107 protein-coding genes and 2 pseudogenes (2 of these 109 running past the window's edge) are annotated in these 115,343 nt (G+C 48.5%); 92 read left to right on the top strand and 17 right to left on the bottom strand.

Features of this window, described 5'->3' with window-relative positions:
• From plsX to A3844_RS01025, 13 genes are all read left to right on the top strand, one after another.
• Positions 1 to 132: the end of a phosphate acyltransferase PlsX gene (gene plsX, locus A3844_RS01085; RefSeq protein ID WP_074083563.1), read on the top strand. Its footprint begins 858 nt before the window's first position; 132 of the gene's 990 nt are visible here — the last part of the coding sequence; the start codon falls outside the window, past its left edge; it ends in the stop codon at positions 130 to 132.
• Positions 133 to 140: 8 nt separating this feature from the next.
• Positions 141 to 1,130, top strand: a complete 990-nt coding sequence (locus tag A3844_RS01080) for a beta-ketoacyl-ACP synthase III (protein ID WP_143186362.1) — start codon at positions 141 to 143, stop codon at positions 1,128 to 1,130.
• A gap of 92 nt (positions 1,131 to 1,222) precedes the next feature.
• The gene (gene fabD, locus A3844_RS01075; RefSeq protein WP_074106328.1) at positions 1,223 to 2,146 is read left to right on the top strand and encodes an ACP S-malonyltransferase; all 924 of its coding nucleotides are present in this window, start codon (positions 1,223 to 1,225) and stop codon (positions 2,144 to 2,146) included.
• Between the two features lie 47 nt (positions 2,147 to 2,193).
• A complete protein-coding gene (gene fabG / locus A3844_RS01070) occupies positions 2,194 to 2,943 on the top strand; it encodes a 3-oxoacyl-[acyl-carrier-protein] reductase (RefSeq protein ID WP_074083560.1) in 750 nt (249 codons plus the stop codon).
• A gap of 120 nt (positions 2,944 to 3,063) precedes the next feature.
• Complete coding sequence (locus A3844_RS01065) at positions 3,064 to 3,297, top strand: acyl carrier protein (protein ID WP_019911228.1); 234 nt, start codon at positions 3,064 to 3,066, stop codon at positions 3,295 to 3,297.
• Between the two features lie 197 nt (positions 3,298 to 3,494).
• Positions 3,495 to 4,733, top strand: coding sequence for a beta-ketoacyl-ACP synthase II (gene fabF, locus A3844_RS01060; RefSeq protein WP_074106327.1), 1,239 nt, complete (start codon positions 3,495 to 3,497; stop codon positions 4,731 to 4,733).
• Positions 4,734 to 4,746: 13 nt separating this feature from the next.
• Positions 4,747 to 5,451, top strand: coding sequence for a ribonuclease III (rnc, locus tag A3844_RS01055; RefSeq protein WP_074083558.1), 705 nt, complete (start codon positions 4,747 to 4,749; stop codon positions 5,449 to 5,451).
• Between the two features lie 337 nt (positions 5,452 to 5,788).
• A complete protein-coding gene (gene smc / locus A3844_RS01050; protein WP_074106326.1) occupies positions 5,789 to 9,358 on the top strand; it encodes a chromosome segregation protein SMC in 3,570 nt (1,189 codons plus the stop codon).
• A 206-nt stretch (positions 9,359 to 9,564) separates the two neighbouring features.
• Positions 9,565 to 10,563, top strand: coding sequence for a signal recognition particle-docking protein FtsY (gene ftsY / locus A3844_RS01045; RefSeq protein WP_074083556.1), 999 nt, complete (start codon positions 9,565 to 9,567; stop codon positions 10,561 to 10,563).
• Between the two features lie 393 nt (positions 10,564 to 10,956).
• The gene (locus A3844_RS01040) at positions 10,957 to 12,420 is read left to right on the top strand and encodes a circularly permuted type 2 ATP-grasp protein (RefSeq protein ID WP_074103098.1); all 1,464 of its coding nucleotides are present in this window, start codon (positions 10,957 to 10,959) and stop codon (positions 12,418 to 12,420) included.
• Between the two features lie 69 nt (positions 12,421 to 12,489).
• A complete protein-coding gene (locus tag A3844_RS01035; RefSeq protein WP_074106325.1) occupies positions 12,490 to 13,443 on the top strand; it encodes an alpha-E domain-containing protein in 954 nt (317 codons plus the stop codon).
• The gene (locus A3844_RS01030; RefSeq protein ID WP_074083553.1) at positions 13,440 to 14,306 is read left to right on the top strand and encodes a transglutaminase family protein; all 867 of its coding nucleotides are present in this window, start codon (positions 13,440 to 13,442) and stop codon (positions 14,304 to 14,306) included. Before A3844_RS01035 ends, A3844_RS01030 begins: the two co-directional genes overlap by 4 nt.
• 242 nt (positions 14,307 to 14,548) lie before the next feature.
• Positions 14,549 to 15,358, top strand: a complete 810-nt coding sequence (locus A3844_RS01025; RefSeq protein ID WP_074083552.1) for an SDR family oxidoreductase — start codon at positions 14,549 to 14,551, stop codon at positions 15,356 to 15,358.
• An 83-nt stretch (positions 15,359 to 15,441) separates the two neighbouring features.
• Here the strand turns inward: A3844_RS01025 and A3844_RS01020 are convergent, their stop codons facing one another.
• The 4 genes from A3844_RS01020 to A3844_RS01005 all read right to left on the bottom strand — a co-directional run bounded on the left by A3844_RS01020 (position 15,442) and on the right by A3844_RS01005 (position 18,878).
• On the bottom strand, positions 15,442 to 16,521 hold the full coding sequence (locus A3844_RS01020) for a HAMP domain-containing sensor histidine kinase (RefSeq protein WP_074106324.1): 1,080 nt from the start codon (positions 16,519 to 16,521) through the stop codon (positions 15,442 to 15,444).
• Positions 16,511 to 17,212, bottom strand: coding sequence for a response regulator transcription factor (locus A3844_RS01015; protein WP_074106323.1), 702 nt, complete (start codon positions 17,210 to 17,212; stop codon positions 16,511 to 16,513). Before A3844_RS01015 ends, A3844_RS01020 begins: the two co-directional genes overlap by 11 nt.
• A 203-nt stretch (positions 17,213 to 17,415) precedes the next feature.
• Entirely contained in the window at positions 17,416 to 17,931 is a 516-nt protein-coding gene (locus A3844_RS01010) for a GNAT family N-acetyltransferase (RefSeq protein WP_074083549.1), read from the bottom strand.
• 125 nt (positions 17,932 to 18,056) lie between these two features.
• The gene (locus tag A3844_RS01005) at positions 18,057 to 18,878 is read right to left on the bottom strand and encodes a CPBP family intramembrane glutamic endopeptidase (RefSeq protein WP_074106322.1); all 822 of its coding nucleotides are present in this window, start codon (positions 18,876 to 18,878) and stop codon (positions 18,057 to 18,059) included.
• Between the two features lie 264 nt (positions 18,879 to 19,142).
• Here A3844_RS01005 and A3844_RS01000 point away from each other — a divergent pair, with 264 nt between their 5' ends.
• The 11 genes from A3844_RS01000 to nagE all read left to right on the top strand — a co-directional run bounded on the left by A3844_RS01000 (position 19,143) and on the right by nagE (position 31,444).
• Positions 19,143 to 19,937 carry a DUF2087 domain-containing protein gene (locus tag A3844_RS01000; protein ID WP_074106549.1) on the top strand — a complete coding sequence of 265 codons (795 nt, stop codon included), beginning with the start codon at positions 19,143 to 19,145 and terminating at the stop codon, positions 19,935 to 19,937.
• A 21-nt stretch (positions 19,938 to 19,958) separates the two neighbouring features.
• Positions 19,959 to 20,336 carry a GIY-YIG nuclease family protein gene (locus tag A3844_RS00995; RefSeq protein WP_074103101.1) on the top strand — a complete coding sequence of 126 codons (378 nt, stop codon included), beginning with the start codon at positions 19,959 to 19,961 and terminating at the stop codon, positions 20,334 to 20,336.
• A gap of 105 nt (positions 20,337 to 20,441) precedes the next feature.
• Positions 20,442 to 20,837, top strand: coding sequence for a DnaJ family domain-containing protein (locus A3844_RS00990; RefSeq protein ID WP_074106321.1), 396 nt, complete (start codon positions 20,442 to 20,444; stop codon positions 20,835 to 20,837).
• Positions 20,838 to 20,963: 126 nt separating this feature from the next.
• A complete protein-coding gene (hrpB, locus tag A3844_RS00985; RefSeq protein ID WP_074106320.1) occupies positions 20,964 to 23,459 on the top strand; it encodes an ATP-dependent helicase HrpB in 2,496 nt (831 codons plus the stop codon).
• Positions 23,460 to 23,570: 111 nt separating this feature from the next.
• Positions 23,571 to 24,227 (top strand): general stress protein, encoded by a 657-nt coding sequence (locus A3844_RS00980; protein WP_074083544.1) that lies wholly within the window; start codon positions 23,571 to 23,573, stop codon positions 24,225 to 24,227.
• Between the two features lie 409 nt (positions 24,228 to 24,636).
• Positions 24,637 to 24,996 carry a replication termination protein gene (locus A3844_RS00975; protein ID WP_074083543.1) on the top strand — a complete coding sequence of 120 codons (360 nt, stop codon included), beginning with the start codon at positions 24,637 to 24,639 and terminating at the stop codon, positions 24,994 to 24,996.
• A 120-nt stretch (positions 24,997 to 25,116) separates the two neighbouring features.
• Positions 25,117 to 25,509, top strand: coding sequence for a DivIVA domain-containing protein (locus A3844_RS00970; protein WP_074083542.1), 393 nt, complete (start codon positions 25,117 to 25,119; stop codon positions 25,507 to 25,509).
• A 111-nt stretch (positions 25,510 to 25,620) separates the two neighbouring features.
• On the top strand, positions 25,621 to 28,374 hold the full coding sequence (locus tag A3844_RS00965) for a CHASE3 domain-containing protein (RefSeq protein ID WP_167374608.1): 2,754 nt from the start codon (positions 25,621 to 25,623) through the stop codon (positions 28,372 to 28,374).
• A gap of 165 nt (positions 28,375 to 28,539) precedes the next feature.
• On the top strand, positions 28,540 to 29,409 hold the full coding sequence (locus tag A3844_RS00960) for a PRD domain-containing protein (RefSeq protein WP_244169655.1): 870 nt from the start codon (positions 28,540 to 28,542) through the stop codon (positions 29,407 to 29,409).
• A 13-nt stretch (positions 29,410 to 29,422) separates the two neighbouring features.
• A complete protein-coding gene (locus A3844_RS00955) occupies positions 29,423 to 29,932 on the top strand; it encodes a PTS sugar transporter subunit IIA (RefSeq protein WP_074106319.1) in 510 nt (169 codons plus the stop codon).
• A gap of 57 nt (positions 29,933 to 29,989) precedes the next feature.
• Complete coding sequence (gene nagE / locus A3844_RS00950) at positions 29,990 to 31,444, top strand: N-acetylglucosamine-specific PTS transporter subunit IIBC (protein ID WP_074083540.1); 1,455 nt, start codon at positions 29,990 to 29,992, stop codon at positions 31,442 to 31,444.
• A 210-nt stretch (positions 31,445 to 31,654) separates the two neighbouring features.
• Here nagE and A3844_RS00945 read toward each other — a convergent pair whose 3' ends face one another.
• Entirely contained in the window at positions 31,655 to 32,206 is a 552-nt protein-coding gene (locus A3844_RS00945; protein ID WP_074100646.1) for a TetR/AcrR family transcriptional regulator, read from the bottom strand.
• Positions 32,207 to 32,356: 150 nt separating this feature from the next.
• Here A3844_RS00945 and A3844_RS00940 point away from each other — a divergent pair, with 150 nt between their 5' ends.
• The 5 genes from A3844_RS00940 (at position 32,357) to A3844_RS00915 (ending at position 37,665) form a co-directional block, all read left to right on the top strand.
• Entirely contained in the window at positions 32,357 to 33,247 is an 891-nt protein-coding gene (locus tag A3844_RS00940; protein ID WP_074106318.1) for an NAD(P)H-binding protein, read from the top strand.
• The gene (locus A3844_RS00935) at positions 33,244 to 34,098 is read left to right on the top strand and encodes an SDR family NAD(P)-dependent oxidoreductase (protein WP_074106317.1); all 855 of its coding nucleotides are present in this window, start codon (positions 33,244 to 33,246) and stop codon (positions 34,096 to 34,098) included. Before A3844_RS00940 ends, A3844_RS00935 begins: the two co-directional genes overlap by 4 nt.
• A 447-nt stretch (positions 34,099 to 34,545) precedes the next feature.
• Positions 34,546 to 35,343, top strand: coding sequence for a class I SAM-dependent methyltransferase (locus tag A3844_RS00930; RefSeq protein ID WP_074106316.1), 798 nt, complete (start codon positions 34,546 to 34,548; stop codon positions 35,341 to 35,343).
• 752 nt (positions 35,344 to 36,095) lie between these two features.
• Positions 36,096 to 36,539, top strand: coding sequence for a GNAT family N-acetyltransferase (locus A3844_RS00920; RefSeq protein ID WP_074101574.1), 444 nt, complete (start codon positions 36,096 to 36,098; stop codon positions 36,537 to 36,539).
• A 118-nt stretch (positions 36,540 to 36,657) separates the two neighbouring features.
• Positions 36,658 to 37,665 carry a phosphotransferase enzyme family protein gene (locus tag A3844_RS00915; protein WP_074100772.1) on the top strand — a complete coding sequence of 336 codons (1,008 nt, stop codon included), beginning with the start codon at positions 36,658 to 36,660 and terminating at the stop codon, positions 37,663 to 37,665.
• Between the two features lie 231 nt (positions 37,666 to 37,896).
• Here the strand turns inward: A3844_RS00915 and pdxR are convergent, their stop codons facing one another.
• Positions 37,897 to 39,327 carry a MocR-like pyridoxine biosynthesis transcription factor PdxR gene (gene pdxR, locus A3844_RS00910; RefSeq protein WP_074106314.1) on the bottom strand — a complete coding sequence of 477 codons (1,431 nt, stop codon included), beginning with the start codon at positions 39,325 to 39,327 and terminating at the stop codon, positions 37,897 to 37,899.
• 176 nt (positions 39,328 to 39,503) lie between these two features.
• Here pdxR and A3844_RS00905 point away from each other — a divergent pair, with 176 nt between their 5' ends.
• From A3844_RS00905 to A3844_RS00885, 5 genes are all read left to right on the top strand, one after another.
• Positions 39,504 to 40,055 (top strand): pyridoxamine 5'-phosphate oxidase family protein, encoded by a 552-nt coding sequence (locus tag A3844_RS00905; RefSeq protein ID WP_074106313.1) that lies wholly within the window; start codon positions 39,504 to 39,506, stop codon positions 40,053 to 40,055.
• A gap of 240 nt (positions 40,056 to 40,295) precedes the next feature.
• Complete coding sequence (locus A3844_RS00900; protein ID WP_074106312.1) at positions 40,296 to 40,814, top strand: sigma-70 family RNA polymerase sigma factor; 519 nt, start codon at positions 40,296 to 40,298, stop codon at positions 40,812 to 40,814.
• A gap of 61 nt (positions 40,815 to 40,875) precedes the next feature.
• Complete coding sequence (locus A3844_RS00895) at positions 40,876 to 41,997, top strand: hypothetical protein (RefSeq protein ID WP_074083531.1); 1,122 nt, start codon at positions 40,876 to 40,878, stop codon at positions 41,995 to 41,997.
• Positions 41,994 to 42,986, top strand: a complete 993-nt coding sequence (locus A3844_RS00890; RefSeq protein WP_074106311.1) for an ABC transporter ATP-binding protein — start codon at positions 41,994 to 41,996, stop codon at positions 42,984 to 42,986. Before A3844_RS00895 ends, A3844_RS00890 begins: the two co-directional genes overlap by 4 nt.
• Complete coding sequence (locus A3844_RS00885) at positions 42,983 to 43,867, top strand: ABC transporter permease (RefSeq protein WP_074106310.1); 885 nt, start codon at positions 42,983 to 42,985, stop codon at positions 43,865 to 43,867. The genes A3844_RS00890 and A3844_RS00885 overlap by 4 nt, the downstream gene beginning before the upstream one ends.
• Before the next feature lie 92 nt (positions 43,868 to 43,959).
• On the opposite strand, the gene A3844_RS00880 is transcribed toward A3844_RS00885, so the two are convergent.
• Positions 43,960 to 44,286: a winged helix-turn-helix transcriptional regulator gene (locus A3844_RS00880; RefSeq protein ID WP_074083528.1), complete on the bottom strand. Its 327-nt coding sequence runs from the start codon at positions 44,284 to 44,286 to the stop codon at positions 43,960 to 43,962.
• Positions 44,287 to 44,474: 188 nt separating this feature from the next.
• Between A3844_RS00880 and A3844_RS00875 the strand changes: the two genes are divergently transcribed.
• The 13 genes from A3844_RS00875 to A3844_RS00815 all read left to right on the top strand — a co-directional run bounded on the left by A3844_RS00875 (position 44,475) and on the right by A3844_RS00815 (position 56,805).
• Entirely contained in the window at positions 44,475 to 45,257 is a 783-nt protein-coding gene (locus A3844_RS00875; protein ID WP_074083527.1) for a GTP cyclohydrolase II, read from the top strand.
• Between the two features lie 56 nt (positions 45,258 to 45,313).
• Positions 45,314 to 46,369 (top strand): ABC transporter ATP-binding protein, encoded by a 1,056-nt coding sequence (locus A3844_RS00870; RefSeq protein WP_074083526.1) that lies wholly within the window; start codon positions 45,314 to 45,316, stop codon positions 46,367 to 46,369.
• A gap of 79 nt (positions 46,370 to 46,448) precedes the next feature.
• Positions 46,449 to 47,243 carry an ABC transporter permease gene (locus A3844_RS00865; RefSeq protein WP_074103788.1) on the top strand — a complete coding sequence of 265 codons (795 nt, stop codon included), beginning with the start codon at positions 46,449 to 46,451 and terminating at the stop codon, positions 47,241 to 47,243.
• A gap of 48 nt (positions 47,244 to 47,291) precedes the next feature.
• Positions 47,292 to 48,035 (top strand): ABC transporter permease, encoded by a 744-nt coding sequence (locus tag A3844_RS00860; RefSeq protein ID WP_208619389.1) that lies wholly within the window; start codon positions 47,292 to 47,294, stop codon positions 48,033 to 48,035.
• A gap of 185 nt (positions 48,036 to 48,220) precedes the next feature.
• Positions 48,221 to 49,213: an ROK family protein gene (locus A3844_RS00855; protein WP_074106309.1), complete on the top strand. Its 993-nt coding sequence runs from the start codon at positions 48,221 to 48,223 to the stop codon at positions 49,211 to 49,213.
• 64 nt (positions 49,214 to 49,277) lie between these two features.
• The gene (locus tag A3844_RS00850; RefSeq protein WP_074106308.1) at positions 49,278 to 49,814 is read left to right on the top strand and encodes a hypothetical protein; all 537 of its coding nucleotides are present in this window, start codon (positions 49,278 to 49,280) and stop codon (positions 49,812 to 49,814) included.
• A 44-nt stretch (positions 49,815 to 49,858) separates the two neighbouring features.
• Positions 49,859 to 50,197 carry a DUF6054 family protein gene (locus tag A3844_RS00845; RefSeq protein ID WP_083606623.1) on the top strand — a complete coding sequence of 113 codons (339 nt, stop codon included), beginning with the start codon at positions 49,859 to 49,861 and terminating at the stop codon, positions 50,195 to 50,197.
• 282 nt (positions 50,198 to 50,479) lie between these two features.
• On the top strand, positions 50,480 to 51,049 hold the full coding sequence (locus A3844_RS00840) for a TetR/AcrR family transcriptional regulator (protein WP_074103732.1): 570 nt from the start codon (positions 50,480 to 50,482) through the stop codon (positions 51,047 to 51,049).
• A gap of 69 nt (positions 51,050 to 51,118) precedes the next feature.
• A complete protein-coding gene (locus A3844_RS00835) occupies positions 51,119 to 52,573 on the top strand; it encodes a DHA2 family efflux MFS transporter permease subunit (protein WP_074103789.1) in 1,455 nt (484 codons plus the stop codon).
• Between the two features lie 191 nt (positions 52,574 to 52,764).
• Complete coding sequence (locus A3844_RS00830) at positions 52,765 to 53,562, top strand: M15 family metallopeptidase (RefSeq protein ID WP_208619386.1); 798 nt, start codon at positions 52,765 to 52,767, stop codon at positions 53,560 to 53,562.
• 147 nt (positions 53,563 to 53,709) lie between these two features.
• The gene (locus A3844_RS00825) at positions 53,710 to 54,483 is read left to right on the top strand and encodes a stalk domain-containing protein (RefSeq protein WP_074106307.1); all 774 of its coding nucleotides are present in this window, start codon (positions 53,710 to 53,712) and stop codon (positions 54,481 to 54,483) included.
• Positions 54,484 to 54,656: 173 nt separating this feature from the next.
• Positions 54,657 to 55,271 (top strand): TetR/AcrR family transcriptional regulator, encoded by a 615-nt coding sequence (locus tag A3844_RS00820; protein ID WP_074106306.1) that lies wholly within the window; start codon positions 54,657 to 54,659, stop codon positions 55,269 to 55,271.
• Positions 55,272 to 55,305: 34 nt separating this feature from the next.
• Positions 55,306 to 56,805 (top strand): DHA2 family efflux MFS transporter permease subunit, encoded by a 1,500-nt coding sequence (locus A3844_RS00815; protein WP_074106305.1) that lies wholly within the window; start codon positions 55,306 to 55,308, stop codon positions 56,803 to 56,805.
• A gap of 89 nt (positions 56,806 to 56,894) precedes the next feature.
• Here the strand turns inward: A3844_RS00815 and A3844_RS00810 are convergent, their stop codons facing one another.
• Positions 56,895 to 57,797 carry a DMT family transporter gene (locus A3844_RS00810; protein ID WP_074106545.1) on the bottom strand — a complete coding sequence of 301 codons (903 nt, stop codon included), beginning with the start codon at positions 57,795 to 57,797 and terminating at the stop codon, positions 56,895 to 56,897.
• Between the two features lie 129 nt (positions 57,798 to 57,926).
• Here A3844_RS00810 and A3844_RS00805 point away from each other — a divergent pair, with 129 nt between their 5' ends.
• The 5 genes from A3844_RS00805 (at position 57,927) to A3844_RS00785 (ending at position 63,015) form a co-directional block, all read left to right on the top strand.
• On the top strand, positions 57,927 to 58,793 hold the full coding sequence (locus A3844_RS00805) for a LysR family transcriptional regulator (protein ID WP_074103734.1): 867 nt from the start codon (positions 57,927 to 57,929) through the stop codon (positions 58,791 to 58,793).
• Between the two features lie 122 nt (positions 58,794 to 58,915).
• A complete protein-coding gene (locus A3844_RS00800; protein WP_074106304.1) occupies positions 58,916 to 59,968 on the top strand; it encodes a LacI family DNA-binding transcriptional regulator in 1,053 nt (350 codons plus the stop codon).
• Positions 59,965 to 61,125, top strand: a complete 1,161-nt coding sequence (locus tag A3844_RS00795) for a Gfo/Idh/MocA family protein (protein ID WP_074106303.1) — start codon at positions 59,965 to 59,967, stop codon at positions 61,123 to 61,125. The genes A3844_RS00800 and A3844_RS00795 overlap by 4 nt, the downstream gene beginning before the upstream one ends.
• Positions 61,126 to 61,164: 39 nt before the next feature.
• Complete coding sequence (locus tag A3844_RS00790; RefSeq protein WP_074106544.1) at positions 61,165 to 61,893, top strand: ThuA domain-containing protein; 729 nt, start codon at positions 61,165 to 61,167, stop codon at positions 61,891 to 61,893.
• An 18-nt stretch (positions 61,894 to 61,911) separates the two neighbouring features.
• Complete coding sequence (locus A3844_RS00785) at positions 61,912 to 63,015, top strand: Gfo/Idh/MocA family protein (protein ID WP_074106302.1); 1,104 nt, start codon at positions 61,912 to 61,914, stop codon at positions 63,013 to 63,015.
• A gap of 99 nt (positions 63,016 to 63,114) precedes the next feature.
• On the opposite strand, the gene A3844_RS00780 is transcribed toward A3844_RS00785, so the two are convergent.
• Positions 63,115 to 64,002, bottom strand: coding sequence for a helix-turn-helix domain-containing protein (locus A3844_RS00780; RefSeq protein WP_074083515.1), 888 nt, complete (start codon positions 64,000 to 64,002; stop codon positions 63,115 to 63,117).
• A 124-nt stretch (positions 64,003 to 64,126) separates the two neighbouring features.
• On the opposite strand from A3844_RS00780, the gene A3844_RS00775 reads away from it, so the two are divergent.
• The gene (locus tag A3844_RS00775) at positions 64,127 to 65,014 is read left to right on the top strand and encodes a sugar phosphate isomerase/epimerase family protein (RefSeq protein ID WP_074106301.1); all 888 of its coding nucleotides are present in this window, start codon (positions 64,127 to 64,129) and stop codon (positions 65,012 to 65,014) included.
• Between the two features lie 22 nt (positions 65,015 to 65,036).
• Positions 65,037 to 66,101, top strand: coding sequence for a Gfo/Idh/MocA family protein (locus tag A3844_RS00770; RefSeq protein ID WP_074106300.1), 1,065 nt, complete (start codon positions 65,037 to 65,039; stop codon positions 66,099 to 66,101).
• A 277-nt stretch (positions 66,102 to 66,378) separates the two neighbouring features.
• On the opposite strand, the gene A3844_RS00765 is transcribed toward A3844_RS00770, so the two are convergent.
• The gene (locus A3844_RS00765) at positions 66,379 to 66,585 is read right to left on the bottom strand and encodes a DUF1657 domain-containing protein (RefSeq protein ID WP_074083512.1); all 207 of its coding nucleotides are present in this window, start codon (positions 66,583 to 66,585) and stop codon (positions 66,379 to 66,381) included.
• Between the two features lie 173 nt (positions 66,586 to 66,758).
• On the opposite strand from A3844_RS00765, the gene A3844_RS00760 reads away from it, so the two are divergent.
• From A3844_RS00760 to A3844_RS00705, 13 genes and pseudogenes are all read left to right on the top strand, one after another.
• Positions 66,759 to 67,619: a DUF421 domain-containing protein gene (locus tag A3844_RS00760; protein ID WP_074083511.1), complete on the top strand. Its 861-nt coding sequence runs from the start codon at positions 66,759 to 66,761 to the stop codon at positions 67,617 to 67,619.
• A 1,132-nt stretch (positions 67,620 to 68,751) separates the two neighbouring features.
• Positions 68,752 to 69,921, top strand: a pseudogene (locus A3844_RS32125) (right-handed parallel beta-helix repeat-containing protein); the annotation flags it as partial.
• A gap of 65 nt (positions 69,922 to 69,986) precedes the next feature.
• On the top strand, positions 69,987 to 70,967 hold the full coding sequence (locus A3844_RS00750; protein ID WP_074083510.1) for an aldo/keto reductase: 981 nt from the start codon (positions 69,987 to 69,989) through the stop codon (positions 70,965 to 70,967).
• A gap of 162 nt (positions 70,968 to 71,129) precedes the next feature.
• Positions 71,130 to 72,590, top strand: a complete 1,461-nt coding sequence (locus A3844_RS00745; RefSeq protein ID WP_425270592.1) for a spore germination protein — start codon at positions 71,130 to 71,132, stop codon at positions 72,588 to 72,590.
• Complete coding sequence (locus A3844_RS00740) at positions 72,587 to 73,744, top strand: Ger(x)C family spore germination protein (protein WP_074106298.1); 1,158 nt, start codon at positions 72,587 to 72,589, stop codon at positions 73,742 to 73,744. The genes A3844_RS00745 and A3844_RS00740 overlap by 4 nt, the downstream gene beginning before the upstream one ends.
• Positions 73,745 to 73,766: 22 nt before the next feature.
• Entirely contained in the window at positions 73,767 to 74,858 is a 1,092-nt protein-coding gene (locus tag A3844_RS00735; RefSeq protein ID WP_074106297.1) for a GerAB/ArcD/ProY family transporter, read from the top strand.
• 94 nt (positions 74,859 to 74,952) lie between these two features.
• Positions 74,953 to 75,930, top strand: coding sequence for an AAA family ATPase (locus A3844_RS00730; RefSeq protein ID WP_074083506.1), 978 nt, complete (start codon positions 74,953 to 74,955; stop codon positions 75,928 to 75,930).
• Between the two features lie 3 nt (positions 75,931 to 75,933).
• Positions 75,934 to 77,022 (top strand): DUF58 domain-containing protein, encoded by a 1,089-nt coding sequence (locus tag A3844_RS00725; RefSeq protein ID WP_074083505.1) that lies wholly within the window; start codon positions 75,934 to 75,936, stop codon positions 77,020 to 77,022.
• Positions 77,019 to 78,350, top strand: a complete 1,332-nt coding sequence (locus A3844_RS00720) for a DUF4129 domain-containing protein (protein ID WP_074106296.1) — start codon at positions 77,019 to 77,021, stop codon at positions 78,348 to 78,350. Before A3844_RS00725 ends, A3844_RS00720 begins: the two co-directional genes overlap by 4 nt.
• Positions 78,351 to 78,383: 33 nt before the next feature.
• Entirely contained in the window at positions 78,384 to 78,791 is a 408-nt protein-coding gene (locus tag A3844_RS00715) for a MerR family transcriptional regulator (protein WP_074106295.1), read from the top strand.
• Positions 78,792 to 78,898: 107 nt separating this feature from the next.
• Positions 78,899 to 79,651: an alpha/beta hydrolase fold domain-containing protein gene (locus A3844_RS00710; protein ID WP_083606622.1), complete on the top strand. Its 753-nt coding sequence runs from the start codon at positions 78,899 to 78,901 to the stop codon at positions 79,649 to 79,651.
• Complete coding sequence (locus A3844_RS31675; RefSeq protein ID WP_083606621.1) at positions 79,638 to 79,817, top strand: hypothetical protein; 180 nt, start codon at positions 79,638 to 79,640, stop codon at positions 79,815 to 79,817. The genes A3844_RS00710 and A3844_RS31675 overlap by 14 nt, the downstream gene beginning before the upstream one ends.
• 151 nt (positions 79,818 to 79,968) lie before the next feature.
• Positions 79,969 to 80,328, top strand: a complete 360-nt coding sequence (locus tag A3844_RS00705; protein WP_074083501.1) for a hypothetical protein — start codon at positions 79,969 to 79,971, stop codon at positions 80,326 to 80,328.
• A 3-nt stretch (positions 80,329 to 80,331) separates the two neighbouring features.
• Here the strand turns inward: A3844_RS00705 and A3844_RS00700 are convergent, their stop codons facing one another.
• From A3844_RS00700 to A3844_RS00685, 4 genes are all read right to left on the bottom strand, one after another.
• A complete protein-coding gene (locus tag A3844_RS00700; RefSeq protein ID WP_074106294.1) occupies positions 80,332 to 80,568 on the bottom strand; it encodes an AzlD domain-containing protein in 237 nt (78 codons plus the stop codon).
• An 84-nt stretch (positions 80,569 to 80,652) separates the two neighbouring features.
• Complete coding sequence (locus A3844_RS32120) at positions 80,653 to 80,940, bottom strand: hypothetical protein (RefSeq protein ID WP_074106293.1); 288 nt, start codon at positions 80,938 to 80,940, stop codon at positions 80,653 to 80,655.
• A 58-nt stretch (positions 80,941 to 80,998) separates the two neighbouring features.
• On the bottom strand, positions 80,999 to 81,931 hold the full coding sequence (locus A3844_RS00690) for a phosphotransferase enzyme family protein (RefSeq protein WP_074106292.1): 933 nt from the start codon (positions 81,929 to 81,931) through the stop codon (positions 80,999 to 81,001).
• A 126-nt stretch (positions 81,932 to 82,057) separates the two neighbouring features.
• Positions 82,058 to 84,112 carry a beta-galactosidase gene (locus A3844_RS00685; RefSeq protein ID WP_074106291.1) on the bottom strand — a complete coding sequence of 685 codons (2,055 nt, stop codon included), beginning with the start codon at positions 84,110 to 84,112 and terminating at the stop codon, positions 82,058 to 82,060.
• Positions 84,113 to 84,251: 139 nt separating this feature from the next.
• Here A3844_RS00685 and A3844_RS00680 point away from each other — a divergent pair, with 139 nt between their 5' ends.
• The 5 genes from A3844_RS00680 (at position 84,252) to A3844_RS00660 (ending at position 91,101) form a co-directional block, all read left to right on the top strand.
• Positions 84,252 to 85,085, top strand: a complete 834-nt coding sequence (locus A3844_RS00680) for a helix-turn-helix transcriptional regulator (RefSeq protein ID WP_074106290.1) — start codon at positions 84,252 to 84,254, stop codon at positions 85,083 to 85,085.
• Positions 85,086 to 85,200: 115 nt separating this feature from the next.
• Positions 85,201 to 87,798: a hypothetical protein gene (locus A3844_RS00675; RefSeq protein ID WP_074106289.1), complete on the top strand. Its 2,598-nt coding sequence runs from the start codon at positions 85,201 to 85,203 to the stop codon at positions 87,796 to 87,798.
• Between the two features lie 37 nt (positions 87,799 to 87,835).
• Entirely contained in the window at positions 87,836 to 88,549 is a 714-nt protein-coding gene (locus tag A3844_RS00670; RefSeq protein ID WP_074083496.1) for an ABC transporter ATP-binding protein, read from the top strand.
• Positions 88,546 to 89,946, top strand: a complete 1,401-nt coding sequence (locus A3844_RS00665) for an ABC transporter permease (RefSeq protein WP_178381893.1) — start codon at positions 88,546 to 88,548, stop codon at positions 89,944 to 89,946. Before A3844_RS00670 ends, A3844_RS00665 begins: the two co-directional genes overlap by 4 nt.
• A 51-nt stretch (positions 89,947 to 89,997) precedes the next feature.
• The gene (locus A3844_RS00660) at positions 89,998 to 91,101 is read left to right on the top strand and encodes an efflux RND transporter periplasmic adaptor subunit (protein WP_074083495.1); all 1,104 of its coding nucleotides are present in this window, start codon (positions 89,998 to 90,000) and stop codon (positions 91,099 to 91,101) included.
• Positions 91,102 to 91,205: 104 nt separating this feature from the next.
• Here the strand turns inward: A3844_RS00660 and nagZ are convergent, their stop codons facing one another.
• The gene (gene nagZ, locus A3844_RS00655) at positions 91,206 to 92,276 is read right to left on the bottom strand and encodes a beta-N-acetylhexosaminidase (RefSeq protein WP_244169653.1); all 1,071 of its coding nucleotides are present in this window, start codon (positions 92,274 to 92,276) and stop codon (positions 91,206 to 91,208) included.
• Positions 92,277 to 92,359: 83 nt separating this feature from the next.
• Between nagZ and A3844_RS33275 the strand changes: the two genes are divergently transcribed.
• Positions 92,360 to 92,512: a hypothetical protein gene (locus tag A3844_RS33275; protein WP_244169652.1), complete on the top strand. Its 153-nt coding sequence runs from the start codon at positions 92,360 to 92,362 to the stop codon at positions 92,510 to 92,512.
• Positions 92,513 to 92,705: 193 nt separating this feature from the next.
• Positions 92,706 to 93,209: a ferritin gene (locus tag A3844_RS00650; RefSeq protein WP_074083494.1), complete on the top strand. Its 504-nt coding sequence runs from the start codon at positions 92,706 to 92,708 to the stop codon at positions 93,207 to 93,209.
• Between the two features lie 12 nt (positions 93,210 to 93,221).
• Here A3844_RS00650 and A3844_RS00645 read toward each other — a convergent pair whose 3' ends face one another.
• Positions 93,222 to 94,577 (bottom strand): outer membrane protein assembly factor BamB family protein, encoded by a 1,356-nt coding sequence (locus A3844_RS00645; RefSeq protein WP_074106288.1) that lies wholly within the window; start codon positions 94,575 to 94,577, stop codon positions 93,222 to 93,224.
• Positions 94,578 to 94,935: 358 nt separating this feature from the next.
• Here A3844_RS00645 and A3844_RS00640 point away from each other — a divergent pair, with 358 nt between their 5' ends.
• Together A3844_RS00640 and A3844_RS00635 are read left to right on the top strand one after the other, a co-directional pair.
• Positions 94,936 to 95,799 carry a cation diffusion facilitator family transporter gene (locus tag A3844_RS00640; RefSeq protein WP_074103753.1) on the top strand — a complete coding sequence of 288 codons (864 nt, stop codon included), beginning with the start codon at positions 94,936 to 94,938 and terminating at the stop codon, positions 95,797 to 95,799.
• 95 nt (positions 95,800 to 95,894) lie between these two features.
• Positions 95,895 to 96,296, top strand: a complete 402-nt coding sequence (locus A3844_RS00635) for a VOC family protein (RefSeq protein WP_074083491.1) — start codon at positions 95,895 to 95,897, stop codon at positions 96,294 to 96,296.
• Positions 96,297 to 96,395: 99 nt separating this feature from the next.
• On the opposite strand, the gene A3844_RS00630 is transcribed toward A3844_RS00635, so the two are convergent.
• On the bottom strand, positions 96,396 to 96,767 hold the full coding sequence (locus A3844_RS00630) for an iron chaperone (RefSeq protein ID WP_074103755.1): 372 nt from the start codon (positions 96,765 to 96,767) through the stop codon (positions 96,396 to 96,398).
• Between the two features lie 321 nt (positions 96,768 to 97,088).
• Between A3844_RS00630 and A3844_RS00625 the strand changes: the two genes are divergently transcribed.
• From A3844_RS00625 to A3844_RS00550, 16 genes and pseudogenes are all read left to right on the top strand, one after another.
• Positions 97,089 to 97,277 carry a hypothetical protein gene (locus A3844_RS00625; protein ID WP_074083489.1) on the top strand — a complete coding sequence of 63 codons (189 nt, stop codon included), beginning with the start codon at positions 97,089 to 97,091 and terminating at the stop codon, positions 97,275 to 97,277.
• A pseudogene (locus A3844_RS00620) lies at positions 97,220 to 97,465 on the top strand (NrtR DNA-binding winged helix domain-containing protein); the annotation flags it as partial. The gene A3844_RS00625 and the pseudogene A3844_RS00620, both read left to right, overlap by 58 nt.
• A gap of 32 nt (positions 97,466 to 97,497) precedes the next feature.
• Positions 97,498 to 97,974 carry an NADAR family protein gene (locus tag A3844_RS00615; protein ID WP_074106287.1) on the top strand — a complete coding sequence of 159 codons (477 nt, stop codon included), beginning with the start codon at positions 97,498 to 97,500 and terminating at the stop codon, positions 97,972 to 97,974.
• 42 nt (positions 97,975 to 98,016) lie between these two features.
• Complete coding sequence (locus A3844_RS00610) at positions 98,017 to 98,880, top strand: TIGR02452 family protein (protein ID WP_074106286.1); 864 nt, start codon at positions 98,017 to 98,019, stop codon at positions 98,878 to 98,880.
• Between the two features lie 278 nt (positions 98,881 to 99,158).
• Positions 99,159 to 99,572 carry a bacteriohemerythrin gene (locus A3844_RS00605; protein WP_083606620.1) on the top strand — a complete coding sequence of 138 codons (414 nt, stop codon included), beginning with the start codon at positions 99,159 to 99,161 and terminating at the stop codon, positions 99,570 to 99,572.
• Positions 99,573 to 99,735: 163 nt separating this feature from the next.
• On the top strand, positions 99,736 to 100,932 hold the full coding sequence (locus A3844_RS00600) for a metallophosphoesterase (protein ID WP_341864871.1): 1,197 nt from the start codon (positions 99,736 to 99,738) through the stop codon (positions 100,930 to 100,932).
• A gap of 129 nt (positions 100,933 to 101,061) precedes the next feature.
• The gene (locus A3844_RS00595) at positions 101,062 to 101,568 is read left to right on the top strand and encodes a MarR family winged helix-turn-helix transcriptional regulator (RefSeq protein ID WP_083606619.1); all 507 of its coding nucleotides are present in this window, start codon (positions 101,062 to 101,064) and stop codon (positions 101,566 to 101,568) included.
• A gap of 172 nt (positions 101,569 to 101,740) precedes the next feature.
• Positions 101,741 to 102,559, top strand: coding sequence for an SDR family oxidoreductase (locus A3844_RS00590; RefSeq protein ID WP_341864870.1), 819 nt, complete (start codon positions 101,741 to 101,743; stop codon positions 102,557 to 102,559).
• A gap of 99 nt (positions 102,560 to 102,658) precedes the next feature.
• Positions 102,659 to 103,336 carry a response regulator transcription factor gene (locus A3844_RS00585; RefSeq protein ID WP_074083483.1) on the top strand — a complete coding sequence of 226 codons (678 nt, stop codon included), beginning with the start codon at positions 102,659 to 102,661 and terminating at the stop codon, positions 103,334 to 103,336.
• Complete coding sequence (locus A3844_RS00580) at positions 103,333 to 104,709, top strand: sensor histidine kinase (RefSeq protein WP_074106283.1); 1,377 nt, start codon at positions 103,333 to 103,335, stop codon at positions 104,707 to 104,709. The genes A3844_RS00585 and A3844_RS00580 overlap by 4 nt, the downstream gene beginning before the upstream one ends.
• A gap of 69 nt (positions 104,710 to 104,778) precedes the next feature.
• Entirely contained in the window at positions 104,779 to 105,897 is a 1,119-nt protein-coding gene (locus A3844_RS00575; protein WP_074106282.1) for an ABC transporter permease, read from the top strand.
• Positions 105,894 to 106,571 (top strand): ABC transporter ATP-binding protein, encoded by a 678-nt coding sequence (locus A3844_RS00570; protein WP_074083480.1) that lies wholly within the window; start codon positions 105,894 to 105,896, stop codon positions 106,569 to 106,571. Before A3844_RS00575 ends, A3844_RS00570 begins: the two co-directional genes overlap by 4 nt.
• Positions 106,572 to 106,876: 305 nt before the next feature.
• A complete protein-coding gene (locus A3844_RS00565) occupies positions 106,877 to 109,960 on the top strand; it encodes an ATP-binding protein (RefSeq protein WP_244169651.1) in 3,084 nt (1,027 codons plus the stop codon).
• 15 nt (positions 109,961 to 109,975) lie between these two features.
• Positions 109,976 to 111,106, top strand: a complete 1,131-nt coding sequence (locus A3844_RS00560) for a response regulator (RefSeq protein ID WP_074106280.1) — start codon at positions 109,976 to 109,978, stop codon at positions 111,104 to 111,106.
• A 183-nt stretch (positions 111,107 to 111,289) separates the two neighbouring features.
• Complete coding sequence (locus A3844_RS00555; protein ID WP_074106279.1) at positions 111,290 to 111,964, top strand: S1 family peptidase; 675 nt, start codon at positions 111,290 to 111,292, stop codon at positions 111,962 to 111,964.
• A 103-nt stretch (positions 111,965 to 112,067) separates the two neighbouring features.
• Positions 112,068 to 115,343, top strand: the 5' portion of a protein-coding gene (locus tag A3844_RS00550; protein ID WP_074106278.1) for a hypothetical protein. The gene runs 2,001 nt beyond the window's last position; only the first 3,276 of its 5,277 coding nucleotides appear in the window; its start codon is at positions 112,068 to 112,070; its stop codon lies off the right edge, out of view.

Genomic DNA, 115,343 nt, shown 5'->3' with positions numbered 1-115,343 from the left:
CTCAGCGGGTTGGTAGTGAAAGGGCATGGTTCATCTGACGGGAATGCTGTCAAGAATGCAGTCAGACAAGCACGAATTGCTTTGCAAGCGGATTTGGTATCCAGTATATCCAAGGAAATCAGCGGGAAGTGAGTGAGGACATGAAACAATTGCGTCCGGTAGGAATAATTGGGACAGGGAAATATGTGCCTGAGAAAATATTAACCAATAGTGATCTGGAGAAGATCGTCGAAACTAATGATGAATGGATTGTCAGCCGCACGGGCATCCGGGAACGGCATATTGCCGCGCCGCATGAAGCGACCTCGGACCTTGCATACGAAGCAGCGCTCAGAGCGCTGGATTCAGCGGGAATGAAAGCAGAAGATCTCGATCTGATTATTATCGCTACGGTAACGCCGGATAGTGCATTTCCGTCCACAGCCTGCATCCTTCAGGACAAACTGGGTGCAAAAGGCGCGGCGGCATTTGATTTGTCGGCGGCTTGTTCAGGCTTCGTATACAGCTTGGCTACAGCAACCGGATTTATCCAGAACGGAATGTACAACAATGCTCTTATTATCGGTGCAGACACCTTGTCGCGTATCACCGATTACACGGACCGTAATACCTGTGTTCTTTTCGGTGATGGTGCAGGTGCCGTTATTCTTGGGGAAGTGCCGGAAGGAAGAGGATTCCAATCCTTTGATCTCGGCGCTGAGGGCTCCGGCGGAAGTCTGCTGAAGATGGAAGCGGGCGGTTCGCGGCTCCCGGCTTCACAGCAAACCGTAGAAGATAAAAAACACTTTATTTACATGAACGGCCGTGAGGTTTTCAAATTTGCAGTACGGATTATGGGTTCAGCTACGGAACGAGTGCTTACCAAAGCAGGAATTTCCAAAGAAAATATTGATCTGTTTGTACCGCATCAGGCGAATATCCGCATCATTCAATCTGCGATGCAGCGTTTGGATCTGCCGCCGGAGAAATGCGTAATCAATGTCGATAAATATGCTAACACATCAGCAGCATCGATTCCGCTTGCGCTTGTAGAGGCAGCAGAAGAAGGCCGGATGAAGGAAGGCGACACCGTGCTGATGGTAGGTTTCGGTGGAGGTCTTACATGGGGCGCTTCTGTCCTGATCTGGTAATGCCACAGGTCCTATAATATAGAAGGAAGTGGTGGCAGAACGGCCGGAGCAGGCTAAATGCCTCACTGTTCAACGAGAAGGAGTTCAGACTGATGGGTAAAATTGCGTTTGTTTTTCCTGGCCAGGGTGCACAGGCTGTGGGTATGGGTAAGGATATATATGATGCTCTTCCGCATAGCCGTGCGGTGTTCGAAAAGGGCGACGAAGTGCTTGGATTTCCGCTCAGCCGGCTTGTTTTTGAGGGGCCGGACAGTGATCTGAAGCAGACTGTTAATACACAGCCTGCACTTGTTACAACTAGTGTGGCTTACCTGGAAGCGCTGCGGGAACAAGGGGTGAATCCTGATTATGTTGCAGGACACAGCCTTGGGGAGTACAGTGCCCTTGTAGCTGCCGGTGTATTGTCATATGAGGATGCGGTGAGCCTGGTGCGTCTGCGTGGGCGCTTTATGGAAGAAGCGGTTCCCGGCGGACAAGGGGCAATGGCAGCTGTGCTGGGTGCGGAACGTGAAGCCTTGACTGAGCTCTGCCGCCAGATATCGGATGCAGGTCATGTTGTGGAGCTGGCCAATGTGAACTGCCCGGGTCAAATCGTTGTCTCCGGTTCCAAGGCGGGCGTTGAAGAAGTGGTGCAGCGAGTGAAGGAAATTGGCGGTAAACGGGCCATTCCTCTTGAAGTAAGCGGGCCGTTTCATTCATCTCTGATGAAGGAAGCTGCTGAACGCCTGGCTGTTGAACTTGGAAAAGTAACCTTTAACACGCCTTCTGTGCCGGTGATTGTCAATGTGAATGCGACAGCGGTCACAGAACCGGATGAGATCCGCGAACTTTTAGTTCGGCAGGTGTTTTCTCCTGTGCTGTGGCAGGATAGTGTAGAATGGCTGATTGCAGCTGGAGTGGATACCTTTGTGGAGATTGGTTCAGGCAATGTGCTAGCAGGATTAATCCGCAAGATTGATAAGACCGTTAAGGTTGTTAATATCAATAGTCTGGAAAGTGTGCGAACAGGCTGGTGAATTCCGGTATAGTCAAACGATGTGGAATGATGAAAGGGGAATATGGCATGTTCTCAGCATTAAAAGGCCAGACAGCTCTCGTCACAGGCGGATCGCGTGGCATTGGACGGAGTATTGCGCTTGCACTTGCGGAGTATGGAGTGAAAGTAGCCGTGAATTATTCAGGCAATGAAGCGGCTGCTCAAGAGACCGTCGCTCGTATCGTCGAACTTGGCTCGGAAGGGATTGCCCTGAAGGGCGATGTCGGCAACAGCCAACAAGCGGATAACCTGGTGAAAGAGGTTATTAACACCTGGGGTAAGATTGATATTCTGGTCAATAATGCCGGTATCACCAGGGATAATCTGATCATGCGTATGAAAGAAGAAGATTTTGATCAGGTGATCGAGACGAATCTGAAAGGCGTGTTCAACTGTCTGAAATCAGCTACCCGCCCGATGATGAAGCAGCGTTACGGCAGAATTATCAATATTTCTTCGGTTATCGGTGTGATTGGGAATGCCGGGCAGTTGAACTACTCAGCAGCCAAAGCAGGTATTATTGGAATGACCAAGTCAGCGGCACGCGAGTTGTCCTCCCGGGGTATCACAGTGAACTGTATTGCCCCGGGCTGTATTGATACCGAAATGACACAACAGTTGTCCGATGAAGTCCGCAGCGAGTACGAGAAGGGGATTCCCCTTGCACGACTCGGGCGGCCGGAGGACATTGCCATGGCGGTTGTATTTCTAGCCTCGGAAGGGGCAGCCTACATGACGGGTCAGACACTTCACGTGGATGGCGGAATGTACATGTAAGGCCAACAAAGCTGTAAAGTCTACAGTGGAAGAGAATTGGGGCGGCCGGAAAGCGTTTTTTGAGCTCTATGGTATTTTGACTTCATATCTCGTATAATACCAAAAGAGGAGGTGAACCGGATGTCCGATGTATTGGAGCGTGTAAAACGCATTGTCATCGACCGCTTAGGTGCCGATGAAGCTGAGGTAACATTAGAAGCGTCTTTCAAAGATGATTTAGGTGCTGATTCTCTTGATGTAGTAGAATTGGTTATGGAATTGGAAGATGAATTCGACATGGAAATCTCTGATGAAGATGCAGAGAAGATTACGACCGTGGGTGAAGTTGTGAAGTACATACAATCTCATACCTAGAGTCATATGATTGAGAGTCCCGTTCCTACAGAGGGCGGGACTTCTCCTCATTTTACAGCATTTATGCAGTACCAAAGGATGCCATATGCACCTTTACGGGGAAAATAACTGGACCGCGCATGGAATGACCTTGCGGCGATTGAAGTTTATATAGTTTTATAACAAGAAGATACAGCCTACAGATGGGGTGATTGCGTTTGAGTCATAGAGTGGTTGTTACAGGTATGGGCGTGATAACGTCGCTGGGCACGGATTTGGACACGTTCTGGGATCATTTGATGAGGGGTAAATCCGGAGTTTCGACGGTGGACGCCTTTGATGTCAGCGAGTATACGACCAAAATAGCGGCATCAATTAAAGACTTTGATCCGGAGGCGCGGTTTGGCCGTAAGGAAGCACGCAAGATGGACCGTTTTGTCCAGTTTGCAGTCGCAGCAGGTGAAGACGCGCTGAAGGACAGCGGACTTGTGATCGGTGAGGATATTGATGCGGAACGGATCGGCGTATCTGTGGGTTCCGGTATTGGTGGACTCGGCACTTGGGAAGACAATCATAATATTCTCTTGGAAAAGGGCCCTAAACGGGTCAGCCCGTTCTTCATTCCGATGATGATTGCCAACATGGGATCTGGTCAACTGTCGATTAGTTTAGGAGCCAAGGGCCCGAATACTACAACAGTTACAGCCTGTGCAACAGGAAGCCATTCCATTGGAGAGTCTTTCCGCCTGATCCAGCGCGGAGATGCAGATGCGATGATCTGTGGTGGTTCGGAAGCCACGATTCGTCCAACGGGCATGGCAGGTTTTTGTGCAATGAGAGCGATGTCGACGCGCAACGACGAGCCTGAGAAGGCGAGCCGCCCGTTCGATATCGACCGGGATGGGTTTGTTATGGGTGAGGGAGCCGGGATTTTGATTCTCGAATCACTCGAGCATGCCGAGAAACGCGGTGCCAAGATTTATGCCGAGGTCATTGGCTATGGTCTCAGCGCGGATGCCCACCATATGACAGAGCCTGATCCGGATGGTGCTGCACGTTGCATCAAGATGGCGATTCGGGATGCTGGAATTGCTCCTGAAGAGATTGATTACATCAATGCTCATGGAACCTCGACACCTGTAGGTGATAAGTCGGAAACATCCGCTGTAAAAATGGCTCTTGGTGAGCATGCATATAAGGTTGCAATCAGCTCCACCAAATCCATGACAGGCCACTTGCTTGGTGCTGCTGGAGGGGTGGAAGCCATAATTTGCGGATTGTCTCTGCAAAAAGGTGTGATTGCACCTACTATTAATTTGGACAACCCCGACCCGGAATGCGATTTGGATTATGTTCCGAATGTTCCGCGCAAAGCGGATCTGAACATCGTTATGTCGAATTCATTCGGTTTCGGTGGACATAACGCGACGATTATTCTCAAAAAATATAATCAGTAAGGGAGACAGTGCAGTGAAAGGAGACCTGAAGCAGTTACAGAGCCAACTTCAAATCCAATTTCACGATGCTGCACTTCTGAAGCAGGCCTTTACCCATGCATCCTATGTGAATGAACACCGTTTCAACCAGCATCAGGACAACGAGCGTCTAGAGTTTCTTGGCGATGCTGTTCTGGAGCTTACGGTTTCTGAATATTTGTACAATCTGCTTCCAGACAGACCTGAAGGTGAATTAACCAAGCTGCGGGCTGCAATTGTATGTGAGCCCTCCTTGGTCAGATTCGCAGAGAGTCTGGGCTTTGGACGCTTTGTATTGCTGGGTAAAGGGGAAGAACTTACGGGCGGCAGAACCCGCCCGGCCTTGCTGGCCGATGTGTTCGAATCCTTCGTGGGAGCGCTTTATCTGGATCAAGGGCTGGAAACAGCACGGCGGTTTCTGGATAATCACGTATTTCCACTGGTGGAGACGGATGGCAAGCTGCAAATGCAGATGAGCGATTTCAAGACGGAGCTTCAGGAGCTGATTCAGCATCACGGAATGGGTACGCTGGAATACCGGATTATTGAAGAACGCGGACCGGCACATGAACGGGAATTCGTCTCTGAGGTCTATATGGCGGGCCGGTCCCTTGGCAGAGGCAGTGGACGCTCCAAGAAAGAAGCGGAGCAGCAGGCAGCAGCAGCGGCACTATTGCAGTTGAAGGAAGATGGCGCTTAGTTTCCTGGCTGAATGGTAAGGTTTTGCTTTTTTTGAATTCCTTGAACTTATGAATAGACTTCAGGATTGTTCCACATCGTGGGGGAGTCAGCGGAGGAGAGCAGCAATGGTCTGAATGCCGGCGTACAGGCGGAGGTCAGACTTTTGCTGCTCTTTTTCGAGAAAGAAATAAGTGTTCTAGAATGTTATTTTGAAAAGTTTATGCTCATGACTGCGGAATGCTTTGAATATTAAGGCCTTATAAATTGGAGATACAGCCTGTGAACAGCTCATAATTAAGAGCTGTTTTAGGCGGTGAAACGCTATGGTATAATGGGGCAGAGGTGAATAACAGGGTATGTTTTTGAAACGGATTGAATTAGCTGGCTTTAAATCATTTGCCGACAAAACGGAAATGGAATTTGTTCGCGGAATTACAGCTGTAGTCGGCCCGAACGGCAGCGGCAAAAGCAATATTTCCGACGGCATCCGCTGGGTGCTCGGTGAACAAAGCGCCAAATCACTGCGCGGCGGGAAGATGGAAGATATTATTTTTGCCGGAAGTGATGCGCGTAAAGCCGTGAATTACGGGGAAGTCTCGCTGACGCTGGATAATGAGGATCATGCACTGCCTCTTGATTTCAGCGAGGTGACTGTAACACGCCGTGTACACCGCAGCGGGGATAGCGAATACTTAATCAACAAGCAGGCCTGCCGGCTGAAGGATATCACAGAACTTTTTATGGATACCGGCATCGGGCGTGAGGCTTATTCAATTATTGGACAAGGCCGGATTGAAGAGATTCTCAGTACCCGTTCCGAGGATCGCCGCGGTATATTTGAAGAAGCCTCTGGAATTGTAAAATATAAATCACGTAAAAAAGATGCAGGACGCAAGCTCGATGAAACGGAGCAGAATTTGCTGCGCATTCATGATCTGATTAGTGAGCTGGAAGATCAGGTGGGACCGCTGAAGGACCAGTCTGAGAAGGCGATCCGTTACAAGGAATTGCGGGAGCAGCTCAAGCAATTGGAGATAGCTGTGTATGTTCACCAGATTGAAGGGATACATACGGCGTGGAAGGAAGGCAATGACCGGCTGGAAGTGCTCCGTAACGAACAGCTCCAGCTGTCTACAGTTGTATCTGCGCATGACGCTAAGCTCGAAAGTGGACGTGCTGAGCTGCGGACATTGGAAGCCGAAGTGGAGAAGCTGCAGGAACAGCTGCTGCGATATAGCGAATCGAATGAGAAAAGCGAAGGATACGGCGAGCTGCTTAAAGAACGCAGACGCAATTTGGAGAGCAACCGGGAACAGCTGATGACTACGCTGGGTTCTGTTGGCGAACGCTCTGCCGACCGTCAGCGGGAGCTTGCAGAACTGGAGCACAAGCTTCAGCAATCCCGGTTGTCGCTCGAGGAGCTGCGTAAGCAGCTGCAAGACGAGGAGTCCAGGCTGGAGGGCGTTGCCGGAGGTATTAGCCAGAGCAAAGAAGAGAAGCTTAAGAGTGCTCTGCTTGAACTGATGAATCTGATGGCCCAGGCCCGGAATGAAATCCGCTATGCGGATCAGCAAAAAGAAAGCCTGGAGCGCAGAATGAGCCGCAGCCAGGAAGAGAGCGGTAAATGGACAGCGAAGCTGGAGGAACTGATTACCGCCCAGAGTGGGCTGAAGGATAGAATCGCTGGTTTGGGCAATGAAATCGGCGCGCTCCGTAATGCTTATATCACCGAAAGCGAACAGACCAGCAAACGCCAGAAGCTGCTGGAAGAGACGCAGGGCGGACTCCGTAAATGGGAGCAGAAACGTGAAGCCCAGGTTTCCCGGCATGAGACCATGAAGGAAATGCAGGATGATTTTGACGGATTCATGCTTGGGGTAAAAGAGGTGCTCAAGGGTGCGCGCAAAGGGCAGCTTAGCGGTGTGCACGGCGCTGTCGCGGAGCTGATATCCGTTCCCGAGAAGCTAGAGATGGCTGTAGAAACGGCACTGGGTGCTTCGCTCCAGCATGTAGTTATGGAAAACGAAGCCGTCTCCCGGCAAGCGATTGCCTTTCTGAAGCAGCGTCAGTTGGGACGTGCGACTTTTCTGCCGCTGGACGTTATCCGTCCACGGCAGATTGGCGGAAGTGACCGAACAATGGTTGAAGGAGCGGAAGGTTTTGTCGGAATCGGCTCCGAGCTGGTGGGATTCGAGGATAAATACGCCAGTATAGTCGGAAGCTTGCTGGGAAATGTGGTTATCGCCGAGAGCCTGGAGCAGGCCAACCGTATCGCAGCCAAGTGCCAATACCGCTACCGGGTAGTGACCTTGGAAGGCGATGTTGTCAATGCCGGAGGTTCCATGACCGGGGGTAGTCAGCATAAGAAGAATAACAGTCTGTTAAGCCGCAAACGCCAGCTTGACCAGCTCTTCAGCGAGATTGAGGAGAGTGAGCGGCAAATTGCAAAGCTGAAGCAGGGCATCAGCCGGTTGCGGGAGGAGCAGGAAACAGCTTCACTGAAGTTGGAAGAGCTTCGTCACGGTGGTGATGAGAAACGGCTGGAGGAGCAGCGTGTCTCCGGTGATTTGAAGCAGCTCGAACAGGAGCTTCGCCATGTGCAGGAGCAGGTTGATGGAGCCGGTGCCGAACGCAGCGGCTTTGAGAGCGAAGTGAAGGCACTGGATGAAAGCCGCAAGCACGCGGTTTCCGAGCTTGAACGGCTGGAGAAGGAAGAGAAAGAGGCTCATGAGGCGATCCGTAATGCGGAATCGGCACGCAAGGCAAATGAATCGGCAAAAGAAGAGCTGCAAAGCAAGCTGACCGGGATGAAGGTAACGGAGGGCAAGCTGGACCAGGAGATTTTCTCTCTGGAAGAGCAGCTGCGACGTATGAGACAGGATGCGGGATCACAGGACAAAGAACTGCGCCACAGCCGCAGCCTGCTGATCACGATTGAGCAGGATCTAGAAGAAAACACAAGAGAAGCCGTGAAACAGAAGGAAGACCTGAATAACTTCCGCCTGAAAAAAGAAGAGACTGCGGGCAAGCTGGATCTGGCCCGGGCTGACCGTGCGGCCTTGACACGCAAGCTGGAGCTTGCGGAAGGGGAAACTAAGGATCAGCGTCAGGCCCTGAAGGCAGTCGATGATAAGCTGAGGTCAACTGAGGTTGCTGTAGGACGTTTGGATGTTGAACTGGATAATATCCTGCGCAAGCTGAGTGATGATTACGAACTGAGCTATGAACTGGCCAAGCAGCGTTATCCAGTACCAGAGGATGTGCCTGCTGCCCAAATGGAGGTTCAGCGTCTCAAACGTAGCATTTCTGCGCTGGGAGAGGTCAACCTGGGAGCGATTGAGGAATATCAGCGTGTACATGAGCGCTATACCTTCCTCAGCGGTCAGAAGGATGATCTGGTAGAAGCCAAGACTACGCTGTACCACGTTATTCATGAGATGGAAGAAGAGATGTCCAAACGTTTCAAGCAGACTTTTGATGCCATCCGCCGTGAATTCGGTACCGTTTTCTCGAAGCTGTTCGGCGGAGGCAGAGCAGACCTTATGCTGCTGGACCCTGAACATATGCTGGATACAGGCATCGATATTGTGGCCCAGCCTCCAGGTAAAAAACTGCAAAATCTGCAGCTGTTATCCGGAGGAGAACGGGCGCTGACCGCCATGGCACTGCTGTTCGCCATCCTTCAAGTCAAGCCGGTTCCGTTCTGCGTACTGGATGAGGTCGAAGCTGCACTGGATGAAGCCAATGTGGTACGCTTTGCCCAGTATCTGCGTGAATTCTCGGAGCAGACACAGTTTATTGTCGTCACCCACCGTAAAGGAACCATGGAAGAAGCAGATGTACTCTATGGGGTTACGATGGAAGAGGGCGGCGTATCCAAACTGGTTTCGGTTAAGCTGGAGGATGAAGAAGCAGAGATCGCTTAGGCAGGCAGATGCTATCAAAGCCAGTTTATTCGAAGTAAATACATGGAGCAGGGCTATACGAACTAAGCGTATGCTTACGAAGCTAGTTTTGTACGAAGCCTAAGCAAGGAAGCAACTGCTCACAAAACTAGGCAGATGCTTCCGATGTGAGTTTGTACGAAGTAAATGCAGGAAGTAAGGCTATACAAACTTTTAGGAGGAACCATATGAGCTTTTTTCGAAAATTAAAAGAAAGCATCTCCGGCAAAACGGAGAGTGTAACGAAACAGTTCCGCGATGGTCTTGAGAAAACCCGTAAAGGGTTCGTGGAGAAGGTATCTGACCTGATCATCCGCCGCAAAAAGATCGATGAAGAGTTCTATGAGGAATTAGAAGAGATTCTGATTGGTGCCGATGTCGGAGTCAACACGGTGATGACGCTGGTTGAAGAGTTAAGAGCAGAAGTGAAGCAGAAGCGCATTGAGGATGCTTCCGAGCTGCAGCCGATTTTGTCCCGGAAGCTGATGGAACTGCTGCGCGGTGATGATGACAATAGTCTGAAGGAGAATCCTGACGGGATCACTGTCATTCTGTTCGTCGGCGTAAACGGAGTCGGCAAGACGACCACTATTGGAAAGCTGGCCCACCGTTATAAGCAGGAAGGTAAAAAGGTTCTGCTTGCGGCTGGCGATACCTTCCGTGCGGGTGCTATAGAACAGCTTGAGGTTTGGGGACAGCGCGCCGGTGTGGATGTCATTAAGCAGCAGGCGGGCTCAGACCCGGCGGCGGTCATGTTTGATGCCGTTCAAGCTGCCAAGCAGCGAAACGTGGATATACTGATCTGCGACACGGCAGGCAGACTGCAGAACAAAAGCAATCTCATGGAAGAGCTCAATAAAATTTTCCGTGTCATCCAGCGGGAGATTCCGAGCGCCCCGCATGAGGTGTTGATGGTGCTGGACGCTACTACCGGGCAGAATGCATTAACTCAGGCCAAGCTTTTTGGAGAAAAGAGCGGTGTAACCGGTCTCGTTCTTACCAAGTTGGACGGAACAGCCAAAGGCGGAATTGTTGTCGCTATCCGTCAAGAAATGAACTTGCCTGTTAAGCTTGTGGGACTGGGAGAGAAGATGGAGGACTTGCAGCCATTTGATTCTACCCAATTCGTACACGCCCTCTTTGCCGGAATGATTGCTGAAGAGGACCTTAACGAAGAGCAGGAATAAACCGGGACCCTATAAAATAATACGAGACTTGGCGCCATGAGCGGTTGTGCTTTTAATAGAAGCAACAGCTGCTCTTTTTTTGTGGTTATAATTGTAAAAATTCAACATATGAAAAATTCATAATAGTACTGCTTGTCAACTCTCCCGCATACAATTCTATGTATTCCTATATACTCATACCCCTGATCAGCACTCCCTTGAGAAAGGAAGCGATTCCACAATTGCCAGGGTGGGTTATTAACTCCATCCCGCTGTTATATATATTGACATGAACATTAGCGTTTACGTATTATTAAGGTGTATTTCAATATTTACATCTCTTAAACTTTCAAAAAATAGGCCGGCTTGTCAACAAACATTACACATTATATTGATCCGAAAGGAGTCGGGCTCATGTCCAAACTTGATCCTCTGCCCGGACTGTCTCCGTATCCGCTGCAACATTTTTATGATGAAATGTATGCCGATGAACGGAGCGTCCGTCCGCATTACAAACATGTGAACCGCATGTTTTCTGGGATGAGCCCCGAAGAGCTGCAGGGCAAACAGAATCTCATGCAGCGTCGGATGATGGAAGAGGGAATTACCTTTACACTGTACAATCCTGCACAGGATCATCCCATGGAGCGTACGATTCCCTTTGATATGATTCCGCGGATTATCCCCAAACTCGAGTGGGAAAGACTTGAAGCCGGTATCGTTCAGCGTATTACGGCGTTGAATCTGTTCATTCATGATATCTATCATGAGCAGTACATTGTCAAAGACGGAATCGTTCCGAGACGTATGATCATTTCGAACTGCTATTTCCGGCCGGAGATGTCCGGCATGCGGGTACCCGGCGGGGCTTACGTTACTACTTCGGGAATCGATCTGATCCGTCATCATGATGGGGAATATTACGTGCTTGAAGACAATTTGCGGACGCCCTCAGGATTTTCCTACCTATTTAAAGGCAGATCCCTGATGAATCAGCTGTTTCCCGAATTGTCTTTTGCCAGCTCCATCCGTGATGTCGACCACAGTTTGAACCGGTTTCTGTCCGTGCTGCGCAGCCTCTCACCGTCTAAGACGAAGGACCCGGTCATTGCTCTGCTAACCCCGGGCGAATACAATTCAGCTTACTACGAGCATGCTTTTCTAGCCCAGCAAATGGGAATATACCTGGTGGAAGGCAGGGATTTGGTTGCCCAGGACCATAAGGTGTATTTGAAGGAAATGAACGGTCTCAGGCGTGTGGATGTCCTGTACCGCAGATTAGACGATGATTTCATAGATCCGCTGGCGTTTCAGCCGAATTCACTCCTGGGTGTTGCCGGGCTGATGAACGCCTACCGGGCAGGGAATATTGCCATAGCCAATGCACCGGGAACCGGAGTAGCTGATGATAAAGCGATGTATGTATACGTACCGGATATGATCCGGTATTATCTGAACGAAGAACCGATCCTGGGAAATGTGCCTACTTATCTGCTGTCCCGTGCACAGGAGCGCCAGTACGTGCTGGATAATCTGCATGAGATGGTTGTGAAGGAAACCTCCTTGTCCGGAGGATACGGGATGCTGATTGGCAGTGAAGCGACCAAGGATGAGCTTGCTGATTTCCGTCTCAAGATTCTTGCCGATCCGGCCCGGTATGTCGCCCAGCCGATTATGTCACTATCTAGAGCTCCAGTGCTATCAGGTGGCTGTATGACGCCTAGACATATTGACTTGAGAGCTTTTGTGCTCATGGGTGCCGACCGAAAACCGCATGTTATTCCGGGTGGTCTGACACGGGTAGCCATGAAGGAAGGCTCGCTGGTGGTGAATTCGTCACAGGGTGGCGGCGTGAAGGATACTTGGGTAATGGCTTAGTGTATACAGCATAACGCTTCAGAATTAACAAAATGCGGCGTCAATACGTTAAATGAAGGAGTGGCAACGATGCTGAATCGCAATGCGGAGGCTTTGTTTTGGATTGGCCGGTATATGGAGCGGGCGGAGAATCATGCCCGGCTGATCGATGTGCATTATCATATACAACAGGAAGAGGACTTCCAGGCTGAGGGACATAAATGGTCACGGCTGATCGATGCGCTAGGTGTCAGAAATGAATACCAGCAGCAATTTGACAGCTATTGCGAGCAGGATGTCTTGTCCTTCATTACACTGGACCTTGGCAATTCCAATTCAATATTCTCTTGTGTTCACCAGGCGAGAAATAACTTGCGGACGCTGAGACAGCATCTTCCCAGTGAGTTGTGGGATATTGTCAACAGCTTCAACCTGTGGCTCGGGGAACAATCCCTTGCAGATATAATGGCCGGACCCCATCAGTTCTATCAGCATGTCAAAGCGCGTGCGGCCATGTTCCTCGGTGCGGAGCAATCCGTTATGCTGAGAGCCAATGAGTGGCGCTTCATTGAGAGCGGACGCTTCCTGGAGCGGGCGGAGAATACGACCCGGATTCTGCAGGCTGTTACGGTATCCTGTAAGTCCAAAGATATCAATGCTATTTATACACAGCTGCAGGCGGTCCTCAAATCAGTGAGCGGGTATCAAGCCTTCCGACGCTATTATGCCGATGCGATGTCCCCGGAGAGCATATTGGAGTTTTTGATTGTAAATGCGTATTTCCCCCGTTCGATCCGTTTTTCGTTCCACAAGCTGGAGGAGCATTTGGCCAAACTTGAGCTGGATACTTCTGAGAAGGGCTCCGGTCACGAGCGGGTGATCCGGCAGGCTGGCAAGATCAAGGCAGAGCTTGACTACATGGAGAAGGAAGAGATGTCCGGCGATCTCGTAGAGGATGTATTGCAATCGCTGATGACTTCTTGCCAGAAGCTCGGTAAAACGATGGAAGGCGCCTTTTTTCGCCGTGAAGGAGTTTCTGCATGAAAATTCAGATCCATCATACAACCACATACAGCTACCCGGAGCCGGTTACGGACAGTGTCAATGAAATCCGTCTAACGCCGCGGACCAATTACCGTCAGTCCTGTTATCATCATGAGGTAGAAGTGTTTCCACCAGCGAATCTGCTTACCTATGAGGATTTTTTCGGCAACCGTGTGCATGCCTATTCAGTGAATAAGCCTCATAGGGAGATGGTGATTCATACTAAAGCCACCGTAGTTACACTGGATAAGGAGCAGGGTGCCGATCTGCCGCATATTCCGTTGGAGGATCAGGTGAAGCTGCTCAACGACGATCAGTTCCAGAACCGGTATGTGGAGTTCATTTTGCCTACCCGATATACCGAAGTAACACCAGAGCTTGTTGAGTTTGCGTCACAGCATCCCTTTGATGAAGCAGAAGATATGTACGAATGGACCAAAAAGCTGTCGTCGACGATCTACGAACAGTTTACGTATGATCCTGAAGCGACCAGTGTCAATACAACTGTTAAAAAAGCATTAACTCTCAAACGAGGTGTGTGTCAGGATTATGCTCATTTGATGATCGCAGTCTGCCGTAGTGTCGGGCTGCCTTCACGGTATGTTAGCGGGTATCATTTTGTTGGTGACCTTCAGGGAGGCAATGCCGATTTCGAGCAGGCTTCGCATGCCTGGGTGGAGACACATATCCCCGGAACGGGATGGCTGGGCTTTGATCCTACGAATAATGTGGAAGTGAACTGGCGGTATATCAAGCTGGGACACGGCCGGGATTACAAGGATATCGTACCGGTAAAAGGAGTATACCGCGGTGTATCCGGTACGTTGACGGTGAAGGTGGATGTGCGCAAGCTGGAGAATTGAAGGAGTGAGGAGAGCCCTGCGGCAGCGGGGCTTTTTTGATTACACCCGGGCAGTTCACCCATTTCTTTTGCCCTTTTTGGGATATGTCTATCAGGTAGTGAATAGGGGGTTGTTTGTACTTGCAGTGAGCATGTTGCAACAAGTTTGTGCGAATTTTGCATGAAATGATTATAATCAAGGCCCATTTGGGTAATCTTGAAACAGAGCCACTAAGTTGGACGAATTGGAAAGGGAGTGTACATATGAGCCCGAATATAGCAAAAAAGCAGCGTTTCCTCGGTAAAACAGCCATAATTACAGGCGCGGGCTCTGGGATCGGCAGAGCGACGGCGATTCAGATGGCCCGTGAAGGTGCAAATGTAGCCTTGTTTGACCTGGTGAATGAACGTACCTCCGTCCTGGAGCAGAAGCTGAACAAACAACGCAAGGACTGTGCACTCGCTATCGATGTCGATACTTCGGATGCCGGGCGCATGGAAGAGGCAGTACGCAAGACGGTGGAGCATTTCGGCGGACTGGATATTGTTTTTGCCAATGCCGGAATCAATGGAGCGGTAGGCCCTATCGAAGAGCTGAGCCTGGATGATTGGGAGCGTACGATATCCGTGAATCTGACAGGAACCTTCCTTACGCTGAAATACAGCATTCCTCATCTGAAGGAAAAGGGTAAAGGCAGCATCATCATTACGAGCTCCATCAACGGCAACAGCCGTTTTGCCAGCTTTGGCTGGTCACCCTATAGTACCACCAAAGCGGGGCAGGTTGCTTTTGCCAAGATGGCTGCTCTGGAGCTGGCGAAGTTCAAAATCCGTGTCAACGTCATCTGTCCGGGAGCCATCTCGACGAATATTGATGAAAGCACGGAATTTAATGAAGATGTAGAGGCCATTGTGATCCCGATTGAGTTCCCGGAAGGTGCGCAGCCACTTGCTGATGGGCCGGGTAAACCGGAAAATGTGGCGGACCTGGTGTCTTTTCTTGCCTCGGATGACTCGATTCATATCACGGGAGCACAGATTGTGATTGATGGCGCAGAATCATTGCTCTCCTGATATACTCACACAGTAGGATACAGAATCCCTGAGAACAAAAGAGTCTTATCCGGTGGTGGACCATGGATTAGGCTCTTTTTGTATTATGCCTCTATTCTTAATCTAATTTCAAAAGCGGTTCTGTGATCCAGGTTGTGTACAGTAACTGTACCGTCATGCAGCTCAATAATGCTCTTTACTATAGCAAGCCCCAGACCTGATCCATTGGTCTGTCCAAAGCGTGATTTATCAGCTGTATAAAATCTTTCAAATACAAAGGGTAAATCCTCATCCAGTATCGGTTCCCCATAGTTAATAATACGTACGAGCGCTTCATGATCCGCTTTACTTAACTCGATATCAAGGTATTTTCCTTCGCTTCCATACTTGATAGCATTACTAATAAGGTTATCAAATACCCGTACCAATAGAATCGGGTCTGCATTAATCATGATTTTTTCATTGCTGTAGAATAGTCTATACTCCATCTCCGCTTCTGTTAGTGCAGGAATAAATCCAAGAATCACTTGCTCCAAAAGTTCTCCTAGATTGAGCAAGCTCTTATTGATGGTTAATTCCGAATTTGTGAGCTTTGAATATTCAAAAAGATTGTCAATCAGAACCTTGAGTTCATTACACTTTTGGAAGGTTATACCTGCATAGTGCCTTAAGCTTTCTTCATCCGTGTATTTGACATCCGCAATCAATTCCATATACCCAAGGATAGAGGTCAACGGTGTTCTTAAGTCATGCGATAGATTTGTGATCAAATCATTTTTTGTGTTTTCCCAGCTTTTTTCTTCTTCCATCAAAATCTTTAGTTTATAGACCATGCTATTGACGGTGGTGGCCAATTTTCCAAGCTCGTCAGAGCTTTTTACCGGAATGTTGACTTCTAAATTACCTTTAGAGATGGTTTCCAGTGTATTCGTGATATCTTCGAGATATGCGATGCTCCCTCTGGTCATCAGAAGAAGAAATCCAATCATCAGCAAGATAAGAACGACAAATAATAGCAGGGAAAATATAATTAAATGCTGCATGAAAAATACCGCGAAGGGGTGGTTTTTGGAGGCCACAATTAAGGCCATAAATATCAAAAGCATACATAAACCGGTCAAAGCAGCACTAGTGAAAAAAACGAGTATCAACTTATAGCGTATGGTGCCCCGTTTATTTTTCAATTTTGTAGCCAACTCCCCATACGGTTTCAATGATATCAGGTGTTTTTGGCGTTTTCTCAACTTTCTCCCTAAGTCTCCAAATATGAACCATGATCGTATTATTAGATTCAAAATATTTTTCTTTCCATATCGCTTCAAATATTTGTTCCGCACTAAACACAGTGCCGGGACTACTGGCGAGCAATAATAGTATTTCATATTCCGTTGGGGTTAAATTGATCTCACCGTGGTCAGTAGAGACGGAATGATTATTTTTATTGATCACTAAACCTTTGATATGAATGACACTGTCCTCATTCTTTTGTTGGCCCGGTACATTTAAAATGATATAACGTCTTAGCTGTGATTTGATCCGTGCAATCAGCTCCATTGGATTAAATGGTTTGGATAAGTAATCATCTGCACCCAGTCCAAGCCCAAGAATCTTGTCCATATCCTGTGATTTGGCGCTTAGCATAATAATAGGTAAGTTCATGGTCTGCCTAATCCTTCTGCAGGTCTCCATTCCATCCATTCCTGGCATCATAATATCGAGCACAACCAGATCTACTGTCTGATGGTTCAGAATGTTAAGGCCCTCAGTTCCATCAAATGCTGTTAATACCCGATACCCTTCATTGACAAGATAAATCTCAATTAACTCAACAATTTCCTGTTCATCATCAATAAGTAGAATACTATATTGCTCCATAGTAGATCCCTTTCAAATAACGCTCTGTGATGAATATGTTCATTCATGAGTTATGCACTTGAAGTCCTTCACTGTTCTCCGTTAGAATTCAAGCCTTCATTGATTTTCCATTCAACATATAGACCTTCGCTTGATGGAATAATAAGACGTCAATTATTTTATATAAATATCCGGCAGTCGATTAGTGAAGTGAATTCAGATATTCATTTTCGATAATCACTGTCAAGTATACAGTAGAAGAATTGATTTACCCATTTACCTTGCCAGTGTAATTCTTCTCTGAATATACCTTCTCTGACCATTCCTAACCTTTCCAACACCTTGTATGAAGCGGTATTGAATTCATTACACATGGCAACGACTTTATGCGCATTCCAATCTTCAAAAGCATACTTCAACGCTATTTTTGCAGCTTCAACAGAAAATCCTTGCCCTCGATATTCAGGGAAAATACAATAACCCAATTCCCAACTTTCACGCTCTTTTACATACCAATGAATATGCAATTCTCCTATAGCTGTTCTTTCTGGATCATCAAGCTTTATTATGTATTGCTTATACCAATCACTATTAATTTTCTCTATTACATTCGTTCTAACTGCTTCCTTATCGGATGAAATAAAATCTTCGAAAGACCATAAGGAAGTACAAGTTTTTTTATCAACAATGAATTCTACATCGTCTAAAGTAGCCAGGGATAATACAATTCTTTCTTTCATTTCCTTTTCACCGCCCAATTAAAGTTATTATTTCATCACAACATAATTCTGGTTAGAGGCTGCCTTAACTCACGTGGATATACATCCATGTATTTGTCCATTATAGCTGTAGGCAAAAGTTAACTCTATGCAATAGATTCGTGATTTTCAGAAGGTGTTACTTTTCGGATGATAACAAGTCCATAAATAAATAAGGGCAGAAAGATTAGAATTGAGATTAAGGAGTTACTGACAGTCATAGTGAGGTAGGTTTTGTTCAGACCTCCGCCAAGCGTAATTTCTTGAAAGCTGCCAAAGATATCAAATACACCATGAGCAATCATTGCTGGAAAAATGCTTTTATTCCTGATAACACAGGCTGCAAAATACACACCGATGAATATTCCATAAGTCATTTGTGTTAACGTAGCAAGCAATGAAGAATGATGAAGAAAGTAATGGATGATATGGGCGGAACCAAACAATACACTGGATATGATCACCGCAGCATAACACCCTCTTCGGGTTGCTCCCCATTTACGCAGCATTACTGACAATACAGCACCGCGGCACAGCACCTCTTCAAATAACCCCGTGGACAGATATGTTAAGATGAACAATCCAATTACGACCGGTCTTGAGGTATCTATAACAATATTGCCAAATATAAAATCGGACCCATTAAGTAATGTTAACAAAATCATTGGCCAGTAAATCCATAATCCCTTCCAACTCGGACGGGTAAATCCTGCACTCTTCAATAACCCCCACCGTTTCAGAAGCCATATTATTGCAAAACTAACCAGTACCTGTTCAATTATACCTGTTGCATATTCACTAGATTTCTGACCTAACAGAGATACAAACAAAGGATCTAAAGGAATGGACGTTAAGGCAATCGTCACAACAATCATAATAATTGAAAACATTACAGGCCGACCAAAAGCATAAGTTTTTAACTTTTCCATATAAAACTCCCCCTTGTAATAAAACTGGATACGACTCCATAAGTGTAGGCGAAAATATCCGCTACGATCTAACTAATTACTTAAGGAAATCTAACGGAAATCTTAACATTTCTTAGCTGCTGTCCGGTGAGATGAGTGGAACGTAGATGAACAATGCCAATGGCTAGGGCAGTTTTTTTGGCATTTTATAAACAATGTAATTAGATGATTGTAAAATAACAAACAAAATGATAATATGTCTATATATTAAGGCGGAAATGGGTGATCGGGTTGGCGGAAGGTAATGAATCGGTTAGTATTTCGGAAAAATTCTGGAATGCCTCTATTAGTGAGCTGAAGCAGGGATATCTTTTTGAGATGCGGGAGCATTCAGGTTACTATACTTGTCTGGTCTGTGGAGAGGAATTTGAGAAGGGCTTGATCTATAAGAAAGAGAGTCAATATTATGAAGCCGGCAAATATGCAGCACTTCATGTGGAACAGGCACATGGAGGGATGTTTCACTGGCTGCTGGGACTGGACAAGAAGCTTACCGGATTAACGGAGCTGCAGAAGGGGCTGCTGAATGCTTTTCGGCACAGCTTGAGTGATGGAGAAGCAGCCAAGGAACTGGGCATTGGCAGTACCTCTACCGTGCGCAATCACCGGTTTACTCTGCGGGAAAAGGTGAAGCAGGCGAAGCTGTTTCTCGCTGTAATGGAGCTTGTGGAAGAAAAGCCGGGGGCATCCTCGCCTTTTGTCAGTATCCCGCGTTCCGCCGCCATGGTCGACGAGCGGTTTGCCATTACGGAGGAGGAGAATACCGAAATCCTGAATACCTACTTTAAAGAGGGATTGGAAGGTCCAATCTCGGAGTTTCCCAAGAAGCAGAAGCGTAAAGCAGCAATTCTCCGCCAGCTGATTAAGCGTTTTGAAACCGGACGCCAATATACAGAGAAAGAGGTTAACGCCATCCTGAAGGAGGCTTTTGCGGATTATGTTACGCTCCGGCGGTATTTGATTGATTATGGGCTGCTGGACCGTGAGCCAGATGGAAGCAGCTACTGGGTTAGTTTATAGATGAAGGAGAGAACAGCAAACATGGAAAAGTCAAAACGTAAAGAATTAGCCTATAACTACGCGCATTCCCACCGGCCGATGGGAGTATACCGAATCGTCAACACCTTAAATGATAAGGCCTTTGTAGGCAGCAGCATTAATCTGGATGGAGTCTGGAATAAGCATAAGTTCATGCTGGACATCGGAAATCATGACAATAAAGAGCTTCAGGCAGATTGGAAGGCATTCGGAGAGAAAGCATTTATTTATGAGATTCTGGAGCAGATTAAGCCTGAAGAGGATTTTGTGGCAGAGGTAACCGAACTCTCCAAATACCGCAAACAATTGCCCGATTTGGAGAGCAAATGGCTGGAGAAGCTGTCACCTTACGGAGAACGCGGTTATCTAAAACAGAAATAGTGAACGGGTGATTTCACTCATCCCCTATGCTAAACTATAGGCAAACGGCAGCACATCGGCCTGATAGCTTGATTGGGGCCTTGCAGCAGAGGAGGGAGAGTGGATATGACGATATTATCTTGGCTTGCGGAACAGAGGATACAGGAAGCTATGCGTAGTGGTGAGTTCGAGGATCTGCCGGGGCACGGCAAACCTCTTCAGCTGGAGGATCTGTCCGGGGTGCCGGAGGATTTGCGGATGTCCTTCAAAATCATGAAGAACGCCGGTCTGCTCCCGGAAGAAGTCACGCTGCGCAAGGAATGTGTAACTCTGGAGACACTGCTCGCGGCATGTCACAGCAATGGAAACACCGAGGATGGCGAACGAAAAGAGCTTAAATCCCAACTGACGCTGAAACGACTCCGCCTTCAGGAGCTGATGGGGCAGCGCGGATTCGGGAACAGCAGCGCGTTCTCCGACTATGGAGACAAGATTCAGGAGCAACTGACGCGGGAAGAATAATTGAATCGAGTTATCCGGCCGAAAGGGCAGGGTAGCTCTTTTTTGTATGCAGAGAGCTTGAAATTTACTAGGGTTTCGCCCATCATATTAGGAATACTAGACAATAAGAATACATGGAGAGATTCGATGAGACAGCTTCCCATTGCGCAGGTGCTCCCTGAGCTGAAAACCATATTGAACACTTCAACCGCTGCCGTTCTGCTAGCCGAGCCTGGCGCGGGGAAGACAACCGGTACGCCGCCGGCTTTTTTGGAAGAGGTTTGGCTGGCCGGAAAAACCATACTTATGCTGGAGCCCAGAAGGTTGGCCGCCCGGTCGGCAGCGAGCTACATGGCATCCTCCATGGGCGAAAGTGTCGGACAAACGGTAGGCTACCGTATGCGCAATGACACAAAAGTAGGCAAAAACACCCGTATTGTCGTGGTCACAGAAGGAGTATTGACCCGAATGCTGCAAAGCGATCCGTCGCTAGGCGATGTAGGGCTTGTGATCTTTGATGAATTTCATGAGCGCAGCCTTCATGCAGATCTGGGACTGGCGTTAACACTGGAAGCACAGGCTGTGCTCCGCGAGGATCTGCGGATTCTGATCATGTCGGCAACACTGGACGGCGACAGGGTATCGGCTCTGCTCGGAGGTGTGCCTGTTGTGGATTGTCCGGGCCGGACCTTTCCGGTGGAAACGGTCTATCTGCCAGGCCCCGGAGACAGGCAGCTGGAGCAGGGAGCTGCAGCGGCAGTCCGCCGTGCACTTGCCGAACAGCCTGGAGATGTGCTGGTCTTCCTGCCTGGGGAGGCGGAAATCCGCCGCACCGAGCGTGAACTGCAAAATGTTGCTCTCCCTCCTGGAACAGTGCTTCGTCCACTCTATGGGCAGCTGCCACAGGCGCAGCAGGATGCCGCGGTGGCAGCCTCAGTACCCGGAGAACGTAAAGTAGTTCTGGCGACTTCGATTGCTGAAACCAGCTTGACGATCGAAGGGGTACGCACGGTGATCGATACGGGGCTGCGGCGGACTCAGGTGTTCTCGCCGCGCACGGGCATGCCCCGGCTGACTACGGTGCCGGTCTCCAAGGCTTCGGCTGACCAGCGGCGGGGCCGTGCGGGACGCACCGCGCCGGGAGTATGCTACCGGCTGTGGAGCCCGGAAGAGCATGCCCGTCTTCCGGATGAGAATGTGCCGGAGATCATGGAGACCGACCTGGCGCAGCTGGCTCTGGAGTTGGCGCTGTGGGGAGCGCCTTCCCCGGCGGCGCTGCTCTGGCTGGACGCGCCGCCTGCTGCGCCTTACGCGCAGGGCACAGCGCTGCTGCGCCAGCTCGGCGCGCTGGACGTCGGCGGCGCCATTACGCCGCACGGCCGCAGCATGGCCGCGCTCGGCGCGCACCCCCGCGTCGCGCACATGCTGCTGCGCGCGGCAGAGCTGGGAGCAGCGCCGCTCGCCTGCCGGCTGGCGGCGCTGCTCCAGGAGCGGGACCTCTGGCGGGGTCCCGCGGCAATGGACAGCGACCTCACGCTGCGCGTGGAGGCGCTGCTGAGGTTCGAGCGCTCCGCTGCGGACAGCGGCGGAGCGGACCCGGCAGCTCTGCGCGCGGTGCAGCGCGAGAGCCGGAGCTTCCTGGCGCAGCTGAAGGCCGCGCCGGGTGCACTGCCGGACAACATCAGCCTCACCGGGCTGCTGTTGTCGTTCGCCTACCCCGACCGCATTGGGCAAAAACGCGGCGATGGCGCGTTTCTGCTCTCGGGTGGCCGGGGGGCGGCCATGAGAGAAGGGCAGCCGCTAACGCGTTCGCCCTATATTGTAGCGGCCGGCATTGATGACCGCGCCGGCCAGAGCCGGATTATGCTGGCCGCAGAGCTGCCTGAAGCAGATTTGCTGAAGCATCACAAGAACAATATGATAGATGAGCGCGAAGTCTATTGGGATAATGATAGCGGAAGTGTACAGGCGCGCCGGCGGACCCTGCTGGGTGCATTGATCCTGAAGGAAACCTCGCATGAAAGACCAACAGCAGAAGAGGCAGAGGAGGTACTGCTTCGCGTCATTGAAGGCAGGGGGCTCGAACTGCTGCCCTGGGACAAAGGCACGGTTCAGCTGAGACAAAGGATGGTATTCCTGCATAGGCTGCGGGCAGATTTTCCGGATGGTTCGGAAGAAGCCCTGCTGTCCTCCCTCAAGGAATGGCTTCAGCCGTTTATTCAGGGGATGCGCAATCTCCGCGACCTGCAGCGGGTGCCTGTATCCAGAGCGCTGGAGGGACTGCTGGATTGGAGCAGCCGTCAGATGCTAGACAAGGAAGCCCCAACGCATATTACCGTCCCCAGCGGTTCACGGATTCCGATGGATTACAGTAACCCAGAGGCACCGGTGCTTGCGGTCAGGCTTCAGGAGTTGTTCGGCCAAGTAGATACACCAAGGATCGGGGGAGGCAAGGTTGCGGTACTGCTGCATCTGCTTTCTCCGGCAAGGAGACCCGTGCAGGTGACGGCGGACCTCGCCAGTTTTTGGCGCAGCACCTATTTTGAAGTCAAAAAGGATCTCAAAGGACGCTACCCCAAGCACTACTGGCCGGATGATCCGCTGCAGGCAGTCCCTACAAACCGTACACGCCCTTCAAAATAAACGTTCTTCCCTGCTTACATCGTCATATCACTGAAAATGCTTACACCCTGTTTGGGATGTATATGATCGGGTAATAATGTAGCGAACGACAATTACGAAGGAGGGCTTCAAGTGACCGACAAAATCATAGGTGTATTCAACACAGAACAAGAAGCGACCAGAGCAATTGAAGAGCTGCAGCGACAGGGTGTAAGCAATGACGAGATCTCAGTAATCACACGTGACCGGAATGAACTCAAAAATATATCGGATGATACAGGAACTATGGCACCAGAAGGCGTAGCCACCGGTGCCGCAACCGGAGGAGTAGTTGGGGGGATTACCGGTCTGCTTGCAGGAATCGGGGCACTGGCCATTCCGGGGATAGGTCCTATTCTGGCGGCAGGCCCTATAGTGGCTACTCTTACAGGGGCAGCCATCGGCGCAGGTGCGGGCGGTCTCGTTGGAGGATTAATAGGACTGGGTATTCCTGAGGATGAAGCCAAAGAATATGAAAGCTACGTGGACAGCGGAAAAATCCTCGTCCTAGTGGATGATAATGGACGCGGACGCGATATCCACAGCGTATTCACGGGCAACCGTTCCTTGAATGCCAGCAGATATAACAGCTTGTATGGCGATGGTACGCTGAATGATCCCATTACGGACCGGGGAGCAACAAACCCTGATGTTATAAGGGATGATACGACAGTAGGTAATTCCATGGGCAACAGAGGGTCCATGAACGCGGATGTCGACCCGGACCGTTACAACGGCAACCGGATGTAGGCCAGCAAGGCTGCGAGAAGCTGTATTGAAGCCTCTGGGCGAAGAATAGAGTTATAATAAATTCAAAAGACTGCATTTCAGAAAATATCTGAGGTGCGGTCTTTTTGTTTTTAGAAAATGAAATCGGTTGAATACAGCGAACGGGTTGTCCCGACTATTGGATAATGATATCTAGAAGCCTCCTATAAACTTTATTTCATCATATGAAAAATTCATAATAGATAAACTAAAAGAATCACACACTCTAGATTCAACGATTTTACTCGAACTAATTGCGGTATTTAGATCCTAACAAAAGGTTTCAAGGAAAGGGATTCTCTCTGATTTTCTTATTGTGAAATCAGGGAAATAGTGTTTATACTGAAGTTGTGCAGGAAAGATAAGGAAACACATCATTAGGAGGTGTCCCATGGCTTTTATGATTGCCCAAAGGGCTTTTATCAAGGTATATCTGATTACAATGGTTGAGCAACATAAGGGGTATGGCTATCAGATGCTTGAGGATTTGCGGAGAGATTTCAAAACGCATGGCTATTCCCCTCCTCAGAGTGAAATCTACCGGGCACTGCATGAACTGGTCCAGCAAGGGATTCTATACCGGACCAAGCAGTTGAAAGGCAATGATCCCAAGGTGGACTTCCAAGAGATCGTCCTGTATCATTTCACCACGGATGGAGAGGAAAAAGCCAGATTGTATAAGAAGCAGGTCAAGACGGATCTTGACCGCTGTCTAGGGATTTTGAACAAAGCTGTTTCGGATAATTTCTAATCTTCAAGGGATTAGATTTTAATCTTAAGAACTACAACCTAAGTGATATTTCCAGGTTGCTGTTACCCTGTTATAATGATTACTGCCAGATGAAACGCTATATACTTGGAGGTAACTAACATGGATGAACACATGAAACGCAGACTGGATAAGCAGAGAAAGCTGTTCAGCCAACTAGGCATTACACTCGACGCACTCACCATACATGAGAAAGAATTCAGTATGAAGCTTCGCGGCTATGATGCCGAAGAGGTAGACACGTTTCTGGATAGCGTGATCAAGGATTATGAGCGCTTCTATGCTACAATAGCTGATTTGATGGATAAATGGCAGGAGCAGCAGATTGAGCTTCGCGAAATGAAGGACAAAGCCCAAAAGGCTGAAGCTGTTCCGGCACCCGCACCGGTCATCCGGGGGATTGATCCGATGGACCTGGAAGATGTGATCTTGAAGCTGGAAGCCAACGTAAGACAATTAAAGGACAGGCTGCCTAGGAGCGAAAGTTTTCTGTAACAGCATTATAATGCAAATGGACCCTTGTTATCTGATTTGCCAGCATTTACAATTATAGAATAACTTGTGTAAATGAATTATATATTGGAATTCCAGATGGAGGGTGGACCATTGCATGATAAGCGAGGTTTACAGCTGAAGATCCGCGGGAAAATTGCTCTCGGTTACGCCATGATCCTGTTAATGCTGGGATTGTTTCTGCTGGTTGTATCCGGTAGGATTAGCGCCTTGGAGAAAGAAACTGTTTTTCTGAGCGATCATGATATGACTTTGCATGAGCTTACCTATCAGATTGAAAAAAATGTGCTGGACATGGAAACCGGTCAGCGGGGTTATGCCCTTACTGGAGACCCCAGCTATTTGGCTCCTTATGATAGCGGGACTACAGAGTGGAAGATTAATTACACTAAATTAAGCAGTATGATTAGGGATAATCCGGATCAGCTATTGAACTTGAACGATATCCAAGAGAATATTGTTCAATGGATCAAGATATCCGGACAATATGTAGTTGATCTTAAGCGCAATGGGCAGAATGAGGCGGTGAACGCTTTCTTTCGTAATGACAGCGGCAAGCTGATCGTTGATTCCATACGCTCACAGTTAGAGTACTTCCGGGATAACGAGCGGAAGCTTACCAGCGAACGTATTACCAATTTGAAAGAAAGCAACAACAAGCTTCTGAAGATTATGTATGTTCTCTGGACACTGGTTGCGTTCTTAGCAGCTCTTGTAACCTACCTGATCTCTGCCAGTATTGTCAATCCACTCCGTAGCGTCATTCAGGCGATCCGGAGTATTGCAGGCGGAGGAAATATGTCCGAGCGGATCACCGTGAAGACCCTGGATGAAATCTATGATCTGGGGAAAGCAACAAATGAACTTCTGGATACTGTGCAGCGGGATCACTGGAGCAATGAACAGATATCTTTAATGTCTATAGCGCTTCAGGAAACGACGGATTTATCAGTAGTGTGCAGGACATTTGTGAACAGACTGTCCTTTATGCTGGAGATGCAGTACGGAGTCATTTATGTTCTGGGTGAGAACGATCAATTGGAACGGAAGTATGTTTATGCCGGTTCGGAGAATCAGGAGTTCCGGAGCGGGAAGACAATCATCCGCCTGGGTGAGGGCCTCATTGGCCAGTGTGCGATTGATAAAAGGCTGAGCCGGATTGAGAATTTACCAGCGGATTACATAAGTATTAACTCCGGGCTCGGAAGATCCGCACCCCAATTCGCTGTTATTGCTCCTGTTTTATTCGAGAACAAAACTGTAGCCGTTCTGGAAGTGGCTTCACTTACCAAATGGGCCCCATACCATCTTGAGCTGTTTGGTGAGTTGCTGAAAATGTTGGGGGTCACCTTGAATTCTGTTTTGACGCGTATGGAGATCCAGCATTTGTATAAAGAATCTCAAGCGATGAACGAAGAACTACAGATTCAATCTGAGGAGCTTCAGGTACAGTCCGAAGAATTGCAGGTACAAACTGAGGAATTGCAGCATCATACACAGGAATTGCTGACTATAAACCGGGAGCTGGAGGATCAGAAGGCCGTTGCCGAGAATGCTGCAGTTCAACTGGAAAAGTATAATGAACAATTAGAGCTAAGTTCCCGCTACAAATCTGAATTTTTAGCAAATATGTCTCACGAGCTGCGCACACCGCTTAATAGTATGCTTATTCTTTCACAACTGCTTATTGAGAACCGCAATGATTCCCTGTCGGAAGAAGATCTCGGATATGCAGCGGTCATTCATTCGTCCGGCAGTGAGTTGCTGTCAATGATCAACGATATTCTGGATTTGTCCAAAGTAGAAGCAGGCAAAATGACAGTCGAACGGGATGCCGTCAACCTTACTGAATTACCATTCATACTGAAGGGTTATTTCAACAAAATTGCTGAGCAGAAGAATATAGACTTCAAGGTAACACTTCAGGATGATGTTCCCGATTTATTCTTTACTGACGAAATGAGATTGCATCAAATCCTGAGGAACCTGCTTTCCAACGCTTTTAAGTTTACGGTGAAGGGTTTCGTGGAGGTGAACATTCACCGGGTTGAACCTTTTACGGAGTCACAGCTTCTTACAGCTGAACCTGTAATCGCTTTTGCCGTAAAGGATAGCGGTATTGGTGTCTCGGAAGCGAACCGGGAGATCATCTTTGAAGCATTCCGTCAGGCTGACGGCTCCACAGCCCGGAAATTCGGCGGAACAGGCTTGGGATTGTCCATATCCCTTCAGCTTGCCAGACTGTTAGGCGGCACAATAATACTTGATAGCAAAGAGGGGACGGGCAGCACCTTTACGTTGTATCTCCCTTGCCGTGAAGAAGATGACGGGTTCAATACCGTTTTTTCAGATGTCTGGAGCACCCCGGCAGCCGCTGCTTTGGAATGGGGAGTACGGCAGGAGATACCTGTTAAGAAGGACAGTACACCATTCGAAAGAGAATATTTGAAGCTGCATGAGAAAACTGTACTGATCGTAGATGATGATATCCGCAACATCTATGCCCTGGAAAAAGGGCTGGAGCCCTATGACATGAATATTCTAACCGCTCATTCTGGATTCGAATGCCTGCAAATAGTCAGAGAACACCCTGAAGTAGATGTTGTGCTCCTGGATATCATGATGCCAAACCTGGACGGGTATGATACCCTTTCGATTATCCGTGACGAATTACAGTTGCCTGAACTTCCTATTATCGCGATTTCAGCCAAAACGATGAAGGAAGACCGTGAGAAATGTCTGGCTGCAGGAGCCTCGGATTTTATCAGCAAGCCTGTGGTGATTAAGGATGTGGTTACACGGATGTGCCGATTGTTGGATGGATTTGACTTTTCAAAAACCCATTGACGGAAATATAGGTTTGATTTATTATGGTTTTATAAATGATCATTTATATGCAAGCGGCGTGTTACCTTTAAGGGCATGAGCCAAGAATTGATCTCATTCATTTGAGTCTTTCTTGGCTCTTTTTGATGCAAAAAAATCTGACAATGAATGGAAAGGAGGGGGACCTTGGCCAAGGATAATGAGCAATTTGAGGTACTACGGGTGATCGGCAATAACGTTGTAATGGTGCAAGGAGGCCGAAAGGGCAAAGAATATGTGATTATTGGCAAAGGGATTGGATTTGCGGTAAAAGATTCAGGAATCATTGATGCGAATGACCAGCGGATTGAGAAATTATTCCGTCTGGAGGATCGTGAGGAATGGAGTCAATATCAGATTTTGCTTGAAGATATAGATCCCAAAGTGATGAGAATTACGGATGATATTATTGCGGATATTGCCCTTGAATTTTCTGGCAAGTTGAATGACAAGATCTATTTGGCGCTCCCCAGCCATATCCAGTTCACCATTTACCGTCTCCGGAACGGAATGGACATTGTCAACCCGTTCCTTCAGGAGACCAAAATGTCCTTTCCCAAGGAATTTGAGATCGCTTACAGGGCGGCAGAAAAAATCAGCGCGGAGTTCCAGGTTCAGATTCCAGAAGACGAAGTGGGATTTCTAACCTATCACGTGTATTCTGCGGTCAGTAATGTGCCGATTGGCCAGTTGGTGAAAGCCTCAAATATCGTCAGCGAGTTGCTGGATATGATTCGGGTAGAACGTCAGATAACCTTTGCACATGGCAGTATGAACCATATCCGGCTGATGATTCATCTAAGATTTTCGATTGAACGGATTCTGCAGGGTTCGCTCATCGACAATCCGTTCGTGAAGCATATTCAAAAAGAATACAAAGAGGAATACAAGCTGGCCCAAAAAATGGGCAAGGTCATGCAGGAATCCCTGGGTGCAGAAGTTCCGGAAGAAGAAATCTGCTTCCTCGCAATGCATTTGCGGCGTTTGTTCCAGACCTTAGACAAACAGCAACAGTGAGGAGAGAGAAGTAATGTTTGCTAAATGGAAATCGAAAAAAGAAAAGAACCCTACCGAAGTGCTGGTGCTGGAGATTTATGCTCCGGTGAGCGGCCAGGCCGTTCCATTATCAGGTGTCCCGGATGAAACCTTCGCAGGTGGACATATGGGGAAAGGAATAGCTATAGAACCTAGTGAGGGGAGATTAATGGCCCCTTTTGACGGAAAAATTGCCCATGTGGTCAAATCCAGTCATGCCGTGATAATAGAACATTCTTCAGGACTTCAGCTGCTGCTGCATATCGGAATGGATACCGTAAGCCTGAAAGGGAGCGGATTCACTAGTCATGTTACCAGCGGAGATGAAGTAAAAGCAGGGCAGACACTGATTGAATTTGATATCGCTTTCATACAGGCGGCAGGCTATCAGACCATAACACCAGTCATTGTAACCAGCAACGGAGAAACGGATCTTGAAATGGATTACCATTATGGTCCGGTTGTTGCCGGCAAAGTCATTATTCTGACTGTGGCATCCAGGTAATAAAGCATATAGCTTCATGGTTAGCCAAGTAAAATACGAAACAAGGGGATGATTGGAATGTTAGCTTTTCTGCAAAAATTGGGTAAGTCACTGATGCTTCCTGTAGCTACACTGCCGGCGGCGGCGATTCTGCAAGGTTTAGGATTGCTCGACTATGAAAAGGACTTACATTTAGGCAGTGCTATTGGTGGATTTCTGAATCAGTATATTGCCCCCTTTCTGAATGCTGGTGCAGGCGCCATCTTTGGGAATTTAGCATTGATTTTTGCGGTGGGTGTTGCTATCGGTTTTGCAGGGGACGCCGTAGCTGCCTTGTCCGCATTGATTGCCTATATGGTACTTACGAAAGTATTGGGCATTGTACCGGCCACCTTCGGTTTCATCGGGGATGATGTTGTGCTCGATATGGGCGTGCTTGGCGGAATCTTTGCCGGGGCGTGGGCAGCTTTCCTGTACAAAAAATATCATAACGTCAAAATGCCCGATTGGCTTGGTTTCTTTGCCGGCAAACGTTTTGTTCCGATTGTAACAGCTGCATCGACTATGGTCCTGGCTGTCTTGATCGGTATGATCTGGAGTCCGGTGCAGGATGTAATCAGTGATTTCGGTAACTGGGTTGTAAGTCTTGGCGCTTTTGGGGCATTCGTCTTCGGTACAGCAAACCGTCTGCTGGTTCCCATCGGTCTGCATCACGTAATTAACACCATTGCCTGGTTTCAGCTTGGTGATTTCAAAAATGCTGCCGGGGAGGTTATCCATGGTGATATATGGCGTTTCCTTGCAGGTGATAAAAGCGCAGGGATGTTCACAACGGGCTTCTTCCCAATTATGATGTTCGCTTTGCCGGGGGCTGCATTGGCCTTTATCCATACGGCAAAACCTGAAAAAAAGAAAATGGTGGCCTCGATATTTATTGGTTCAGCTATCGCCTCTATCCTTACCGGTATTACCGAACCTTTGGAGTTCTCGTTCATGTTCGTCGCACCGCTTTTGTACTTGGTGCATGCGCTTTTAACTGGTCTTTCCATGGCCTTAATGTATTTGCTGGATGTAAGACTTGGATTTAGTTTCTCTGCGGGTTTGATTGATTACCTGACGAATCTAAAGCTTTCCACCAATGCCTGGGTCCTGCTTCCGGTCGGACTTGCGTTCTTCGTACTATATTATGTTTTGTTCCGCTTTGTTATTGTGAAGTTCAATTTGAAAACACCAGGGCGTGAGGATGATGCTGATGACGAAATCCTGGAGGCTGATGTGAGTGGAGCAAAAATCTCCGCATCCTCCAGAGCAGTCAAAATCCTGGAGAATATCGGCGGACCGTCCAACATCCGCAACATTGATGCCTGTATTACACGGCTGCGGCTGATTGTGAATGATGAGAAAGCAGTCAAGGACGCCGCGCTGAAGCAACTGGGAGCATCGGGGGTAATGAGATTGGGTCAGGGTGCGGTACAAATCGTATTTGGTCCGCAATCGGAGCAAATCAAGGATGACATCAAGAAACTCCTGTGAAAAAACGATAGATCAAGATCATAACATTTATATTCCTCCAAGCATCATCGTCATCATGGTGTCTTCCATGATCGCATATAAATTAAGAACCCGCATAACACCAATGGTTATGCGGGTTCTTAGTGTTCCGTCACATGAGCAGGTGTATCGGGCGGTTAAGATAAATCGTGGAGAACCGTATCATAAATAACGTCAAGTTTTTTTTAACTTTCAATCCACGCAGCAAAACGAGTTCTCATACAACTCATAAACGGTGAGTAAATGCTCCGCAAGGCCTTTCTCAGTGCTATTAATCCATTTAATAAATGCCATGTGAAAAATTTCAACCGCAAATCGCGCGGCAAGCTCCGACACATCGCTATCATATTTGGCAGATAATGAGTTTGTGACAGACGCAATGAGCACCTGCCCCTTCAACAGCTCCCGTTCTTGCAGATCAGGATTGCTTTGAATAATTTGATTCCGCGCAAGCACCCTCTCCCGCGAGCCCTCGAAAAACTCGGAAATCGACACAAAGCCTTCAACCGCAAGCTTCAGCGGTTTTTGCTCGACTTCAAATTTATCCGTGATAAAAGCCGAAACTCCCTGCCCCAGCTCATTGTTCGTGTCAAAAAGTACGTCCGACTTGTCCTTGAACTGCCGGAAAAAGGTTCGCTCCGTCACACCCGCAAGACTTGCAATCTCCTGCACAGTCGTGTGTTCATAGCCTTTTTCCATAAATAATTTGGTGGCCGCCGCCTGTAATTTTTCTTTGCTTTTCATTTTTATCATTCCTATTCATGTGATTAATGGAAGAAAAATAGAATGGTCAGTTTCTGACATTTTTTCTTGACAATAAAAAACCCGCAGGTATACAATGATTGAAAATGTCAGTTTGTGACACTATTTTATCAAAAAGAAGGAGAATGCACAATGAAAATCACAGTACTCGGCTCACTTGGCAATATTAATCGTTACTACCTTCCACGCCTCATCGCTGATGGACACGACGTCACAGTCATCACAAGCTCTAGTGATCGTATCGCCGACATCGAAGCGCTCGGTGCCAAACCAGCAGTAGGCTCAAACCGGGACGTAGACTTCCTTACCCGGGCTTTTACAGGTAGCGACGTTGTTTATCTCATGATCTCAGGCATCAATCCAACCTCCGGCATCGACATGTTGCAGAGCGCAATCGAGCTCTCTGAGAATTATAAGACCGCCGTGCAAAATTCGGGTGTGAAAAACGTCGTCAACCTCAGCTCAGTAGGCGCCGACAACCCTAACGCTGGCATCCTTTACAGCTATCATTTTGCAGAAGACGCACTTAACTCGCTTGAAGGCGTGAACGTTGCTCATATACGTCCTGTCGGCTTTTATAGCAATCTTTTTGCCGACATGCAAAGCCTTAAAACGATGCAAACCCTTTTTAGTCCAGTTTCGGCTATTATCGCGCACGGTTGGGTCAGCCCCATTGATATTGCGGACGTCGCTTACGCCCTGATTGATCACACCCCAGCAGGCAAAAGTGTGAAATTCGTCGTTAGCGATTGGGCTACAGGCAACGACTGGCTCAAGGCTCTTGCCGAGAATGGTATCGAAGCCAAATACCAACAAATCCCTGCCTTGGCCCTCATTGAGAATATGATAAAACTAGGCTTCCACGAAGACACCGCTAACCGCTTCGCCCAAATGAGCCGCGCTGGTGAGAGCCCCGATGAATTTTACGCCAGTCTCCGCGCCACCGACTACCATCTAGGCAAAGTCAAGCTCGTAGACTTCGCGAAAGTTTTTGCTGCTGCATACAAGGGGGAGAGACGATGAACGACGCACGTACGGATATTGATAACAGAGTATTTTTAATTTCAGGGGGAACATCCGGAGTAGGAAAAGCAATCGCAACGGGACTAGCCAGATTTGGTGCAAAGATCGTGATTATCAGCAGAAATGCGGAGCGTGGAGAAGCTGCATTAAAGGATATTTCGGAAGCCACAGGCAATAGCAAGGGAGAATGGGTGGCGGCGGACCTTTCCCTACAGTCATCGATCCGGGAAGTCAGCGACGTGTACAAGCGGAAGTACGATCAATTGCATGTGCTTATTAATGCTTGTGGTGCAGTCTATTTTAAGAAGGAATTGACGACTGATGGGATTGATCGTATGTTCGCGGTCAATGTGCATAGTCATTATCTGCTGACTAACCGGCTGCTCGACATCCTCCAAGAAAGCGGACCTGCACGCGTAATCACAGTGTCGGGTAACCCTAGATTTTTGAAGAATCCCGTCATTAACTTCGATGATATTCAAATGGAGCGCCAGTATAGCACGATGCGTGCAAGCAGCCAGTCGCTGTTCGCCAGGACGTTATTTGCTTTCGAATTGGCAAAGCGTTTAGAAGGAACGGGAGTGACCTCCAACGCTTTTTATCCGGGGTTTGTGAAATCCAATCTCGCGAGGAACGCGCCTTGGTATTTGAGGGCGGCTGCACCTCTCTTAAACGCACGTGTCAAAGCAGAATGCGGGATCGGGGTTTATCTGGCGTCTGCGAAAGAAATAGAGCGCGCAAATGGCGTATTCTTCGATGATAAGAAGCAAATCGTACCGATTCACACTAAGTTTGATGCTAGAGCGGGCAAGAAACTGTGGACCTTGTGCGAAGGTCTGACAAGGTACTAATCGAGCCGCTTGTCTAGCGATTGAGAATGCTTTGTCAAGAACGGAGTGATATCATGCGGAGGCCATCCCGCATAAGGATGGTCTTAAAACTTGCGTTACAAACAGCGCGGAGAACCGTATCATAAATGAGGGCGATTTTTTTCGGATGCGTATCTAGAGGGGGACTTTTGCTTACGGAAAGCAAGTTTAGAAAAATGTTTTTGTGACGGTCTTTCATGAACTCGTTCAGTCTCTCCACTGATGGGAATAAATATAAAGAATCTTTACATTGTTTGTTAAATATTTCCTGGTTATAATCAAAGAGAAATACATTCTTTATTTATCCGCTTTCCATTAAACGATGAAAGGATGATATTAGATGATTAAATATGACAGATTTGTTCACCTGCTTTGTTTCTTGGAGGGTGACTATAATTTAATCCTCCTATAAAAAATGGAGGTAAACCTGTGAATAGAGAGTTTATTGCAAAACATTGGTATGCTAGTGTGTATGAACAGTTTGAAAACCAAACTCACGACGTGGATTTTCTGTTGAAAGTACTTACAGAGCAAACAGATAATCAACCACTGAATATACTTGAAATTGCCTGTGGTGATGGTAGGATCTGTGTTCCTCTAGCAAAGGCGAATCATTTCGTTACAGGCCTTGATTCCGATGAACATATGCTCCTGCGATGTTATCGCCAGATGTTGGGTTTAACGAATATTCGCTGTTATCAAGCTGATGCAGTAATTTCCGGATGGGGTGTCGGTTATGATGTCGTAGTCATGGCAGGTAATATACTGATTAACATTGAATGCGAGATCGATTACAAAGATGCACAAAAGACCCTTATTAAAAATGCTGCGGCCGCGCTTCGTACGGGTGGACATCTTTATATTGATTTTGACCTGCAATATGATCCAGCAGCCCGGTTCAATAGGCTGAACGAGAGTAGCTCTTTCATAGGGACAGATGAATTGGGCACGACTGGCCAATGTGTTAGCTATGGGAGCGTGTATGACCCTATAACCCAGATTTGTAACGGAACTGGTCACTGGGAGCTCACCACAAATAGCGGTGAGCAGATCATCTTACCCAAGCGTTGGTATAAGCACATTCCCACGCAAACGCAAGTTTACGATTGGCTATCAGATGCCGGGTTTACCATTGAGTGTACCTATCACAATTATACTGTTGAACCGATTCCGGAGCCGATTGTTGAAGCTACAAATCGCGCTATTATATGGGCAAGAAAGTTATAAATTTTACATGCAGGTACGACAATTCTTTTCACTGTTGAATAAAACAAGATCAAAGAAAGGGTCATCCCTAGCGGATGGCCCTAAAATTTGCCGTTACAGACAGTGCGGGGAACCGGATCACAAATAATGGTAAAGTGTAGAGTGGAATTTTTGGTAAGTAGAAAATAACAAAGAGACGACCAGAATGCAGTACACTAAATCCGGTCGTCTCTTTGTTGGCAATTATTCAACCCCATGAAAGAACGATTGAACTTTCATACTATGTGGTACAGCATTGAGAGGTACATGGATGGTGGGCAGAATACACTAACAGAAATAATAAAACTGGCAACTATCGCCAGTTACCAGTTACACAGTTACGTTCCAATAACCCTAAAAATGGCATGGATACATAATATTCTATAAAAAAATCAATAAAAGACTATTACTTTTTTGGCATAACATGTATGTTTATTTATGCGGTCGCGACGCGAATCTGTTTCTTATAGAAATGTGTGAACTTTATGGGAGTATGAAGGGAGAGAAAGATATTCAGAAATTTTCAAAAATCAAATACATTAGCCCATACTATGAAGTAAATAAAGCTTCCTTGTTGAAATCTAAGGAGGATATGGCAACTGTGCCTTCCTATGAGAATTTCCGTGATATCTCCTTTTTTTCGGTCATGATGAATCCATACCATTTGGTACAGTTGGAGATATTGCTCAGAATGTAATGACGTATTCGAATATTTTTATTTATGGGGGTTGGGTATGGAAATTATGATACGAGAAGTTGTAGCAAATGATTATACTGAAGTTGTTTTTTTATGGAACGATGTACTTGGAATTCGCAATGTTAATGAAGAAAATTTTCGTGTTACTATGGAAAAAATGAATAAGGAAGGGAATTACAAAACACTTGTTGCATTATTTTCAAATGATGTGGTTGGTTTTGTAACTATAGTTCAGGCATTATCAGTAGGGGCTCCGATTGGTTATCTACATATTCAAGCTCTTGCTGTTAAAAGGGAATATCAGCATAGTGGGGTAGGAACAAAACTATTAAGACATACAGAAAATTATGCTAAGGAAATTGGAATATCAAGTATTATTTTATGTAGCGGATTTAAACGAACCGACGCCCATGCTTTTTATGAGCATAATGGCTATGACAAAGATTCGTACTGCTTTGATAAGATTATCAATCTCGCCTAATTTGGTCTGTTACCTATACGGGGTACCCAACTCAGTAGTAAAGCGGAGAGATATAATAAATGATCTCGCCAATATTGACAATGTAAATTATTATTCATGTAATAATGGAGGAATTGTTTTGGATCAATTATTTCCACTGGAAGTATCCGTTCTATCTTCCGATGCTCTTGGCGATTATATTTCACGCGAATATTTTTCTCGAACTCTGTTCAGATGCCGATTGTTCTATAGAGGTTTGCATGACATTTATAAGGTTATTGTAGGCGATCAATCGTATTTCTTCAAAGTATATCGCCAAGGTATTAGAAGTACGGCAGAAATTCAATCCGAGCTTGATTTGCTCCTTCACCTGAAGGCATCCGATATTGTTGTTACTTTACCTGTAATTAAACCTGATGGAACATACATTTCAGAATTTTTGACTGCGAACGGAGCAAGATATGGCGTGTTATATACGTCAGTCGGGGTGTGTGAGTTCAGCCATATAGAAGAGACTATTGAATCAAATGAGAAATTGGGAAAGTATATAGCTTCTATTCACGCAGCCTGGGATAGATGTGATTTTGCAATCGACCGATGGAATTTGGATGCAAGCTCCTTCATTGATCGTTCTATGGATGCCGTACGACATTTTTCCGAGATTCATGATTTTGACATAGACTTTTTAGAAGTAGTCGCAAAACATGTAAAGAAGAAGTTATTATATCTTTCTATTGAAACACCGCAAACTGGTGTCTGCCATGGTGACTTTTATAGTGGAAATGTTCGGGTTGACGCTAATAACAATCCAATCTTAATTGATTTTGACTTTTGCGGCAATGGGTGGCGAGCCTATGATATATCCATGTACGCCTATCCTTTTGGCATGGGATGCGATGCAGCTAAATTCCAGCAAAGAGAGCATCGTAAAGACCAGTTCCTAAATGGTTATAACAAGGTGAGAGCCATGAGTGAAAATGAGGTCAACTCCATTGCTCTCTTTATTCCGTTCAGAAGGATTTTCAATATTGGTACATTATACATCTCTTATCTGCCCAATACATGGGGAGATACTGCTGTCATTAGAAATGTCGATGGCGATATTGAGATGCTTAAACAGTGGATCGATTTAAACCCTATATTTTAGTGGGAATGAACAAATGATTGGTAACTGTTCCTTTATCTAGGATGCTGATTTGCTAGTGAAAATGACCAAGAAGCTTATTAGCTTGCTCGGTCATTTTCACTGGAATTATTGCAGAAGAGATTCTAAATATTAAAATACAACGACTGTCAAAGGGATTATGCGGAGAAAATTAAAGCTGAACGTTATGGCTGTTTATCCGAGGCTTTGGAATGGAGATTAACGAATAGCAAACTATAAGATCAACTCCGCAAGACAATGAATCCCCTTCTCAATTGATGCTTCATCTACTTGTGCAAACCCTAATACCCATCCCCTTCGTTTGCTCTCCATACAATAGGGTCCAAGCGGGTATATACGTATCCCCTGTTGAAGGGCTAACGTTGTGACGGTTTCTTCGTCGTATGACTCTTCAGCTTCTAGTAACATATGCAATCCTGTTTCTACTCCACTTAGTGTGAAACGCTCTCCTAAACCACTAGCCATAATAACCTTGGTCATCGCCTCGTGTCTTCGCCGGTACACATTTCGGACTCTTCTCATATGACGCATAAAATGCCCGTTCTTGATGAAGTGGGTTAGCGTTAGCTGATCCATAATCGGCAGATGACGGTAAGTCAGCTCTTGTACCTTAGCTAGCTGGGCAATTGCCTTGGCAGATCCAACAATAGCCGAAATACGAATGCCTGGAGCAATCATTTTAGAAAAGCTCATCAGGTACAAGGTATTCTGAGATGCTTGGCTAAACAGTGTTGGAAGCGGCTCTCCACGATATCGAAATTCACTATCATAATCGTCTTCAATGATCCACAATTGATCTGTAGTGGCCTTTTGTAGCAATTGTTGCCTGCGTGGCTCCGACATAACGACCCCGACGGCGCATTGGTGTGAAGGTGTCACAAAAATTAGTTTGGATTGTGGATGAATACGCTCCACCACAAGACCATATTCATCAACGGGTACAGGGACTACATTCATACGCCGATATTTCATCGCCATCCAGGCAGCCGGAAATCCAGGATCTTCTACTGAGACAGTATCCCCGTCGGCTAAAAGCGATTGTGCGATTAAGTCAATGCTATGCTGAGCTCCAGAGGTTAACAGAATCTGATTGGTTTGAATATGAATGCCTCGTTCAAGTGATAAATACCGCTGGATTTGCTCACGTAATGGTGTGAAACCATAGGGATCACCGTAAGCCCAGTTTGATAAATCCATTTCAGCGGATGCATGAATGAGCGATTGTCGCCAATTTTTTTGAAACTGCCCATCCAAATAGGGTTCGTGTGGACTAAAGTCAATATCCACCTTGAACTGTTCTTTGCCTCTGAACCAGCCATGTAGCTGATCAACCGCTGTGTTCAACAAGGGAAGCGAGGGGGGAGTGGGGCCATCTGTTATTATTTCCTTCCTTGACTCGGTGAAAAGACTCCATTTACTAACTCGCGTTCCTCCTCTGCGAGATGTAACCGTATAGCCTCGACTTAGCAACTCTTCATAGACGATCTGTATCGTTGAGCGAGAGACACCTATCATGTGAGCGAGTTCGCGGGAGGGAATTAGCAATTCTCCCGGGGCCCAGATTCCGTTTGTGATATTATGAATAGCTTGATCAAGCAATTGTTGCCAAATGGGTCTTTTATCATTCCGTATTACTTTCATCATCGAACATACCCCCAAAAAATAAGATTCACTCCTAAAACATTAATTATGGATTGTGTATAACTGTAAAGTTTGGATGTTTTAAAGCAATCCATTCATTGATATACTACCGTAATAACACAGGTATTTACAATTTGGTCGTTGCGCACTCTTTAAGAATGGAAGGGAGAATTATAAAAATGGATATGGTTCGTTACAAAATCAGAGAATGTGTGGATCAAGAGAAAATTGACAGTTTCCTACAGCAAGCGAAAACGGGGTATCTGGGATTGGTTGATGGGAGCCTTCCCTATGTCGTACCGCTAAATTATGTATGGACGAAGGGGAATCTCTATTTTCATGGGGCCGGGGATGGAAGACGCAATCAGGTCATGAAGGAAAATCCAGAGGTTTGTTTTACCGTATGTGAGTCATACGGAACCATCACGGATCCGGTACCTGCCAAAACAGATACGGCTTATATGAGTGTAATGATCTTTGGACAAGCAGAACCGATTACGGATTTGGACGAAGCCACTCATGTGCTTCAGGAAATGATAAATAAATATGTGCCCGGCTATTATAACCGCCCGTTGCCCAAGCAGCATGTGGATAAATATAGGTCGGCTGTATTCGGCGGACCGGTTCAAGTTTGCAGGGTAATTCCACACCATGTAACAGCAAAAGAAAGTCCCATAGAAGCAGAAAAAATGTATGGAACAGACATGGGGGCAGGACGGGGGGATAAATAATATAAGGGTGCTGTTAGATCAAGATAGATAACGTCATAAATGTGATTACATAAACAATTACCTCGCTGGAACGATTCTAGCGGGGTTTATTCGTCTTGTATCTACTTATTGAGGGACTGCTTTTCTGCGTTTTCAACTGCAAATAATTAGAAATGTTATGATAATTGTATTTACTTTGATACAAAATCGTTTTGGCGTTCGTCTTACTTATAGCTGCAGCTGATAAGGAGGATTTACACAATGGAATTTCCGGAAACTGAAATGTTTCGAACTATATTTTATGAACACTATCCGGTGGTGCGGCGGAAGTTGGCGGCGCTTGTACGGGATGAGTCGGCAGCAGATGATTTAGCCCAGGATGTGTTTCTCAGACTATACCGCAACCCGCCGGATGATCCGAATGCGCTGGGTGCTTGGCTCCATAGAGTGCTCACCCGGATTGGATATGACTATTTGAACAAAAAGGCCAGGGATCGTCGGCTCCAGGATAAGCATGAGCTGTTGTTCAGCGCCGAGGCAGCTCCGCCTTCCGGTGAAGAGGCTGTACTCAGCAAGCTGGACCAGGAGGATGTCCGGACTTGGCTGGATGGTCTACCCGAGAGAGACAGACAGGCGCTGCTATTGCGCTACTCGGGCTACAGCTATTCGGAGATTGCCGGGCAGCTTGGCATAAATCCTCCGGTTGTCGGAACACTGCTTAACCGGGCAACCCATAAGCTGAAACAGCAGGCGGTTAATTCATACCCTCAGACCGATTGATTCGTGCACGAAGCGAATCCAGGCAGTTAATGAACATCAAACTTTTAGGAGGAACCATCCAATGACCAATCCTTTGAAATATGATTCCGATAAACAACTTACGAATGAAGCCTGGGCGAAGCTGCAAAATAAGCTTGCTGCTGAGCCGGTGAATCCGGTATGGGCATCATGGGGGCAGGATGTCAAAAAGATTGGCATAGAAGAAGACCATGCGGCATCCATAGCGGAATCAAGTGATAGGAAGAATGAGGTGCAGCCTTTAGTGAGTCCAGCGGACACCGCCGGAGCACAGGCGAAAACCAATAGCCGGAAGCCACGGCGGTTTGCCATGAACCGCCGCCGGAAATGGGCAACTGCTGCAGCGGGCGTAGCCATATTTGCAGCCGTACTAGCCACACCTGTAGGCAATACGGCCATGGCCGCCATATTGGGTCAATTCAGAATGCAGGAAGTAACGGCTGTCAATGAAGATGATCTGCGGAATTTGTTCTATCAGGTCAGCGGGGAAGACAATATTAATGAAGCTGTTAACAAATTTGGCTCATTCAGCTATTCATCCGGTACGTTAAGCGGAATGGTGCCAGTGAATGCATTGCAGGATAAATTGGGCTACCCTGCGCTGACCGGTGGAGCTTTTGATAAGGTTAAAAGCGTATATATAAACTCCTCACAGCAAATTACACTGACTCTCAAGGTGGATGAGGTAAATAAGGCGCTGACACGTCTGGGGGCGAAAGAGCTGTTGCCTGAATCCATTGACGGCAAGCCGCTCACGCTATCGGTTCCAGAATCCGTAAGCTATGATTTTTCTATGGATGATCACTGGGCGAATCTGATGCAGATGAATACGCCTGTGGTGAATGTAGATCCTTCAATTAACGTGGAAGAGGCTGTGCGGGCTGTCATTGATTTCCCGCTTCTCCCGGATGAACTGAAGTCCAGTCTGCAGCAGAGCAGTATTCTGGCCGGAGACCTGCCTATGCCTGTGATCAAAGGGAATCATACCGAGCAGATTGAAGTGAACGGTATAAAGATTATCATGGAAACTATGGAGTATGGCGATGGGCCTACTTATAGTGCAACATGGGTGAATAATGGGCAGCTGTTCGACTTTTCCGGCGGTTCACTCTATCAGGACAAAGAGAAATTCATGAAGCAGCTCCAGGAGTTGATCACGCAATGAATGTACCCGCAATCCAAGCGCAATTACTGACTAAAGAATACAGTAACGGACGCGGCTGCAGAGATGTAACTATTACTGTTGAGAAAGGGGAAGCCTTCGGCTTCCTCGGTCCCAACGGTGCCGGTAAAAGCACCTTTGTTAAAATGCTGGCAGGCTTAATTCGTCCGACCAGTGGAAGTGCCGCTCTTTTTGGACATCCGATTGGAACTCTTGCAGCCAAGTCGAAGATAGGTTATCTGCCGGAACTTTACCGGTACCAGGAATGGCTGAGTGGAGAAGAGGTAGTTAGACTCCATGCCCGATTATGCAATATCGAGAAGTCTGTAGCAGACCGTAGAATACCAGAGCTGCTGAAAGAGGTAGGATTAGGACTGCGGGGCCGTGACCGTGTGAAGCATTACTCCAAGGGAATGCAACAGAGGTTGGGTCTAGCCTGCGCACTTGTGAATGATCCGGAGCTTGTTTTTTTGGATGAGCCGTCATCGGCACTTGATCCAATCGGCCGTATGGAAGTGAGGACTATACTGGAAAGGCTAAAGCAGCGGGGCATCACCATTTTTCTCAACTCTCACCTGCTTGAGGATGTTGAGGTGCTGTGCGACCGGATGGCGCTGCTGAATAACGGCGAGATCCTGCGGCACGGCAAAGTCTCAGAAATATTAAATAAGCGAACAAGCTGGCATTTTAAAGTGGGCGGCTTTTCGCCTTTTTTGCTGTCTTGGTTGAAGAATCATACGGGATTGCAGATCAGTCAGGCAGCGTTAGACAAGAATCAGGATGAAGAGGGCATCATTGTGTCTTCTGCCATCGAAGGAAGCACGGTGTGGCTGGAGGCGGAAGTCGAGAGTGATGAACAAGTGGGCTGGTTAAATTCACTGATGATTGAACAGGGTCTGACCTTATATGAGGTTTCGCGTAAAAAAGAACGACTGGAAGAATGGTTCCTGGATGCTGTATCCGGGCTCAGCCATAGGGGGGAGCAGGAATGAGAACCATACTGGGAATGACCTGGAAAGAACTGCTGCGGAAGAAAGTGATGCTCATGACTCTGGTTATGACTGCTGTCTTTCTGATCGCGTTCTGGTTCGTTGCAGCTATTGTCGGGAGCAGCGAATCTGGAAGGGCAACCAGCATTATGAATGGGAGTAATCTGATTGAAAGCTTTACGACAGGCACTTTTATTTTGACCATGGGGTTTTTCTTCGGGGCTTTTGTTATTGCCTTTTTGGCTATTTTTAGTTCTTTCTCCTCCATTGCGGGAGAAGCGGAACAGGGGATCATGCAAGCATTACTGCCTCGCCCATTGCCGCGGTGGAAATGGTATCTGGGGCGCTGGCTTGGGTATGTCACCTTAGGAATTTTCTATGCTTTTCTTTTGTTTGCAGCGATTCTGCTGATAGCAGATGCACATGCTTCTATCCCAAGAGACAGCGCTGCGCTTATAAAAGCTTTTCTGCTCTTTGCTTCTCTAGTTCCGCTGCTCATCAGCTTATCCATGCTTGGGTCGGGTTTATTCTCGGCACTTGGGAATGGGGTTTTCATGACCATGCTCTATGGAGCGGGCTGGCTTGGAGGGATGATCGATAAAATGAGCAGTTCACTAGGCTTGAAGGAAGAAGCAATCCATACACTGCATAATCTCACGGGGATCATGTCTCTTCTCATGCCGGCAGACGGACTGCAGCAAAAAATGACAGCGGAGCTTTTCAGTCTGAAAGATTTGGGAGGGATGGTTAATATGAGTACAAGCTCCTTTCCACTCTTAGACTTTAATTCCGTTCCTTCGGATTCATTTGTGGTGTATGCCGTTCTGTATACGGTTGTGGTATTTGCGATAGGACTGCTGCGGTTTCAGCGCAAGGATTTGTAACATGTATTTTCACTAATGGATACAACAAATAGCGCCCTGCTGGATTCCGTAGATGGAACCAGCAAGGCGCTATTTTGGATGCAGACCGGACGTCATTTGTTTGCACCGATCTCGATCCAATCGGTGGACCAGTTGCCAATTTCACCAAGGATGGGTGCCAGTGCAATTCCTTTGCTGGTCAGAGAGTATTCAATCCGTACAGGCATTTCAGGATATACTGTGCGCTGGATGATGCCCTCGTTCTCCATTTCCTTTAAACGGTCGGATAATACCTTGCCGCTAAGATTGGACAGACAGCTCTCAATTTCACCAAAACGGCGGGGACCTTTCATAAGTACGAATACTATAAGCGCAACCCAGCGTTTGCTAAGCATATCTACCGCTTTTTCAAAGCGCGGACACATTTCGAAATCGTTCATATCGATCACCTCCGCATTCATTATATCATAAACTTACAATAAGTAATCATTAATATTTATATATATATTATAACTTGACGAAGTTATATTACAATGATAAACTAACTTACAAATAGTTACTCGACTTAAATGGTTGGAATAAAGTTGGAATATTAAAATTCACACTATATGTTTAGGATGGTGCAATGATGATCAAACCAGATATCGTATCTATATTACAAAATAAAATAAAGCGGATTACCATGGATGATTCCACTAATATACTCGTTGGTCCTATTACTCTGCCAGTGAATCTGGACGGGGAAACTGTCACATTCAAATGGTACAGCTGGTTGAAAGCCACGGACGAGGAATTGCAGGGTGGCGACAGCAAAGAAGCAACGGAACTGCTGATCTCCCGGCTGTCCTCCATGAATCTGGCTGAAGGGCAGCAGTCGAGCGTGCTGGTGTACGGAGATTTTGAGGATTCAGATGAAGCGCTGATCCGGATGCACAGCATTTGCCATACGGGTGACATCTTTGGCAGCAAACGCTGCGATTGCGGTTTCCAGCTCCGCCAGTCGATGAAGATGATTGCACAGCACGGATCAGGGGCCTTGTTCTACCTGGCTAATCATGAAGGAAGAGGGATCGGGCTGTTCAGCAAGGCTATGGCATATATTCTCCAGGAAGAAGGATATGATACTGTAGAAGCCAATCTGGAGCTGGGCTTTGCCGATGATTCCAGAGACTACAGAGATGCGATCAGCGTCTTGCAGCATTTGCGCAGCAAACCGGTTACTCTGATTACGAACAATCCCAAGAAGATGGAAGCCCTCAAGGCAGCCGGGATGAACACCGGGAAGCGAATCCCATTATGGGGCGACGTATCCGTATTCAATGAGAAATACTTGCGCACGAAAGTGGCCCGTTCCGGCCATCTGGAGGCGGTACCGAACGCTGATTTTTTTGATGGACGAGTAGCCAAATAATTCAGAGATGTTATAATGGGGTACTGAACCTAATACTTAGATTAGTGAGGTACAATATGAATGCCATTCAAGTGCAGGACTTGCGCAAAACCTTCAAAGTCCAAAAAAACCGCGAGGGCCTCAAAGGGGCCTTCGCTGATTTGTTTAAACGGGAATATTCCGAGGTTACAGCTGTAAAGGATATCTCCTTCTCCATTCCCCAAGGCGAGATTTGCGGCTATATTGGCGAGAATGGTGCGGGTAAATCCACGACGATCAAAATGCTCACCGGCATTCTGGTTCCAACCTCGGGCAGTCTTTCTGTGGGAGGCTATATACCCTATGAGGAACGTGAGAAATTTGTGCGGAATATCGGTGTTGTGTTCGGACAGCGCAGCCAATTGTGGTGGGATATCGGTGTGATTGAATCCTTCCAGCTGCTCCGCAAGGTATATCGTGTACCCGAACTGGATTTTAAGAAACGGCTGGATGAGCTGGTTGAACGGCTGGAGCTGCAGGATTTGCTGAACCGTCCGGTCCGCAAACTCAGTTTGGGGCAGCGGATGCGTTGTGAGCTGGTTGCGGCACTCCTGCATAATCCGTCCATATTGTTCCTGGATGAACCTACAATTGGACTGGATATTGTGGTCAAGTCGGAAATCCGCCAGTTCTTGAAGGATATGAACCGCGAGCATGGAACAACTATCCTGCTGACCACTCATGATCTTCAGGATATTGAAGCGCTCTGTTCTCGGGTGATTATGCTGGACGATGGACGCATCATTTATGATGGGGGCCTGGAGGATCTGAAGCAACGCTGGGGTACAGGGCGTGAGGTGCAGTTCCAATTCGGGGCTCCAACTAAACTTGAGCAGCTTATGCAGTGGACAGAAGAAATGCCGGTTACCTGGACATCTGAGAATGATCTGGGTGCCAAGGTTTGGATTCCGCTGGAGCTGAACGTTTCGGATGTGCTAGGACGAGTTGTGGGTCAAGCAGACATTACCGACATCAAAATCATTGAGACCAATACGGATGATATCGTCCGCAGCATTTATCAATCAGGTTCGGCCGAGAAACCGGAAGAGAAGATTCTTGCGCTTAAGGATGAGAAAGAGGTCATCCATGTCTGATCAGCTTAAAGCCGCTGCAGCCAGTTCATCATCTGGAGGTTCTTCCGCAGACGGACCTAAGGAAACAGGATGGAGGCTGCTGCTGGGTGCTTATTTCGATTTCATCCGCATCCGGTTTTTGACTATGCTCGCTTACCGTATTAATTATTATTCCGGTATTCTAATCTATACGCTGAATATAGGTGTGAACTATTTTACCTGGAAGGCAATTTATGGGAACGGGGAATCCTTGGGCGGGTTTACAGGTGCCCAGATGACAACGTATGTTGCGGTTTCCTGGATGGCTAGGGCGTTTTATTTTAACAACCTGGACCGGGAGATTTCCACAGATATCAGGGACGGAAGCATCGCAATCCAGTTCATCCGGCCGTATAACTACGTGCTGGTCAAGATGATGCAGGGTCTTGGCGAAGGCATGTTCCGCTTTATGATGCTGATGATCCCGGGTATGGTGATTGCTATTCTGCTGTTTCCGGTGCATTTACCGACAGAACCTTCAGCTTGGGCCGGATTTCTGGTCATGCTCTTTTTCAGCTTCCTGATCAGTTCACAGATCAATATTATAACGGGCTTATCGGCGTTCTTCGTCGAGAATAATGAGGGTATGATGCGGATGAAGCGTGTCGTGGTCGACCTTTTTTCCGGCTTGATCGTTCCGATCACCCTGTTTCCGGACTGGTTATCTTCCATCCTTAAAGTTCTGCCCTTTCAAGCCATCACTTACCTGCCGGGTTCCGTATTCACGGGACGGGTGCACGGGGTGGGCATTTGGAATGTGCTGGGTATCCAGGTCATCTGGTTCGTAGTACTGCTGATTCCAATTGTCTGGCTATATCACGCGTCGCGTCAGCGGCTGTTCGTGCAGGGGGGGTGAGTGAAGTTGTATTACTTGGACTTATTAGTGGAATATATCAAAAACTATATGAAGACACGTCTGACTTACCGCGCCGATTTCTGGGTGGAAGTGGTGTCTGATCTGCTGTTTCAAGCGACCAACTTTATCTTCATTCTGGTCATCTTCATGCATACCAATAGTCTGGGTGGTTGGAGCCAGAATGAAGTGGTGTTCGTATACGGTTTCTTTATGGTGCCTTTTGGCGTCTTCAGCTGCTTTGTGAATATGTGGGGTTTCAGCGAGCGCTATATCGTCAAAGGTGAAATGGACCGTATTCTGACCCGTCCAGCGCATAACTTGTTCCAGATTTTCCTGGAGAATGTGGACCCTCCGGCATTGGTGGGGTCTTTTATCGGATTGATCATTATGGGGATCAGTGGCAGTAATCTCGGTCTGCCCTTTGAATGGTGGACCCTACCCATGATTATTGTGCTTACGCTTAGTGCGGTTGCCATCTATACCGGGATATATACGACCTTAACCTCATTGTCGTTTTATTCCGATGCTCCAACCGGCATTCTGCCGCTGATGTACAATATCCAGACCTATGGCCGTTATCCGGTTACGATCTACAATCGCGCGATTCAGGTGCTGCTTACTTGGATTATTCCGTTTGCTTTTGTCGGAGTGTACCCGGCGGCACTGTTTCTGCACCGTGAGGAGATGCAGGGTATGGCACTGCTTACTCCGGTGGTGGGTGCGATATTCCTGGGGATTGGGCTTTTATCCTGGAATTACGGTGTCAAAAAGTATAAGGGAGCCGGGTCATAGGTCAAGCTTCCTTCCAATAGAGTTTAGGACAGACTGGTGTTCATTGCCGGTCTGTTTTTTCTTTGTCCTCTAAAGCTCCGCCAGAAGTTCCAAAAGTAATATAAGATGTTATATAAATCGCTTTTCACTTATACTGTGTTTCCTCATAATGAACACAGAGATAATTATTACTGGAGGAGTGTAAAATGAAAACGCATACTATCGGTGTGGATTTAGGCGGAACCAATATGAAAGCAGCGCTATATGATGCCGGATTCACGGCAATTAGAGAAATATCCATCCCCACAGAAGCTGCTAAAGGACCGGCACATGTGCTCAAACGAATCCGGCTGGCTGTACAGCAGTTGAACGAAGATACTGGGATTGGTCTTCAGAATATTGCCTGCATGGGACTGGGGATTCCCGGACTGCTTGATCCTGAAGAGGGCTTATCCCTGTTTTCTCCCAACTTTCCGGGCTGGGAACACGTACATATTGTGAATGAAATGAAGCCGTTTTACGATTTCCCAGTGTTTATTGATAATGATGTCAGGATGAATCTGTATGGGGAATGGCAGTATGGAGCAGCAAGGGGATACAGGAACATCATCCTGCTGACTCTGGGAACGGGACTCGGTTCAGGAATTGTTAGCGACGGTAAGGTTGTGTACGGCACGACATTCAGTGCAGGGGAAATCGGCCATATGAACATGTTCAGGCAAGGCCGTCCCTGCCGTTGCGGGAGCTCTGGTTGCCTCGGCAGATACGTATCGGCAGTCGGTATGGTGAATACGTTCAAAGAGAAGCTGGCGGAAGGAAGAACAAGTATCATCCAAACCTGGACAGGTGGAGACAATGAACGGATAACCGCGCTTATGATTTCAGATGCCTATGATCTGGAGGATGCTTTGGCGGTGGAGGTCATGCATGAGACCGGGGTATTACTTGGCTATGGACTATCCAATGTAATTAATCTGCTGAATCCGGAAGCGGTCATTATTGGAGGCGGGATGTCTGCGGCCGGGGAACGCCTGCTGCGTAGTGTCCGTGAGACGGTAAAGGAGCACGCCCTGAAGCTGTCCGGCAGCAAGTGCAGCATTGTTCAGGCTGAGCTGGGGAACCGTGCGGGCACGCTTGGCGCTGCGGCATATGCTTACCGCAGGCTGAAGGGAATAGAGTCGGCTATAGGAAACCCTTGAATGATGTATCTGCTGCTGTAGCATGCTATGCTGTATAGAGAATACGATAAGCAGGAGGCCAAAGATGAAAAGAGAGATACAGAACGTGCCTTTTGGCTATGAGCCACCGGCTGCGGAACGCAAGGGAACCCTGGTGTTTTATGATTCGTTTGAGCATATTTCGGATCAGGAGCTGGAGCAGGCTGCCCGTACCGCAACCGAACGCAAGTTTACCAAGCTGGTGCTGTACCCGCTGCACGAAGAAACGGTAAGACGGATGAGCAAGGAGCCCGTGAAGGCTTTTTACAAACGGGAAGACCGTCTGCATGAATGGAAAAGAGAGCAAGGCCGCTCACTTGTTACCGTTGAGAGTCTTGAAGGCAAGCGGAAGAAGTATACGCCGCTCGACTCAGCGCTGCGGCACATCAGCGAAGTGTATCCTTCGCCTTATTTTCTCTATATGACTCCTGAAACGGCTAATCAATTTGCTTCGTATTCCTCTTTTGAGGAGTGGATTGTGAAGCTGAGGCTGATTCTGTCAGCGGCTCCCGATTATGTTCATCCGCGTCTGGAAAAGTTCCGGCATCGCTGGGACATTGCCGGAGAAGAAAAGAAGGAGTAGGAGCGTGGATCTAATTCATCAGATCACTAAAGGAGGCGGTTTTCTTGTCGGACGTTTACAGCTTTAATGTAAGTCTGCAGCCTGTGGAAGCACTGATTATGGTGAAGGAGGGCATGCCCGCAGGTTCAGAGCTGCTACATGAAGAGTATAACGAGGTGGGGAATGGTTATTCGATTGGAACGCTGGTATATGAGCGTTATTTCTTCCGTTCAGGCAATCAGGCCGCGCTGATCGTTATCTCCGATAATCTCCATGGAGTGACGAATATTCGGCTCATCGCGGCAGGAGCTTCGAAAGGCATAATCATGAAGATGGATTGGGGGGCAGGCAAAAGCTTTGCCTCCTCCGTAGAAAAAGTATTATCTGCTTATATTCTGGAATGAATCTGGGTTAATCCCGTTTATTGAACGTTTCCTTGTTCACGTCTGTAGGTGTACATTCTCCATTGGATGAAGCAATGCGTAGAATGCCCTCCAATACAGTACTCTTACTCACTCAAATCACACCTATCGCATTGGAATATTTATATTATAATTGAACTACTTTTGTGCACAGCAATGAAAAGAAGGAAAAATAAAATTTTAATAATTAATGTTGACACATCACTTGAATTTATGGTTTTATTATGTAGACCGATTGTTATAAAAATAAAGGAAGTGTCCCGCTTGTCAAACAAGCCTAATGCGCGTGAAGCGATTGTGGATACCGCTTCAAGACTATTTTTCACACAAGGCTATCATGCTACGGGGTTAAATCAGATTATCAAGGACAGCGACTCGCCCAAGGGATCTCTTTACTATTATTTCCCCCACGGTAAAGAGGAACTGGCCTTAACCTGTATCAACAAAACGAGTGAGATCGTTGTAAGACAGCTGAGACAGTATGTGGAGAAGGAAATAACTGTTATTGAGGCGGTTCAGGAATTCCTTCATCAGATGGTCAGTGACGCTGAAGAGTCTGATTTTAAAGGAATGGTACCCTTCAGTTTCTGGGTAGCTGTAGAAACCTCCTGTATTAGCGAGGAGCTTAGAACAGCATGTCAGACTGTATTCATGGATTGGCAGGATGTCATTCTGCAGCGTTTACTTGAAGAGGGAACTGATACTCAGCTTGCAGCCGATAAGGCTTCAGTGGTGGTCTCGTTGTTTGAGGGAGCGCTGCTGCAGACTTTGACCTGCCGGAGTACAGGGCCGCTTCTCGCCGCCTCCAGGTTGGTTCCCGTATTGCTGGGTTAGGCAAGTAGAAATAGAACAAATAGAGAGAAAATTATGTATGATCAGGAGGATCACAGAGTGGAAGCTACCATGACTGGAAAGAAACAAACCGAAGAAACAAAATTCAGGGTTTTACCGATTCTGATCTCCTTGCTGCTTGCCGGATTTATCGGCATGTTCAGCGAGACTGCGCTCAATGTGGCGTTAAGTGATCTCATGAAAGTACTTGAGATTACACCGACGACGGCACAGTGGCTGACTACAGCGTATCTGCTGACACTGGGTATTCTTGTACCGATATCCGGGTTGCTGCTGCAATGGTTCTCAACAAGACAATTATTCGTTGCTGCATTATGCTTTTCGATTCTGGGGACCTTTCTGGCCGCGATGTCACCGAATTTCGAGTTTCTGCTTACGGCCCGTGTAGTTCAGGCGATGGGGACCGCATTGCTCCTGCCATTGATGTTCAACACCATCCTGGTCATTATCCCCGCTGAAAAAAGAGGGGCTGCAATGGGACTCATAGGTCTTGTTATCATGGTCGCTCCAGCGATCGGGCCTACGATTGCCGGGCTGCTGATTGAGAGCCTGAGCTGGCACTGGATCTTCTGGCTGTCACTGCCGTTTCTTGTGATTGCACTGATCTGCGGAATACTGTTTATGCAGAACGTTACCAAGGTTACCAAGCCAAAGATTGATGTGCTGTCCATTGTGCTTTCTTCTCTGGGGTTTGGCGGAATCGTATTTGGATTCAGCAGCGCCGGTGAAGCCGAAGGCTGGGGAAGTCCAAAAGTAATTATTGCTATAGCAGTTGGTGTCGCGTCACTTGTTCTGTTTGTGATCCGCCAAATCACGATGAAGCAGCCTATGATCAATCTCCGGGCGTTCAAGTTCCCGATGTTTGTGGTTGGCGTACTGATGGTCTTCATCTGCATGATGGTCATCCTGTCCTCCATGCTGATTCTTCCGATGTACCTCCAGCAGGGACAAGGATACTCGGCCTTCAAAGCTGGCTTGCTGCTTCTTCCCGGTGGAATTATCAACGGTCTGATGTCACCGATCATGGGAAGGCTGTTCGACAAATACGGACCGAAATGGCTGGTTATTCCTGGCCTGGTTATTGTAGCGGTATCGCTGTGGTTCTTCTCCAGTATCACAGCTACTTCTACCGTGGTGTTCGTCATCGTACTGCATAGCGCACTAATGGTAGGCGTATCGATGATCTTCATGCCTGCCCAGACCAATGGCATCAATCAGTTGCCTATGGAACTGTACCCAGATGGTACTGCCATCATGAATACTTTGCAGCAGGTAGCCGGAGCCATTGGTACTGCACTGGCGGTCAGTATCATGACAGCAGGGACGAAGAGCTATATGGAATCTGCAAGCAATCCTGCCGATCCGGCCAATGTGCTGCCGGCCTTTACCCAAGGCGTTCAGAATGCCTTTGTGTTTGGAATGGCCATGGCCATTATCGGTCTGGTGATTGCATTCTTCCTCAAGCGTGTCATTGTACAGCATAAAGCACAGGTTTCAATGCATTAATACACTAAGTGTATAGGAATCATTGTTAAAAGACACATCCGTCAAACGGGTGTGTCATTTTTGCATTCATAGAAAATACTGGACACAGTAAAGCGGGATAAATATAATTTTTAGTAATAAGATGGATATTTAGTCGGCTATTGAAACCGGAACTGATTCAGGCAAAGCAATCGAAGAAAGGGGTGTGGGATATGAGAGCCACCCAGGAAATGCTCAAACGCAGTACGAAGGCCCTTATTCTTCCCCTTATACTCACAGCCATCTTGAGTGCTGTGCTCATACTTCAAAAAAATCCTGTTGCCGCTACGGTTACGGAGGAACCGGAACAGAAGGTAGGCGCTTCTGCATCCCAACAGATTAAAGTTCTGAAAAAAAACAGTCTGCCTGAAGGATTTGTATACCTGGATGAGATGATCCCTGCTGCGCAATATGAAATACGCTATTTCAGTGAGAACAATTTTACGGGATCACGTGTTGACGGATACAAGGCGCCGCTGGCGATCTTTTCACAAGTGGGGGCTAAAGCATTAAAGGCTGTCAGTGACGACCTGGCCCGCAAGGGGTATATCTTAAGAATATATGATGCCTACCGTCCACAAAAAGCAGTGGATGATTTTGTCTCATGGTCTAAGGATGCAGCTGACATCAAGATGAAGGAGCAGTATTATCCTAAACTGGACAAGCGCAACCTGTTTAAGCTGGGCTTTATCGCCAAAAAGTCAGGCCATACCAGAGGCGGAACGATTGATTTGACACTGGCATATGCCAAAACGGGCGTTCTGGTGGATATGGGCAGCCCGTATGATTTTTTTGGCGAGATTTCTTATTACAATACTTCGCTCATCAGTAAGACACAGCATACCAACCGTAAAATCCTGAAGGATGCTATGACTAAACACGGGTTCAAGCCTTACAGCAAAGAGTGGTGGCATTTCACTCTGATCAAGGAGCCTTTTCCATCCAAGTACTTCAACTTTGATGTAGAGTAACCCGGTGAGGTCACAATAAAAAAGTTTTATACTGCCACTGAATTCGCAAGGGTTATAAAATCAAACCTTTTGGGTAATGTTTAATGTAAGGTCTATTCCTGCAGCTTGCAAACGTAATCAATCTAATACAGGAGAGGTGGAATCGATGTGAAGACCAAAATCGCAGCCGTAACCCTCAGTATTCTGTTATTTGCAGGCGGGTTAGGGTTATTCGTGCCCCAGCGCGCACAAGCCGCAGACCCGATTAAGGTCATTCTGAACGGACAGTTACTACAACTGGAGGAGTCAAATGCATACAAGAGCGGATCAGCCATTATGATTCCACTCCGGGAAACAGCTGAGGTTCTCAAATATCAAACGACGTATAAAGGCAGCACCGGACAAGTCCAGTTAACGCGCGTCAAAGAAACCGTTGACTTCAAGCTAAGCGGCGATGAGGTCATACTTAACGGCAAAGACAAGGTCTCTTTTCAAGAACGTATTGAGGTCAGACAGAAACGGATCTATGTCCCGTTGTCCTTTTTTAATGCAATCGGGCTTATTGCGGCTTATGACGACAACTCTGGACAAGCCGAAATATATGCACCAGAGGTTGCTGCAGGAGCGGTAACCGGACTATTGGCTGCAGGCAAATATCAGGAGCTTCAGGAACGTTACCTGAGCAGTACGGCTGCACAACAGGCATTCTTACCGGCGATCCAGCAAAGCTGGGAAGCGGTTGCGGTTTCATCCGGCAATTATTTTGGAATAAAAACAACGGATAGCCGCCGGGCTGATGGGGTGATGACCATCCAGAGCGTACTCCTCTTCTCGAAGTCTGAAGCCATATTAACTTTAACAGTGGACACAAAAGGAAAGATTACCGGGCTGACTTTGGCACCACTGGCTGCGAATGAGGCTGCAACTCTTCCAGTTAAGTAACTCGAATATGAATAAGAAGGCGATCTGATCCTATGTCGAAGGGTGATCGCCTTTTTTTTATTTCAAAAAGCTATTGACAGGAGAGCCTTTAGGGAGTAAATTTAGTTCTTGTTAAACAGTGTTTAAAACAATGATCGGATAAGGGGATAGGGAAGGAGCATACAGCCAAAGCTATGACTAGAAACAACAACATTGCAGAACCTTCAGATAAGGATACGAAACAGACGATTCTTCAGGCAACTGTGGATTTGATCCGTGGTGAAGGATTCAGTTGTGCCACCATGCGCAATATAGCCGCCAAAGCAGAGACGAATCTGGCCCTTGTCAACTATCATTACGGCTCCAAGGAGAAACTTCTGGCAGATGCGGTTCGAATGCTGCTCTCTACCTTTGATGACGCCTTTAAAGTGCTGGAGGACGACACGTTGCCCCCAAGAGAGCGCCTCAAGTTATTTTTTACCCGATATATTGATGAACTCAAGCGTTATCCCGGAATGGCCAGACAAATGCTTGATCAGAGGCACCACATTATGGGTTCACTGGATGAATACTCTCGTTATTGCAAAATGATGCGCCTGGAAAAGATCTTGCAGGCTATTCAGGAAATCACCGGTGAAGAGGACAAAAATAAGCTGATGTTGATGCAGCTTCAGATATACGGAGCAGTAGTTTTTCCAATAATTATGGTTTCCAGCCTGCCCGAGAACAAAGCGGATTTCATGCCGGTCTTTAATCCTCCGCCCATAGAGGAGCAGATCGACGCGTTATTCGACCGTTATTTTCATTAAACCTATCCAACTAGAGAAATGAGTGGAGAAAAGAATGCCAAATACAATGAATGCGAAAGGTGCTCCTGCGGAGCAGCCCTTCTCACTGAAAGCCATACTGCCGCCGCTGCTGGCCATAATCGTAGGGATGATAATGGTTATCCTCGATGGTACAGTAGTCAATGTAGCGGTGCCTAAGCTGGTAGAATATTTCAATACAGACCTCAAAACCGTACAATGGGCAATTACGGGATATACACTTGCCTTGGCGGCTGTAATCCCGCTGGCCGGGTATATGACGGACCGTTTCGGGTCGAAGCAGGTATTTGTGTCAACGGTCGCCATGTTCGTACTGGGCTCCATGTTGTGCTCCATCGCACAGACTTCAGAGCAGTTGGTGCTCTTCCGGGTCATTCAAGGCTTGGGTGGCGGGATGGTTGCTCCAATTGGAATGGCGATGGTCTTCAGACTGGCTCCGCCTGAACGGAGGGGCTCGATCATGGGGCTCCTGGGCATTCCGATGCTGCTGGCTCCTGCGCTTGGTCCAATATTGTCCGGTTGGCTGGTGGAATATGTGAGCTGGCACTGGATCTTCCTGATCAACTTGCCAATCGGAATTGTAGGGATTATTCTTGGCATTAAATATTTGCCCAAAACAGAAAAGAAGGGTAGAGCCCATCTCGACATTCTGGGAATTATTCTAGCTCCAATAGCCTTCTCTATGCTGGCTTATGGTGTGAACCAAGGCGGCGGCGAAAGCTGGTCCTCAACCGGTGCCATTCTAGGTTTGAGCGTGGGTGGAGTAGCGCTCGTACTGTTTATCATCGTAGAATTGCTTCATAAGCATCCATTGCTTGAGCTGCGTGTATTCCGGTCATCTGACTTTACGCGGGGGATTATTCTCAGCTGGGTGACACAGGCTGCATTATTCGGCTCCATGCTGTTCGTGCCATTGTATCTGCAGCAGATCCGGAATTATACTCCACTGGAAACCGGTTTGATCCTGCTGCCGCAGGCACTTGCTTCCGGAATCGGAATGCCGTTGGGCGGACGCCTGTTTGACAAAATTGGTGCACGTCCACTGGTATTTGTCGGTCTGAGTATTATTTCAACCGCACTCTTCATGCTGTCGGGTGTGACAGTGGATACCGGGTTGCCGTTTATTATGTCTACCCTGGCGATGATGGGGCTTGGCATGGGTCTCTCGATGATGCCAGTCAACACACATGTGCTGAACTCGGCACCGCGTGAATGGGTGAACCGGGTAACGCCGCTTACCGCCGCTGCCCAGCAGGTTGTGGTATCCTTTGCCGTTGCCGGTATGACCGGTTACCTGACCAGTCAAATTGCAGTTCATATGGGAAAAATGGCCGCAGGCACTAACCCTCTGTCCACCATGGTTCTCGGATTCAATGATGTGTTCTTCTTCTCCGCCTGCATCGCTGTGGCAGGTGTGGTGATCAGCCTGATTCTCCGCAAACCAAAGGTAGCTGCGACTCCGGCCTCACCGGATGCTGAAGCTGCTGCTGATCCAGCAATGATGATGGGACACTAAACGTATATGATCGAAATTCGTTAGTGGGTAGTATCAAAAGCCGCTGCAGCTTTTCGCTGAGCGGCTTTTTGCTGTTACTTTAGATTGTTCTATAAATTGACCCGCCGTTTCTTATGCAGCTTGTAGGTGACAGGAGCAAAGTGTGCTTTGCTGAGGAGCTCGGAGGCTACGATTCCCAGAAGCACCAGAGCCGCACCGGTGTAACCCTGCATCGACAGCTGCTCGCCGGCAAACCAATAACCGAACAGGGCAGCGAAAACTGGCTCCATAGAGAAGATCAATCCGGTACGGGTAGGTGTTGTGTATTTTTGGGCCACGGGTTGCAGGATAAAGCCGCAGGCACTGCAGAAAATGCCAAGTGCCAGGATTGCGATCCACCCGGGCAGTGAAGAGGGCAAAGCCGGTGTCTCGAACAAGAACGACAAAACCAGCGCAAAGCCTCCGGCGAAACCGAGTTGAAGAATGCCGATAGATAGACTGTCGCAGACTTTAACCGCTTTGGATGTTACCAGTATCTGTACGGCATAGAATACAGCGGACAGAATGCATAACAGATCACCCGGCTGCATGTGCAGGGAAGAATTCAAGGTGAGAAGCCCGATACCGGTTATGGCCAGAACCGCTCCGATAACTTGAGGGGGGGCGACTTTTTTTCGAAATACGAGCACATCGATCATCGGCACAAAAATAACAGTCAACGCCACTAGAAATCCGGCATTCGAGGTGGTCGTAGTCTTCAAGCCAAAGGTGATGCAGGTGAATACACCCAGCAGTAAAAATCCGAGCAATGCTCCATATTTCAGGGTCCGTACATCTACAGTTCTAAGGCGTTTGTGAAACAGGGTGGCTGCCAGGATAAAGGCAAGTCCGAAGCGCAATGCAATCAGATTGAATTCCCCGAGCGAACCTAGCCCCATCTTCATGAACATATAGGACGAGCCCCAGAACATGGTTACTATAAAGAGCATTAACTCAGCCTTCAGCGGCTTCATTCTGTCATCATCCTTCATCATTTCAAGTGGCGAACTCCTATAGTATAATATGGTGAAATACATAAGTTAACTGAATGTTTATCATAGAATACATGAGTATTACTAATGTAAATCCGGAGGTGGCGAGCATTGAGCATTAGTAAGTATGAAGTATTCCTCAAAGTCGTGGAGCTGGGCAGTCTGACCCGGGCCGCAGAGGTGATGGGCTTCACCCAATCAGGCATCAGTCATACGATCTCCAGCCTGGAGACGGAATTTGGCTTCACTCTGCTGGTCAGGAACCGTTCAGGAGTCAAACTAACGATCAACGGCGAACAGGTGATTCAGCCGATCCGTGAAATGATGAAATGGAACGAGCAACTGAAGCAGCAGGTTGCCGACATCCACGGGCTGGAGACTGGAACCATCACCATTGGTACCTTCACCAGCGTTTCTGTACACTGGCTGCCGGGAATGATCAAGCAATTCCGCAAGGAGTATCCCTATATTGAGTTTAAGCTCATGGAAGGCGGTTATCTGGAAATTGAGCAGTGGATTGAAGCCGGAGTGGTCGATTGCGGTTTTTTGTCGCTTCCTACCCGGGAAAAATTCGAGGTTATTCCGCTCAAGCAGGACCGTATGCTGGCTGTCCTCTCCAAGGAGCATCCCCTAAGCCGGGCGCCGTATATGCCGCTTGCGCAGATCGCACATGAGGATTTCATCATCCCGAAGGCAGGTTCGGATTACGATGTCAGACGGGTGCTCGATAAGGCGGCTATTAAGCCGAATATCAAATTCTCGGCCGGAGATGATTATGCCATAATTGCCATGGTGGAAAACGGACTTGGCATCAGCATTCTGCCGGAACTGGTCATTCAGCGCCAAAACCATAACGTGGCCATGCTGGAGCTTGAAGAGCGAAGCTTCCGTTCGCTAGGGATCGCTGTTCATTCGCTGAAATATGCTTCTCCGGCGACCAAGCGGTTTTTGAAGCATGTTCAGTCCTGGTTAGAATAAGATATTGGATGGTGTTATCTGAGTTTATGGAATCTTATCGAATTACGGTTTTGGTGATTGACGCCAGCCGTTCTTCATGAGAAAATGTACGCGTGTACATTCGACAAAAGGCTATAGAAAGGATGATTGCTATCGCAAGCCGCAAAGAGGTTGCCGAGCTTGCCGGGGTTTCAGAAGCAACGGTCTCCCGTGTACTGAACAATGTCGGTCCGCTCAAAGAAAAGACCAAGGAGCGTGTGATTGCCGCCGCACGGGAGCTTGGTTACACCCCAAGCTCGCTTGCCCGCAGCTTTGCCCGCAAGCGCAGCGGAAATCTGGGTGTCGTCATGCCTTATCTGCCCAAAGCCCGGTTGTTCTCCGCGTACTATTTCTCTGAAATTCTAAGCGGAATTGGAAGCCGGGCAAGAGAAGAGGGCTATGATCTGCTGATGATCTTCCGGGAAGCCGATGAGCCGCTGGATTATTGCGGGCTCTTCCGGATGCGCAAGGTAGATGCCTGTATAGTGCTGGGGGCCAAAGAGGAGGCTGGAGAGCTTGAAGCACTGCGGCAGCTGAAGAAGGACGGGCATCCCTACTGCCTGATTAACCAGCATTATGAAGGGGAATCGTTCCATGAGGTGGATGCCGACCACGTCGAAGGCTGCCAGCTGGCGGTGAAGCATCTGCTTAGTCAAGGCTTCACCCGTATAGCCTTTCTGAATGGTCCGCAGGCATATTCCAACAGCCGCGACCGGCTGGAGGGGTATATGCAGGCGCTTCAGGAAGAGGGGATTCCTGCAGATGCTTCGCTCATGTTCGAAGGGAATTTCAGCCGCAGAAGCGGAATGGCAGCCGCGCAGGCCATATTGCCTCAACTAGAGCATATCGAGGCGGTGGTGGTAGCCAATGACCGGATGGCTATTGGACTTCAGCAAGGCCTGCGTGAGCTGGGGGTCAACACGGACCGGATGCCTGCGATTGTCGGTTATGACGATTCGGATGCCGCAGAGCTTACAACTCCGGCACTCAGCAGCGTTCGGGTACCCTTTTATCAGCTGGGGGAAATCGCTGCGGCTAAGGTCCTGGAGCTTCTGGAGAACGGGGGAGTGAATTCCGGGAATGAGATGATCCGCGTGAAGCTTCCTGCCAAGCTTGTGGTTCGTGCTTCATCATTAAGAACAGGGGGGATTCAATGAAACAGCTTCGCATTGGAATGATTGGATACAAGTTCATGGGCAAGGCTCATAGCAATGCTTACCGCAGTCTGCCGATGTTCTTCCCGAAGGCGCTGAAGCCGGAGATGTCTGTGTTATGCGGACGGAATGCCGATGCACTGAAGGAAGCCGCTGACCAGCTGGGCTGGCAGGAGACTGTTACGGATTGGAGAGAACTGGTAGGCCGTGACGATATCGATTGGATCGATATTAACGCCCCCAGTGATGCTCATAAAGAGATTGCACTGGCTGCCGTGAAAGCAGGCAAGCATGTCTTTTGCGAGAAGCCTCTGGCCTTGACTCTTGCGGATTCCCGCGAAATGCTGAAGGCGGCAGAGGATGCCGGGGTTATGCATATGGTGGGTTTCAACTACCGGTTCTCGCCGGCGGTGCGGCTGGCCAAACGGCTGGTAGAGAGCGGACGGCTGGGCCAAATCTATCATTTCCGTGCCTGGTTTCTGCAGGACTGGATTCTGGACCCCGAGTTTCCGCTGGTATGGAGGCTGCAGAAGGAGATTGCCGGTTCCGGTTCACATGGCGATCTCGGAGCTCATCTGATTGATCTTGCTCATTATTTGGTAGGTGACCTGAAAGAGGTTATCGGGATGAGTGAGACCTTCATCAAGGAACGCCCTTTGGCTGCAGAAATGACGGGTCTTAGTGCAAAAGCAAGTGCCGGCGGCCCTAGAGGTCCTGTAACTGTAGATGATGCCACACTGTTTCTGGCGCGTTTTGCAAACGGTGCCATGGGCAGTTTTGAAGCCACACGTTTTGCTGCAGGTCACCGTTCGACCAATTCTTTTGAAATTAACGGCAGTCTCGGGAGTGTGAAGTTTGATTTCGAACGGATGAACGAGCTGGAAGTATATCTGACCTCTGACGATGAGGATGTGCAAGGTTTCCGGCGGGTTCTCGCCACCGATCCAGTTCATGATTATGCTGAGGCCTGGTGGCCGCCGGGTCATACAATAGGTTTTGAGCATACCTTCATTCATGAAATCCTGGAGTTGTCATCCGCAGCAGCTGAAGGCCGTCAGCCCGTGCCGAATTTTCACGATGGGGTGAAATGCCAGGCGGTGCTGGAAGCTGTGGAACGTTCGGTGCAGGAGCGGCGCTGGGTAGAGTTATCCGAGATGTAATGATTCTATGACTATGATGTAGGAGAAGGAGTGACAATGATGAAGAAAGCATTAATCGTATGGGGCGGCTGGGATGGACATGAGCCGGAGCAGGTCGCCGGAATATTTGCGGAGATTTTGCGTGAAGCTCAGTTCGAGGTAGAGGTAGCAAATACGCTGGAAGCATTCGCTGATAAGGAGAAGCTGCTGGGGCTGGATTTGATCGTACCGGTCTGGACCATGGGAGAAATTGCGCAGGAGCTGGTCAATAATGTATCGGCTGCTGTACAGAATGGGACTGGACTTGCGGGCTGCCATGGCGGCATGTGCGACTCTTTCCGGACCAATGTAGACTGGCAGTTCATGACGGGAGGGCAATGGGTTGCCCATCCAGGCAATGACGGCGTCCAGTATACCGTTGAGATCTGCCAAGGCTCCAGCCCGCTGACAGCAGGTATTAAGGATTTCGAAGTCACCTCCGAGCAGTATTATCTGCATATTGATCCGGCGGTGGAGGTGCTGGCGACAACAAGATTTCCGGTTGTGCAAGGGCCACACGCAACGAACAAAGCCGTAGATATGCCTGTAGTCTGGACCAAGCGCTGGGGACATGGACGGGTCTATTACAATTCGCTTGGGCACCATGCTGATATTGTAGAGCTTCTCCCGGTAAAAGAATTGATGCGCCGGGGACTCCTGTGGGCAGCAGAGGGCAAGACTGAAGCAGCAGCGAATCTGGAGCAAACGGCAGGTGCCGGATACAGTGGCATGGCGGACAGCCAATTCTAGTGTAGGAGCGATTAAGACATGGATAAAGTAAAGGTTGGCATTATCGGCTGCGGCAAAATCAGCGGCATCTATATGGAGAATTGTCAGAAGTTCGAGATTCTGGATCTTGCTGCTTGTGCGGATATGGACCCGGACAGAGCAGCAGAGCAGGCAGCTAAATATGGAATTCCCCTCGTCTATACTGTTGAGCAGCTGTTGGAAGACCCTGAGATTGAAATCGTAATTAATTTAACTATCCCTGCTGCTCATGCTGCAATTACCTTGCGTGCGCTGGAGGCCGGTAAGCATGTCTATGCCGAGAAGCCGCTCACGGTTACCAGAGAGGAAGGACTTAAGGTGCTGGAAGTGGCAAAAACTAAAGAGCTGCTGGTTGGCAGTGCTCCGGAAACCTTCCTCGGTGCCGGAATTCAGACGGCGCTTAAGCTGATTGAGGATGGAGTGATTGGCCGCCCGGTTGCGGCGACAGCGTTCATGTTAGGGAGGGGGCATGAGCATTGGCATCCCGACCCTGAATTCTATTATGCTGCGGGTGGTGGCCCTATGTTCGATATGGGACCGTATTATTTAACTGCACTCGTGCAGCTCCTGGGGCCTATCCGCACAGTAGCCGGAATGACTGGGAAAGCACTGGAGGAACGTACCATCACAAGCGAGAAGAAGGCGGGACAAAAGATTCCGGTCGATACCCCGACGCATGTCGCCGGAACGCTGCAATTCAGCAGCGGCGCGATCGCTACGATGATCACCAGCTTTGATGTGTTTGGCGGCAGCGATTTGCCGCCGATTGAGATCTACGGCACGGAAGGAACCCTTCAGGTGCCGGATCCGAACACATTCGGGGGCATCGTCAGATACCGTAAGACAGGTGAAAATGAATGGCGTGAGCAGGCGCTCCTGCCGGGCTACGACCAGAATACCCGGGGGATCGGTCCGGCGGATATGGCATATGCTATCCGCAGCGGGCGCCCGCACCGGGCCAGTGGAGAGTTGGCTTACCATGTGCTGGAAGCGATGTGGGCTTTTCACGACTCCTCCGATTCGCAGCGGTTCTATGAAATGGAGAGCACCTGTGTTCGTCCGGCACCCCTGCCTCAGGGCCTTGAACCCTATACCCTTGATTAATTTCGATAGCCTTCTTTCGGCACCGTTCACAGATTATGAACGGTGCTTTTTTCTACAGACTGATCCGTAAAAACATGACAGCTGTGGACTCAGCAATCCCTATTTTCTCGCAGCTGAGGGGGTAAGCCCCTTGTACTGCTTGTAGAGTTTTGTGAAGTAATTGGGATTATCACAGCCGACTTTTCCGGAAATTTCCGTTACCGTGTAGTCCGTTTCCAGCAGGAGCCGTTCGGCCTCATTCACCCGGCAGAGGTTTACATATTCGACAAAGGTGCGTCCGGTCAGTTTTTTGAAGGTTTTGCAGAAATGGTACGGATTGAGATTTACGAATCTGGCAGCATACTCAATCGATATTTTCTCGTCATAATGCAGTTCCAGATATTCCAGCAGCGGTTTGAAGCGTTCCTGGTTAATGGATTGGCGTTCACTGTGATACCTGCCTAACATCTGCCGGGGCGGAAAAGTCCGTGAGAGCAGGGTGAAGAACAGATGCAGCTGGTTTTTGACAACCAATTGAAAAGCAGGCCCCTTCTCCTGAACCTCTTGAATAACGGAGGCCAGCAAGGGGTAATAGGTGCCGCACACCGGGTTCTGTTCTACAGGCTTGACCGGGAAATGATACAAATTATTCAAATAGGGGGCCACAAATAACTCATGCTGCGAATCCTGATTCCGGTCTTTGAATAATGAACTATGGAACACTATGGACACGTATTCGATATCCCCTCTGCTCAAACTGTAGCCGACATGAAGACCGCCAGAAGGCACGAGGATCACATCACCCGGTCCGGCTTCATAAGGCTTACTGTCAATATGGAAGATTGCTCTGCCTTGCTGCATCACAATAATCTCGAAATGCTCATGCCAATGTAGAAAAAGAATGTTCTGCTCTGCCTTGGCATCCCGGTATTGATTGAAAAACACGCGGAACGGGTAGATCTTTTCTTCAAGCTGAGGATGTTCCTTCAATTCCTTCGGATAAGTCACAGCCACGTCAACTCCCACAATATTCAGCTATTTTCGCACAAGATAAGAAGAGATTTCGCTACAGATGCGCTATATACTTGGGTTGCTGAACTTACTATAAACCAATATTGGAGTGGTATACAAGATGCAGGAAGACATTAGAATCGGAACACTTGTCGGGGCAACGGATGCAGTCCGTGTGATTCCCCAAATCATTAAGCATGGTTTTGAATCCTTCAGCCTGACATTCTGGCAGACTACAGGAGAAACGGATCTGGTGGAGACGGCGGCACGGGTGCGTGAACTGGCTGCTGAACATCATTTTATGATTTCCTCGGTGGGTATCTTCGGGAATCCGCTGACGGGAACCGGCGACAATGCCGACACCCTGGCGAGCTGGGAACGTTTGATTGACCATGCCCATTTATTCGGTACGGATATGGTCTCCGGATTCACAGGCAGACTGACCGGGTTGCCGATTGATGAATCGATTCCGAAATTCACAGAAGTATTCGGAGAACTCTCGAAGCGGGCTGCTGACAAAGGGGTCCGAATTGCTTTTGAGAATTGCTCCATGGACGGAAACTGGCAGACGGGAGACTGGAATATCGCCCACAACCCAACAGCCTGGGAAAAAATGTTCAACGCCGTTCCTGCAGATAATCTCGGTCTGGAATGGGAACCGTGCCATCAGATGGTCGCGCTAATTGATCCGATTCCGCAGCTGCGCAAATGGACTGATAAAATCTTTCACGTGCATGGCAAGGATGCAACGATTGCCTGGGATATCATCAAAGAATACGGGATTCATGGCCCCAAGCCTTATGTATGGCACCGGACTCCTGGTTTTGGAGATACGAATTGGACGGATGTAATCACCATTCTGCGGCAGGCCGGTTACAAGGGCACCATTGACATCGAGGGGTGGCATGATCCCGTGTATCGCGATGAGCTGGAAATGACCGGTCAGGTCCATGCACTCCAATATTTGAAGCATTGCCGCGGGGGTAGCTTTATCCCAAATCCGGTCTAATGCAGAAAGCGGGGAAGCTTCTATGACAGCGACATATCGCGTAGCCGTTGCCGGCTGTGGAGGAATGGCCAATGAGTGGATCAGTTATGCTATGAGGCGCACAGATGTCCGAATTGTTGCACTAGTGGATATCCGGCTGGAAGCTGCGGCGGCGATGTCGGACAAATATGGTTTGGACTGTCCTGTATTTACGGATATTGGACAGGCGATTGAAGATACTGGGGCAAACCTGGTGTTTGATATAACCATACCGTCCAGCCATTATGGGGTTGCCAGCACAGCACTCACACGTCAATGTGATGTATTCAGCGAAAAACCGCTGGCTGAGACCATGCAACAATGCAACGCCATTGTTTCTTTAGCGGAACGCACCGGCCGGAGTCATGCCGTCATGCAGAACCGGCGGTATGATCTGCGTATACGTTCCCTGCGCCAGCTGATAGTGGATGGGGAAATTGGACGGATAGGCTATATCGGAGCGAGCTTTTTCCTGGCACCGCATTTTGGCGGATTCCGGGATGTGATGGAGAGTCCGCTGCTGCTTGATATGGCGATTCACACCTTCGACCAGGCGCGGTTTATTAGTGGTGCTGATCCAGTAAGTGTATATTGTCAGGAGTTCAACCCGGTAGGGTCCTGGTACGCGGGAAATGCCTCAGCAGTATGTATTTTTGAAATGTCGGATGGTTCTGTCTTCTGTTATCAAGGTTCTTGGTGTGCAGAAGGCGCTCCAACTTCCTGGGAAGCCTCATGGCGGATACAGGGAGACCTGGGAACTGCGGTCTGGGATGGCGAAGGGATGCCCTATGCCGAAAAGGTAGCAGACGGTGTTGCGGACGGTAAATTCATTCGTGATTATGAACGGGTGGAGGGAGTAGCTGTAGAGATGAAGGATACCTTCCATCACGGATGTCTCGAGGAGATGTTCCAGGCTCTGGCAGAACAGCGTCCAGCAGAAACCGATTGCCGTGACAACCGCAAAAGTATGGCGATGGTGTTCGGTGCACTGGAGAGTGCGCGGACGGGGAGAAAAGTGGAGCTCGCCGGTTTTTTATCCAGTGACGAAGAACACCTCCAGCATAAATAGGGTGACAATACTTAGCGGGTACGGATGTATCAAATGCGCTTTGGACAGGAAGCTATTCCTCGCCAAAGCGTTTTTTACTTTTGAAGTAAAGTCATATAAATCCATGTTTTGTTGACATCATCTATTCAGTCATATTTTATAAATAAATACAATAAATAGGAGGTCATGGAAACACTAGTTTCTGGATGTACTTCCATTTTACCAAAACTAAGGGGGAATCCCTAGCAGCCATTTGGCTTTTGGGACTCCCCCTTCTGCAAAGTTCTGTAGAATTAACTTAAAAACCTTTATACTGCGGTTCCTCGTTCTCCAGCTCAGTCACCCGGGATTCTACCTGATTTACGATCTGCTGGGTTTGCTGAGCTGCATTGGTGAACAGGGTCTTCGCTTCCTTATTCTGCGTTTCCATGGCAAACTGCTCCAGGCTTGCCTGGGCACTCTTCAAGGAAGATACACAGGTTTTAACTTGTGAGGCTACTGTCATTTCTTTTCCCTCCTTCGAATGGTGGTGCGTATTACCGCGACATAGTATCTGCTGGGTTCTGATATTGTATTCCTGTTCGTAGGACCAGAAAATATTTCATGGTTATTCCCGCACCTTATGACAAATAATGAAGAGCAATGACAAGAATACAGGTTAACAGGGAGGCAACAAAAATGCCGGAATGGCTTGAGGTTATATGGCGTACTGCTTTTGCTGTGGTTGTGCTTTTCTTTTTAACGAAGCTGCTTGGTAAAAGACAGGTTTCACAGCTCTCGTTCTTCGAATATATTACGGGCATTACCGTTGGGAGTATTGCTGCCTATATTTCCTTGGACACCGACAAGACCTGGCATTTGGGGATTATTGCTCTAATTGTTTGGGTCGCCTTCTCACTGGGGATTGAGTTCGTGCAAATGAAGAGCAAAAAAGCCAGAGACTTTATTGATTTCAAGTCGACCGTGCTGATTAAGGACGGGAAAATTCTTGAGGACAATATGAAAAAAGAACGTCTGACGACCGACGAATTATTGGAGGAGCTAAGGAAAAAGGATGTATTTAAGGTTGCCGATGTGGAGTTCGCCATTATGGAGTCGGACGGGGCGATTAATGTTCTGCTTACACGGGAGAACCAACCGTTAACACCTAAGCATTTAGGTGTAAAGGTTGCACCGGAGCAAGAGACCCAAGCCGTTATTATGGATGGCAAGATCATGGATGAGCCGCTGGATGCCTTGGGATTGACGCGCGGGTGGCTGCAAGGAGCGCTCGAAAAGCTGAACCTGACAGCGGAAAATGTGTTTCTGGGACAGGTCGATTCGTACGGTGAACTTACCGTGGACTTGTACACAGATAATGTTGAGGTTCCACAGACGCAGGAAAAACCTCAGCTCTACGCACTGCTAAAGAAATGTGAAGCGGATCTTGAGCTGTTCAGCCTGTCTACCCAAAATGAACAGGCAAAGAAGATGTATGGACAGTGCTCCGAGCAACTGCAGACTCTTTTACAGAAGCTGAAGCCATTTGTCCAAAGCTGAGCATAAAAGGATAGGAAGTATGTGAAAAGACCCGCAAAAACATTTTTTTGTTTTTGCGGGTCTTTTCTCCATTTGCTATGCAAAATCCAAATGGAATACAGGAAATCTAATGAAAATCCTGGCAATTCACATATTTGTAATAATAAACCTAAAAAATAGCTATACAATTACAAATATTTACTTATAGTGAAGATTAGGTTGATTGCTGCAAAAAAACTAATTTTGCAGCAATCTGCATATCATCACTCAAGGGGGAGTGCGATGGTCACTATAAGCTGTAGTTTGTATGGACAGCAATAAGAATGCGATAATGCAATAGCTGCAACTGGTTCTAAAAAAATAAAACACTCTGGAGGTAAATGTTAACGTGAAAATAAAAAAGAGATTTGCTTTCACCGCATGGATTGGTCTTTCTGCTGTACTTGCTTTTGGCGGTTTGCAGTGGGGTATTCCTTCAGTACAGGCAGCAAGCATCTTCAGTGATGATTTTGAGTCCGGCAGCACCGGTAATTGGAACCCTACGACAGGCACATGGTCTGTGGTCCAGGATGGCAGCTCTCATGTATATTTTCAATCCGGCAGTTCCGAAGGACGTACCTCCGCAGGCAGCAGCTCGTGGAGCGATTATAGCGTTCAGGCTGACATAAAGGTCGATAATTTCAATGGCAGTAACCGGACTTATGTATGCGGTCGCTATGCGGACGGGAATAACTATTATGCCGCTTCGATCTCCAACTCGAATGGCGGTACACTCGAAATTCGCAAAAAGTCCGGTGGTGTAAGTACTACGCTCGCAATGAAAACCGGTTATGCTATTACCGCAGGAACTGTATATACGGTCAAACTTGAACTAAGCGGAGATTCGATTAACATGTATGTGAATGATGCTCTGCAGTTAAATGCACACGATAACATTTTATCATCAGGAGGTATCGGATTAGTAGCATATAAGACCTCTGCTAAGTTCGATAATGTCATTGTAAGCGATGCCACATCAACGCCTACCGCTACACCCGCCGCAACAAATACTGCTGCACCAACCACTAATCCGACAGTAGCACCTACTCCAACGGCAACGCCAACGCCAACGCCAGCGCCAACAACTACGGTAACACCAACTTCGCCTCCGCTTTCAGGTACGCTTTATGTTGCACCTAACGGTTCGGCAAGTAATCCGGGAACCATTGGAAGCCCGACCACTCTGGGATCAGCGCTGACCAAAGTCGCTGCAGGCGGCACAATCTACTTGCGGGGCGGTACGTATTCCTTTGCATCACCAGTTACGATTGAACGGGACAACAGCGGTACTTCCAGCTCTCGCAAAATTATTGCGGCTTACGGAAGTGAAAATCCGGTACTCGATTTCTCCGGTGAAAGCTTTGCTTCCACGGAGCGCGGACTGCAAATCTTTGGCCACTATTGGTCTGTAAAAGGACTTGAAGTCAAAGGAGCCGGGGATAACGGGATCTTCATCGGGGGGAACTATAACATCATTGAGAATGTCGAGACTCACCATAACCGGGATTCCGGACTGCAGATCAGCCGCTATGCATCTACAGCTTCCAGTATGAGCGACTGGCCAAGTTACAACCAAATTATCGGCGTCTATTCTCATGACAATTTCGACCCTGACAACGGGGAGGATGCGGACGGTTTCGCCGCCAAGCTGACCATCGGACCCGGCAATGTATTCGATAAATGTATTTCGGCATGGAATACAGATGATGGATGGGATTTGTATGCCAAATCAGAGACAGGTCCTATTGGTGTTGTAACAATCAAGAACAGTGTCGCCTACAAGAATGGCCAAACATCAGATGGCAATACGACCACCAACAGTGATGGTAACGGCTTCAAGCTGGGTGGAGATAAAATTGCGGTGAATCATATTGTAATGAACAGTGTAGCCTTCCAGAACAAAAAACACGGCTTTACTTATAACAGCAATCCAGGTTCGATTCAATTAACGAATAACACCTCATGGAATAATGGGGAGAGCAACTTTGCATTTGATTCGGGCACCCATGTATTTACGAATAACTTAAGCTTTGCCGGAACCTCTAGTGACAAAACAAGCGGCACCGATGTTTCCGGCACCAATGTATGGTGGAAGAGCAACGCCAGCACCAATGCCAAGGGCCTCGTCGCCAGCAGCGCTGACTTTATGAGTCTCACTCCTTCGGTAATCCGGAACTCCGACGGCTCCTTCAGCCTTGGTAATTTCCTGAAGCTTGCCACCGGCAGCGATCTGATGGGTTCCGGCACTCCAAGCGGCACCAATATTGGTGCCACCAATCAATAGTAAAAGCGGTATACTTGAATAGATTGGTAATTATTATCTTTTCTATTTGGGAGGCGGCTGCATCTATGGAATATGTAAAGCTTGGTTCTACCGGACTTGAGGTATCAAGGATTTGCTTGGGCTGTATGAGCTACGGGATTCCGGAACGGGGAAATCACTCATGGACGCTGAATGAGGAAGAGAGCCGGCCTTTTATCCAAAAGGCGCTGGATCTGGGCATTAACTTCTTTGACACGGCCAATGTGTATTCCGATGGAACGAGTGAGGAGATTGTCGGCAGAGCGCTGAAAGATTTCACTGCACGTGATGAGATTGTGCTAGCAACCAAAGTACACGGAACCATGCGTCCGGGTCCAAACGGTGGCGGACTGTCTCGTAAAGCGATTTTGAGTGAAATTGATAATAGCCTAAGACGGCTGGGGACGGATTATGTGGATCTGTATCAGATTCACCGCTGGGACCCGGCTACGCCGATCGAGGAAACCATGGAAGCACTGCATGATGTGGTTAAGGCCGGTAAAGCCCGATACATTGGGGCATCCTCTATGTATTCCTGGCAATTTCTACAGGCGCTGCATGTCGCTGAACGCCATGGATGGACCCGGTTCGTATCCATGCAGAATTATGTGAATCTGCTGTACCGGGAAGAGGAACGTGAAATGCTGCCGCTCTGTGAAGCTGAAGGGATCGGTGTGATTCCCTGGAGTCCGCTTGCCAGGGGACGTCTGACCCGGGATTGGGAAGATACCAGTACCCGGTCGGCATCCGATGAATTCGGCAAGCACCTGTACGCCAAGACCGAAGAGGCGGACCGTGCTGTCGCGCTAAGAGTCAAAGAAATCGCCGAAGAACGCGGGATTCCGCGGGCCCGGGTTGCACTGGCCTGGGTGTTGCAGAAGAAGCCGGTGACGGCGCCAATTGTAGGAGCGACTAAGATGACACATCTGGAGGATGCGGCCGCGGCGGTCTCGATCCGGCTGACAGAATCTGAGCTGAAGCGGCTGGAAGAACCGTACATTCCGCATCCGGTCATGGGATTCAGCTGAATTCCATGAACCTAAATAGAATAACAGAGCAGCGATTCCCCGTTCCATTGGAGAATCGCTGTTTGACGTTTTTGCCATCTTCGCACTCAACCGAGGGGTGCCGCGCATAACTAACCGAATCATTGGCAAACTAACTTGGATTCCCCAGGATAACTATAGGAGGTGTGTGCGGTGACGGAGCAAAGGGTATTGGAGGCTATAACGGAGCAGCTTACAGATTGCAGCGATGCAGTATATCAGTCTATTAATGTGTACGGACATGCCTGTATGCTGATCTACATTCCTTCCATTGTCGATACTCTAAGCCTGCAGGAATTTGTCTCCACACCGCTCAAAGCAGAGGCGAATTCAGAACCGGATTGGCCGCGGTTTCTGGAACGGCTGGATCACGGATCGGCTTTTGCCATTCCCTATATTAAGGCATATCAGGTGAACAGGGTGGTTGAGCTCATTGTCAGCGGTAATGCCGTGCTTTCGATTGAAGGTCTTCCCTATGTATATTATTTTGAGATCACTCATTATCAGAAAAGAACGGTCTCCGAATCGCAGAATGAGCTGGTGGTTATAGGGCCACAGGAGGCTTTTATTGAAGATGTGCAGACGAACCTGTCCCTGCTGCGGCATAAGATCAAGCATTCAGATTTGAAGACTATTCATTTCTCTATCGGCAGGTATACGAAAACCGATGTGTATCTGGTCTATATTGAAGGGTTGTGTAAGCCGGAAATTGTGGAAGAGTTCAAGAAAAAGCTGGGAGACATCACAGTGGACGGTGTATTGGGGATCAACGGAATCGCGGAGCAAATGAAGAAGGGCCAATACTCGCCCTTTCCAATATTTCAGTATACGGAGCGTCCGGATTCAGTTGCAGCATCCCTCATGGAAGGACGGGTAGGGTTGATGCAGGACGGGACGCCCTCGGCTTTGCTGACACCGGTAACCTTTTTTTCCATGCTGCAATCCTCGGAAGACTACTATCAGAGCTTTTATGCAGGAAGCTGGATTCGATTAGTCCGTTTCTTTTTCTCCATCGTATCCATGCTGCTCCCGGCTTTATATGTCGCCATCACTACCTTTCACAGCCAGATCATTCCCTCTGACCTTTTAATTACCATTGCTGCTGCGAGAGAAAATATTCCGTTTTCAGCCTTGACGGAGGCCTTGATTATGGAGCTCACATTCGAGGCACTTCGAGAGGCCGGGACCCGGATCCCCAAGCCCGTTGGGCAGACCGTATCCATCATTGGCGGGATCGTAATCGGACAGGCTGCTGTACAAGCGGGAATTGTTTCAGCTCCCATGGTTATCGTAGTTTCTATTACAGGCATCGCTTCTTATATTATCCCTCACCTTGATCTGGGTCTGACGTTTCGGATGCTCCGCTTTGTGATGCTGATTCTCGGCGGAACGTTGGGGCTGCTTGGCGTAATTGTTGCGGCATTTGCCATTTATGGACATCTAGCGAATCTCAGATCCTTCGGGACTCCTTATCTGCAGCCGGTCGCTCCTCTGGTATTCCAGGATTGGAAGGACACCCTGCTTCGTGTACCTTCTCCTTTTATGATGAAAAGAAGCACTTCGTTCACGAACACTAAAAATGAAAAGAGGCAAAAAAAGAAATGAAGCTCTTGAAGCTGCTTCTGAGCGTTCTGCTGCTTCTGAATCTGGCCGGCTGCGGGTCCAAAATAGAGCTGGATGAGCTTACCTTCATCTTTGGTATTTATATCGATGCCGGGAAAGAACCGGGAACGGTTGAAGTGTCGATCAGCTCACCACTGCCCAACCGTCTTCTCTCCAGCACACAGGCGGGGGGCGGAAACGTCAAATCCCATTTCATGGTTTCCAAAACGGCCTCAAACATTACGGATGCGGTTATTTTAATTCAAAAAGACTTGTCACGGAGGCTGGAAATCTCCCATATCAAGGTGATTGTCTTCGGAGAGGAATATGCCCGTCAGGGAATAGATGAGGCGCTGGAGTGGTTCAAACGGCAGCCGGAGTTCCCTCTGGGGACTTATGTGATGACGGCTCCGGGCAAAGCGAAGGAGGTCACCCAACTCTCTGCAATATTTGAACAGCTGCCGGATCAGGTGCTGATGAATTTTTCGGAGGAAAATCTTCTATTTGCAACAACGGTGAAAGATTGCTTGCTGGCGGAGTCTTCCAAAATGGGCTATGCCATGAATTATTTGTCAATAGGTCAGAACAGCCACCTCTCAGATGAAGGCAAGCCTGTTCATTGGGCCGGTATCCAGGGAGCTGCAATGTTTCAGCAAGCCAGGCTTCGCCGTACATTGCATTTTCGTGAGAGCAGGGCGCTCGCTTGGGCTGCCGGACATCTCTCGGGTCATTTGAATTTGCCCGAATACACGATTACTTGGGATGAAGAAGGCTCGGGTAAAGCCACAGCGCTGTTTTTAAGCAATACATCTTCAATTCGATCGGTATTAACGGACGATGGACCGGTTTTCTATGTCAAGCTGAAGGGAAAGGTAAGCATCACCAATTTCCAAGATTCCTTGGGAAGGAAGGCGGTCGAACTCAGCTCTATTGTTATAGAAAAACTTCAAGCAGCGGTGGTCAAGGATGTTACCGATGCACTTCTAGCTACACAGGAAGCGGGAGCGGATATTCTGCAGCTGGGTATGCGTGTGGAATGGAATTATCCTGAAGAATGGAAGAAACTTAAGGGCCGCTGGGAGGATTATTATACGCATGACGTAAAGATTAAGGTAACGTCTGCTTTTAGCATCCAGGACTTGGGTTCAGTAAAATGAGGATAGGAGGCACGGGAGTCAAATGCACACCACAAAATGGCAGTTGTTCAGATTCAGTCTGATCTATTTCAGTTCCCAGACCACTATTTTCCTGATTCCTATTCTCGTGGAAACTTCGGGCTACCAAGGATGGATCGCGCTGGTTGGAGGCGGTTTTTTAAGTTTGTGCATTTTATTCTTTACCATACAAGTTGGAAGGCTAAAGCCAGACCAGGGTTGGATTGACTTTGGCAAAGAGATTGTGGGAACATGGCTTCACCGGCTGATGGTACTCTTACTGCTCTGCTGGTGTATTTATTATGCTTCGTTTGATATTGAGAACTTTGTTCTTTTTTTTGGATCCAACTATACACGGGGAACTCCCCCCATCTTCATACAAATCATCATTGGACTGGTAATCATGTATACTGCGACGTTAGGAATAACTACTATCATTTATATGGCGGATGGAATTTTCCTGATTTTTTTCATGGCATCACTGCTTTCCGTATATATGTTTATACCGTATGCAGATCTTTCGATGCTTCCTGCATTTTTGCATTACCATGATCCCGGCATTGCACTCAAGGACTCTATTTCGGTAACATCATGGTTTGCGGATTGGCTTGTTTTTCTCTTCCTGGCACCGGAGCTTCGGATGGGAAGCAAAATGTTGAAAATACTGGCAGTATCCAGTATCTCTATCCTTCTGATTGTATTAACAGGCTGGATAATGACTATGCTTAACTTCGGTCCACATCTGGGCAAAGAACTGCAATACCCGTTTCTGGAGATGATCCGCAGTTCTTCACACCACAATATACTTGGCAATCTGGACCCTCTTCTTATCGGCATCTGGTCAGCCTCGATGTTTATTCATGCAGCCTTTCTAATCTATATCGCCTGTAAATGTGCTTTGCACTTGAGCAAGCAGAAGGGGAAAAGGCTGATGATCCCGTTATTGACGATTTGCTCCACGATAATTGCTTATCTGTATTCACGCAATATTGTAATGTACTATAGTAATTTCAACTCGGATTTAATTATCGGCTTCTGGTTATTTATTGAGTGCATTCCCGTATATTACTTCATTGCGGCATTCACCCGCTCCAAAATCGGACGGGCTGTCAAATGACGGCTGCGACTTATCTATTATAAATTGGATGCGCTTTCTGGTATGATTAAGCTTTAGCACATACCTAAATATGGAACGGATGGTGTTATTCTTCATGATGCTTCAGGAAGCAAACGCACTAATACAAGCAATAAGAGTCAATCTTGGTAAAGTTATTGTCGGCAAAGAGGAAGGGGTGGATCTGCTGTTGACCGCTTTGCTGGCGAATGGGCATGTCCTTCTGGAGGATGTACCCGGCACCGGCAAAACAATGCTCGCCAAAACACTGGCACGCTCACTGGACTGTTCCTTCAAGCGCATTCAGTTTACACCGGACCTGTTGCCTTCGGATCTTAGCGGAATCAACTACTATAATCAGAAAACAGGCGAGTTCCAGTTCCGGCCCGGTCCGGTATTTGCCAGTATTCTCCTGGCGGATGAGATCAATCGCGCGACTCCACGTACCCAGTCCAGCCTGCTGGAATGCATGGAGGAACGCCAGATTACCATCGACGGCCTGACACATGAACTGGAAGCGCCTTTTCTTGTTATTGCTACACAGAATCCTGTGGACAGTCAGGGGACGTTTCCCCTGCCGGAAGCACAGCTGGACCGGTTCCTGATGAGGATCACCACAGGTTATCCAACCTTCGAAGAGGGGGTCCATATTCTTCAAAGATTCCGCGGGAATAATCCATTGCAAGATACAGTTGCAGTAGCTACAGGACGAGATATTCAAGAACTGCAGCGGCTTACCGCAGCCGTCACTGTTAGTGATGACCTTCTGGGCTATATGATTCGTATTGTTGAAGCGACGCGCAAAGCTCCTGCAGTCAAACTAGGCGCAAGCCCCCGTGCAGGCTTTGGGCTGCTTCGTGCTGCCCAGGGCTACGCACTTCTGCGGGAACGGGATTATGTATTGCCAGATGATATCAAGGCCGTAGCGGTTCCTGTACTTGCCCACCGCCTGCTTATGCAGCGCGGACCCGGTTCTCGTGAAGGGCAGGCAGCAGAGCTTGTGCTGCAGGTACTGCGCGAGGTTGAGGTTCCGGCTGAGCCGGTAACGGCCGCCAGAGGTGGAAGGGTGGACTAAATCATGACACTGCCCTGGTTTATCATCAGCACGTTTCTGCTGATGCTGTTCATCTCGACGCTGTATCAGCGGAACGCTCTGAAGAAGGTGAACTATACCCGTTATTTCTCTTCACAAGCGGTGTTTGAGGGGGAATCAGTGGAGATGGTGGAAGAGATCAGCAATGGCAAGCTGCTGCCGCTGCCCTGGCTTCGTCTGGAGTCCAGCATCGCCCAAGGGCTTGAATTTGGAAGTCAGGAGAATCTGGGCATCAGCAGTGGCGAAATCTATCAGAATCATTTGAGCCTGTTCTACCTTCGGGCTTACCGCCATATCAAACGGACACACAAGGTCCGCTGTATGAAGCGGGGGCTGTTCCGGCTGGATACAGCAACCATGACCACCGGTGATTTATTCGGACTCAGCCGCAGCACCCAAACCTTTCCCTTGCAGCTGGAACTGATGGTATATCCGATGATCGTGGACTTATACGAGCTGCCTCTTCCAATACATAGCTGGCTGGGCGAGCTGCCCGTCAAGCGTTGGATCGTTCACGACCCGTTCCTAACGGCTGGCACACGTGAATACAGTCCTGGCGATTCGCTAGGGTCATTGAACTGGAAGGCCACGGCCCGTACCGGCCGGATGCAGGTTCACAAGAAGGACTTTACGGCTGATTCCAGGCTTGTCATCTGCCTGAACATGGAGATCAGTGATTCCATGTGGAGAACAGTGACGGATGTGGAGCGGATTGAGCTTGGCATTCGCTATGCTGCTACAATATCGGATTATGCGGTTGGTCATGGCATTGAAACGGGTTTTCTCAGTAACGGCAGGCTGGACGGAGAGGGTGCGAATGATCCGGTAGATGCTAATCCCATGGGGCGGCTGGATGACATTCTAGGATTGCTGGCAAGGCTCCAGCTGGACCGGACGATGCCTATGAGCAGATTGCTGGAGCAGGAAGCGGAGAAAGGAAACACCGATACGGATTACCTGATTATTTCCTGTCACCTCGGCCCGGAACTTCAGCAGGCAGCCGAACAACTGCGGCTGTCCGGGAACGGTGTAGAGTGGCTGGAAATTCCGGCCTCAGGGAGGAATAGCGCATGAAGCTGCAAGCACCGGAACACTTGAAATCGACGCATCGTCTCTTGTTGAATAGTATTGTGGAATGGCTATTATTCCTCCCTGTATGGATCGTGCTACAGAAGTACTTGCAGTCCGGGGTTACCGCGCTGCCCTGGATGTATACCCTGCCGCTAATATCCATGGCGGGGGTAATGCTAAGGCAGAGCTGCAACCGGAAGTGGAAGCAGCTCCTGGCGGCACTTCTCCTTGGCGTGCTGGCAGGAATTCTGGCTGGTGCATTTTCATTAAGAGAAATCCCATTGTATGCAGGTGCTATCATATCTGCATATCTGGGTATAACTGCCGGGGGCCGTAGCAGCAGGCTCAGAATTTATACTGCCGGCATTGCAGTATATTTTGTAGCCACTATCGCATTCGCCAGAATTCCGCTGCTTCAGCCTAGTGTTGCTGTATTAACCTGGAGCGGCAGTCTCTGTCTAATTCTTGCCCTTCTGGACTCCAACACCAGCCACTTGCATTACAGCTCATTCACGGGAGACGGTTCTCCGCTTCCGAGGGGAATTCGGCGGCATAACCGTTTGTTTGTGCTGTTGTTCATTGCGGTGGCGGCTTTGCTTGCGGCTGGTGCAGGCCGGGCATTGGGACTGTTCCTCTGGCATGCCGCACAGGCCTTCTTCGGCTGGGTGAGCCGTCTGTTCTCTGATTCAAGTAAGCCAGAGCCGCAGCAGGAAGCTCCACCGCAGGTGATGCCTGAGATGCCGCCGGCTGAAACCCATGAGCCGGGGCTGCTGGCGATGATCCTGAATGCTGCATTTTATGCCATCGGAGCTGCGGCGCTGATCGTAATCCTGTATTTTGGCCTTCGTTGGTTATATCGCAATTCAGGTGGAGTCTGGCGGAAATTCATCGACTCTCTGTTATCCTTGCTCCGCAGAGAATCACCGCAGAATAATACCGCTTATCAGGACGAGGAGAAAAGTATTTTCACCTGGGAGAAGACGGTTCAAGGCGTAAGAGAGTACTGGCGGAGCCGTACAACCTCTGCCTCCAGACGGGACCGCTGGGAAGGAATGAACGGGGGGCGTGAGCAGACCCGCTGGTTGTACCGCCATTGGTTGAAGAACAAACGTGCCCAAGGATACTTGCAGAGGAGCTATCTTACCCCTCAAGAGACTACGGTGGATATTGCAGAATGGAATGAGAGCAGGAAACCCCAGCGTAAGGCTCAAGAGACTGCTCCAGACGCCTCGTCCGCTCAGCTTCTCCGGTTCTATAATCAGGCAAGGTATGGCGGGACTGAGCCTTCGGAAGCTGAAGTCAGGCAGTTGAAGGAAAGGCTGAAATTATAGCCGTTATAGGTTCAGCGGGAGGAGGAAAAGTACATGGTTACCTATTTACGGGGAGAACTGGCAAAGGAAGCGAAAGTCAATATTGAAACGCTGCGGTACTATGAGAAGCATGGCTTACTTCCCCGGCCGCAACGGACGACCTCGGGTTACCGGATGTATACGGAGGAGGCACTCACCCGGATCGCTTTTATACAGAATGCCAAGAATTGTGGATTCACGCTGCGTGAAATCAAAAAAGCGTTAGTAAAGTCCGAGGACGGAAGTATAGGGGTTTCTGATTTCATTCTGGCAATAGAGCGTAAGATGATCGCTGTTGATCTGGAAATAGCGAAACGCGAGACTACCAGACAGCTTCTGAAGGATCTGAAAATAAACCTTGAATCCGCAGAGCGGCATCCTGGGGTGAAGGAGACTTTGCAAGTTCTCAGGATGGAAAAATAAACTTTGGCGAGGTTCCTAATGCGTTGCGGTGTTGATCCTGCTTGACTCTGTACCGTAGTACAGGGTTTAGAATACAGGTGTCAAGCCAATACCGGGAGGAATGAAAGATGCCGAGTTCAAAGGAAATGCTTCAAGCGATCAGACAACATTTGCAGCAAAATAATCAGACCGCAGGGAAAACAGCAGTACAAATCCGTCTGGAGATGGCGGAATCCGCCAAACAATTACCATTGCTTCATGAAGTATCTGCCGAAAGGGTTGATGTGGACGGGGTGGCAGGAGAATGGCTGAATGTTACAGTGGACCCCTCCGAAAAGGGTAATGGGAAGGTCATACTCTATGTTCATGGTGGAGGTTTTATCTCCGGCAATTGTGAGATCTACCGTGACCTGGCAGCAAGAATCGCTGCTGCCAGCGGAGTAAGGGTGTTTACCTTAGAATATCGTCTTGCACCCGAGTATGTGTATCCTGCTGCCAATGAAGATTGTCTTGCTGCTTACTGCTGGCTGCTGCGAACAGGCTTTCTGCCGGAAGACATCATCCTGGGCGGCGATTCTGTAGGCGCCTCTCTCGTACTAATGACGCTGATCACACTGAGGGACGCAGGGGATAAACTGCCCGCAGCCGCATTTCTTCTATCCCCGCACAGTGATCTCGTCCATCTGGACGGCGAGTCGTATGACAGCAGGGCTGAAATGGACCCTACGGGAAGCCGGGAGGGGAATCAGAGAATCCTGCGGGATTACCTGGGCGGCTATAACGGTATTATACCTGCGCTGCTATCGCCGCTAAGGCTACCGCTGGATGGACTGCCCCCCTTATTTAATACAGGCCGGAGATCAGGAAGTGCTGCTGAGTGATGCCGAACGGCTCGCAGAGCGTGTATGTGCTTACGGAGGAGAAGCCACACTTGAAATTTGGGAGAACCTGTGGAGCGTGTTCCAGTTGATGTCTGCGTTGCTCCCGGAAGGGCAGGAAGCGATCGGGAAGATTGGGAGCTTTGTCAAAAGGATCTGGAGCTTATAGGTGAAAGTTAAGTGAAATATGCAGAATATCCAAGGGATAAATTCCCTTATTCCCTAAAATAATGATTTTAAAAAACCGATAATTCATATACTTACTCTTCTGAATCGAGATAATGAGTCAATAGGGTAGAATTTATACTGGGGGAATCATTATGCCTTACACTATGGAAGTAAATGTAGCCAAAAATCAAGTGGTTGTAAAAGCATTTGGTCTGACTGAAACGGATGTGCCTGCTTATATATCTGATTTTGAAGCAGCAATGAAGAAACTGAAACCTGGCTTTACTGGAGTCACCGATGTAACCGAGTCTAAATCAATCCTTACCCCCGAGGTGGCCGCCATGCTCGCACCTACAGGTGAATTGGCAGTTGCACATGGAGTGGGCGGATGGGTGTATGTTGCGAACTCTCCTGTGTGGAAGATGCAGATGAACAGACTCTTCGGGAAGTTTGCTGTGTACTATCCGACTTATGAAGAAGCAGATGCATATTTGAATAGCTTATCCGAATAATAGTCATAGAAGCATCAGCGATAGGATTCCCGCAACAACGGTTCCCAGCAGACTGCGGGTTTGGATGGCAACCCATAGGGTTGGCAAAGCTGTTATCCATTCTACATTGCTGGATAAATTGGTGAAATGGCCATCCGTGGTGAACAGTTCCTGGGCGACCAGTGCGGAGATGACCGCTACGGGTACATGATTCAGCCAGCGCATGCCCCATTCTGGAAGCGTATTCAGGCTAAGAAGCATAGAGGCAGCACCCTTGGGATGAAAGTAACCAGTGCCGCTCCAATGATATTGAAGGAAATATCCAGTCTTATTTCCATTTCTCGATTAACACTCTATCGTAGAGGCTGCTGCGGTTGCGATAATCACACCTATACTGGGTGACCGGAGAACCGATACACCGACGGCAATTAACATCGCAGCAGCCCCAACGAGAATATCCGTCAGCAGCGTGTTTCTGCTCTGGATGGTGAGTACGAGCAGACCTGGGAACATCGCCGGGAGGGCGAAATCAAGCCCCCATTGCTCGGGGTCAGCGATCCATTGGCCCAGAAAAGCACCGGCGATATTGTCCAGGCTCCAATTGAGATAAGCCGTAAGGTTCAGACCGTGCATCCATTTTTCACTGATAGCAGCGGAACCTGTGCTTCTCTGAATAGCTACTCCAAAGGTTTCATCTGTTTGCAGCGCCCCTTAAGCAAAGTTTCTGCCACTTAGTAAGCCAATTGTACTGCTCCTCGCAAAACGCTATGGATATGCTGGACAATCCTTGTGATCGTACGATTCTTGAGATAATCTGAAAATGCCTTACAGCAATAAAATCGAAAATAGCATTACACTCATTACCGCTCAGGGAGCAGGTTCTGCTATAGCCGGAATAAAAGCGTTCAAACAAACGCATGGTCCTATCGTACATGGATGGATGAAATTCATTAAAGTGGGTATCGTCAGACATATATGCAACATCCATGCTTGGATAGTCACCTGAAGCATCATCCCAATCCAAAAGAACATATTCTCCGCTCTGGTTCCTGATCATATTCCCCGTATGCAGGTCCCCATGGCAAAAGCTTGTAGGGAGCTTAGAGATACGTTTCCATAATTCATCGCCGTAGAGTTTGAGTTCCTGGATCTTCTCTGAATCCCAATCCATCTCCCCCATAATGGTAATATAGTCGTTTATGTATTCGTTTTTTGTTCGGTTAATAAGCTTATGGGGATATCGCTTCATGACCTGATGCAGTTCCCCGATCTGTTGTCCAATGTGCTCTGCTTCAATTTTGCCGTCAGGCATTGTTCCTTCCTCATAATCATAGATTATGGCAATATTCCAGTTCTCCTGACAACTTAAGCTGAAATAGCTGGAATTATCGTTCTTCCTGACAATGGTGGCTACCGGGTAAGAATTTGTATGTAAAAAATCGAGGATACGGATCGTTTGCAAAACGTCATCCTTTTTGGAACTGCGGTACATTTTCAGCACATACTTATGATGACGGCTCCGCAGAAAATATACCCTGCCGATCATCTCCCGGTGAAATTCAATATGCAGGATCTCCAACGGATAGGATCGGTTGATCTCTTGAATCAGAGCATCGTTGTCCATAAATTGTTCTCCTTTTGGAATAAGCAAGCTAATTATACAATTATATTATTCTACTATATCAAAAAAGAGGGTTCTCCCACACAGAATTAATCTGAAGGAAGAACCCTTTGTAATTAAAATACATCCTCAGTAGAGTACCAGTACCCCAAAGCCTTCGAGTGTGTACGAGCCGGAGAGAGTCGAACCGGTCAGCAGATCGGTTCTTTGCTCTTTGAGCTGGACGGTCGCAGGTTCTTCACTGAAGTTCAGCAGGAACGTATAGCTGTTATTTTCATCTTTGCGGATTTGCAGCTCTACTTCCGAAGGAAACTCCAGCCACTCAGCTACAGGGGAGTGAAGGTGAAGCCTGTCGATGATTTTAAGTGCTGCATCCGCATGAAATACAGCTCCGAAGTACCATACCTCGCCTTTGCCGCGTTTGTTTCGGGTGACAGCCGGTTTGCCGGCATAATAATCGGTTGCATAAGTCCCCATAACCTCGACAGTGTCCTCTTCGACATGAAGAATATCATTGAACGCATCAGCACCGGTAAGCGCCTCAGGATCACTGCCCCAGCGGATGGAAGTGGGAAGACGGGTGCCTTTGACCATAGTGAATTCCTCAACAGTGATGCCACACAGGTCCCTCGCAGCACCGGGAAAAGGCCGCATATAGCATTGTCCTCGGGTATCCTTGTAACCGGTCCGGCAGCCGAAAATCAGCGTTCCGCCTTGCTGCACATATTGATCCAGAAGCTCTGCTGTCTCATCGCTCATAATGGCCGGATGCGGATAGACTAGAACCTGATAAGGAATCAGGTCTTCTAGAGTGGTTTTGCTACGCATGTATAGGATGTCGTTCGGGATTTGACGCTTCTGCAGTGCCTTGAACCATTCCTTGTTGCTCTGCCACATAAAGGGTCCGTGCCAGACATCGTATTCACCATCCCATTCATTGTCGTAATCACGCAGAATGGCAATGTCAGCCTTAGATCGCGTACCTACAATATGTTTGCCTGCAACAGCCAGTTCCCGGCCAATCTGTTCTGCTTCCCTGACCCTGCGGTTCGGCTGGTTATGATAGTCATTGAGGCCATGCCAATATATTTCATTGCCCATAGTTGCCGTCCGCCAGCGGAAGTAGAGCAGCTTGTCCGCACCATGAGCAATGGACTGATATGTCCAGAGCCTCATCTGACCAGGCTTGGGTGAAGGCATATCCATGCGGTTCACCCAGCCGCCCGGGCCGGATTGCTGCTCCATGATACAGAAATTAGGGCTAATCGAACGAACTGCTGTTAACGAGAGGCTCCAGCTCCGGTCCAGCAGCGGATCTGCTTCTTGCGGATCGGTACTTATGCTTGAGAACTGGGGATAGGAGTCATAGCTGAAGAAATCAAGGAGCTGGTCGTTCAGTTCATGGCTGTCGAGATGTCCGAACAATCCATTGGTGGTTACCCATTGGGAAGGGGCCAGTTCCCGGATAATATCAACCTGGATTCTGGCAAAAGATATGGTGTTGTCGGAAATGAACCTCTTCTCATCCAGTGCCTGATGCGGATTAGGCTGCATGGGTGACGGAGTGGGTCGTGGCAGAAAGATCTGTGACCAGCTATTATAGGTCTGATTCCAGAAGACAGTTCCCCAAGCTTCATTCAGCTTCTCCAGCGTTTCATATTTGGCTTGTACCCACTCCCGGAAGGCCTGGTGATCGCTCTCCGAATAGAACACATTGATTTCACAATTCAGTTCATTGTCAATTTGCCAGCCAACCACACCCGGGTGATTGCCATAATGCTGCGCAAGCTGCCTGGTGATTCTGGCGCAGAGCTCCCGGTACTTCGAACTGCTGTAATTATAGTGACGGCGCATGCCGTGCTGTAGCGTCACTCCGTCATAGGTAACATTCAACACTTCAGGGTAACGCTCGGTGAGCCAAGCGGGAGGTGTGGCCGTGGGTGTTCCCAGAATCACCTTGAGACCGTGGCTATGAGCCAGATTGATGGCTCTGTCAAACAGATCGAACTGGAAGACACCTTCCTCAGGCTCAAAGAGGGTCCAGGCAAATTCAGCCATCCGGACAATCGTGAATCCGGTTTCAACCATTCGCCGGTAATCGTCGGCCCAGAGTTCTTCCGGCCAGTGCTCAGGATAGTAACACACGCCAAGCTCAAAGGATTCAGTAGTGGATATAGTATTCATTTTCAACCTCCAAGTGTAAAAATATGCTGTAGGATTGTTATGAATCTATTGTATTATCAGGTATACTGATTCATATATAACACAATATTGCTATTGTATTACTATATTGCGTGTATGGCTTATGTAGAAAGGATCCCCTATGAACAAACAATGGGTTTTACCCGCACCGGCCTATATGCATTACGTCTGCTATCCGGAATTTATCGGGCATTATTCGGATTTTCCACAGCATGCGGAACGCAGAAGTGAGGGCTTGCTGAATAGTTATAATCTGCATCTTGTTTTTGCCGGGGAAGGTTATGTCTTCCAGGAGGGTGAACGCATTCCTATGGGACGGGGCAGAGGTTTTCTCTTCCCGAAGGGGGCTTACCAGCAGTATGGAGCTGATCCTAATCACCCATGGGAGGTTCGCTGGATCCATTTCGGCACGAGCATCCCTTTGCCTCTGCTGGAGGAGGTGGACCAGTCGCGCGGCTACTTTTTTACGTTTGATCCTGATGCCGGGCTCATCCCGGTTTTTGAAGAGATGTACCGGCTTAGTGAATCCTTCGAGACCTCCTGCGAACCCCGTTTCTCTGCTTTGCTCTATGAAATACTGATTACGCTGTTGCAGAACTCCGAGCCGCTACATGGATCGGTTCCGCTGGAGATCAGGCACTCGATCCGCCGCACCGCAGATATGATCCGCCGGGAATGCGAGCGCCCGTGGACGCTGGAGACGATGGCCAAACTTGCGGGCTACAGCAGCTATCATTTCCTCCGCCTGTTTCGTAGTATTATGGGTAAGACTCCGAACCGCTATTTAACCGAATGCCGTCTTGCCAGAGCCAAGCTGCTGCTGGCCTCCACCTCCCTTTCCATTTCTCATGTTGCCCTGGAGTCCGGTTTTCGGCAATCTAGCTACTTCATAAAGGTCTTTAAACAGGTGGAGGGGATTCCGCCCAATCAATACCGGAGAGCTTTTAGCTCATAGAGTTCCTTAGATAACAAATAAGTTACATTTTCCAAGCAAGAGTAACAGTTTGGATACATTTCCCTCTTCAGCTGCCACTATAATGGATTCTAGTAAAACACCTGGGGGGAAAATAATGAGATTGTATAAAAATACATATGCGGCAGTGCTGGCAGGCACATTTGTCATCGGTCAGCTGGCGGCCGGCCTGGCACCTGGAACGGTACAGGCTTCAGCAAGCTCCATACCTTCAGCCAACATGGCTGCTGCGGTGACACCCAAGATTAGTCCCATAGTTATTGGATCGGGAGTAACAGCGTCGCTCGAAAATGTAAACATATGGACACAAACGGGCGGCAATATTCTGACGTACACAGTGAAATATTCAAATGCCGGGGGAACAGGCGCCAATCTGGTGCGTTACTTCTCTCGGGTCGTAACCCCTGAAGGTTCGGTGATTCCGGGTACTCCTGTTACAGCAGATGCACTGAAGAAGAAAGTGGACGCCAATGAAACACTGCAGGTGACGTACTATGTCAATGTAGGTCAGAGCGAGTCTCTTCAAGGAATGAAGATTGCAATGTATGTCTGGGACCCCAAGACCAAGGGCTATCTGCGGCAGGCAGGCACCTTTGCGGTTCCGGCCAATTATTCCACCACTGTGGCAAGCGGTAAAAGTTTGAACACGCTAATGAACGATATCCCCGTAACAGCAGCAGCAGAATCCCTGCAAATCTTCAAATTCAGCGGCAAGGTATATGCCAAGGTAGGGCTAAGCCTGACCAATAAAGGCAGCAAGGTCCTTGGCGATCCCGGTTACACAGCCTATCTGGTTTCAGCCAGCGGAACCTCATTTGAACTGTCACTCAGCAGCACCCAAGACGGTTATAAGATTCAGCCTCAAGAAAAGAAGAGCATCTACTACTTAGCGGAAATCCCAGCCTATCTCAAAACCGACAACATGAAGCTTCTGTTCACGCAAAAGGATGTAACCCTGAAGCTGGAGCTGCCCGGTGCTTCATTTAAGCTCCCGGCAGCGACAAGTCCAAATCTGGTTGTAGGCAATGGAGCCATCAAGACCATCATAGTGAACAGCAATACCATCGAAACCAAGCTCAGCAATGCCTCGGTTTATGCCGATAAGGCGTCGGCTGCATGGTCTTTTCAGCTTGAACTGAAGAATACAGGGAACAAAGCCGTTACCCTGCCCACCTACGAGCTTGCTGTCAAATCGGCAAAAGGAAGAACGTTTCCGGTCAATGCCAAAGCCTTAAACGGAATAACACTTAGACCGCTGGAGGTAAAAGTAATTCCGCTTACAGCGTCAGTACCGCTGGAGGTTGAACAGGGTACGCTTCAGCTGCAGATGATCGAAGCCGTGGGGCAGGAGCTTCCTGCTCCAACTGCCGGAACGGAAACTGGAGGAACGTCCGGAACACCGGCTGTAAGCGGTAATGCAGTTGGCAAGCTGACTTTTCCTATTGCTTACTTCACGATCCCTTATACGCTACGTACCAATGTCCAGCAAGGACAGGAATACAGAACCACGAATCCGTACGGAACATTCTCGTACAGTATCCAATCCATTCAGCGTTATCCGTGGAAGGATGATGATATCGTTATCGCCAGGCTGAAGCTGACCAACACGCAATCTGTAACCCTGTCCCTGCCTGAACTCAAGGGGGCGCTCAAATTGAATAATCTCGATTTGACTTCGTCGACAGAGATTATCATGGACAAAGAATCTGCAGAGCTTGCTCCGGGCAGCTCCGCCGAAATCGATGTGCTGACCAAAATTCCGTACGCTGAAGAGTTCTCAGCGCTAAATATTAGCTTGTACACCACAGAGAACGAGGAGAAGAAACCCTTCCTTGCACTGAGCACGAGCAGTGATATGAACAGTGTTACGACTATTGAGCGCGGCGGGAACTATATAGTTGCTGAAAAGGGTAAAAACTCAAAGGTTCAGGAGAACAGAACCACAGTCTACTCAAGCTCAAGTACCTCCAAAATCATCTACACAGAGCTGCTCATGAGCAATGAGGAGAAAAGACAAAGCTCGCTTACGCGGCTGAAAGCCTATTACCGGACTGCGGATGGACAGTTCTATGAAGCACAGTCTTCTCAATCTGCCGGCCTTGCCGCTCCAGGCGGGAAGCAGATGGTTACCTTCTGGGCGAAAATTCCGGGGGCCTTGCAGACCAATGACATGTCACTCTACCTCGGAACCGGCATTACAGGCGGTAAGCTGAGTGAAGCTGGGCAGGAAGCGACAGGCTATGTCAATGTTGCATCGCTCAAGCTTAATCCGGTAACGCCTGTACCTGTGCAGAACCTTGGCCAAATCTCTATATTCCCTTACAACTTCTCGGTGATCCGTTCAGAAGGTCAAATTTCGGAGGGCAGCGACAGCATGAGCATCGAGGTCGATTACAAGCTCACGCAGGACCACTCTTATGATACAGATGCGCTGGATCACAAGCTGGTTGCCAAGATTACAGATCCATTCGGCCTGACGCAGGAAAAAACATTGACGCTTGGCACGGATTTGACGGAAGGTGACAATAACACGTACACCCTTTCCATCACCAGAGGTCTGTATAAACAGCTTAAAGGCGGCTCCTACAAAATCACCCTGTACGATGAGTTCCAGGGCGGACGGATTGAGCTCGGACAGCAGATTTACTACTTGATCTACAAGCCGCTGCCCGTCATTGTTAAAGACGAAAAATAACGAACGATCTATCACAGGACAAGAAGGAGCGGCTTCCATGTTGCGAGTCGAAAAAATTACACATTCCTTTAAAACCGGCAACGAGTGGACCAAGGTCCTTCATGAAATCAGCTTTGCTGTGAAGCAGGGAGAAATGGTTGCGCTACTGGGCAGCTCCGGGTCCGGTAAATCTACGCTGCTGAATTTGATGGCTGGCCTGATGAAGCCTACCGACGGCCATATTTTCATTGCTGATCATGACATCGTGTTGATGGGTGAAAATAAGCTCGCCGAATTCCGGCGCAAGAATATCGGATTTATATTTCAAGCCTATGAATTGATTACAAGCCTAACTGTACGTGAGAATGTGGAGCTGCCGCTGGTTTTCCAGTCGGTGTCACCCTCTATCCGCAAGCAAAAGGCACTGGCTCTGCTGGAGCAGGTCGGATTACCTGACAAGGCAGACCTGTTTCCTTCACAGCTGTCAGGCGGTCAGCAGCAGCGCGTAAGTATCGCCCGGTCTCTGATAACAGAGCCTTCTGTTATTTTTGCCGACGAGCCTACCGGAAATCTGGATTCCAAAACAGAGGAGGAAATCATCAGCATTCTGCTGAAGCTGAATCAGACCATGAAAACGACATTTATTGTGGTAACGCATGAACAAGAAGTGGCGGAGCAGATGCAGCGGACCTTCTCACTCCGGGATGGATATTTGATTAACGGCCAGCACACGGATGTTCAGCCGGCACCTACAGAGGAGGAGAGTCCGTGAGGATCAGGGATATCTCCCGTATGGCCTGGGATCAGGTCAAACGGCGAAAAGTGGTAACGGGCTTGTGTATGACCGGGATTTCCATTGGTTGTGCGGCCATTATCGTTGCGCTGAGTGTGGGTCAGTCCGCACAGGTATATGTGACGAATGAAGTGAACCGCAATTTCAAAATGGATGAAATCACCGTAACTCCGGGCGGCGGACTGCCATCTCCAGGCGGAAAGGGAGGTGGAGGCGGTTCAGGGTCCGGGGTCAATAGCAACCTGGATCCGGGTAAGCTTACATTTCAAAAGCTTAAGATCATTCAAGGACTGAAACATGTCGTTGCTGCAGCCCCTTTTGAAGATAACGGGTACAGACAGATGATTACGGTGGACAATAAAATCGCCGATATTCAGGTTATTGCAACGGATCTGCGCATGCTGAACAAATTCGACAAGTCCTTCAAACAGGGCGGCGCTTCAGATATTCCCGGAATGGTGGTTCTGAACTATGGTGCCACACTCGGGTTGATTGATATAGAGACCCGGCAGAACATTTTTGACCGTATGAATTCGGATCCTTTCAATCAAGAGGTATCAAGCCAGTATAATAATCTGATGCTGATTCCCTCGGAAATGTACCGCCAGCAGGTTCAATTGCAAGCACAGGATTACAGCGCCAGCGCCCCAAACGGTACAGGACCCACCAAACTCAGTTCACCGCTCCAGGTAGGCGGTATTCTGGCCAATCCTCCCGGTACCAGCGATGATCGTGCTACTTATGAGAAGGTGATGTATGTGTCATTGGAAACTGCTGCACAGCTGCAGCATGAACTTAGCTTCACTGATGCAAACGGGACCGTTCCAAGTCTGGAAGAGGGCAAATACAATTCCGTCACAGTGAAGGTCGACAGTGTCGATAACATCAAACCGCTGGAAGCATTAATCCAGAAGCTTTCTTTGTCAGCTAACGACAACTTGTACCAGCAGGAACAGTTGAAAGAACAATTCGATACGATTAAAATGGCTGCTCTGGGTATTGGTGTTTTCATTCTGGTTATTGCATCGATTTCCATCATTGTAGCCATGACCATGTCCACACATCAGCGCAGGCGTCAGATCGGGATTATGAAAGTGCTCGGTGCGAACATGGGCCAAATCCGCAATATGTTTATAACAGAAGCTGCCCTGCTCGGACTGCTCGGCGGTCTGCTCGGTGTACTATTCTCTTATCTTATTGTAATGGCGTTGAACAAACTTGTGGGTACTGCCGGAGAAGGCCTGTCTTTCTTTATACCGCTTACGACCCTTCCGATTGGGCTTTCGTTTGCGATTATGACCGGTGTACTATCAGGTATCTATCCGGCCATCAGCGCTTCCAGAACGGATGCACTTACAGCTATCAAGCGGGATTAGCCATAAACATATATACAATACTGTATTTCCATTTGAAAGGAAGCCAAATCAATGAAGAGGATATTCAAAAGGACGCTGAAGTGGGTTATCATCCTTGGCATTATTGCCGCCGCAGGCTATATTCTGTACAGCAAAGTATTAAAAAAAGAACCGGAGGTAGTGATGGAACCTCCTCAAGTAATCAGCTTTCCGGTGACACAAGAGCCGATGACAAGTACGGTTCAGGTCAAGGGGAAATCCAAGTATCAGGAGGAAACGCTGGTATATGCTCCGTTTGCCTCCAAAGTCACCGCGTGGAAAGTCGAAAATGGCGGACAGGTGAAAAAAGGGGATGTCCTGTTCACGCTGGACCAGTCCACCTTGAAGAATGAAATTGCCACTACAGAAGCAACTATTCATAAAGCGAAGCTGGAAGGGGAACTGAATACCTTTGTCAGCCAGCAGGATGAGGATGCGGCCGTTCCGGCAGGGACGGAAGCGGAACGTCTGAAGGCACTTGCCGCCCAGGAGACCGCTCGTCTGAATGATGAATTGAACCAAGTGAATGCAGACATTCAGGAGAAGGAGCTAACCGACAAAAGAGCCAAGCTGAATTCTGCGGTGTACCACGCTCCGGCTACCGGTATTTTTCTCTATGACAGCAGCAGCGAGACCGGTGAACGGCCGCAGATGGTGACAGATAATCAGTACATCGGCAAAATTGTGGACCTTAGCAAGCTGGAGTTCATCGCGCTGGTAGGGGAGCAGGATATCTTCCGTATCAAGCCGGGGATGAAGGTTCAGGTGAAGATGACTGCGATGAAAGATTTGATCCTGAAAGGTGTAGTAAAAAAAGTGTCGAAATTCGCCACAACGACTACCGGCCAGAATACGGCAGGGCAGGTGCCGCAGTTCGAAGTTGTGATCTCCCTGCAGCCCGATGAGCACTTGATTGGAGGCCTTAGCCTAAGTGGAGATATTGAGACCTTGCGCAAGGACAAGACCACAGTGGTGTCCAGTATCGCTGTTATTCATGAAGGGAATCAGGCTTTTGTGATGCTGGATAAAGGAAAGGGTCAGTATGAGCGGAAAGAGATCAAGATCGGAATGGAGACCTCTGAGAAGACTGAAGTTCTATCCGGACTGAAACCTGGAGATACTGTAGTCCTGCAATAGAAATGTGAACGTGTAAAATAGCGTGAATACAAAACAGTAGCAGCCTGTTGTAGCGGTGATTCCGCTATAACAGGCTGCTGCTCTGTTTTCAGACACTCTGAGGGTTACTTTACAAAGGAGGTACGCCAGGCTTTGATATCCTTATTGAGCTGGGTGAGGTTAGGAACGTCAACAGGTGTATCTTTCAACTGATATTTCTGTTTCAATGACAGAATCCGATAGACACTCTCATTAATCCTGGATTCGGAAATCTTGCCTTGCTTCACAGCAGCCAGCAGTGCATTTCGTGTGGTCTGCTCATTGCTGTATTCGTGGGCGACCAATAGGATATCGCTGCCCGCGAGGACTGCATTAACAGCAGCCGCAGCCAGGCTGTAATTTTTCATGATTGCACCCATGGTCAGGTCATCGGTAATAACCACTCCCTTGAAACCCATTTGTCCCCGTAGAAGTTGACTGATGATGACTTTGGACAGGGAAGCAGGCCGGTCAGGGTCCAGGTGCGGATACAGAATGTGGGCAACCATTACTGCGTCTGCCTGCTCCTTAACCGCTTCGCGGAAGGGTCGCCATTCGAGCTTCGCCAGCTGGGCTTCCGTCTTATTCACTACCGGAAGCTCCAGGTGGGAATCGACAGACGTATCTCCATGCCCCGGGAAGTGCTTAACGACAGGAACGATGCCCTCACTCTCAATCCCCTTCATTTCTGCAATGCCAAGCTCGATAACCTTTGCGGACGTGTTGCCGAAGGAACGGTCCCCGATCACCGGATTGTCCGGATTGCTGTTGATATCCAGCACCGGGGCAAAATCCATATTGAAGCCTGCGGTTTGCACTTCTCTGGCCAGCAGCTTACCCATCATTTCTGCTGCCTCCGCATTACTGCTTGCACCAACCGATCCACTTGCCGGAATCTTCGCATATTCGTCCGGCATACGGCTGACCTTGCCGCCTTCCTGGTCGACACTGACGAACAGCGGTGCGGGGTTTCCGGCATTGCTGCGCTTCAGTTCATTGGTGAGGCTGACCAGCCCCTTCAGGCTCTTTATATTGTCCCCGTACAGGATGATGCCGCCAACCTTGTCATTAGAGATCATAGTTTGTGTCTGCGCGCTTACTTCTGTCCCGTCAATCCCCACGAGGAGCATCTGGCCGATCTTGTCTTCCAGCGGCATGGAAGCAATCTCCTGTTCAATCACACCTACAGGGCTGCTTCCTTCAGAGCCGGCAGGCACTGGAGAAGCGGCAGTCACCGGTGGTGGGGACTGAGCCGGAGGTGAAGCAGCATCCGTTTGCCGGGGAAGAGGATTTTCAGATGAAGGTGAAGCTGCAGGAGGTACTGGTTGTGGCTCTGCCGTATTACTGGAACCTGCTTTTCCGCTGCAGCCGCTGCTTAAGAGGAGGCAAGTAATGGTCATAACCAAAGTAATCCTTTTATAGCTTGGAACAACAGGGTTACTGTGTTCGTGGAACCGGGTCATTGTATGCTGACTCCCCTTTCTGTTTGCTGGATCACAAGTGCAGATGTTAAGATGAAGTAGACATTTGCTACATAAGCTTTGCTACACTGCACACAAAATTTTAAGGATGAGGTGAATTTGATCATGAAAGAAGAATTGGTAAATGCGCTAAATGAACAAATGAATTTTGAGTTTTATTCTGCACATGTGTACCTCGCGATGGCTGCATATTGCTCCGGCGAAAGTCTCGATGGCTTCGCTAATTTTTTCCTGATCCAGGCAGAAGAAGAACGGTTCCATGCAATGAAAATCTACAAATTCCTGAATGACAGGGACTTCCGGGCCAGACTGGCTGCCCTTCCCGAGCCTAAAAATGAGTATACATCCATGCTGGACGCATTTGAGCATGCATTCGCCCATGAACAGCAGAACACCTCAAGATTCTATCATTTGGCTGACTTGGCGCTTGATGAACGGGAACATGCGACCATCTATTTCCTGAAATGGTTCATCGATGAGCAGGTGGAAGAAGAGGCATTATTCAGTAATATTATCGCCAAGCTGAAGCGGATTGAAACCGACAGCAATGCCTTCTACATGCTGGATGCTGAGTTTGCAGGACGCACATTCACAGCACCGGCTGAATAAGAAACTGCGTAGCTATTGAATCGCAGCAGGCAGCTTGACACCCAGCATCTTCCCTCCGCTGCGTACTATAAGGATATTCCCTGTTTTGAGTGAAGGCTGGAATTCACGGGAAGCGGTTTTGACAGTGAACAACGGCTTCTGGCTGATAAGATCATAAGCATGATATAATCCGTCGGATTGTCCAGTATACATGGTCCGGCCGAAGATATCCATTTGAACCGAGGGATTTTCACCCTGCTTCGTGCTGATTACTTGTCCATTTGCGAGCTTCATGGTAATCAGGCTGTTGTCGCTGTAATTGTAATACATCAGCCGATCCTGGATCACCTTGTACAGTGGGAATACATGATCGGAAAGCGGCTGGTTCCATTGCTTCAGAGGTTTCCCATTCTCTGTATAGTTCCAGAAGTTATACTGGGCAACCTTTTGCCCTTGCATAACATACAGGTTGCTGCCATCCAGAAACGCTGAACCATACACCCCTCCGGACCGGAATCCACCGTCTGGAGGGGTGTTGTTGTCTGTCCAGCGGTAATTGCGTTCACCTTGGAGCTGACCGGTCTGCAGGTTGAAAATAGATACCAGAACTTTACGGTTCACCGGGTCTTCATCCAGCATTTCCAGTGATTTGATGGAATACACCAGACCATCGCGAATGGTCAACGGCATACTCTGGCGGTATTGCTCCCATAACTTCTTACCCGTCTTAGAGTCATAAGCTATGATCGACGGGAAGGTTAAGACTCCAGCGCTGGTATAGAGGCGGATCAGCACTCCATCCACTTCTGTTAAGTCCGTGTAGCCCTCATAATTGCTGTCCTCGGCGATTTTCCATTTGAGCTTCCCGGTGGAAGCATCCACAGCCGCAAGCTGTCTGCCTTGAGTCACATAAATCTTGTCTCCCAGAGGATGTATGCTGGATGCATTAGAAAAAGGCAAAGAAGTATTCCATACTTTCCGTCCTGACTCTGCTACGGCGTATAACGTGCCGGCTTGCGTTACTCCATAAATCATTCCTTTGCTGTAGGTGTACAGCGGCGCCAGGGCGCTGCCGTATTCCCACAGCTTTTTGCCTGTAGCTGCGTTCAGCGCAGCTAATGTATAGTTCTTCTGGAGCGCAAAAACCTTGCCGTTCTCTGCGAGAGCAGTAATGGACTGGGCCGCGAGACTGCTCGGAATGGTGGCCGTGGAGAAAGACCACAACGGCTTAAGAACAGGGGCTGTGACTTGAGTATAGAAAGGATTTCCAATACTTACAGCTGCCTTCTCAGCCGAAGCGGCAGGGAGGAGGTCTCCGGCATACAGGGGTAATATCACACTAATTCCGGCGAGAACGGAAGTGATCTGTTTAAGCTTAAGTCTGTTCATTTTATCAATGCTCCTTTTGTGTTAGAAGTAGACTCCATTTCGAATAGAACTAAACCTTACTACCTTTAGACTGGGAAAATAGAAAAAAGTTACAGTAATATATGCTGAACTTAAGAATGCAAGCCGGCTGCTTGACCAAACCTTTGTGAATCAAGAATATTGCCAATACAGCAAATTAGATCCTTGAGTTCTGAAGTTGAACTAGGGCAAACAATGTTGCGTGCGGCAAAACACTTCCGGTCTTCCAACTCTATTTGGCTGGGCGAACACTTGCGCGGCCCGGCAACACTGTTTCTCTAGACCCACCCGGTTGTCTGCGTGTAGTATAGAACGATACTATTCTTTGGAGGTTCTTTGCTTGGAAAACTACAGTGATATCAAACAAAGTGAAAAAGGGGCCTGGCTGAGTCTTTTTGCATATATCCTGCTGTCTGCCATCAAGTTATTTATGGGTACAGCTTCAAACTCTCAAGCACTTCTTGCCGACGGTTTGAACAACAGCACGGATATTATTGCCTCGCTGGCCATTCTGGCAGGGCTTAAGATTTCCAGGCGGCCGCCAGACTCCAATCACAGCTACGGACATTTCAGAGCGGAAACTGTGGCGGCACTGGTCGCTTCTTTCATAATGATCGCTGTAGGACTTCAAGTTCTGTATCAGGGTGTGAACAAATTCATTCAGCCCGCACTCGAGACACCCGATCTAGTATCCGCATGGACGGCAGCAGGCTGCGCTATAGTAATGTTCGCTGTTTACATGTACAACATCAGACTTGCCCGCAGACTGAACAGCAATGCCATGCAGGCCGTTGCTCAGGATAACCGGTCAGATGCTCTTGTGAGTATTGGTGCTTTTATCGGGATTGTCGGTTCGCAATTCGGCCTGCCTTGGCTGGATCCGCTGACCGCTACAATTGTCGGGGGATTGATCTGCAAGACTGCCTGGGATATCTTCCGCAAGGCAACACATGATCTTACCGACGGTTTTGATGCCAATGAGCTTGAGCTGATGAAACAGACCGTTGCTAATATTGAAGGGGTTGAATCCATTAAGGATATCAAGGCCAGAATACATGGGAATAATGTGCTGGTGGATACGACGGTACTGGTAGACTCCAACTTAAATGTGGTGCAGAGCCATGATATTACCGAGAAAATTGAGGATCAGCTGAAGGACCTTCACCAGGTCGCTAATGTTCTGGTACATATTGAACCCGTGTAAATGCAGCTCTTCTGTGTGACGTAGAACTTCAAGTAATTCAACGGTCAGACACCGATCTGTAGTATGCTTAACGCAAACTGGAGGTGGGCTATACAATGAGGAAGGTAAACCTGGAAGGCCTAACATTACTCGCCGATGATGTTGCCCGATTGGCACGGTTCTATCATGAAGTCCTGGGATTTGCAATCGTTGTAGAAGAAGCGCATTACGTAGAATTCAGCAATTCAGGCGTCCGGTTGGCAATTTGTTCCAAACCCCTTATGGCGGAGAATACCAATGGTCATTTCTCCTTCAGTGAGCAACGAAGCGGACAAGCCGCCGAGCTTAATTTCCAATGTGATTCGCCGGATGAAGTATATACTTTGTACGATGAATTCATTTCGAAAGGAGCTATGGACATCATGAAGCCGCAAGTGAAGTCTTGGGGTCATACTACTGCTTTCTTTGCCGATCCCGAAGGGAATATTCATTCCTTATTTGCGATAAATCCTGCGTAAGCTGAAGATCCAGAAGCACTAATAGCGAAGAGGCGTAACCAGGTTAGTGGTTACGCCTTTTATGTTGTAATTAATATCTGTTTATGCTCTCAAAAGCTCTTATGGCCGCCAAAAAGTTGAACAGTCTGCTTTATCCAAAATATTAAACTCAATTAATGTTTCAAGTAATGAGAAATCAACTGGTTTATCCCAGTGGATACGCACCAGCTGCTGGGTATGATTATAGCCAGCCTGCACAATTGTATCAGAAAAATAATTAATCACTGCCTTTTCAGGAGCAACGGCCAAATGATGTTTGGCGATGCTGAAGCCAATAATAAAGGTGCCGTGATCGGTAAACATAGGCTGATTCCACGCAATCTTTGGCACTAAAGTCGGGAATTTCATGATTACCCACGTCAAAACCTCTTCCGTTCGGGCCCGATGCTGCGGGTTAGCAATATTCGCTACATACTCTGCAAAAACTTCCATGTTGTTCCCTCCTGAAATAAAATCATCTCGTTCTGAGAATCCCTCAAACCCATTATGCGTACTAAGTATATCTATGAAAAGCTTGATATAACAGAGTTGCTGATTCACCTGTTTGTGTCCATGTCCCAAAAGATTTCACAGCAGAGATGCTATAACAATATTAGGGAGTCCGGTGTCATTTATATACGTTTAATATTTTTGTTTAAACAAACGCTTGACTTCACTAACGGGATTGGGTATATAATAACATTATGATAATAACACAATGATAATATCTAACGGGCTAACATACTCCCAATTCTTAGCCAAAGGAGTATCCACATGCCGCAAGAACCGGTCACTGACCGCAATGGCTTAACCGAGGAACAATTTTTACAGGGCTATGATGCAGGGATGTATGAGCGTCCGTCCGTAACAGTCGATATGCTGATCTTTATCGTAATGGAGCACAGTATGCGATTGAACGCCTTCGGAGCAAGGTGGAGTACACTGATATTATTTTTAATCTGATGCCGCCCTTGTTTACACTGTCCGAGCTTCAACGGGTCTATGAAATTATACTTGGCAGAGAACTGCTGGCGCCCGCCTTCCGCCGTAAATTGGCCGACCGTGTGACCGAAACTGAGGAGTTCAACAAAAATGCCGGTCATCGGCCTTCGAAGCTGTACCGGTACAGAGTGGACCGTGATACAAATTAAATTTTGAGTGAATACAGAATGGAGAGTTATAAATGGAGACTTTTACTTACTTTTACCGCAGCGGTTCGCCGTTCTCGCAGTGGTATCCTTGCAATTTCACTGTAGATGAGATGAGCTTTAACTGTGCAGAACAATACATGATGTACGGCAAGGCGCTTTTATTCAAGGATGAAGGCACGGCCAGACAGATATTACGCGCAAGAACACCCAGGGAACAAAAGGAGCTGGGACGTAAAGTGAGCGGCTTCAATGACAGCGAATGGAATGCTCACTGCAGAGACATTGTCTACCAGGGGAACCGGGAGAAATTTCTGCAAAATGAAGAGCTACTGCAGCTATTGCTGAATACAAAGGGAACTACACTAGTTGAAGCCAGTCCGACAGACCGTATTTGGGGTGTGGGCTTGGCCGAGAATGACCACCGCATTCGCAGCAGAAGTACCTGGAAGGGCACCAATTGGCTGGGTGAAGTGCTTACGCAGCTTCGTGACGACCTGTTACAGGAATAACCAACCCCGGTACAACTACGGGATAAGGAGTGAACCTATAGGATGAACAACTTGAATCCGAGGAATAAAAGAGCAGCAATCGCGCAAGAAACACTGGATATATTGGAAAAAGGAAATTACGTTAACCAAACGGGCCGGCTTGTTGACATTGCTGAAGATGTCAGAGCAGCCATCTCAAATACCCGGCTATATGCACCGGAGGAGCTGCCGCAGCTTAACGATGCAATGGCGGAACACCTCAAGGGAGGTGCCAGGCAGACCGCGAAGCTGGCTGTCACCAGCGAATCCACTTTGGCTGCGGCCTATCGATTAGTTGTAAAAGAGGGCCGTGATCAGACGGTATGCCTGAACTTTGCTTCAGCCAAGAACCCGGGTGGCGGCTTCCTGGGAGGAAGCCAGGCACAGGAGGAAAGTTTAGCCCGTGCTTCTGCACTTTATCTGTCCATCGCCCCCAAAAATGAAATGTACCAACACAACCGCGGCCGTAAGACCTGTCTGTATTCCCATTACATGATTCATTCTCCTCAGGTACCTGTCATCCGTGACAGCCAGGATCAGCTGCTGGACGAACCGTATCTGGTGTCGTTCATTACCGCGCCAGCAGTGAACGCGGGAGTCGTCCGCGAGCGGGAGGCTCAGGAGATTGGAATGATACCGACCGTTATGCTGGAGCGCATCCGCTATATTCTGACTGTAGCCGCTAATAATGGGCATAAGACTATCGTACTCGGAGCCTTTGGCTGCGGAGTTTTCCGGAATAATCCGAGTGAGGTGGCCGAATGGTTCAGACAGGTGCTGCTGGATGAAGGCTATCAAAGCCTGTTTGACCAGATCGTATTTGCTGTGTTGGATCACTCTCCGAATCACGGTGTGCTTGGCGCTTTTCAGACAACCTTCAATGTGTAAAAGGTTTCTTTTCTGACCGTTTGCCCAACATAACACCCCTTCTTTCGGCTTAAGCATTGGCATCTGTCAATGCTTTTTACCAGTTTACTCCTTCGTAGGCATGAATGTAAGTAATGTATATGCTGCATGGCGATTTTAACTCTTCTTTGATTCTGGAATATAATCGATATTTGTTACATTGTGTCGTGTGATGTTATTAACAGAACTTTTATGCCGAAAAGTAGAAAATAAAATAAGCTTTTCATTATGTAAAATATGGTAAAAGGTAGGGTGAGTCAATGATTAACTGGAAAGATTCATATGACATCGGAGTGGAGAAGATTGACTGCCAGCACCGACAGCTGCTTGTGAAGCTGAACGAATTTTTTGATGCCTGTACGAACCAGCAGGGCAAAGAGAAGATTGAAGAAACCCTGAAATTTCTCAAGGACTATACGCTAGAGCATTTCAGTGATGAAGAGAAATTAATGCAGGATATTGAATTCCCGGAATTGACCGAGCACCGCAAGACCCATGCCGAGTTTGTCCAGACTGTGCTGGATCTTGAAGAGAGCATTAAGACTAAGGGTATTTCTGTACTTTCGACCATTAAGCTGAACCGCACATTAACTGACTGGCTGCTCAATCACATCAACAAATGCGATAAACTGATTGGTCAATGCATGGCCAGCAAAGGGAATCAAGCGATATAGATTACAGCGTGAATATTTCATAATGAAGATGAAGATGCCGCAGGGCATTTTCTTTTTTTTTTGGCCTTTATTTTCATTGCCGGAGCAGAGTTTATACTACTCGAATGCTTTGTGTTATCATTTGAATTAGAGATTCAGATAAACTGCAAGGCAAGGGAGTGGAATGATGAAAATATTGCGTATGCTTGCTTCGGGTCTGGTCATGCTGCTTGTGCTGGGTCTTGTGAATTTCTACATTGGGCTGCATCTATGGGTTCTGCTGGTGAACTGGCTACCGGGGATTCATGCAGGGGTATTTTGGCCGCTGTTTCTGCTCATTGCTTTTGCTTATATGATTGGAATGGTTCCTTGGCCTAAAGCGGTGAAGCCGGCTGCCCGGCTGTTCAAGGTGATTGGTTCCTATTATCTCGCCTGCATGGAATTTGCCATTATAGTGCTCCCGCTTACGGATTTGCTCTACTGGGTGCTTGGTCTAATGGGGGTCGAGCGTGCAGCGTTTACTTCGAAGGCGGGTACAACACTGGTTCTCCTGCTGGCTATCTTCCTCATCTGGGGTTCGCGCAATGCCTGGAGTACAGTTGTGCGAAATCACCCGATTCCAATTGACAAGTCAAATGGAACTAGTGCACCGCTGACCATTGCGGTCGCATCCGATCTCCATCTGGGTAACATTGTCGGCAACCGTCATCTGCGCCGCATGGTGGCAGAGATGAACCGGATGCAGCCGGACCTGATTCTGCTCGCAGGGGATGTGCTTGATGATAGTATTGAGCCGTTTATCCGCAACGGGATGAGTGAAGAGATCCGAAAGCTCAAAGCACGCCACGGGGTTTACGCTGTACTCGGCAATCACGAATATTATGGAGGTTCCATTAAACAATACACAGAGCTGATGGACAGTATCGGGATCAAAGTCCTGCAGGACGATGTAGTAGACACCGCTGGTCTGTATATTGTGGGGCGCAAAGATAAAACCGCCGAGTCTATGGAGGCCGGTGGCCGCAAAAGCGTGGAATCCTTGCTGGAAGGACTTGATCTGTCCCGGCCGGTAATTATGATGGATCATCAGCCCACCGGATTTGATATTGCCGCCAAGGCGGGAGTGGACGTATTGCTCTCGGGACATACACACCGGGGTCAAATTGCTCCGAACCACTGGATTACCAGACGGTTATTTGAACTGGACTGGGGCTATCTGCGTAAAGATAAGATGCATGTGATTGTCTCCTCCGGTTACGGAACCTGGGGACCGCCCATCCGTTTGGCCAGCCGTTCCGAGCTGATCAAGCTTGAGGTTAGACTGGAGAGCAGCAAGCGCTACAGTGAAGAGCCGGTTCACGGAAATCCTGTTCTGATATAACAAAAGATAAGCCCCTGCCTCGTATTTTGAGGTGCGGGGGCTTATTTTGTTTTGACATTTACAGCAGCATCCGTTATGTTAAAAGCAGAAATAGTTAAGCTATTAACTAAATGGAGCTGAACAGAAAGTATGGACGATCTGCAAGAGGGGAATTTACCGCAAGATGATCTGCAGCAGAAGGAGCTTCAGCAAGATGATCTGCAGGAATATGTGCTGAACCTCCCGCTGCCGAATGAAGCTTTTTTTACACTGGTTGAGGCGACCGCAGCTCTGGTGGCTGTGTCTGAGAGATACTGGCAGTCCAAGGGTTTAAATGGTGCAAGAATCCGGGTACTCGTGGAGATTGCCAAGCAAGGCGGAAGGGTGTTGCCTTCGGTGCTTGCCGGGAAAATCGGTGTTACCAAGGCCAATATCAGCCTGTTGTTGACCCCGCTGGAACGGGATGGCTACATCACCCGGGCTGAGCATGCCCAGGATGGACGCAAATCAGTGATTTCACTTACGGATGCCGGCCGTATTCTATTGGCAGAACAGCTTCCCGGTAACCGCGAGGCCGTTGCTGGAAGGATGAGCCGTTTGAACGGAGAGGAACTGCGCCAGCTAACACAGCTGCTGCAAAAGCTGAACCGGCCATGACAGCATGTAATCAATAAGACACCAAGCTGCATGAACGGTGAAACAGAATTTGTGGCAAGCTGTAGGCTAAATCCCTACATTCTTGGGATGTCCATACGTCCCTTGCTTCACCTATATAGTTAATAGCTTAACTATTATTTTCAAATACATTAGGCCTATTTGAGGAGGAAGAATGAAAATGACCATTCTGATTACCGGAGCTACAGGGCAACTTGGCAGCCAGATTATAGAAAACCTGCTATCCCGTCTCTCAGCCAGTAACTTCGTTGCGGGGGTACGTAATTTAGATGCAGCCGCACCATTAACCGGTCGTGGGGTGGAAGTCCGGTGTTTTGATTACGATCGGCCGGAAACACTACAGAATGCTTTGGCCGGAGTGTCCAAGCTGTTGCTAATCTCCAGCTCACATACGGATGATGCTGTAAGGCTGGCAGGGCACAAGAATGTAATCGATGCGGCCAAGACAGCCGGAGTTGCGCATATTCTCTACACCAGCTTCGCTTTTCCGCAGGCAGGTAATATACATCCAGGCAATGTTCATGCGCTTACTGAACAAGCGATACTGGAGTCTGGGATGGAGTATACCATTTTACGCAACGGGCTCTACATTGATTTCGTAGGAGTGCTCGGACTGAATGAAGCGATTCGCAGCGGTGTGCTGCTGACCCGGCCCGGGGATTGGCGGTTCAATGCTGTAACACGAGGCGACCTGGCACGGGCAACGGCAAATGTTCTTACCGGAACCGGACATGAGCATCGGGTATATGAGCTGGCTGCACCGCAGACCTGGTCTTTTGACAATCTGGCAGAGGTGCTTACTGAGCTTGCCGGCAAGCCTGTAACTCATACTGAAGATAGGTCTATACAACACTGGATTTATCATTTTCTAAGCAGTATCGACACCACATCTACCTCTGAGGATCTGGAACACCTTATGGGCCAGCCTGCCGCTTCACTAAAGGAGAGCATTATGCCATTTTTAAATCTCTGAGATCTGTAAAATATAGTCCTCCCGCCGCCAAAGTTGTCTAAACTCCTTAATGTTGCTACTATGATGACAGCAAAAGGGATTACCCAGGGAGTGATAGAGATGAAGAAAATAATAGTGGCCGACGATGATATGAATATCCGCACCCTATTGCGGCATGTACTGACGAGGGAAGGGTATCAGGTGCTGGAAGCTGCCGACGGCCGCGAGGCGATGGGTCTGATGAAGAAGAGTACAGTAGATCTGGCCGTGGTCGATGTGATGATGCCCTATATGGACGGGCTTGAGTTGTGTGAGTACATCCGGGAGACCTACGACATTCCGGTTATCCTGCTTACCGCGCGCCAGCAGCTCAGCGACAAGGAGCAGGGATATTTGCGCGGGACCGATGACTATGTGACAAAGCCGTTTGAACCGGAAGAGCTTTTGTTCCGCATCAAAGCGCTGTTCCGCCGCTACTCCGTGGCTGCAAGCGACAAGATCCGCCTGAACTCTCTGGTGATTGACCGCAAGAATTATGAGATCAGCGACGGGAATGATGTGCTTTTACTGCCGGTGAAGGAGTTCGAGCTGCTGGCCCAGCTTGCGCAGTATCCCGGCCGGCTGTTCTCGCGCAGCGAGCTGATTGAGCTGGTATGGGGCGCGGATTACGAGGGGGATGAGCGGACGGTAGATGTGCATATCAAACGCCTGCGCGACCGGTTCAGCGGATACAAGAATGATTTTACCATCCGCACGGTCCGCGGCATCGGCTACAAAGTGGAAATGGTGAATCTATGAAATCCCTGTATGTAAGAATGAGTATATTGTTCTGCTCGGTGATTGTGATCAGCAGCGTGTTGGGATTTCTCATGTCCAACGCTTATTATCAGGTCAAAATCAAACCGCAGAACGACGCCAAGCTGACCAAAATGGCCCTTGGCCTGCAGTCCTTTATAGAGGATCACCCGGATGCTGTGGAGGAATATCTGCTAAGCACAGCCTCCTTGGGATACAAGATGTATCTCTCGAACGATCAAGGCGATGAACGGTTTTATGGTCTGCCTTTCCGTAAAAATGATCTGAAGGAAGGCGAGCTGCAAAAAGTGCTGGCCGGGGGCACCTACCATGGTGTGGCTGACTTTCCCAGTCAAATGTTCATTACAGGCTTTTTTGATAATCAGCTCAGCAATTCGATAGGCGTTCCCATACATATTCACGGCCAGACTTATGCACTGTTTATGCGGCCGGATGCCGAAGTGCAGTTTGGCGAGCTGCGGATCTTTTTTGCCGTACTTATTGCGGTTACGATTTTGTTCAGCCTCTGGTTTGTTCTGATTACTGTCTTTCATGTGGTTAGGCCGATCACCCGGTTGACCGAAGCTACGAAAAAAATCTCCAAGGGCAGATACGATATCAAGCTCTACACGGCACGGCGCGATGAAATCGGCCAGCTGGCATCCCACTTTATGGTCATGAGCCGGGAACTGGAGCGGACGAACCGGTCACGGCAGGAATTTGTCGCCAACGTCTCGCATGAGATCGAATCGCCATTGACCTCTATTCAGGGCTTCGCCCATGCTCTTAAGGATGCTACTCTCCCGGATCAGCAGCGGATAGAGTACCTGTCCATTATTGATGAGGAGAGCCGGAGGCTGTCGATGCTAAGCAAGCAGCTGCTTACCTTGTCATCGCTCGATTATGACGGAAATGCGCTGGATAAGAGAAGCATTGATCTCCGGGCGCAGCTACGCCAGGTTGTGCAGATTATGGAGTGGCGGCTGACGGAGAAGGAGCTTGCCGTACGGCTGCATGCAGCGGATATCACCCTTCAGGGCGATTCCAATCTGCTCTATCAGGTATGGATGAATCTGTTGTCCAATGCGGTAAAATATACCCAAGCCGGCGGGTCGATCTCGATTTCGGCGGAAGTCTCTGACCACAGCTGTGTCATAAGCTTTGCGGATAATGGCGAAGGCATTCCAGAGGATCAGCTTCCGATGATATTTGACCGCTTTTATAAAGTGGACCGTGCGCGTACCCGTGACAGTAACAGTACCGGACTTGGATTATCCATTGTGCGTAAAATCATCGAAGTGCACGGCGGAACCATCGAGGCAGAGAGCCATCTCGGGAAAGGGACGACTTTTACGGTAACGCTGCCGCTTCTGTAATTTTCTATTCATACTCCGTTCATTTTCATCTTCTAAACTGTGGTTATACAGATTAGAAGGAGTGGTTACATGTTTTTGGCATTGAGGGAGATGAGGCACTCCAAAGCACGCTACAGCCTCATTATGGTCATTATGCTGCTGGTTTCGTTTCTGGTCTTGTTCGTAACTGGGTTGGCGCGGGGTTTGGCTTATGCCAATGTTTCAGCCGTGGAAAATATGTCCGCGAACTATTTTGCCGTGCAAAGTGACGCTGATCATGCGTTCAGACGTTCCCAATTAAGTGATACGGAGCTTAGTGCCGCCCGTTCGATGGTCGGGGAAAAGAACGCAACACCGCTGGCGGTGCAAATGAGCACGATTACGGCAGACGGTGCCGATGTGAAGGCGGACATTACTTTTTTTGCCGTAGATATGGATGGTATGCTGAAACCAAAGGTGGTTCAGGGCGATGGCATTACCAATGAAACCAAGGGCAGTGTCGTTGTGGATTCGAAGCTCAAAGAGTCGGGAATCAGCATCGGCAGTCTGGTCAAGGATCAAGCTTCAGGGCTGACCTTTAAGGTCGCCGGTTTTGTAAAGGACAGCTCCTACAGCCATACTCCTGTCGTATACATCAACAATCTGGACTGGCAGGCGATGAGACAGGGTACAGGACAGGGCGGCAGCAGCGCTCAGCAGGTCCCTTATAATGTCATTGCACTCAAGACTACTTCCTCTGTTGCAGCACAGATCACAAGCAAGCTGAACAATGTAGAGGTCATTACACAAAAACAGGCGATTGCCAGCATCCCAGGTTATTCTGCCGAACAAAATTCACTCTTGATGATGATCGTATTCCTGTTCGTGATCTCTGGGTTCGTGCTTGCGGTATTCTTCTATGTGATCACGATCCAAAAGTCCAGCCAGTTCGGTATCTTGAAGGCAATGGGTACCAAAATGTCCTATTTAGCCTGGAGTGTGGTCGGTCAGGTGCTGATCCTCTCGGTAGCTAGTCTGACGATCAGCCTGCTGCTGACCTTTGGGATGAATATGGGGCTGCCGGATACGATGCCATTTCAGCTGAAAGGCCAGACGATTGGGCTGACCAGTGTGCTGTTTATCGGTATGTCGCTGCTGGGGTCGCTAATTTCTGTAGCCAAAGTAGCAAAAGTAGACGCCTTAGATGCGATTGGGAGGACTGGAGCATGAGTGCCAAACTGATGATGAAGCAAGTGACTCATACGTATGGTGACGGAGATGGGGCAAGGACCATCTTGAATCATCTTGATCTTACTGTAAATGATAGTGAATTTGTTGCAGTACTGGGGCCTTCAGGCACAGGGAAAAGCACCTTTCTCTCCGCCGCAGGGGCGCTGCTGACTCCGACCAGCGGGGAAATCTACATCGATGGTGAGCCGCTGGGCAACAAGGACAAAAGCGCCTTAACCGAGCTGCGGCTACAAAAAATCGGCTTTATGTTCCAAAGCGCACAGCTTCTCCCGTATCTGAAAGTAGAGGAGCAATTACTGTATGTGGCTAAACTGGCGAAGCTCAGTACCAAGGAAGCCAAAGAGCGTTCAGCTTATCTATTGAAGCGGCTGGGAATTTGGGAGCGGCGGAATCATTACCCTGAGAAGCTCTCCGGCGGCGAGAAGCAGCGTGTGGCGATTGCCAGAGCGTGGATGAATAAGCCGGCGGTTCTGTTCGCGGATGAGCCGACAGCCAGCCTCGATTTCAGCCGCGGCAAGGAGGTTGTGCAGATGATCGCAGACGAGGTGAAGAACGAAGGCAAAGCTGCGGTTATGGTAACCCATGACGAGCGTATGCTGGAATGGTGCGACCGGGTGTATCATTTGCAGGATGGCGTGCTGGTTGAGCAGTAAGGGATGAATAGGCTGGGACCGGGAAGACGTGACACTACACAATCTGGACATCAGACGCAGCTATGTGTCACAGACCCGGAAGTAGGCGCTGATGAAGCTGAATCATGAGTTTTAAAAGATAAGTTTATATAGAGTGACGAAGGTGATTTATGATAAATCCAGAGGGATCTGATCCTTTTGGATTTTTTGTATGCTAACTAATCAAGCAACATCGCAAACAAATCGAATAATTATTGCTTGTGAGTTTCTTGAGAGATTGATATCGTATGATATATTCGTCGAGTATGTGCAGAATGGGGTTACTTATGAAGAGTTGGGGCAAATTTTTGATTGTAGTGGTGGCGTTGCTCGCGTTTGGGATGCTGTTTTTATATATGGAATCGCTTAAGAGTGCGGTGATGCCGCTTGCTAAGCATGGAGTGCTGGACTTAAGGGAAACCCGTCTTCCTGATCAAGGCTTGGTGAATTTGAACGGCGAATGGGATTTCTATGAAGGAAGGCTGTTAACGCCGGCTGATCTGAACGAAGAAACGGTAAAGGGACAGCTTTATTTGAACGTGCCTGGAGCGTGGGAAGGGAAGCATAAGAACGAGGGAATGCACCGAAAAGGGTATGGCACCTATCATCTGAAGCTGCTGGTTCCGAACGGTGATTCGGTCTACGGGATCAAAATTAACAATATCCGCATGTCGCACAAGTTATACATTAACGGGAAGCTGGAGGGTGAGAGTGGTGTTCCGGTGAAGGCTAAAGAGCAAAGCCACCCGGGTAATACGCCGTATACCGTTTTTTTTCATTCCAGTGATGAAACGATTGATATTGTTATTCAGGTTGCCAACTACGAATTTATTAATGGAGGCGTGATCCGTCCCATTCAGTTTGGAGCACAGAAAGAAATCCTCTGGTTAGGAGCCTTTGGCATTGGTGCGGATTTGGCTTGCATTCTGATCTTTATTATGTTCGGCGCCCACCAGCTAACCATGTATTTCCCTGAGCGCAGGGACAGAAGCAATCTGTATTGTGGAATATTCCTGTTATGTTTTTCAGTGAGTCAGATGCTTCAGGACGAGAAACTCTTCCAGCGTCTGCTGCCGGATATCTCGTTCAATGTGACCTACAAGCTCATGGATCTCAGTATTTTTTTTATGATCCCTGTACTGGGTATTTTACTTTTTTCTTCACTCAACAGCCGGTTGATGTCCAGAAAGCTGCAGATACTGCTGATTGGCCCTTTTACTGCTTATGCTGCAGCCATACTGATCTTACCCTACAGGATCTATAACGAAGTTAAACCGGAGTATCTGCTCTATCTGGTTCTTATGGATATTTATATTATTGCGAGGTTAGTTTTTCTCTGGATCATTTCTAAGAAAGGGACACATGAGAGTAAAGAATTGATCCTGTTCATACTGGCAATTGTGTCAATGATGATCTATCTGGTAGGGGATCTTCTGTCAACGGAAAATATTCTGGCGTCTGATATTGTCAGCAAGCTGGCTGCTTTGGGATTTGTCATGCTGATGAATACGTTGCTGGCAATCCGCTTCTCCCGCACCTTCGAGAAAACCCAAGCCCTGACTCATGAGCTTATGGTCTCCAATCAGATCAAAGATGAATTTCTCATTCATACCTCTCACGAGCTTAGAACCCCGCTGCATGGAATTATGAATATTTCATCATCCCTTCTGGATAATTCCGAGGGCACTCTGTCAGCCGGGCAGCTTGAAAGTCTGTGGCTAGTAAAAGATACGGCAGTGAAGCTGTCCATGCTAATGCAGGATTTGATTGATGTTACACGGCTCAAGCATGGGGATCTGCAAATGCAGTTTTCGGTTGTGAACGTGCGGGCGGCAGTACAGATTGTACTGGATGTGCTGCAATTCGAGCTGGCCGATAAAGATGTGGCTCTGGTGAATCAGGTATCTCCGAAATTGTGGGTTCATGCGGATGAAAACCGCTTTAGACAAATTTTATATAACCTTGTACATAACGCAATCAAACATACGGATAGAGGAATGATCTCTGTCAATGGGACGATTTCGGATAACATGGTTCATTTGTTTGTTCAGGATACGGGCGAAGGTATAGCTCCGGACAAACAATCTGACTTGCTAATACGGGATGATCCCTTTGGCGCAAGCGGGCCTGAAGGCAGGTACTCGGGCATGGGGGTCGGGTTGTATATCAGCCGCAAGCTGGTAGAGGGAATGGGCGGACAAATCCGCTTGGACTGGACCGAGGCGGGGAAGGGGACCCGTATGGCCTTTACCATTCCAAGTGCCAAAGAACGCAGGTCTGCAGCGGATAATGAAGCGGAGCTACCCCGGTTTCGAAATCCACGCAAGTCCGGTTCTCTGGAGATTACAGAGCAATATGAATATACAATTCTGATTGTAGATGACGAGGCCTCCAATATTCACGCTCTTCTTACTATTTTGCGGAGACATCCGTATAATGTGCTGACTGCACTGTCGGGCAGGGAAGCGCTGGACAAAGTCAGCCGGTACCCCCGGATTGATCTCGTCATTCTTGATGTGATGATGCCGGACATGTCAGGAATCGAGCTATGCCGTAAGCTGCGTGAAAAGTATACCATTCTGGATTTACCAATACTGTTCGCTACCGCCAAGGACCGGTCACAGGATATTGCACTGGGCTTTGCGGCAGGAGCCAATGATTATTTGAGCAAACCGTTTGACGGGGAGACTCTGATTGCCAGAATTCAGACATTGCTGGTCATGAAGACCTCCATTCATCAGGCCATTCAGAATGAACTGGCCTTTTATCAGGCTCAGATCAAGCCACATTTCCTCTACAATGCCTTGAGCAGCGTAATCTCCTTCTGCTATACGGATGGAGAGAAGGCGGCTTACCTGCTGTCCAGTCTTAGCCAGTATCTGCGCTATATTCTGGATATGGATCATAAAGAGATATTTGTTCCTCTGGGCAGAGAGCTGGAGTTGATCGATGCATACGTAGAGATTGATCTGGCCCGTTTTGATGACCGTTTTGAATTTGTTAGTGATGTGAACGAAGGCTTGAAGAACTTTCAAATCCCTTCCCTGATTATCCAGCCGCTCGTAGAAAATGCTATTCGTCACGGACTGTTTGACAAGGACGGGCAAGGAGTGGTTACTCTCACGGTTGCAGAAGAGGAACATAGTCTGCTGATAACGATAGAGGATAACGGTTCTGGTATCTCCGACGACGTGCTGTACCGCATTTCCAGTGGTGAACGGCCACGGGAAGGTACGGGGGGGATCGGTATTTTTAATATCCGGCGCAGATTGGAGTCGATACCCGGTGCGGTCTTAACTGTGAGCTCGAAACTGGGCTGTGGGACCAAAGTGATGATAGCCCTGCCGCTCGAGCATAACATGGAAGGGTAAAGGAGGAAGAGATTATTGTTCACAGTAGTTGTTGTGGAGGATGAAAAACCGATCCTGGAGCTAATGAAGGTGGTTGTTGGAAGAAACCCCGATTGCCAAGTGGTGGGTGCTTTCAGTAATCCGTTAGAGGCTCTGGAGGCTCTGCCGTCCCTTAAACCGGATATTGCCTTTTTGGATGTAGAGATGCCTAAGCTATCCGGGCTGGAGCTGGCGGGCAGAATGATTGATTGCTGCGAACACACACGTATTGTTTTCACTACGGCCCACAAGGAATATGCTTTGGAGGCTTTCAATGTATTCGCCTTTGATTACATTCTGAAGCCCATTACGCCCGCCAGTGTCCAGCGTATTACGGATCGTCTACTGAAGGAATCTGGGAGGCCGGTTTCGACGAACATGGATCTGCCCTCCCAGAGAACATCTATCCGCTGTTTTGGCGGTTTCGAGGTTCGCAATTTCAAGGGGGATTTGGTGCGTTGGCCCACACGTAAGACTGAAGAACTGTTTGCCTATCTGCTGTGTTATCCCAATCAGGAAGCGGGGAAGTGGCAGCTTGTCGATGCTTTGTGGCCCGAGATGGATGAAGCACGATCGGTTCATAATTTGCATAATACGGTCTACCGGCTGAAAAAAATCCTAAAGGAGCATCAGCTTGGCCTAGATATAGGCAAAACCGGGGAAGGATATTTGCTGGAGGTCCTTGAGACTACGTACGACCTGCTGGAGTTTCAGCGTTACAACTCTGCACAGTCTGATGCTCACGGGGAAATTGCACGGCTGGAAAGCTTGTGCATGATGTATCAAGGGCATCTGTTTGACCGTAAGGACTACTTATGGAAGCATTGGCTGGAAGAAGACTACCGCAAGCGGTTTTTGTCCGTGGTCTATGATCTGGGCCGACTCTGCCTGACCCGGAAAGATTGGATCCGTGCAGAGCAAAGACTGAGTGATAGTTTGGAGATATATCCTTTTGAAGAAAATATATGTATGTTGCTCATGGAAGTATATGCAGCGAGCGGAAAATGGGAGAGATTACGTACGTTTTATACCAATTTTGAAGAAAGGTACCGCATTGAATTTGGAATAGCACCATCCCGGGAATTGCAGGATCTCGCTATTGGCTACATAAAAGATAACCAAGGGTAGTTTTATGCCCCAAAATGACCTTGAAATCCACAATTCAGTGGAGGAAGAGGTCGTTTTTTTATGGATCATTATTGACGTATTTCGACATCATGCCGCGAATCTGAGAGAAATTTGAGAGAATGCGTTTCTATAATGGAGCTTAGGAATGTGACTAAAGTCATGTATGGAAAGGATGGTGGGCCAATGCGGCGAAAGTTCGGAGCGCTCATTCTGGTGGTCTTTGCCGTGTTTTTGCTGCAGAACCATGCACCTGTCTCCATGGCACAGACGCCGGCTCAGTATGATGCGGAGGGACTTTACACCTATGCAGAGCAAGCGGTGTTCTATGTGCGGGCGTTTCGGGAGGATGACACAGTCAAGGATGTAGGCAGCGGATTTCTGATTCAGCCAGATGGCACAGCTATCACGGCCTATCATGTGGTGGAAGGGGCGGCGCGGCTTGGCTGTGTAAGAAATGACGGCGTTGAAGCCGTCTGCAGGGTGCTGGTATTCGATGAGGTGGCGGATACAGCGGTGCTGAAGCTGCCGTCCCCTGGTAAGGACAATCCCTATCCGTATCTGTCCTTGCGTACTGGCCCGGTCAAGCATGGGGAGAAGGTGTTTGCCATTGGTTATCCTCTGAAAGAGACCAAGATCATCACCGAGGGAATCGTGAATGCACCCGGTGTGGCTATTAACGGCAGGAAACGTATTTTGATGTCAGCAACGCTGGTCAATGGCATGTCCGGAGGGCCGCTGATTGACCAGGACGGATATGCGGCTGGACTGCTGTCTGGCTCACTGCGTACGATGAACGGCATTCACCTGGCGGTGGATGCAGAGACAGTGAAGCGGGTAGTCAGCCGGACAGGAATGTAGAACCGGCGGAGAACCCGGGTCTGCCGGTGGGGGCAGGCGGTTAAGGGATATTTACTACATAGAACAGATTCGTTAACCAAAATCCGTGCAGGAGGGTGCATGAATGAGAACATGGGCTAAAAAAAGCCTGACCACCGTACTGGCCGCAGTGATGCTGTCGGCCGGTATGCCGTGGCCGGGACAACAGGTGAATGCAGCGGGAAGCTATGAGGATGTGTATGTGTCAGGAACGAAGCTTCTGCACAATGGCGACTGGTACCCGGAAAGAACATCCGACTATGACGAAGATACCGAATCGGATGCTCTGCTCGTCAACGCTTTTGGATGGTTCTCCAAAGTGCAGAATGGCAATGTGGTTCCTGGAGTTACCATTGATAAAGTTGACGGCGATCTGGACGGCGGGCCGCATTTGGGTGACGCTGATGTGCTTAATGCGACCATTCGGATCGCTGACAACCCTCAGCTGAAGCAACTGGCGGAAGGGGAAGGGCAGTTCAGAGTTTATATTCGCAGTCTATATGAATCGGATGATGACAGTGCAGAAGTGGAGGTCCACAGTAAAAATCTGGGGAGATGGTACCGCGAGGATTATGTGGGAGCCGGACCTAACCGGGATGACCAGACGACAGACTGGGTTGATCTGGAACCCGATGATGTGATCACCATTCACCTAGAGAGCTGGGGGTCTGGTACGGTCACCGGCATCCACTTGAACTTCCGTGATGTGATTGCGCCTACCGTTAAGGATTACATCTTTGATACTACGGGAACGCAGCGTGACAATACTACGATTGATGAGAAAGAGCTGCTGGTGAAATGGGGCGACGAAGTGAATCTGACCTACCCGTTCAGTGAGCCGCTCAAGGCATCTTCCGGAGAAGCAGCCGACCTTATGCGGCATGATCTGTTCACCAATCCTTCGGGAACGGGATTGCCTGCCGACGGGGAGAATCAGGGGATGCAGCTGCCCGCAGCAACAAGCTGGGCTCAGTTCACCGACAAGCTTAGCTATACCTATAAAGCGGCTAATTACCAGCATACGGGCAATCTGCCTATTGTGAACGGCGGCGAGATAAGTACACTTCCGTCCGGAATCAACCTGAATGAGAAGTCACTGAAGCAGAAAGTCATCGATGCCGATTTTCATGATGCAGCCGGTAATCCGCTGATTGTCAGTAACTTCGGCCAGCGGGCTTCTGCTGCTGCAGGCGATACCTTTCTTCGCGGTAAGGCTATTAATCCATTCGATGCAACGGCCGACCCGGGCAATGCCAGTGACGGTTTCAGGGTTATTGTTGATGCGGTTCCGCCCAAATACAGCTTCACTGCTAACGGTATCCAGCCGGATATTGTGACGGGAAGCACATTGAACAAGGGGGATACCCTGGAATTCAAGGTGCGGCTGACGGAAGACGTTATCGCTAAAAAAGGATTGTCGGCGGATGGGTTGTTCCTGTATTTCAACAATGGGATGAAAGCCTATTATGTTGAAGGGGAAAATTCATCGCTTTGGACTTTCCGGGCGGCCGTGACGGAGGACGATCTGGATGTGGCACTGCTTAAGGTCATTGCCCTGACCCATTCGTCCAGAGCCGGCGATAGGCCTGCTTATGCGGATAAGGGAGTGCTTCAGGATTATGCCGGCAATCTGCTGACGGATCCTGTGAATACCAGCAAATCGGCGGCTCCGGCTCCGACAGATCCCTCCCTGCAGGTTCCGAATACCAAGATTGACTGGGCGAAGCTGTCCATTGACAATACCGACCCGAGCTTCAAATATCTCTACGATACGCCGGGTGCAACGGGGAACTCGTGGGCACGGTCAGGCAAGATCACCATTGATGCCCGTGATCCTCAAGTCATTGCACCTCCTCTCGACCCGGATGAGGCCGGACAGCCAAGACCAAGCCGCGGCATTTACCGGCCGCTTAATATGACAGGCTCCTCGGGTGAATCTGCGAATCTGGGTCTGGTCTACTATTACTGGAGCCAGAGTCCGGATGATCCGCTGGCCGGAAAAGAAGCCGACGAGTTCGCGGCGGTTAAGCGCTACTCACTTACAGGACAGCAGCCCCGGGAAGGGCTGTATACCGGTGAACTGGATGATTTCAATCTGATGGTGGCCAACAATAGCACCAATCTGCTGTCTCCACCCGCCAAGGCACTAATGGCTGAAGGTAGCGGGACCTGGTACCTGCATACTTGGACGGCGGATATGACCTGGGATTCGGCCCGTGAGCTCATGCAGTACGAGAAGATGAAGACATATAAGTCCAGCCATGCTGCCTCTTACAATGGCTGGATCAACGAGTACAAGGCTACTCATACCGGAGCATCCGAGGCGGATGCGGAAACGTATGCGAACGGCAAAGCCCTTGAAGCGGTCGGTGATTACGGCGATCTGTCCTTGTGGACGGCGGCGGACTTCAAGCATGACGATTCCAACTGGATTTACGGCAAGACCGCCATTCTGCTGGACAACAAGGCTCCAGTCCTTGGCGCTTCCATCTCCGGAATTAATCATACGGCCGTAGTCAAGGCAACAGTCGGGGCATCGGATGAACACAGCGGCATTGATCCTGCTTCGCTGCAATTTCAGTGGGTTAAGGTGGGGGAAACCCCCGGAGAGCTGGATTGGCACGTTGTTCCTTCGGATCGTAGTGTGACGACTCTGAACAATGTAGTAGAAGACGGGGAATATATTCTGTACTTGAGAACTTCCGACAGAGCCGGAAATACGGCTGAATTCCAGATGGTTGAGCATGTTGTGGTTGACTCTGCCAGAGAAGTCAGCATCGCCTTCACTCCAGAAGCGCCGGAATCCTATATCCGAAGTCAGGATATCGAAGTTACCGCTCGGGGAGCGGCGGTACTGGAGCTGCAGTACGTCTTCAGTCCTTCTGCTGTCCGGCCAGCTGAGAGCCTGTACCGTACAACGGCGATGGAGTCTGTGTATAAAGACGTCAGTGTGACGGATTCGGTCTACCGCGGTGTCGTTCAGGCGGTCTACGGTCTGAACGGAGAGCAGTACCTTCATATCCGGCTCAAAGAAGATGGGAATGTGCGGTACTACGACTACAGCACACTGTACCGGTTCGACAATGCCGCTCCTGAAATCACATTCAGTCTGAACGGTGTGAGCTACCCCCGTTCGGCTTATTCAGTGCTTGTGACCTCAAACGAGCTGTATAATCCATCCGGGACAGTGGTGGAGTACCAGTGGTTGCCGGAGAATGCTGCTCCGCCGGAGGAATCCTCCGGAGGCTGGCTGCCGCTTCCGGAGGATGGCAAGGCCGTTCTGGACAGCAGTCAGCTGGCTCCTGGCCAATCGGCAGGCTACGTCCTGTATGTGTATGCCCGGGATGGACTGGGCAATAGT

The organism is Paenibacillus helianthi, from assembly GCF_001909055.1.
Taxonomy (GTDB): domain Bacteria; phylum Bacillota; class Bacilli; order Paenibacillales; family Paenibacillaceae; genus Paenibacillus_AQ; species Paenibacillus_AQ helianthi.
This window is presented reverse-complemented; position numbering and strand designations above follow the sequence as displayed.

Excerpts from the sequence above, each read along its gene's own strand:
- A3844_RS01080 (WP_143186362.1), top strand. The coding sequence starts at position 141 with ATGAAACAATTGCGTCCGGTAGGAATAATTGGGACAGGGAAATATGTG.
- fabD (WP_074106328.1), top strand. The coding sequence starts at position 1,223 with ATGGGTAAAATTGCGTTTGTTTTTCCTGGCCAGGGTGCACAGGCTGTG.
- fabG (WP_074083560.1), top strand. The coding sequence starts at position 2,194 with ATGTTCTCAGCATTAAAAGGCCAGACAGCTCTCGTCACAGGCGGATCG.
- A3844_RS01065 (WP_019911228.1), top strand. The coding sequence starts at position 3,064 with ATGTCCGATGTATTGGAGCGTGTAAAACGCATTGTCATCGACCGCTTA.
- smc (WP_074106326.1), top strand. The coding sequence starts at position 5,789 with ATGTTTTTGAAACGGATTGAATTAGCTGGCTTTAAATCATTTGCCGAC.
- ftsY (WP_074083556.1), top strand. The coding sequence starts at position 9,565 with ATGAGCTTTTTTCGAAAATTAAAAGAAAGCATCTCCGGCAAAACGGAG.
- A3844_RS01040 (WP_074103098.1), top strand. The coding sequence starts at position 10,957 with ATGTCCAAACTTGATCCTCTGCCCGGACTGTCTCCGTATCCGCTGCAA.
- A3844_RS01035 (WP_074106325.1), top strand. The coding sequence starts at position 12,490 with ATGCTGAATCGCAATGCGGAGGCTTTGTTTTGGATTGGCCGGTATATG.
- A3844_RS01030 (WP_074083553.1), top strand. The coding sequence starts at position 13,440 with ATGAAAATTCAGATCCATCATACAACCACATACAGCTACCCGGAGCCG.
- A3844_RS01025 (WP_074083552.1), top strand. The coding sequence starts at position 14,549 with ATGAGCCCGAATATAGCAAAAAAGCAGCGTTTCCTCGGTAAAACAGCC.
- A3844_RS01015 (WP_074106323.1), bottom strand. The coding sequence starts at position 17,212 with ATGGAGCAATATAGTATTCTACTTATTGATGATGAACAGGAAATTGTT.
- A3844_RS01010 (WP_074083549.1), bottom strand. The coding sequence starts at position 17,931 with ATGAAAGAAAGAATTGTATTATCCCTGGCTACTTTAGACGATGTAGAA.
- A3844_RS01005 (WP_074106322.1), bottom strand. The coding sequence starts at position 18,878 with ATGGAAAAGTTAAAAACTTATGCTTTTGGTCGGCCTGTAATGTTTTCA.
- A3844_RS00995 (WP_074103101.1), top strand. The coding sequence starts at position 19,959 with ATGGAAAAGTCAAAACGTAAAGAATTAGCCTATAACTACGCGCATTCC.
- A3844_RS00990 (WP_074106321.1), top strand. The coding sequence starts at position 20,442 with ATGACGATATTATCTTGGCTTGCGGAACAGAGGATACAGGAAGCTATG.
- hrpB (WP_074106320.1), top strand. The coding sequence starts at position 20,964 with ATGAGACAGCTTCCCATTGCGCAGGTGCTCCCTGAGCTGAAAACCATA.
- A3844_RS00975 (WP_074083543.1), top strand. The coding sequence starts at position 24,637 with ATGGCTTTTATGATTGCCCAAAGGGCTTTTATCAAGGTATATCTGATT.
- A3844_RS00970 (WP_074083542.1), top strand. The coding sequence starts at position 25,117 with ATGGATGAACACATGAAACGCAGACTGGATAAGCAGAGAAAGCTGTTC.
- A3844_RS00955 (WP_074106319.1), top strand. The coding sequence starts at position 29,423 with ATGTTTGCTAAATGGAAATCGAAAAAAGAAAAGAACCCTACCGAAGTG.
- nagE (WP_074083540.1), top strand. The coding sequence starts at position 29,990 with ATGTTAGCTTTTCTGCAAAAATTGGGTAAGTCACTGATGCTTCCTGTA.
- A3844_RS00945 (WP_074100646.1), bottom strand. The coding sequence starts at position 32,206 with ATGAAAAGCAAAGAAAAATTACAGGCGGCGGCCACCAAATTATTTATG.
- A3844_RS00940 (WP_074106318.1), top strand. The coding sequence starts at position 32,357 with ATGAAAATCACAGTACTCGGCTCACTTGGCAATATTAATCGTTACTAC.
- A3844_RS00935 (WP_074106317.1), top strand. The coding sequence starts at position 33,244 with ATGAACGACGCACGTACGGATATTGATAACAGAGTATTTTTAATTTCA.
- A3844_RS00920 (WP_074101574.1), top strand. The coding sequence starts at position 36,096 with ATGGAAATTATGATACGAGAAGTTGTAGCAAATGATTATACTGAAGTT.
- pdxR (WP_074106314.1), bottom strand. The coding sequence starts at position 39,327 with ATGATGAAAGTAATACGGAATGATAAAAGACCCATTTGGCAACAATTG.
- A3844_RS00905 (WP_074106313.1), top strand. The coding sequence starts at position 39,504 with ATGGATATGGTTCGTTACAAAATCAGAGAATGTGTGGATCAAGAGAAA.
- A3844_RS00900 (WP_074106312.1), top strand. The coding sequence starts at position 40,296 with ATGGAATTTCCGGAAACTGAAATGTTTCGAACTATATTTTATGAACAC.
- A3844_RS00895 (WP_074083531.1), top strand. The coding sequence starts at position 40,876 with ATGACCAATCCTTTGAAATATGATTCCGATAAACAACTTACGAATGAA.
- A3844_RS00890 (WP_074106311.1), top strand. The coding sequence starts at position 41,994 with ATGAATGTACCCGCAATCCAAGCGCAATTACTGACTAAAGAATACAGT.
- A3844_RS00885 (WP_074106310.1), top strand. The coding sequence starts at position 42,983 with ATGAGAACCATACTGGGAATGACCTGGAAAGAACTGCTGCGGAAGAAA.
- A3844_RS00880 (WP_074083528.1), bottom strand. The coding sequence starts at position 44,286 with ATGAACGATTTCGAAATGTGTCCGCGCTTTGAAAAAGCGGTAGATATG.
- A3844_RS00875 (WP_074083527.1), top strand. The coding sequence starts at position 44,475 with ATGATCAAACCAGATATCGTATCTATATTACAAAATAAAATAAAGCGG.
- A3844_RS00870 (WP_074083526.1), top strand. The coding sequence starts at position 45,314 with ATGAATGCCATTCAAGTGCAGGACTTGCGCAAAACCTTCAAAGTCCAA.
- A3844_RS00860 (WP_208619389.1), top strand. The coding sequence starts at position 47,292 with ATGAAGACACGTCTGACTTACCGCGCCGATTTCTGGGTGGAAGTGGTG.
- A3844_RS00855 (WP_074106309.1), top strand. The coding sequence starts at position 48,221 with ATGAAAACGCATACTATCGGTGTGGATTTAGGCGGAACCAATATGAAA.
- A3844_RS00850 (WP_074106308.1), top strand. The coding sequence starts at position 49,278 with ATGAAAAGAGAGATACAGAACGTGCCTTTTGGCTATGAGCCACCGGCT.
- A3844_RS00835 (WP_074103789.1), top strand. The coding sequence starts at position 51,119 with ATGACTGGAAAGAAACAAACCGAAGAAACAAAATTCAGGGTTTTACCG.
- A3844_RS00830 (WP_208619386.1), top strand. The coding sequence starts at position 52,765 with ATGAGAGCCACCCAGGAAATGCTCAAACGCAGTACGAAGGCCCTTATT.
- A3844_RS00820 (WP_074106306.1), top strand. The coding sequence starts at position 54,657 with ATGACTAGAAACAACAACATTGCAGAACCTTCAGATAAGGATACGAAA.
- A3844_RS00815 (WP_074106305.1), top strand. The coding sequence starts at position 55,306 with ATGCCAAATACAATGAATGCGAAAGGTGCTCCTGCGGAGCAGCCCTTC.
- A3844_RS00810 (WP_074106545.1), bottom strand. The coding sequence starts at position 57,797 with ATGAAGCCGCTGAAGGCTGAGTTAATGCTCTTTATAGTAACCATGTTC.
- A3844_RS00800 (WP_074106304.1), top strand. The coding sequence starts at position 58,916 with ATGATTGCTATCGCAAGCCGCAAAGAGGTTGCCGAGCTTGCCGGGGTT.
- A3844_RS00795 (WP_074106303.1), top strand. The coding sequence starts at position 59,965 with ATGAAACAGCTTCGCATTGGAATGATTGGATACAAGTTCATGGGCAAG.
- A3844_RS00790 (WP_074106544.1), top strand. The coding sequence starts at position 61,165 with ATGAAGAAAGCATTAATCGTATGGGGCGGCTGGGATGGACATGAGCCG.
- A3844_RS00785 (WP_074106302.1), top strand. The coding sequence starts at position 61,912 with ATGGATAAAGTAAAGGTTGGCATTATCGGCTGCGGCAAAATCAGCGGC.
- A3844_RS00775 (WP_074106301.1), top strand. The coding sequence starts at position 64,127 with ATGCAGGAAGACATTAGAATCGGAACACTTGTCGGGGCAACGGATGCA.
- A3844_RS00770 (WP_074106300.1), top strand. The coding sequence starts at position 65,037 with ATGACAGCGACATATCGCGTAGCCGTTGCCGGCTGTGGAGGAATGGCC.
- A3844_RS00765 (WP_074083512.1), bottom strand. The coding sequence starts at position 66,585 with ATGACAGTAGCCTCACAAGTTAAAACCTGTGTATCTTCCTTGAAGAGT.
- A3844_RS00760 (WP_074083511.1), top strand. The coding sequence starts at position 66,759 with ATGCCGGAATGGCTTGAGGTTATATGGCGTACTGCTTTTGCTGTGGTT.
- A3844_RS00750 (WP_074083510.1), top strand. The coding sequence starts at position 69,987 with ATGGAATATGTAAAGCTTGGTTCTACCGGACTTGAGGTATCAAGGATT.
- A3844_RS00740 (WP_074106298.1), top strand. The coding sequence starts at position 72,587 with ATGAAGCTCTTGAAGCTGCTTCTGAGCGTTCTGCTGCTTCTGAATCTG.
- A3844_RS00735 (WP_074106297.1), top strand. The coding sequence starts at position 73,767 with ATGCACACCACAAAATGGCAGTTGTTCAGATTCAGTCTGATCTATTTC.
- A3844_RS00730 (WP_074083506.1), top strand. The coding sequence starts at position 74,953 with ATGATGCTTCAGGAAGCAAACGCACTAATACAAGCAATAAGAGTCAAT.
- A3844_RS00725 (WP_074083505.1), top strand. The coding sequence starts at position 75,934 with ATGACACTGCCCTGGTTTATCATCAGCACGTTTCTGCTGATGCTGTTC.
- A3844_RS00720 (WP_074106296.1), top strand. The coding sequence starts at position 77,019 with ATGAAGCTGCAAGCACCGGAACACTTGAAATCGACGCATCGTCTCTTG.
- A3844_RS00715 (WP_074106295.1), top strand. The coding sequence starts at position 78,384 with ATGGTTACCTATTTACGGGGAGAACTGGCAAAGGAAGCGAAAGTCAAT.
- A3844_RS00710 (WP_083606622.1), top strand. The coding sequence starts at position 78,899 with ATGCCGAGTTCAAAGGAAATGCTTCAAGCGATCAGACAACATTTGCAG.
- A3844_RS00705 (WP_074083501.1), top strand. The coding sequence starts at position 79,969 with ATGCCTTACACTATGGAAGTAAATGTAGCCAAAAATCAAGTGGTTGTA.
- A3844_RS00700 (WP_074106294.1), bottom strand. The coding sequence starts at position 80,568 with ATGCTTCTTAGCCTGAATACGCTTCCAGAATGGGGCATGCGCTGGCTG.
- A3844_RS32120 (WP_074106293.1), bottom strand. The coding sequence starts at position 80,940 with ATGCACGGTCTGAACCTTACGGCTTATCTCAATTGGAGCCTGGACAAT.
- A3844_RS00690 (WP_074106292.1), bottom strand. The coding sequence starts at position 81,931 with ATGGACAACGATGCTCTGATTCAAGAGATCAACCGATCCTATCCGTTG.
- A3844_RS00685 (WP_074106291.1), bottom strand. The coding sequence starts at position 84,112 with ATGAATACTATATCCACTACTGAATCCTTTGAGCTTGGCGTGTGTTAC.
- A3844_RS00680 (WP_074106290.1), top strand. The coding sequence starts at position 84,252 with ATGAACAAACAATGGGTTTTACCCGCACCGGCCTATATGCATTACGTC.
- A3844_RS00675 (WP_074106289.1), top strand. The coding sequence starts at position 85,201 with ATGAGATTGTATAAAAATACATATGCGGCAGTGCTGGCAGGCACATTT.
- A3844_RS00670 (WP_074083496.1), top strand. The coding sequence starts at position 87,836 with ATGTTGCGAGTCGAAAAAATTACACATTCCTTTAAAACCGGCAACGAG.
- A3844_RS00660 (WP_074083495.1), top strand. The coding sequence starts at position 89,998 with ATGAAGAGGATATTCAAAAGGACGCTGAAGTGGGTTATCATCCTTGGC.
- nagZ (WP_244169653.1), bottom strand. The coding sequence starts at position 92,276 with ATGCCGCTGGAAGACAAGATCGGCCAGATGCTCCTCGTGGGGATTGAC.
- A3844_RS00650 (WP_074083494.1), top strand. The coding sequence starts at position 92,706 with ATGAAAGAAGAATTGGTAAATGCGCTAAATGAACAAATGAATTTTGAG.
- A3844_RS00645 (WP_074106288.1), bottom strand. The coding sequence starts at position 94,577 with ATGAACAGACTTAAGCTTAAACAGATCACTTCCGTTCTCGCCGGAATT.
- A3844_RS00635 (WP_074083491.1), top strand. The coding sequence starts at position 95,895 with ATGAGGAAGGTAAACCTGGAAGGCCTAACATTACTCGCCGATGATGTT.
- A3844_RS00630 (WP_074103755.1), bottom strand. The coding sequence starts at position 96,767 with ATGGAAGTTTTTGCAGAGTATGTAGCGAATATTGCTAACCCGCAGCAT.
- A3844_RS00625 (WP_074083489.1), top strand. The coding sequence starts at position 97,089 with ATGCCGCAAGAACCGGTCACTGACCGCAATGGCTTAACCGAGGAACAA.
- A3844_RS00615 (WP_074106287.1), top strand. The coding sequence starts at position 97,498 with ATGGAGACTTTTACTTACTTTTACCGCAGCGGTTCGCCGTTCTCGCAG.
- A3844_RS00610 (WP_074106286.1), top strand. The coding sequence starts at position 98,017 with ATGAACAACTTGAATCCGAGGAATAAAAGAGCAGCAATCGCGCAAGAA.
- A3844_RS00605 (WP_083606620.1), top strand. The coding sequence starts at position 99,159 with ATGATTAACTGGAAAGATTCATATGACATCGGAGTGGAGAAGATTGAC.
- A3844_RS00600 (WP_341864871.1), top strand. The coding sequence starts at position 99,736 with ATGATGAAAATATTGCGTATGCTTGCTTCGGGTCTGGTCATGCTGCTT.
- A3844_RS00595 (WP_083606619.1), top strand. The coding sequence starts at position 101,062 with ATGGACGATCTGCAAGAGGGGAATTTACCGCAAGATGATCTGCAGCAG.
- A3844_RS00590 (WP_341864870.1), top strand. The coding sequence starts at position 101,741 with ATGAAAATGACCATTCTGATTACCGGAGCTACAGGGCAACTTGGCAGC.
- A3844_RS00585 (WP_074083483.1), top strand. The coding sequence starts at position 102,659 with ATGAAGAAAATAATAGTGGCCGACGATGATATGAATATCCGCACCCTA.
- A3844_RS00580 (WP_074106283.1), top strand. The coding sequence starts at position 103,333 with ATGAAATCCCTGTATGTAAGAATGAGTATATTGTTCTGCTCGGTGATT.
- A3844_RS00575 (WP_074106282.1), top strand. The coding sequence starts at position 104,779 with ATGTTTTTGGCATTGAGGGAGATGAGGCACTCCAAAGCACGCTACAGC.
- A3844_RS00570 (WP_074083480.1), top strand. The coding sequence starts at position 105,894 with ATGAGTGCCAAACTGATGATGAAGCAAGTGACTCATACGTATGGTGAC.
- A3844_RS00565 (WP_244169651.1), top strand. The coding sequence starts at position 106,877 with ATGAAGAGTTGGGGCAAATTTTTGATTGTAGTGGTGGCGTTGCTCGCG.
- A3844_RS00555 (WP_074106279.1), top strand. The coding sequence starts at position 111,290 with ATGCGGCGAAAGTTCGGAGCGCTCATTCTGGTGGTCTTTGCCGTGTTT.